The organism is Micromonospora sp. NPDC092111, from assembly GCF_044755745.1.
Taxonomy (GTDB): Bacteria; Actinomycetota; Actinomycetes; order Mycobacteriales; family Micromonosporaceae; genus Micromonospora.
The window spans coordinates 1-115,343 of sequence record NZ_JBIVRQ010000006.1 but is presented as its reverse complement, the minus strand read 5'-3'; the positions used below and the strand labels follow the sequence as shown (position 1 = coordinate 115,343).

At 71.2% G+C, this 115,343-nt stretch carries 94 protein-coding genes and 2 pseudogenes (1 of these 96 running past the window's edge); 43 read left to right on the top strand and 53 right to left on the bottom strand.

The genetic code is table 11. The features are described from left to right. On the top strand, positions 1–127 hold the 3' end of the coding sequence (locus ACIQG9_RS14855) for a family 43 glycosylhydrolase (protein WP_400401942.1). 1,865 nt of this gene lie to the left of the window's left edge; 127 of the gene's 1,992 nt are visible here — the last part of the coding sequence; its start codon lies beyond the left edge, outside the window; it ends in the stop codon at positions 125–127. A gap of 178 nt (positions 128–305) precedes the next feature. Here ACIQG9_RS14855 and ACIQG9_RS14850 read toward each other — a convergent pair whose 3' ends face one another. The 4 genes from ACIQG9_RS14850 to ACIQG9_RS14835 are packed head-to-tail and all read right to left on the bottom strand — an operon-like array spanning position 306 to position 4,614. Then, on the bottom strand, positions 306–1,460 hold the full coding sequence (locus ACIQG9_RS14850) for a serine hydrolase domain-containing protein (RefSeq protein WP_400401936.1): 1,155 nt from the start codon (positions 1,458–1,460) through the stop codon (positions 306–308). 3 nt (positions 1,461–1,463) lie between these two features. Continuing rightward, positions 1,464–2,288 carry a carbohydrate ABC transporter permease gene (locus ACIQG9_RS14845; protein ID WP_400401934.1) on the bottom strand — a complete coding sequence of 275 codons (825 nt, stop codon included), beginning with the start codon at positions 2,286–2,288 and terminating at the stop codon, positions 1,464–1,466. Further along, complete coding sequence (locus ACIQG9_RS14840; protein ID WP_400401931.1) at positions 2,285–3,256, bottom strand: carbohydrate ABC transporter permease; 972 nt, start codon at positions 3,254–3,256, stop codon at positions 2,285–2,287. The genes ACIQG9_RS14845 and ACIQG9_RS14840 overlap by 4 nt, the downstream gene beginning before the upstream one ends. After that, positions 3,253–4,614 carry an ABC transporter substrate-binding protein gene (locus ACIQG9_RS14835; protein WP_400401928.1) on the bottom strand — a complete coding sequence of 454 codons (1,362 nt, stop codon included), beginning with the start codon at positions 4,612–4,614 and terminating at the stop codon, positions 3,253–3,255. Before ACIQG9_RS14835 ends, ACIQG9_RS14840 begins: the two co-directional genes overlap by 4 nt. 369 nt (positions 4,615–4,983) lie before the next feature. Between ACIQG9_RS14835 and ACIQG9_RS14830 the strand changes: the two genes are divergently transcribed. Continuing rightward, positions 4,984–6,009, top strand: coding sequence for a LacI family DNA-binding transcriptional regulator (locus tag ACIQG9_RS14830; RefSeq protein WP_400401925.1), 1,026 nt, complete (start codon positions 4,984–4,986; stop codon positions 6,007–6,009). A 330-nt stretch (positions 6,010–6,339) separates the two neighbouring features. Next, on the top strand, positions 6,340–7,026 hold the full coding sequence (locus ACIQG9_RS14825) for a glycosyl hydrolase family 32 (RefSeq protein WP_400401922.1): 687 nt from the start codon (positions 6,340–6,342) through the stop codon (positions 7,024–7,026). A gap of 165 nt (positions 7,027–7,191) precedes the next feature. On the opposite strand, the gene ACIQG9_RS14820 is transcribed toward ACIQG9_RS14825, so the two are convergent. Further along, on the bottom strand, positions 7,192–8,706 hold the full coding sequence (locus ACIQG9_RS14820) for a glycoside hydrolase family 27 protein (RefSeq protein WP_400402453.1): 1,515 nt from the start codon (positions 8,704–8,706) through the stop codon (positions 7,192–7,194). Between the two features lie 620 nt (positions 8,707–9,326). Between ACIQG9_RS14820 and ACIQG9_RS14815 the strand changes: the two genes are divergently transcribed. Beyond that, positions 9,327–10,310 (top strand): LacI family DNA-binding transcriptional regulator, encoded by a 984-nt coding sequence (locus ACIQG9_RS14815; protein ID WP_400401920.1) that lies wholly within the window; start codon positions 9,327–9,329, stop codon positions 10,308–10,310. Between the two features lie 179 nt (positions 10,311–10,489). On the opposite strand, the gene ACIQG9_RS14810 is transcribed toward ACIQG9_RS14815, so the two are convergent. Both ACIQG9_RS14810 and ACIQG9_RS14805 read right to left on the bottom strand, forming a co-directional pair. After that, the gene (locus ACIQG9_RS14810; protein ID WP_400401918.1) at positions 10,490–11,809 is read right to left on the bottom strand and encodes a cellulose binding domain-containing protein; all 1,320 of its coding nucleotides are present in this window, start codon (positions 11,807–11,809) and stop codon (positions 10,490–10,492) included. Positions 11,810–11,980: 171 nt separating this feature from the next. After that, complete coding sequence (locus tag ACIQG9_RS14805; protein ID WP_400401915.1) at positions 11,981–14,440, bottom strand: non-reducing end alpha-L-arabinofuranosidase family hydrolase; 2,460 nt, start codon at positions 14,438–14,440, stop codon at positions 11,981–11,983. A gap of 567 nt (positions 14,441–15,007) precedes the next feature. Between ACIQG9_RS14805 and ACIQG9_RS14800 the strand changes: the two genes are divergently transcribed. Continuing rightward, positions 15,008–15,979: an aldo/keto reductase gene (locus ACIQG9_RS14800; RefSeq protein ID WP_400401913.1), complete on the top strand. Its 972-nt coding sequence runs from the start codon at positions 15,008–15,010 to the stop codon at positions 15,977–15,979. A gap of 30 nt (positions 15,980–16,009) precedes the next feature. Here ACIQG9_RS14800 and ACIQG9_RS14795 read toward each other — a convergent pair whose 3' ends face one another. The 3 genes from ACIQG9_RS14795 to ACIQG9_RS14785 form a co-directional block, all read right to left on the bottom strand. After that, positions 16,010–16,321, bottom strand: coding sequence for a DUF2470 domain-containing protein (locus ACIQG9_RS14795; protein WP_400401909.1), 312 nt, complete (start codon positions 16,319–16,321; stop codon positions 16,010–16,012). A gap of 264 nt (positions 16,322–16,585) precedes the next feature. Then, positions 16,586–16,957: an ArsR/SmtB family transcription factor gene (locus ACIQG9_RS14790; RefSeq protein WP_400401908.1), complete on the bottom strand. Its 372-nt coding sequence runs from the start codon at positions 16,955–16,957 to the stop codon at positions 16,586–16,588. A 363-nt stretch (positions 16,958–17,320) separates the two neighbouring features. Then, positions 17,321–18,364, bottom strand: a complete 1,044-nt coding sequence (locus ACIQG9_RS14785; protein WP_400402450.1) for a LacI family DNA-binding transcriptional regulator — start codon at positions 18,362–18,364, stop codon at positions 17,321–17,323. A 959-nt stretch (positions 18,365–19,323) separates the two neighbouring features. Here ACIQG9_RS14785 and ACIQG9_RS14780 point away from each other — a divergent pair. Continuing rightward, positions 19,324–20,940 carry a cellulose-binding protein gene (locus ACIQG9_RS14780; RefSeq protein ID WP_400401907.1) on the top strand — a complete coding sequence of 539 codons (1,617 nt, stop codon included), beginning with the start codon at positions 19,324–19,326 and terminating at the stop codon, positions 20,938–20,940. Between the two features lie 97 nt (positions 20,941–21,037). Here the strand turns inward: ACIQG9_RS14780 and ACIQG9_RS14775 are convergent, their stop codons facing one another. Together ACIQG9_RS14775 and ACIQG9_RS14770 are read right to left on the bottom strand one after the other, a co-directional pair. Continuing rightward, on the bottom strand, positions 21,038–21,361 hold the full coding sequence (locus ACIQG9_RS14775; RefSeq protein ID WP_400401903.1) for a hypothetical protein: 324 nt from the start codon (positions 21,359–21,361) through the stop codon (positions 21,038–21,040). A 348-nt stretch (positions 21,362–21,709) separates the two neighbouring features. After that, positions 21,710–22,096 (bottom strand): hypothetical protein, encoded by a 387-nt coding sequence (locus ACIQG9_RS14770; protein WP_400401900.1) that lies wholly within the window; start codon positions 22,094–22,096, stop codon positions 21,710–21,712. 830 nt (positions 22,097–22,926) lie between these two features. Here ACIQG9_RS14770 and ACIQG9_RS14765 point away from each other — a divergent pair. From ACIQG9_RS14765 to ACIQG9_RS14750, 4 genes are all read left to right on the top strand, one after another. Beyond that, positions 22,927–23,688, top strand: coding sequence for an SDR family oxidoreductase (locus ACIQG9_RS14765; protein ID WP_400401898.1), 762 nt, complete (start codon positions 22,927–22,929; stop codon positions 23,686–23,688). 13 nt (positions 23,689–23,701) lie between these two features. Continuing rightward, complete coding sequence (locus ACIQG9_RS14760) at positions 23,702–24,106, top strand: ester cyclase (protein WP_400401895.1); 405 nt, start codon at positions 23,702–23,704, stop codon at positions 24,104–24,106. A gap of 330 nt (positions 24,107–24,436) precedes the next feature. Next, positions 24,437–25,321: an SMP-30/gluconolactonase/LRE family protein gene (locus tag ACIQG9_RS14755; protein ID WP_400401892.1), complete on the top strand. Its 885-nt coding sequence runs from the start codon at positions 24,437–24,439 to the stop codon at positions 25,319–25,321. Positions 25,322–25,746: 425 nt separating this feature from the next. After that, on the top strand, positions 25,747–26,478 hold the full coding sequence (locus ACIQG9_RS14750; RefSeq protein WP_400401890.1) for an alpha/beta hydrolase: 732 nt from the start codon (positions 25,747–25,749) through the stop codon (positions 26,476–26,478). A 378-nt stretch (positions 26,479–26,856) separates the two neighbouring features. On the opposite strand, the gene ACIQG9_RS14745 is transcribed toward ACIQG9_RS14750, so the two are convergent. Together ACIQG9_RS14745 and ACIQG9_RS14740 are read right to left on the bottom strand one after the other, a co-directional pair. Continuing rightward, the gene (locus ACIQG9_RS14745) at positions 26,857–27,153 is read right to left on the bottom strand and encodes a hypothetical protein (RefSeq protein WP_400401888.1); all 297 of its coding nucleotides are present in this window, start codon (positions 27,151–27,153) and stop codon (positions 26,857–26,859) included. A gap of 293 nt (positions 27,154–27,446) precedes the next feature. Further along, complete coding sequence (locus ACIQG9_RS14740) at positions 27,447–27,662, bottom strand: hypothetical protein (RefSeq protein ID WP_400401885.1); 216 nt, start codon at positions 27,660–27,662, stop codon at positions 27,447–27,449. A gap of 347 nt (positions 27,663–28,009) precedes the next feature. Between ACIQG9_RS14740 and ACIQG9_RS14735 the strand changes: the two genes are divergently transcribed. Beyond that, complete coding sequence (locus tag ACIQG9_RS14735; protein WP_400401883.1) at positions 28,010–29,089, top strand: glycoside hydrolase family 19 protein; 1,080 nt, start codon at positions 28,010–28,012, stop codon at positions 29,087–29,089. A gap of 292 nt (positions 29,090–29,381) precedes the next feature. After that, positions 29,382–30,110, top strand: coding sequence for a class I SAM-dependent DNA methyltransferase (locus ACIQG9_RS14730; protein WP_400401881.1), 729 nt, complete (start codon positions 29,382–29,384; stop codon positions 30,108–30,110). Between the two features lie 15 nt (positions 30,111–30,125). Here ACIQG9_RS14730 and ACIQG9_RS14725 read toward each other — a convergent pair whose 3' ends face one another. The 8 genes from ACIQG9_RS14725 to ACIQG9_RS14690 all read right to left on the bottom strand — a co-directional run bounded on the left by ACIQG9_RS14725 (position 30,126) and on the right by ACIQG9_RS14690 (position 38,467). Next, complete coding sequence (locus tag ACIQG9_RS14725) at positions 30,126–31,868, bottom strand: type IV secretory system conjugative DNA transfer family protein (protein WP_400402448.1); 1,743 nt, start codon at positions 31,866–31,868, stop codon at positions 30,126–30,128. A gap of 5 nt (positions 31,869–31,873) precedes the next feature. Beyond that, positions 31,874–33,607: an ATP/GTP-binding protein gene (locus ACIQG9_RS14720; protein ID WP_400401878.1), complete on the bottom strand. Its 1,734-nt coding sequence runs from the start codon at positions 33,605–33,607 to the stop codon at positions 31,874–31,876. Then, a complete protein-coding gene (locus ACIQG9_RS14715; protein ID WP_400401875.1) occupies positions 33,604–35,097 on the bottom strand; it encodes an SCO6880 family protein in 1,494 nt (497 codons plus the stop codon). Before ACIQG9_RS14715 ends, ACIQG9_RS14720 begins: the two co-directional genes overlap by 4 nt. A gap of 64 nt (positions 35,098–35,161) precedes the next feature. Next, on the bottom strand, positions 35,162–36,409 hold the full coding sequence (locus tag ACIQG9_RS14710) for a hypothetical protein (RefSeq protein WP_400401873.1): 1,248 nt from the start codon (positions 36,407–36,409) through the stop codon (positions 35,162–35,164). After that, on the bottom strand, positions 36,410–37,123 hold the full coding sequence (locus ACIQG9_RS14705) for a hypothetical protein (RefSeq protein WP_400401870.1): 714 nt from the start codon (positions 37,121–37,123) through the stop codon (positions 36,410–36,412). After that, positions 37,120–37,470, bottom strand: coding sequence for a hypothetical protein (locus ACIQG9_RS14700; RefSeq protein WP_400401867.1), 351 nt, complete (start codon positions 37,468–37,470; stop codon positions 37,120–37,122). Before ACIQG9_RS14700 ends, ACIQG9_RS14705 begins: the two co-directional genes overlap by 4 nt. 119 nt (positions 37,471–37,589) lie before the next feature. Further along, positions 37,590–37,940, bottom strand: a complete 351-nt coding sequence (locus tag ACIQG9_RS14695) for a hypothetical protein (RefSeq protein WP_400401864.1) — start codon at positions 37,938–37,940, stop codon at positions 37,590–37,592. Beyond that, complete coding sequence (locus ACIQG9_RS14690) at positions 37,937–38,467, bottom strand: hypothetical protein (RefSeq protein ID WP_400401861.1); 531 nt, start codon at positions 38,465–38,467, stop codon at positions 37,937–37,939. Before ACIQG9_RS14690 ends, ACIQG9_RS14695 begins: the two co-directional genes overlap by 4 nt. Positions 38,468–38,655: 188 nt before the next feature. On the opposite strand from ACIQG9_RS14690, the gene ACIQG9_RS14685 reads away from it, so the two are divergent. Next, entirely contained in the window at positions 38,656–39,459 is an 804-nt protein-coding gene (locus ACIQG9_RS14685; RefSeq protein ID WP_400401859.1) for a hypothetical protein, read from the top strand. 34 nt (positions 39,460–39,493) lie between these two features. On the opposite strand, the gene ACIQG9_RS14680 is transcribed toward ACIQG9_RS14685, so the two are convergent. From ACIQG9_RS14680 to ACIQG9_RS14670, 3 genes are all read right to left on the bottom strand, one after another. After that, a complete protein-coding gene (locus ACIQG9_RS14680) occupies positions 39,494–40,465 on the bottom strand; it encodes a zf-HC2 domain-containing protein (protein ID WP_400401857.1) in 972 nt (323 codons plus the stop codon). Positions 40,466–40,565: 100 nt separating this feature from the next. Beyond that, positions 40,566–41,126, bottom strand: a complete 561-nt coding sequence (locus ACIQG9_RS14675) for a sigma-70 family RNA polymerase sigma factor (RefSeq protein WP_400401854.1) — start codon at positions 41,124–41,126, stop codon at positions 40,566–40,568. Positions 41,127–41,371: 245 nt separating this feature from the next. Next, complete coding sequence (locus tag ACIQG9_RS14670; protein WP_400401851.1) at positions 41,372–43,003, bottom strand: beta-1,3-glucanase family protein; 1,632 nt, start codon at positions 43,001–43,003, stop codon at positions 41,372–41,374. A gap of 236 nt (positions 43,004–43,239) precedes the next feature. Here ACIQG9_RS14670 and ACIQG9_RS14665 point away from each other — a divergent pair, with 236 nt between their 5' ends. Continuing rightward, positions 43,240–44,820, top strand: a complete 1,581-nt coding sequence (locus tag ACIQG9_RS14665; protein ID WP_400401848.1) for a ricin-type beta-trefoil lectin domain protein — start codon at positions 43,240–43,242, stop codon at positions 44,818–44,820. Between the two features lie 81 nt (positions 44,821–44,901). Here the strand turns inward: ACIQG9_RS14665 and ACIQG9_RS14660 are convergent, their stop codons facing one another. Continuing rightward, the gene (locus ACIQG9_RS14660; RefSeq protein WP_400401845.1) at positions 44,902–46,386 is read right to left on the bottom strand and encodes a S8 family serine peptidase; all 1,485 of its coding nucleotides are present in this window, start codon (positions 46,384–46,386) and stop codon (positions 44,902–44,904) included. Between the two features lie 269 nt (positions 46,387–46,655). On the opposite strand from ACIQG9_RS14660, the gene ACIQG9_RS14655 reads away from it, so the two are divergent. Then, entirely contained in the window at positions 46,656–48,908 is a 2,253-nt protein-coding gene (locus ACIQG9_RS14655) for a hypothetical protein (RefSeq protein ID WP_400402445.1), read from the top strand. On the opposite strand, the gene ACIQG9_RS14650 is transcribed toward ACIQG9_RS14655, so the two are convergent. Further along, positions 48,851–50,380 (bottom strand): hypothetical protein, encoded by a 1,530-nt coding sequence (locus tag ACIQG9_RS14650; protein WP_400401843.1) that lies wholly within the window; start codon positions 50,378–50,380, stop codon positions 48,851–48,853. The two genes, ACIQG9_RS14655 and ACIQG9_RS14650, sit on opposite strands and share 58 nt — an antisense overlap. A gap of 226 nt (positions 50,381–50,606) precedes the next feature. Between ACIQG9_RS14650 and ACIQG9_RS14645 the strand changes: the two genes are divergently transcribed. The 5 genes from ACIQG9_RS14645 to ACIQG9_RS14625 all read left to right on the top strand — a co-directional run bounded on the left by ACIQG9_RS14645 (position 50,607) and on the right by ACIQG9_RS14625 (position 55,885). Then, on the top strand, positions 50,607–51,050 hold the full coding sequence (locus ACIQG9_RS14645; RefSeq protein WP_400401840.1) for a DUF4913 domain-containing protein: 444 nt from the start codon (positions 50,607–50,609) through the stop codon (positions 51,048–51,050). Between the two features lie 128 nt (positions 51,051–51,178). Then, positions 51,179–51,832: a hypothetical protein gene (locus ACIQG9_RS14640; protein ID WP_400401837.1), complete on the top strand. Its 654-nt coding sequence runs from the start codon at positions 51,179–51,181 to the stop codon at positions 51,830–51,832. A gap of 425 nt (positions 51,833–52,257) precedes the next feature. Continuing rightward, the gene (locus ACIQG9_RS14635; protein WP_400401835.1) at positions 52,258–53,937 is read left to right on the top strand and encodes an extracellular solute-binding protein; all 1,680 of its coding nucleotides are present in this window, start codon (positions 52,258–52,260) and stop codon (positions 53,935–53,937) included. Further along, positions 53,934–54,965: an ABC transporter permease gene (locus tag ACIQG9_RS14630; protein ID WP_400401832.1), complete on the top strand. Its 1,032-nt coding sequence runs from the start codon at positions 53,934–53,936 to the stop codon at positions 54,963–54,965. Before ACIQG9_RS14635 ends, ACIQG9_RS14630 begins: the two co-directional genes overlap by 4 nt. Continuing rightward, positions 54,962–55,885 carry a carbohydrate ABC transporter permease gene (locus ACIQG9_RS14625; protein WP_400401829.1) on the top strand — a complete coding sequence of 308 codons (924 nt, stop codon included), beginning with the start codon at positions 54,962–54,964 and terminating at the stop codon, positions 55,883–55,885. Before ACIQG9_RS14630 ends, ACIQG9_RS14625 begins: the two co-directional genes overlap by 4 nt. A gap of 102 nt (positions 55,886–55,987) precedes the next feature. On the opposite strand, the gene ACIQG9_RS14620 is transcribed toward ACIQG9_RS14625, so the two are convergent. Then, on the bottom strand, positions 55,988–56,314 hold the full coding sequence (locus tag ACIQG9_RS14620; protein WP_400402443.1) for a cellulose binding domain-containing protein: 327 nt from the start codon (positions 56,312–56,314) through the stop codon (positions 55,988–55,990). Positions 56,315–56,428: 114 nt separating this feature from the next. Further along, a pseudogene (locus ACIQG9_RS14615) lies at positions 56,429–57,490 on the bottom strand (PQQ-dependent sugar dehydrogenase); the annotation flags it as partial. A gap of 252 nt (positions 57,491–57,742) precedes the next feature. Here ACIQG9_RS14615 and ACIQG9_RS14610 point away from each other — a divergent pair. Then, the gene (locus tag ACIQG9_RS14610) at positions 57,743–58,294 is read left to right on the top strand and encodes a dihydrofolate reductase family protein (RefSeq protein WP_400401826.1); all 552 of its coding nucleotides are present in this window, start codon (positions 57,743–57,745) and stop codon (positions 58,292–58,294) included. On the opposite strand, the gene ACIQG9_RS14605 is transcribed toward ACIQG9_RS14610, so the two are convergent. Then, positions 58,284–61,340 carry a BTAD domain-containing putative transcriptional regulator gene (locus ACIQG9_RS14605; RefSeq protein ID WP_400401823.1) on the bottom strand — a complete coding sequence of 1,019 codons (3,057 nt, stop codon included), beginning with the start codon at positions 61,338–61,340 and terminating at the stop codon, positions 58,284–58,286. The two genes, ACIQG9_RS14610 and ACIQG9_RS14605, sit on opposite strands and share 11 nt — an antisense overlap. Positions 61,341–61,408: 68 nt before the next feature. On the opposite strand from ACIQG9_RS14605, the gene ACIQG9_RS14600 reads away from it, so the two are divergent. Beyond that, on the top strand, positions 61,409–62,185 hold the full coding sequence (locus ACIQG9_RS14600; protein WP_400401820.1) for an alpha/beta fold hydrolase: 777 nt from the start codon (positions 61,409–61,411) through the stop codon (positions 62,183–62,185). A 9-nt stretch (positions 62,186–62,194) separates the two neighbouring features. Here ACIQG9_RS14600 and ACIQG9_RS14595 read toward each other — a convergent pair whose 3' ends face one another. Both ACIQG9_RS14595 and ACIQG9_RS14590 read right to left on the bottom strand, forming a co-directional pair. Further along, on the bottom strand, positions 62,195–62,635 hold the full coding sequence (locus ACIQG9_RS14595; RefSeq protein ID WP_400401817.1) for a DUF4395 domain-containing protein: 441 nt from the start codon (positions 62,633–62,635) through the stop codon (positions 62,195–62,197). Positions 62,636–62,784: 149 nt separating this feature from the next. Beyond that, positions 62,785–63,240, bottom strand: a complete 456-nt coding sequence (locus tag ACIQG9_RS14590; protein ID WP_400401814.1) for a TlpA family protein disulfide reductase — start codon at positions 63,238–63,240, stop codon at positions 62,785–62,787. Between the two features lie 234 nt (positions 63,241–63,474). On the opposite strand from ACIQG9_RS14590, the gene ACIQG9_RS14585 reads away from it, so the two are divergent. Next, positions 63,475–64,491: an ice-binding family protein gene (locus ACIQG9_RS14585; protein WP_400401811.1), complete on the top strand. Its 1,017-nt coding sequence runs from the start codon at positions 63,475–63,477 to the stop codon at positions 64,489–64,491. A gap of 201 nt (positions 64,492–64,692) precedes the next feature. Here ACIQG9_RS14585 and ACIQG9_RS14580 read toward each other — a convergent pair whose 3' ends face one another. Continuing rightward, a complete protein-coding gene (locus tag ACIQG9_RS14580; RefSeq protein WP_400401808.1) occupies positions 64,693–65,523 on the bottom strand; it encodes an alpha/beta fold hydrolase in 831 nt (276 codons plus the stop codon). A gap of 73 nt (positions 65,524–65,596) precedes the next feature. Between ACIQG9_RS14580 and ACIQG9_RS14575 the strand changes: the two genes are divergently transcribed. Then, complete coding sequence (locus ACIQG9_RS14575) at positions 65,597–66,676, top strand: sigma-70 family RNA polymerase sigma factor (protein ID WP_400401805.1); 1,080 nt, start codon at positions 65,597–65,599, stop codon at positions 66,674–66,676. A gap of 37 nt (positions 66,677–66,713) precedes the next feature. Here ACIQG9_RS14575 and ACIQG9_RS14570 read toward each other — a convergent pair whose 3' ends face one another. After that, on the bottom strand, positions 66,714–67,751 hold the full coding sequence (locus tag ACIQG9_RS14570) for an AraC family transcriptional regulator (RefSeq protein WP_400401803.1): 1,038 nt from the start codon (positions 67,749–67,751) through the stop codon (positions 66,714–66,716). 399 nt (positions 67,752–68,150) lie between these two features. On the opposite strand from ACIQG9_RS14570, the gene ACIQG9_RS14565 reads away from it, so the two are divergent. From ACIQG9_RS14565 to ACIQG9_RS14545, 5 genes are read left to right on the top strand one after another with little or no spacing between them, the layout of a single operon-like run. Beyond that, entirely contained in the window at positions 68,151–68,315 is a 165-nt protein-coding gene (locus ACIQG9_RS14565) for a lasso RiPP family leader peptide-containing protein (RefSeq protein ID WP_400401800.1), read from the top strand. Between the two features lie 24 nt (positions 68,316–68,339). Further along, on the top strand, positions 68,340–68,954 hold the full coding sequence (locus ACIQG9_RS14560; protein ID WP_400401797.1) for an ATP-binding cassette domain-containing protein: 615 nt from the start codon (positions 68,340–68,342) through the stop codon (positions 68,952–68,954). Then, positions 68,951–69,832, top strand: coding sequence for an ABC transporter permease (locus tag ACIQG9_RS14555; RefSeq protein ID WP_400401794.1), 882 nt, complete (start codon positions 68,951–68,953; stop codon positions 69,830–69,832). The genes ACIQG9_RS14560 and ACIQG9_RS14555 overlap by 4 nt, the downstream gene beginning before the upstream one ends. Before the next feature lie 6 nt (positions 69,833–69,838). Next, positions 69,839–70,993 carry an asparagine synthase-related protein gene (locus tag ACIQG9_RS14550; protein ID WP_400401792.1) on the top strand — a complete coding sequence of 385 codons (1,155 nt, stop codon included), beginning with the start codon at positions 69,839–69,841 and terminating at the stop codon, positions 70,991–70,993. Beyond that, positions 70,990–71,268: a PqqD family protein gene (locus ACIQG9_RS14545; RefSeq protein ID WP_400401790.1), complete on the top strand. Its 279-nt coding sequence runs from the start codon at positions 70,990–70,992 to the stop codon at positions 71,266–71,268. The genes ACIQG9_RS14550 and ACIQG9_RS14545 overlap by 4 nt, the downstream gene beginning before the upstream one ends. 6 nt (positions 71,269–71,274) lie before the next feature. Here the strand turns inward: ACIQG9_RS14545 and ACIQG9_RS14540 are convergent, their stop codons facing one another. The 6 genes from ACIQG9_RS14540 to ACIQG9_RS14515 all read right to left on the bottom strand — a co-directional run bounded on the left by ACIQG9_RS14540 (position 71,275) and on the right by ACIQG9_RS14515 (position 81,560). Further along, positions 71,275–71,700 (bottom strand): lasso peptide biosynthesis protein, encoded by a 426-nt coding sequence (locus tag ACIQG9_RS14540; RefSeq protein WP_400401787.1) that lies wholly within the window; start codon positions 71,698–71,700, stop codon positions 71,275–71,277. Then, on the bottom strand, positions 71,693–72,640 hold the full coding sequence (locus ACIQG9_RS14535; RefSeq protein WP_400401785.1) for a nucleotidyltransferase family protein: 948 nt from the start codon (positions 72,638–72,640) through the stop codon (positions 71,693–71,695). Before ACIQG9_RS14535 ends, ACIQG9_RS14540 begins: the two co-directional genes overlap by 8 nt. Continuing rightward, positions 72,637–73,485 carry a hypothetical protein gene (locus ACIQG9_RS14530; protein WP_400401783.1) on the bottom strand — a complete coding sequence of 283 codons (849 nt, stop codon included), beginning with the start codon at positions 73,483–73,485 and terminating at the stop codon, positions 72,637–72,639. Before ACIQG9_RS14530 ends, ACIQG9_RS14535 begins: the two co-directional genes overlap by 4 nt. 97 nt (positions 73,486–73,582) lie before the next feature. Further along, positions 73,583–76,306, bottom strand: a complete 2,724-nt coding sequence (locus tag ACIQG9_RS14525; protein ID WP_400401781.1) for a fibronectin type III domain-containing protein — start codon at positions 76,304–76,306, stop codon at positions 73,583–73,585. Between the two features lie 577 nt (positions 76,307–76,883). Beyond that, positions 76,884–81,140: a fibronectin type III domain-containing protein gene (locus tag ACIQG9_RS14520; protein ID WP_400401778.1), complete on the bottom strand. Its 4,257-nt coding sequence runs from the start codon at positions 81,138–81,140 to the stop codon at positions 76,884–76,886. A 240-nt stretch (positions 81,141–81,380) separates the two neighbouring features. Further along, positions 81,381–81,560, bottom strand: coding sequence for a lasso RiPP family leader peptide-containing protein (locus tag ACIQG9_RS14515; protein ID WP_400402440.1), 180 nt, complete (start codon positions 81,558–81,560; stop codon positions 81,381–81,383). A 344-nt stretch (positions 81,561–81,904) separates the two neighbouring features. Here ACIQG9_RS14515 and ACIQG9_RS14510 point away from each other — a divergent pair, with 344 nt between their 5' ends. Further along, on the top strand, positions 81,905–82,435 hold the full coding sequence (locus ACIQG9_RS14510; RefSeq protein ID WP_400401776.1) for a hypothetical protein: 531 nt from the start codon (positions 81,905–81,907) through the stop codon (positions 82,433–82,435). A 406-nt stretch (positions 82,436–82,841) separates the two neighbouring features. Further along, positions 82,842–83,447, top strand: a complete 606-nt coding sequence (locus ACIQG9_RS14505; protein ID WP_400401774.1) for a hypothetical protein — start codon at positions 82,842–82,844, stop codon at positions 83,445–83,447. 19 nt (positions 83,448–83,466) lie between these two features. Here the strand turns inward: ACIQG9_RS14505 and ACIQG9_RS14500 are convergent, their stop codons facing one another. The 5 genes from ACIQG9_RS14500 to ACIQG9_RS14480 all read right to left on the bottom strand — a co-directional run bounded on the left by ACIQG9_RS14500 (position 83,467) and on the right by ACIQG9_RS14480 (position 99,910). Further along, positions 83,467–84,531, bottom strand: a complete 1,065-nt coding sequence (locus ACIQG9_RS14500; protein WP_400401772.1) for a cation diffusion facilitator family transporter — start codon at positions 84,529–84,531, stop codon at positions 83,467–83,469. 148 nt (positions 84,532–84,679) lie between these two features. Continuing rightward, positions 84,680–85,612, bottom strand: a complete 933-nt coding sequence (locus tag ACIQG9_RS14495) for a hypothetical protein (RefSeq protein ID WP_400401770.1) — start codon at positions 85,610–85,612, stop codon at positions 84,680–84,682. 83 nt (positions 85,613–85,695) lie between these two features. Next, a complete protein-coding gene (locus ACIQG9_RS14490; protein WP_400401768.1) occupies positions 85,696–86,373 on the bottom strand; it encodes a hypothetical protein in 678 nt (225 codons plus the stop codon). 17 nt (positions 86,374–86,390) lie between these two features. Beyond that, positions 86,391–98,009, bottom strand: coding sequence for a beta strand repeat-containing protein (locus ACIQG9_RS14485; RefSeq protein ID WP_400401766.1), 11,619 nt, complete (start codon positions 98,007–98,009; stop codon positions 86,391–86,393). Positions 98,010–98,239: 230 nt separating this feature from the next. Beyond that, the gene (locus ACIQG9_RS14480; protein ID WP_400401764.1) at positions 98,240–99,910 is read right to left on the bottom strand and encodes a carboxylesterase/lipase family protein; all 1,671 of its coding nucleotides are present in this window, start codon (positions 99,908–99,910) and stop codon (positions 98,240–98,242) included. 76 nt (positions 99,911–99,986) lie between these two features. Between ACIQG9_RS14480 and ACIQG9_RS14475 the strand changes: the two genes are divergently transcribed. From ACIQG9_RS14475 to ACIQG9_RS14465, 3 genes are all read left to right on the top strand, one after another. Then, on the top strand, positions 99,987–100,967 hold the full coding sequence (locus ACIQG9_RS14475) for a TetR/AcrR family transcriptional regulator C-terminal domain-containing protein (RefSeq protein WP_400401761.1): 981 nt from the start codon (positions 99,987–99,989) through the stop codon (positions 100,965–100,967). Between the two features lie 173 nt (positions 100,968–101,140). Further along, positions 101,141–101,686 (top strand): hypothetical protein, encoded by a 546-nt coding sequence (locus tag ACIQG9_RS14470; RefSeq protein WP_400401759.1) that lies wholly within the window; start codon positions 101,141–101,143, stop codon positions 101,684–101,686. 16 nt (positions 101,687–101,702) lie between these two features. Continuing rightward, on the top strand, positions 101,703–102,713 hold the full coding sequence (locus ACIQG9_RS14465; protein ID WP_400401757.1) for a hypothetical protein: 1,011 nt from the start codon (positions 101,703–101,705) through the stop codon (positions 102,711–102,713). A 596-nt stretch (positions 102,714–103,309) separates the two neighbouring features. On the opposite strand, the gene ACIQG9_RS14460 is transcribed toward ACIQG9_RS14465, so the two are convergent. Continuing rightward, positions 103,310–103,765 (bottom strand): MerR family transcriptional regulator, encoded by a 456-nt coding sequence (locus ACIQG9_RS14460; protein WP_400401754.1) that lies wholly within the window; start codon positions 103,763–103,765, stop codon positions 103,310–103,312. Positions 103,766–103,881: 116 nt separating this feature from the next. Between ACIQG9_RS14460 and ACIQG9_RS14455 the strand changes: the two genes are divergently transcribed. Beyond that, the gene (locus tag ACIQG9_RS14455; protein ID WP_400401752.1) at positions 103,882–104,931 is read left to right on the top strand and encodes an aldo/keto reductase; all 1,050 of its coding nucleotides are present in this window, start codon (positions 103,882–103,884) and stop codon (positions 104,929–104,931) included. Positions 104,932–105,035: 104 nt separating this feature from the next. Here the strand turns inward: ACIQG9_RS14455 and ACIQG9_RS14450 are convergent, their stop codons facing one another. The 7 genes from ACIQG9_RS14450 to ACIQG9_RS14420 form a co-directional block, all read right to left on the bottom strand. Then, positions 105,036–105,659: a hypothetical protein gene (locus ACIQG9_RS14450; RefSeq protein WP_400401749.1), complete on the bottom strand. Its 624-nt coding sequence runs from the start codon at positions 105,657–105,659 to the stop codon at positions 105,036–105,038. Continuing rightward, positions 105,656–106,318, bottom strand: coding sequence for a GNAT family N-acetyltransferase (locus ACIQG9_RS14445; protein ID WP_400401746.1), 663 nt, complete (start codon positions 106,316–106,318; stop codon positions 105,656–105,658). Before ACIQG9_RS14445 ends, ACIQG9_RS14450 begins: the two co-directional genes overlap by 4 nt. Positions 106,319–106,334: 16 nt before the next feature. Beyond that, entirely contained in the window at positions 106,335–107,828 is a 1,494-nt protein-coding gene (locus ACIQG9_RS14440) for an APC family permease (protein WP_400401743.1), read from the bottom strand. Positions 107,829–107,889: 61 nt separating this feature from the next. Beyond that, positions 107,890–108,630, bottom strand: a complete 741-nt coding sequence (locus tag ACIQG9_RS14435; RefSeq protein ID WP_400401741.1) for a GPP34 family phosphoprotein — start codon at positions 108,628–108,630, stop codon at positions 107,890–107,892. Beyond that, positions 108,627–108,857, bottom strand: coding sequence for a hypothetical protein (locus tag ACIQG9_RS14430; RefSeq protein ID WP_400401739.1), 231 nt, complete (start codon positions 108,855–108,857; stop codon positions 108,627–108,629). Before ACIQG9_RS14430 ends, ACIQG9_RS14435 begins: the two co-directional genes overlap by 4 nt. Next, positions 108,854–109,129 carry a hypothetical protein gene (locus ACIQG9_RS14425; RefSeq protein ID WP_400401737.1) on the bottom strand — a complete coding sequence of 92 codons (276 nt, stop codon included), beginning with the start codon at positions 109,127–109,129 and terminating at the stop codon, positions 108,854–108,856. The genes ACIQG9_RS14430 and ACIQG9_RS14425 overlap by 4 nt, the downstream gene beginning before the upstream one ends. Further along, positions 109,126–109,362 carry a hypothetical protein gene (locus ACIQG9_RS14420; RefSeq protein ID WP_400401735.1) on the bottom strand — a complete coding sequence of 79 codons (237 nt, stop codon included), beginning with the start codon at positions 109,360–109,362 and terminating at the stop codon, positions 109,126–109,128. The genes ACIQG9_RS14425 and ACIQG9_RS14420 overlap by 4 nt, the downstream gene beginning before the upstream one ends. A 426-nt stretch (positions 109,363–109,788) precedes the next feature. Here ACIQG9_RS14420 and ACIQG9_RS14415 point away from each other — a divergent pair, with 426 nt between their 5' ends. The 8 genes and pseudogenes from ACIQG9_RS14415 (at position 109,789) to ACIQG9_RS14380 (ending at position 114,966) form a co-directional block, all read left to right on the top strand. Then, a complete protein-coding gene (locus ACIQG9_RS14415) occupies positions 109,789–110,691 on the top strand; it encodes a helix-turn-helix domain-containing protein (RefSeq protein WP_400401732.1) in 903 nt (300 codons plus the stop codon). Continuing rightward, a complete protein-coding gene (locus ACIQG9_RS14410; protein ID WP_400401729.1) occupies positions 110,684–110,893 on the top strand; it encodes a DUF397 domain-containing protein in 210 nt (69 codons plus the stop codon). Before ACIQG9_RS14415 ends, ACIQG9_RS14410 begins: the two co-directional genes overlap by 8 nt. Positions 110,894–111,036: 143 nt before the next feature. Then, on the top strand, positions 111,037–111,234 hold the full coding sequence (locus ACIQG9_RS14405; protein WP_400401727.1) for a DUF397 domain-containing protein: 198 nt from the start codon (positions 111,037–111,039) through the stop codon (positions 111,232–111,234). A 325-nt stretch (positions 111,235–111,559) separates the two neighbouring features. Beyond that, entirely contained in the window at positions 111,560–112,462 is a 903-nt protein-coding gene (locus tag ACIQG9_RS14400) for a hypothetical protein (protein ID WP_400401725.1), read from the top strand. A gap of 352 nt (positions 112,463–112,814) precedes the next feature. After that, the gene (locus ACIQG9_RS14395) at positions 112,815–114,095 is read left to right on the top strand and encodes a multiprotein-bridging factor 1 family protein (RefSeq protein ID WP_400401723.1); all 1,281 of its coding nucleotides are present in this window, start codon (positions 112,815–112,817) and stop codon (positions 114,093–114,095) included. Positions 114,096–114,127: 32 nt separating this feature from the next. Further along, a pseudogene (locus ACIQG9_RS14390) lies at positions 114,128–114,259 on the top strand (GCN5 family acetyltransferase); the annotation flags it as partial. A 186-nt stretch (positions 114,260–114,445) separates the two neighbouring features. Then, the gene (locus tag ACIQG9_RS14385; protein ID WP_400401721.1) at positions 114,446–114,655 is read left to right on the top strand and encodes a DUF397 domain-containing protein; all 210 of its coding nucleotides are present in this window, start codon (positions 114,446–114,448) and stop codon (positions 114,653–114,655) included. Positions 114,656–114,771: 116 nt separating this feature from the next. Then, the gene (locus ACIQG9_RS14380) at positions 114,772–114,966 is read left to right on the top strand and encodes a DUF397 domain-containing protein (protein WP_400401719.1); all 195 of its coding nucleotides are present in this window, start codon (positions 114,772–114,774) and stop codon (positions 114,964–114,966) included. The last annotated feature ends 377 nt before the right edge of the window (positions 114,967–115,343 follow it).

The window sequence follows — 115,343 nt, the reverse complement described above, 5'->3', positions numbered from 1 at the left end:
CAACGCCCTGACGCTCGACAGCAACTGGCAGTTCTTCATGGGCTATCGGTACGCCATCTTCAACCACGCCACCCAGAGCCTCGGCGGCACCGCCACCGTCCGGCAGTTCCAGCTCACCACCCCCTGACCGGCCCACCCCGACGCCGGCCACCCACCCGGGTGGCCGGCGTGGTCCGCGACCGCGGTCGCCAGCAGGCCAGCCCCACTGCCCGGATTCCCCGGGGCGCGGCGGTCCGCCGGGAGGGCTCGGCGCCCCGCCCGGCGCGCCAGGATCAACTGAGCAAGTGATCGGTAACAGGCGACGCTCAAGCGTCCAGACAGTCCCGGACAGCGGCGGTCAGCAGGTTGGCCCGCTCGTCGGCCGCGCCCCGCATCTGGTTGACCACGTAACCGAACCCGACCTGGCGGGCGTCGTCACCGAAGGCCAGGTTCCCGCCGGCCCCGTCGTGGCCGAAGCTGCGCCCGCCGAGCAGCGGCCGGGCCGGCGGCGAGTGCAGCAGGAAGCCGCTGCCCCAGCGCTGGCCGGTGTCCGGCGGGCCGTGCCGCTGCTGGCCCTGGACCCGTACGACGGTCGCGTCGTCCACCGACGCGCTGTCGAGCAGGGGCGGGCCCGACACCTCCGACACACAGGCCGCGTACAGGCGGGCCAGACCGTCTGCCGTGCTCACCGCCCCCGCGCCCGGGATGCCGGCGGCCTGGATGGCGGGATCGTTGAAGCTGACCAGGCCGGCGGGGTCGGCGGGGAACGCGAACGCGCCGCCCATCGTGATCCCCCGGTCGGCGACCGGGTCGACGAACGGCTCCGGGTCGGGCGGCGGGGCGAGGTTCCAGGCGACCGCGTCGCGTTCGGCGGCGGGCAGGCCGAGCCAGGTGCGCAGGCCGAGCGGCACCGCGACGGCGTCCCGGAAGAACGCGCCGGGCAGTTGGCCGGTGATCCGGTGGATCACCTCGCCGATCAGCCAGCCGTAGGTCATCGCGTGGTAGCTGTGCGCCGTACCCGGCCGCCACAGCGGGGGCTGGGCCTCGATCGCCTTGACCACCGGGTCCCAGGCGAGGACCTCGTCGAGGGTCAGCGACCGGTCGAGCGCGGCCAGGCCGGACTGGTGGGTGAGCAGCCAGCGCACCGGGATGTGCTCCTTGCCGTGCTGGCCGAACTCCGGCCAGTAGCGGGTGACCGGCGCGTCGAGGTCCAGTCGACCCTGCTGCACCAGCAGGTAGGCGCAGATCGCCAGGACGCCCTTGGTGCAGGAGAAGACGACGACCGGGGTGTGCGCCGTCCAGGGCCGGCCGGTACGGGGATCGGCCGTCCCGCCGTACAGGTCGACGACCTTGCGGCCCCGTACGTAGACGGCGACCGCCGCACCGACCTCCCCCCGGGAGACGAAGTTGTCGCGGAAGACGTCGGCCACCCGCCCGTAGCATTCGTCGGCGGCGCCGTGGATGTGCGGCTGCGTGACCACTGCCTATCCCTTCACTGAGCCCTGGATCAGGGCCTTGATGAACTGTCGCTGGAAGATCAGGAACACGACCAGGGTGGGGGTGAGGATCAGCAGCGACCCGGCGCACAGCAGCACCAGGTCGGTGCCCCACTGGCCCTGGAAGGCGCCGAGCGCGCCCGCCATCGTGCGCTTGGCGGCGTCGTCGACCAGGACGATGGCGAGCAGGAACTGGTTCCACGTCCAGAGGAACATCAGGATGGTCAGGGACGCGAGGGCCGGCCGGGCCAGCGGCACCTGGACCCGCCAGAAGAGCTGCCAGGTGCTGCTGCCGTCCACCCGGGCCGCCTCGGACAGCTCGACCGGCACGTTGGTGAAGTGCGCCCGCATCCAGAACACCGCGAAGGGCATGTACAGACCGATCAACGGCAGGATGATCGCCCATCGGGTGTTGAGCAGGCCGAGGTCCTGCATCTGGTAGTAGAGCGGGGTGACCACGGCCTCGAACGGCAGGGTCAGGCCGAGCAGGAGCAGGCCGAAGACGACCCGGCCGCCGGGTACCCGGAGCTGGCCGAGCCCGAAGCCGGCCATGGTGGCGATCAGCACCGAGACCGGCACGACCCCGGCCACGATGAGCAGGCTGGAGCGCAGCAGCGCGCCCATGTTCGCCACCGTGAAGGCGTCGACGAAGTTCCCCCACTGCGGGTCGGACGGCCAGGCGAGGCCGCTGGGCACCGTGCCGCGCGGCTGCAACGCCGCGGAGAGCATGCTGACGAACGGCAGCAGGGTGACCAGGACCAGGAGGATCAGGAAGACCCGACCGGTCACCTGCTCGCGGCGGCTCAGGTTCATGGCTTGTCCTCCCGGGTCAGCCGCTGGATCGGCAACACGCACACCAGCACCAGCACCATCAGCACGACGGCCAACGCCGAGGCGAGCCCGACCTGCCGCTGCGAGAAGGCGAGCCGGTAGATCTCCAGGCCGGGCACGGTGGTCTGCCGGCCCGGGCCGCCGCTGGTGGAGATGTAGACGATGTCGAAGCTGGCCAGGGCGGCGATGATGGTCACGGTGAGGCAGACCCCGATCTCCTGGCGCAGACTGGGCAGGGTCACCGCGAAGAACTCCCGGATCGGCCCGGCGCCGTCGAGCCGGGCCGCCTCGTACAGCGCGGGATCGATCTTGCTCATGCCGGTGACCAGCAGGATCGTGCAGAGGCCGAGCAGGACCCAGGCGCCGATGACGCCGACGGCGGGCAGCGCCGTGTCGAAGTCACCGAGCCAGGCACGGGCCACCCCGCCCAGGCCGACCGCGTGGAGCACCTGGTTGACCAGCCCGTTCGACGACAGCAGCCAGCTCCACGCGATGCCCGCTGCCACCAGGGGGATGACCTGGGGCAGGAACAGGATCGTCCGGACGACCGTGCCGAACGCGCCGGTGGTGATCCGGCGGACCAGGCTGGCCACCAACAGCCCGAGCGCGACCGGGACGAAGCTGAAGAAGACGATCAGGACGAGCGCGTTGGCGATGATCTTCAACAGGTCGCCGTCGGTGAACACGGTGAGGTAGTTGTCCAACCCCGCCCAGTGGGCCACCCCGATGCCGTTCCAGTCGTACAGCGAGTACTGGATGGTCAAGGCGAGCGGGCGCAGGACGAAGACGGCGTACATCACCACGGCGGGCAGGACGTAGAGCCAGCCCGTCCCGGCCGCGCGGGCCCACCGACGGCGGCGGGCCCGCGCGGACGAGGGACGGGCGGGACGATCCGGCGACGGCACCGCGTCGCCCCGCCCGGTCGGTACGCTGCCGAGGGCAGACGTCATCGGGACAGTTCCTTCGCGTACTCGGCCTGGACCGCCTTCACGTACCCCTCGGGCGTCTGCTGACCGGCGATCAGCTTCTGCATCTCCGGCGTGATCGCGGCGGCGAAGATGCCGCCGGTGGCGTTCGCGGTGAAGTCCACCGCGCCGTTCTCCTCCCCGAGCTGCTGCGATGCCGTGAGCGTCTCGGCCAGCACGGTGTTCGGGGCGGCGGTCGGTACGGCCAGGTCGCTCGGGCCGCCGGGGCTGGACCCGCCGACCTTGACCGCGATCTCGCGTGCCGTGGCGTTGGTGTGGACCCAGTTCAGGAAGAATGCCGCGGCGTCCGGGTTCTTGGCCTTGGCGCCGATGCCGAAGGTGTTCGGAGCGGACATCGCCACATGCTTCCCGCCGGCCGACTCGGTCGGGAACAGGAAGAAGCCCACGTTGCCGGGCATCGTCTTGTCGAGATTGGCCGACTCCCAGTCGCCGTTGAACATGAACAGGCCGTTGTTCTTCTGGAACTCGCCCACCATGGTCGCGTAGTCCAGGGCGTTGGCGTCCTTCGTGAAGTAGCCGGCCCGCGCCCACTTCTGGATGGTCTGGGTGGCCTTCAACGCGGCCGGTGTGTCGAACGTGGCGCCGGGCTTCTGGAAGATCCAGTCGGCCACCTGTGCCGGGTCGCCGAACTGGTTCTGCAACGCCTGGTGCGGGAAGTTGATCCCCGCGGTGTTCTTGTTGAACTGCACGATCGGCTGGACTCCGGCGGTCTTGGCCTTGGCCAGGAGTTGCTCGAACTCGGCGACGGTGGTCGGCGGCTGGGCCATGCCGACCTGGGCGGCGAGCTTCTTGTTGTAGAAGACGCCGGTCACGCTGTAGCCGAGTCCCATGCCGTACAGCGACCCGGTGCCCCGGGTGGTGCCGCCGTCGCCAACGCGGAGCTGCACGAGCTGGGAGGCGGGGAACCTGTCCCAGCCGTACGCGGTGAAGTAGGGGTCGAGGTTCTTGAGCAGGCCGTCCTTGACCAGGTCGACCATGGTGGGAAGCCGGATGATGTCGGGCGAATTGTCCGAAGCCATCACCCGGGGCGCGTTCTCCACGATCACCGTGAACTGGTCCTCGCGGATATTGAACGTGACGTTCGGGTGCTGCTTGGTGAACTCGTCGGCCAGCGCCTTGGCCAGCGGGAAGCCGGTCTCGGCGTACATTTCCAGGGTGATCGGCGCGGCGCCCAGGTCGGTGCTGACGGCGGCGTCGGGCTCGGTGGTGGTCGACTCGCCCGCGCCCGGTGCGCTGCACGCCGTCGCGGCGAGTCCCAGCACCAGCAGCGGGGCGAGGAGCACCGTCCGCCGCCGGGAGAGATTTGTCAACGATGTGGCCAATTGAGGACTCCTTGACTGTTCCGCACGTCCCACGGCCGCTGGTCGTGACGGTCCCATCGGGCCGTCACGGCGGGTTGACCGGCCACAACAGTACGTCGCGACCGGCGTGCCGCCGCAGCACGCGATACCGCCCCTCATGGCTCGACCGGAGCCACCGATCGACCTGCCAAAAGTAGGCGCTAAACTGATTTAGCAGAGCATGCGCGTGGCATGTGGAGCTGTCAAGGACCAAATTGCAACGGCCCGGAAACGTCTGGTTCACACCCGACTGCCCCCGGTCGGGACGGCCGCCGGCACCCGCTCTCGGAGGCCGACGCATGATGATGGGCAGGAGCGGCGTCCGTGGCACCGCCCTGATTCGGAGGACTGATGGGCCGCAACAGAGCAACCCTGGCCGACGTCGCGCGGCTGGCCGGGCTGTCCAAGACCGCCGCGTCGATGGTCCTCAACGGCAGGGAGGGCACCCGCCTCTCGGCCGAGGCGCACCAGCGGGTCTTTGCCGCCGCCGAGGAACTCGGCTACCGACCCAACCTGGCCGCCCGCAGCCTGCGCACCCGCAAGACCGCCACCATCGCCTTCGTCTCCGACATCGTCGCCACCACCCGGTTCGCCGGCGGCCTCATCCGCGGCGCGCTCGACGCGGCCCGGGAACGGGACCACGTGCTGCTCATCACCGAGACGCAGGGCGACGCCACGTTTGAGCAGTACGCCATCGAGGCCATGCTCGACCGGCAGGTCGACGGCGTGATCTACGCCGCGATGGCGACCCGCCGACTGACGGTGCCCCCGGCCATCCTCGGCGGCCCGGTGGTGCTGCTCAACGCCACCAGCCCGGACGGCCCGCCCTCCGTACTCCCCGACGACGAGCGGGCCGGACGCACCGTCGCCGCCGCCCTCCTCGACCAGGGCCACCGCCACCGGATCGCCCTCATCGGCCGCAACCGGCTCAAGGAGGACGACGCCGAGGTCTCCCTCGCCGCGCAGGCGCGCTTGCGCGGCATCCGCCAGGCGCTCGGTGACGCCAGCGTCGACCTGCTGACCGAGTGCTTCTGCGCCGAGTGGCTACCCGAGCACGGCTACGCCGCCATGCGCGGGCTGCTGAGCAGGCCGGTACGGCCCACCGCGATCATCTGCATGAACGACAGGCTGGCCTTCGGCGCCTACCAGGCGCTCGCCGAGGCCGGACTGACCGTCCCCGGCGACATCTCCGTGGTCTCGTTCGACGACGACCCGATCGCCGCCTGGCTACGTCCCGGGCTGTCCACCACCGCACTGCCGCACGAGCAGATGGGGCGACGCGCGGTCGAACTGCTCCTGGACGGTGGCGGCGTCGAGCCGCTGTTCGTGCCCATGCCGCTGCGTCGGCGCCGGTCCGTCGCCGCCCCGGCCGGGTAGCACACAAGCCACCACGACGGGCCGACGTTTCTAGCCGCTAAAACGGTTTAGTGCTAGGTTCCCCGCCATGCTACGTCTACCCGACCACTGGGTCTGGGACAGTTGGTACGCGCGGGACGACAACGACCGTTGGCACGCGTTCTTCCTACGCGCCTCCCGCGCCCTGCACGACCCACACCGCCGTCACCGCCGCGCCACGATCGGTCACGCCGTCTCGACCGACCTACGTTCCTGGCAACTGGTCGCCGACGCGCTCGTCCCCGCCGACGCGCCTGGCTGGGACGACCTCGCCACCTGGACGGGCTGCACGGTGCGCGGCCCGGACGGACGGTGGTACTGTTCTACACGGGGGTCGGGCGCGCCGAGGACGGACTGGTCCAACGCATCGGCCTGGCCGTCTCCGACGACCTGATCACGTGGCGTCGACACAGCGCCGAACCGCTCGTCGAAGCCGACCCCACCTGGTACGAGCTACTCGACCGGACCCTGTGGTACGAACAGGCCTGGCGGGATCCATGGGTGTTTCCCGACCCCGACGGCCACGGCTGGCACATGCTGATCACCGCGCGCGCCAACACCGGGCCGGCGGACGGCCGTGGCGTCGTCGGCCACGCCACCTCACCGGACCTGGTCAACTGGACCGTCCGGCCGCCGCTGTCCACACCGGCTGGTTTCGGGCATCTGGAGGTTCCCCAGGTCGCGGTCGTCGACGGACAGCCCCTGCTGCTGTTCTCCACCGACGCCACCGGCGTCCACCGCGACCGCCACCGAATCTGGGTGGTGGAGGGTCCCAGCGTGCACGGCCCGTGGGACATCGCGTCCGCCCGCCCCTTCCCGCACCCGCACCTCTACGCGCCCCGGCTGGTCCACGGGCCGGCGGAAGACTGGTCCCTCATCGGGTTCCTCGACCATGTCGACGGGGAGTTCGTCGGGGAACTGACCGACCCGATCCCGGTCCACCACCGGGCCTCGGCCGGGCTGACGGTGGCCGAACCGCCGGCCATCGCCACCGGCTGACAGGTTGTCGATCGCCGCCCCGCCCACGCCCCGAGCGGCGGCGCGACGTCCACCGTTGCGCCGACGGTGGACGGTGGACGGCCGGGTCCGGACGGTGTCGGCACCACACCGTCCGGACCCGGCCTCCCCCGCCCTCTCACCGCCGGGGGCGGCGGGGCCGCCCGCCTAGCGCTGGGTCCACCGCTGGTTCACGGCAGCGGTGCACGGCCAGAGGATCACGGCACTGCCGTTGGCGGTCCCGTTCTCGGACACGTCGAGGCACAGGCCGGACTGCGCGCCAGTGATGGTGCCGTTGGCGTTGAGCATCCACCGCTGGTTGGCCCCGCCGTTACAGTCCCAGAGCTGAACCTTGCTGCCGGCCGTGGCGTTGAGCGGGGCGTCCAGACACTTGCCGAGGGACTGGAGGGTCTGGCCGAACGCCGTCCACCGCTGGTTGGCGGCCCCGTTGCAGTCCCAGATCACCGGCTGGGTGCCATTGGTGGTGTTGCTCTGCGGCACGTCCAGGCAGCGGCCGGAGGAGGCGCTCACCAGGGCGCTCGCCGTGGACGGCGGTGGGGTCGTCGTCCCGCCCCCACTGACCCGGAACACCACCGTGCCGTGCGATGGCACGCTGGCCGAGATGGTGCCGCTGCTGCTGGTGCCGGCATTGGTCCAGGCGTCCACCAGCGTGAAGGACGAGCCGGACTTGCCGATGGCCGCGGCGGTGGTGGAGATCGTCGTCGTCGTACCGCCCTGGTTGAACAGGACGACGGCCACGTCACCGTTGGCCAGCCGCTTGGCGAGCACCCGCCGGGTGCCGTCGAACGAGACCTGGGCGCCCTGCAACCCGAGCGGGTCCTGGTTGATGGCGATCAGGTTCGCGTTCTTGAGGATGGTCTGGGTGGCCGACGTCATCGACCGGACGTCGTTGCCGGCGATCAGCGGCGAGGCCATGACCGCCCACATCGCGAAGTGGCTGCGCATCTCCGTGTCGGTCATCCCGCCCCGGCCGACCTCCATCATGTCGGGGTCGGCGAAGGCACCGGGCCTGGCGTACGGGGCCAGCGGGACGTTGACATCGATGATGTTCTGGATACCCATCGGGTAGCCGTTGGTCTGGCCGGTGTTCCAGGCGTTGGTGATGTCCTCGGTGGTACGCCACATGTTCGCCACGTCGCCCCAGTCGCGTTGCGGGCCGGTCTTGGCGTGGATGCTGTTCGGGTTGATGCTGTAGACGATCTGCCGGCCGGTCGCGGCCAGGGCGTCCCGCATCCTGGCGAACGTGGTGACCTGCTCGTCGATGGACCCGTTCGGCGAACACCAGTCGTACTTGAGATAGTCGACGCCCCAGGCGGCGAACTGCCGGGCGTCCTGCGCCTCGTGGCCCTGGCTGCCGGTCGCGCCCGGATACCCGCCGAAGTACTGGGCGCAGGTCCTGTCGACCGGCACCTGGTAGATACCGAACTTCAGCCCCCGGGCGTGCAGGTAGTCGCCGAGTGCCCTCATCCCGCTGGGAAAACGGGTCGGGTCGCCCTGCAGGTTGCCGACCGAGTCCCGGTTGGGGTTGAACCAGCAGTCGTCGACCACGACGTACTGGTACCCCAGATCGCGCATCCCGCTGCTGACGATCGCGTCGGCGGTCTGGCGGATCAACGTCTCGTTGATGTTGCAACCGAAGGAGTTCCAACTGTTCCACCCCATGGGTGGCGTCCGGGCCACCCCGTTCTCCAGCGCCTGCGCCACCGGGGCGCGTACGCCCGTCAGCACGCCGGCCAGGAGCACCCCGGCCGCCAGCGCCCGCCCCCAACGACGGGCTCGAACGAACCGCTTCACGAGAGTCTCCAATCAGGGACGCCGTCCCGCACGTCGCTGGACCGGTGAGCGGAAGCCCGGTGAACTCATCCAGGTTGTGAACGCTCACAACGACTACCCCATGCTAGGCAAGCGTTTCGTCATATTCAACTACTTCCATACCTGGGGGGCCGGGCAACCGCCTCAGCCCGGCGGCCGACGTCGACAGCAGGGACGACACCGTCGGCCGACCGAGCCCTGCCCCGTGCCACGCACCGCAGTGGCCCACGCACCGCTCGGCGATCCACGATGACCAATCTCACGGTACGCAGAAGGCACTCGGCCGTAGCGTCGGCCCAACCGGGGCGACACGCCGCGTAGACTCGCGCTGATCCAGCGTTGTCCACGGCGTGGGCGCCCATGCCGCTGTGTCTGGCACCCGTTCCGGGGCTGCGGACCGGGTCGCTTCGTCGCCAACGGGCTGCCGGGCGGACGGAGAGGTGGGTGGGATGACCGCGCGTGGTCCTGCGATGAGAGATGTGGCCCGCCTCGCCGGAGTGTCCCACCAGACGGTGTCCCGCGTCCTCAACGGACACCCACACGTTCGCGAACAGACCCGGCTGCGGGTGCAGGCCGCGATCACCGAACTCGGCTACCGTCCGAACCGCGCCGCTCGCGCACTGGTCACCGGACGATCACAGGTGCTCGGTGTGGTCGCGCTCAACACCACCCTCTACGGCCCGGCATCCCTGCTCTCCGCCTTCGAACTCGCCGCGGCCGAGGCGGGCTTCGCCGTCAGCGTGGGTAGCGTCCGCAATCTGGACCGCACCTCCATCACCGCCGTCGTCGAGCGGCACCTGGCGCACCGGGTGGCCGGCATAGTGGTGATCGCGCCCGTGGAGTCCGCCGGCGAGGCACTGGAGTGCCTTCCCACCGACATCCCCCTCGTGACTGTCGATGGTGACCCCCGCCGACGGGTGCCCCTGGTCACCGTCGACCAGGTGGAGGGCGGGCGGCTCGCCACCCGGCACCTTCTCGACGCTGGTCACCAGACGGTCTGGCACGTGTCCGGCCCGGCCGACTGGTTCGACAGCGCCGGACGGATCGCCGGCTGGCGGGAGACCTTGCAGGCGGCCGGGGCGGAGGTGCCCCCGGTGTTGCAGGCCGACTGGTCCGCCGCCTCGGGCTACCGCTGCGGGCAGATGTTGGCCCGGACACCGGGGGTGACCGCGATCTTCACCGCCAACGACGATCTCGCCCTGGGCGTGCTGCACGCGCTGCACGAGTACGGCCGGCAGGTGCCGGAGGAGGTCAGCGTGGTCGGCTTCGACGACGTTCCGGACGCCGCGTACTTCATCCCGCCGTTGACCACCGTCCGGCCTGACTTCGACACCGTGGCGGAGGCCAGCCTCACCCTGCTCCTGGCGCAGATCGAAGCCGGCGTAGATCACACGTTGCGGCGGACCGTCTCCCCCACCCTGGTCAGACGGGACAGCGTCGCCCCACCGCCGTGACGACCGTCCGGGGCCGGGTTCGCCTGCCACGGCGGCCGTCCCCGCCAGGCCGGGACGGCCGCCACGATCGTTGCGGTACGACTCGTACAGGTCAGCGTCGGATCGCTGCCGGGTGAGCCGGGCACGGTGGGACCGACGCTGGTGCTGCCGCCCGGCTCCGGACCTCCAGGTCTGCCGGTTCAGGGGCTGGTGCAGGTGATGTTGCTGGGCGGGATGGCACCGTCGCCGGTGGCGGTGAACCCGAAGGTGGTCGAGGCGTTCGCGCCCAACGTGCCGTTGTAGGCGGCGTTCTTCACGGTGACGTTGCCGGTGGTGCCCGTGTTGGTGCCGTTCCAGACGCTGCTGATGGCCTGGCCGCTGCCCAGGGTCAGGCGTACGGTCCAGCCGTTGATCGTGGTGGTGGTGGTGTTGGCCACGGTGACCTCGCCCTGGAAGCCGCCCGGCCAGCTGTTGACCGCGTGGTACGTGGCAGCACAGGTACCCGGCCCACCGGTCGGCGGCGGGGTGGTCGGCGGAGCGGTGGTCGGCGGAGCCGTCGTCGGCGGAGCCGTCGTCGGCGGGGCGGTGGTCGGCGGAGCGGTGGTGGGAGGCGTGGTGGACTGGAACTGGCTGAAGAACCTCCAGATCTCACCCGACGTCCAGGTCCGGGAGTCGTTGGGGCTGGCGGACCCGTCCACCGGGCTGGGGGTGTGATCGCCGTCGAAGGCGGCCCACTGCACGGGGTAGTCGGCTCGGCATCCGGCGTAGACGGTGGTGACGTGCGTGAGGCTGCCTCGGCTGGGCTCGCGGGGGCTCTGCGCGGTGCAGCCGTTGTTCCTGACGAACGTGTCGCGCAGTGACCGGCCCAGGGAGATGTTCAGGACGCTGTCGTAGATGCCGTGGATGCCGAAGTAGGCGACGGGTTGGGTACCGCCGTTACACCCGCTGAGGTTGGCACCGGACAGGACGGTGACCGCGCGGACGATGGTGGGCCGGGCGCAGGCCACCGCGTAGCTCATGGCCCCGCCGTAGCTCCAGCCCAGCGCGAAACGCTGGGTGGTGTCGACGCAGAGGTCGTTCTCGACCTGCCGGGAGATGTCGTCGAACAGGGTCAGGTCCCGACCGTTGGTGTTGGCCCAACCGGCATCGATGCCCTGGGGCGCGACGAAGATGGTGCTGTTGTTCGACAGCGGTTGAAGCCCGTAGTAGCCGGCCGAGGCGACGTTGTTGGCCGAGCCGTTCAGCCAGTGGAAGGCGAAGATCAGCCGGTAGGGGCGGTTCCTGTCGTACCCGTCCGGGATCCGCAGGAGGTAGCTACGGCTCTGTCCACTGCTCTGAATCGTGCGTGTCCCGTTGGTCAGCGTGGGGGCCTTGCCGCAGCCGGCGGTCGACGCGAGGGTGCCGTTCGTCGCGGCCACCGCAGCCTCGGGAAGGCCGCCGCTCAGCGCGCCACCGGCGGTGGCCGCGAGGAGAACCACCGCCGCCGCGATGGATGACAGGAGGTACCTGTGTTTCGCCATTGCTTACTCCTTGCCATTGGTCGTCAGGTGCCCAAGGTGCGGCGGACCCACGCCGAACAGTGTGGTTGGCGCTCGATGTGGGTCCGCCGCTCTGCGGGCAGTGCGGCCGGATGTGCAGGTACTGGTCGGTGACCGGGCGTGGGGTTGCCGAGCCTGACCTGCCTCAGGTGGTCAGCGCTGCCGGGTCAGCAGGCCCGGCCGGTAGGGCAGGAGCCCGTAGTCGACGCCGTCGGAGCTGGGGGAACGCCCCTGGTAGAGCAGTTGCAGGTTGCAGGGGTCGATGGTCATGGTCTGGTCGGCGTTGGTGCGCAGCAGTTCGCCGTGGCTGATGTCGTTGGTCCAGGTGGCGCCGCTGTTGGCCTTGCCGGCGAACGGGTTGCTCTCGGTGGCGGCCTGCGGGGTCCAGTTGCCGCTCAGGCTGGTGGCCGTGAACGACCGGAAGTAGCGACCCTGCACGCCGATCGCCTCGACGATCATCAGGTACTGGTTCTGGCCCTGGACCTTGTAGACCTGAGGCGCCTCGAACAGGTTGTTCGTGGTGTCACTCATGATGGTCGTGTAGCTGGAGCCGAAGTTGCCCGGGAAGTTCCCGATCGGCATGCTGGCCCGGTAGATCTTGCCGTTGTCCCCGGCGAAGAACAGGTACATGTTCGTACCGTCACCGATCACCGTCTGATCGATCGGGCCCGTCCCGGAACCGGTGATGCTCCCCGAGAACAACGGCTGCGCCGCCGACCAACCGTTGGCATTGGTCGGATCGCTCGACGTCCGGTAGGAGAACGCCGTCGCCCCCCACTGGTAGGTCAACACCCAGATGTTCTTCGGCGCGAAGTAGAACAACGACGGCGCCACCGTGCCCGAGTTCATGCCGTTCTGACTGGCCGAGGCCATCTCCGACCAGTTCGTGAACAAACCGAAGTTCATCGACCCCCACGACGACCCGAAGTCATGCGTCGTGGCGTACACGAGCTGCTTACCGTTGTACGGAGCGACGGTGAAGTCCTTCAACGACACCCACCCCGACTTCGGATTCGCCAACGAACCCGTCGACGACCACCGGTACGACGACGGCAGCGTGCAGTTCCCGGACGGCGGCGGCGTCGTCGGCGGCGTGGTGGGACCACCGACCTGGACAAGTTGCCACTGCTGGTTCGTCCCGTTCCAGTCGGCGTACTGCACGATGGGGGCACCGTCGGCGGTCGACGCGTTCTGGACCTCCACCGCCTTACCGCTGCCCTGGTTGATCAGACGGAAATAGCCGCCCGAGTCGACCAGCCGGAACTGCTGGTTCGTCCCGCCGTGTTCGGCGTACTGCACGATCGCGGCGCCATCCGCGGTCGAGTAGTTGGACACGTCCAGCACCTTGCCCGAATGCCGCGCCCGGATCCGGTAGTAGCCGCCACCGGAGTCGACGAACTGCCACTGCTGGTTCTGCCCGCCCGAACGGGTGTACTGCTGGACGCAGGCATTGTCCGCCGTGGACACCCCACACACGTCCAGTGCCTTGCCGCTGTTGCGGTTCAACAGCTCGTACCACGCGCTCGGGTCGACGGTCCCCGACGGCGGTGGGGTCGTGGCCGACGGGGTGGGACCAGGAGTCACGCTGTTCAGCGCGTCCAGGGTCGAGGTGTAGGCGGCCTTCTTGTTGCCGTTGCAGTCGAAGAGCAGCGGGGTACCACTGGACCGCCACGAGTCGCAGTCCCGCACCCCCCACGCCGTGACACCGTTGCAGCGGGCCACCGCCAGACAGTCGTTGACCACGTTGCGGAAGGCGGTGGCCTGGGTGCTGCCGGAACCCTCGATGTCCAGCTCGGTGATCTGCACGTCCACGCCGAGGGCCGCGAAGCTGGACAGGGTGGTGCGGTAGTTGCTCGGGTACGGCGAGTTGGCATTGAAGTGCGACTGGAACCCGACGCAGTCGATCGGCACGCCGCGCTGCTTGAAGTCGCGCACCATGTTGTAGACGGCCTGCGTCTTCGCATCCGTCCAGTTGTCGGTGTTGTAGTCGTTGTAGCAGAGCTTGGCGTTGGGGTCGGCGGCGTCCGCGGCCCGGAAGGCGGCCTCGATCCAGTCGTTGCCGGTGCGCTGCAGGTTCGAGTCACGCCGCGCGCCACTGCTGCCGTCGGCGTACGCCTCGTTCACCACGTCCCAGGCCACGACCTTGCCCCGGTAGTACGTGGCCACCCGGGTGACGTGGTTGAGCATCGCCTGGCGCAGGGCGCTGCCGCTCATGTTCTGCATCCAGCTCGGCTGCTGCGAATGCCAGGCCAGGGTGTGGCCGCGCACCTGCCAGCCCCGGCTGAGGGCGTGGTTGACGATCCGGTCGGCATTGGTGAAGGTGAAGTTGTTCTGCTGCGGCTCGGTCGCGTCGATCTTCATCTCGTTCTCGGGAGTCACACTGTTGAACTCCCGGTTCAGGATCGTCGTATACGCGCCGTCGCTGAGCTTGCCAGCGGCAACAGCGGCACCGAAGTACCGACCCGACTGGGCCGCAGCCGCGGCCAGGGTGGTCTCGGCAGCCTGGGCGAGATTGGGTAGCAGGGACACGACGAGCGCCGCGACGACCGCGGCGATTCCGGAGACCGAGAGCGTTCGAAGCCGACGCCCGGTGGGACGGGTCCGGGAGACCATACTGATCCTCCTACAGGTGAGATAGCTGCACTTCTAGGCATGACTCGGGCTAAGGCTCGCCTGGACGCCGACGTCGGTCAGGGCACTGTCGCCGCACGGCAGCGCCGGTGGCACTTCCCGCCGCCAGGCGCACCCACCAAGATGCGGTTCGCCTTGGTCCGTGTGACCAGCGAGTGTGCGGTGAGTGGCCCAGCCGCCCGACCGACAGGGGTGGTGGCTACGGGCGTTGGACTCTCCCCGCCTGGTCGACGCGCGCACCTCCTTCGGTGGTGGGTTGATCGCTTGCCGGCACAGACCGCCTCACCCAGGGCAGTTGCCAGGAGTCGAGTCCGTACCGCGATTGACCTTGGGCCGTTGCGTGGCAGCTCTTGAGGTTGGTCCGGCGGATGTTAACGATCACATTCATGGACGTCTCTAGACTTTCAGAAAGTTGCGGGTTTATCAAGCGATAGTTTCGACCCGGTTGCCGCTGCTGGTCACCGGCGTTCGACTGGGGCACGCTCTGGTACATCGGCCGGTACGTCCCAGCACGGCTGGCACGCCCGTCAGCATGAACAGGAGCATCCCGTGGAACACACCCGCCTCGGCACCACCGGCCTGAGCGTCAGTCGACTTGCGCTCGGCTGCATGAGCTACGGCGACCCCACCACACCCGACGCCCACCCCTGGGCCCTCACCGAGGACGCCGCCCAGCCCTACTTCCGCCAGGCGGTCGAACTCGGCGTCACCTTCTGGGACACCGCCAACGTCTACCAGCACGGCACCTCCGAGGAATACGTCGGCCGCGCCATCACCCGCTACTCCCGCCGCGAGAACATCGTGCTCGCCACCAAAGTCCGCGGAAGAATGCACGACGGCCCCGGCGGGTCCGGCCTGTCCCGCAAGGCCATCCTCGAACAGGTCGACGCCTCCCTGACCCGGCTCGGCACCGACTACATCGACCTCTACCAAATCCACCGCTTCGACGACTACACCCCCGTCGAAGAAACCATGGAAGCCCTGCACGACATCATCAAGGCAGGCAAGGTGCGCTACATCGGCGCGTCCTCGATGTACGCGTGGCAGTTCGCCAAACTCCAACACGCCGCGGCCCTCGGCGGCTGGACCAGATTCGTGTCCATGCAGAACCAGTACAACCTGCTGCGCCGCCACGACGAACGCGAACTCATGGCCATGTGCGGCGACATGGGCGTCGGCCTGGTGCCCTACTCCCCGAACGGCAAGGGACGCCTCGCCCGCCCAGCCGGCGAACAGACCACCCGCTCCGAAACGGACAAGGTCGTGCAGGCCTTCGACTCCCCGTACGACGAGCCAGTCATCAACGCGGTCCAGCAGCTCGCCCAGACCCGCGGCGTCACCATGGCCCACATTGCCCTGGCCTGGGTCCTGCGCAACCCCCTGGTCTCCGTCTCCATCGTCGGGGCGACCAAGCCGAACCACCTCACCGACGCCGTCGCCGCCCTCGACATCCACCTCACCGACGACGAAGCCGCCGCCCTCGAAAGGCCCTACCAGCAGTACGGCCCGTCCTGGTACTGACAGAACCCCACTGCGACGAAGCCCCTGGCCCTACGCATCGGCGGGACGGGGTTCGATGCCAAGGTGCCGGCAGGCTTCCCGGTACATCCGGACCACCTCGCGGCGGATCTCAGCGCGTTCGGTGAGCCGGTGGGCGAATGGAACCCGGATCGGCACGTCGACGCCGTCCACGGTCACGACGAAATCCATCCCGTCGCCGTCCAGGCCGGTGGTCCGGGCCCGGGTCGCTGTCGGGCAGCCGCCGAGGGTACGGCAGATCAGCAGGGCGTCCGCGGCGTGGTCCTCGTTCATGTGCCGGCTGACCGCACCGACCACGTCCGGGCCGAACGGCTGGCCGCTCACGCCGCAGCCTCCCCGGCACCGCCACCGGCAGCGGCAGCGGCGGGGCTGCTGTTCCGGCGCGCTGGACCGCACCGCACGCCGCTGCTCCGGTGTCGTCGAGGGCGGGGCCGGGAATCGGGGAGCCCAGGAGCGGTTGCCCTCCGGCCCCAGCGAGCAGGTCGAAGCAGGTAGTGCGCTGGGTGTCGGGCGGCTACCGAGGACGCTGGCCGGGCTCGCGGCAGGCCAGAGCGGAGAGCCGGCCGGCACCCCGGCCCGAGCGCTGCCTCAGCGGGTCTTCTTCGTTGCCCTCTTGCGCGGCGGGGTCAACAGGTCGGCGATCGCGGCGATAGCGGACGGCACCAGGCGGTAGTACGCCCAGACGCCGCGCTTCTCACGCTCAAGCAGGCCGGCCTCGGTGAGGATCCGCAGATGGTGACTCACGGTCGGCTGGGAGAGCCCGAGCGGCGCGGTCAGGTCACTCACCGACGCCTCCCCCTCCGGGGCCGACTGGATCAGGCTGAGCAGTCGCAGCCGAGCCGGGTCGGCGAAGGCCTTCAGCACTCCCGCCAGCCGCTCGGCATCGGCACGCTTTATCGGCTCGCCGGCAAGGGGCGAGATGGCAGGCGTCGTAGTTTTCGCAGTTCCCACGTCCTCCATCGTTGCAGTAAGACCACCGGTAGGCCGGCGAAACGAGGGCTGGATCACCGTAAGTTCGTCGGGCGGGCGTTTCCATCCGTTCGGGTCAGCACGGCACGATGACCTGCGGGGCGAGGGCGGTACCGCGCGTGCCCGGATCGGGTGACGTGACGGGAGCGAGGGTGGCTCACGCTCGACCGGGTACCCCGCCGGCAGTCGGCTGGGTGCGACGGCGGGCGGCCGTCCGTCCGTCGGCCTCCCCGACTGTGCTCACGCCACCTCCCCACGATCTGCCGTCGGGTTTGACGGTCATGGTGTTTCCGCCGTCGCTCCCGCTGAAGGTGCCGCTCCAGGTGGGTGGAGACCTTCTGGCAAGCCCTCCGGCTATCGAGCCGGGGCGTCCATGGCGTCGCTCCTGCGAGGGGCGGCTGTGCTGTCGCGGGCGATGAGGGTGGTCGCCAGCTCGATGCGCGTGTGCGGGGGCGCCACGCTGAGTGCGAGTTCGGCCGCGGCGGATCCCATCTCGACCAGGGGTTGGCGGACGGTGGTCATCGGTGGTCCGCACCACCGGCTGTAGGTGATGTCGTCGAAGCCGACGACGCTGAGGTCGTACGGAATGCGCAGGCCGGCCTGGCGGGCCGCCTCGTAGACGCCGAGCGCCTGCAGATCGTTGCCGCACAGCACCCCGGTAGGCGGATCAGGCAGACGCAGCAACTCACGACCGCAACTCAACCCGTCCTCGAACGCGAACCACTGACCGGTACGCACCAGCCCCTCGTCCAACGGCGTACCGGCAGCGTCCATCGCCGCCCGAACACCCTCCAGCCGGGCCCGCGCACACAGCCGGTCGGCCGGTCCGCTGAGCACCGCGATCCGACGGTGACCGAAGTCGAGCAGATGCCGGGCAGCGGCCATCCCGCCACTCCGGTTGGACGCCGTCACCGACGGAACCGACGGCTCCGGCTCACCATCAGGGTCCAGCGCCACCAACGGAATCCCGCTGGCCGCCAGCAGGGAGTGCTGATCCGAACTGAAGCCGAGATGAACGGCGATCACCGCCACCGGACGACGGGCGAGCAACTCACGCGCCCAGTTCCGACCCGTGGACGCCTGATGCAGGGCATCGGTGAAACCCACCGCCAACGAGTGCGCACCCGCTACCTGCTCCACACCGTGCAACACCCTGATCGCCATGCTGCTCTGCATCCCGTAGAAGACCACCTCCACGTGAGCAGCCTGATGCGGACTACCGGGACGACGGTAGCCATGCTCCCGCAACGCCAACTCGACCCGACGCCGAGTTTCCAACGCCACCCCGGAACGACCATTGAGCACCTTCGACACCGTCGGAGCCGACACCCCCGCAAGACGAGCGACCGCAGCAACCGTGACCTCACCCCGCCGACGCCCACGCGGACGCCCCGCCACCGGACCGACCAGCACCGCTGCCGACGCGGGTGCCAATGCCGGCCCGGGTGCAGGTACGGGTGCGGGTGTCGGGGCCGATGCCGATGCCGATGCGGGTACGGGTGCCGATGCCGGTGCGGGTGCCGGTGCTGGGCCGGCCGGGCCGCCGTCCCGAACCCGCAACTCCTCCACGGACTGCCGATCAGCCGGGCCGCGCCGCGCACCACGCTGCCGGTCGACCTCACGAAGCAGACGAGCACGCACCACCTCAGCATCCCGCTCCGCACCGACCCCAGCAGGAACCGTCTCCACCAGGTAACGCCGCCTTCTGGTCAAAGGATCGATACCCACATACACCCGCACCCGCAACGACCCACTGGGAAGCCGCTCAATCTCACCACGCGCCACCCGCCGACCCGACTGCAACGCCATACACCCACAGTAGTGAGACATAGCTCCACGTCAACCTCACATAGCTCCACCTAATCGCTGTTCTCGCCGCCCCTGCCCTGACGCCCGGCCGCAGGGCCCGGCGTGGAGCTAGCAGAGAGGTGGTCGGCGGGGTCGTCACAGACCGAGTGGATCCCCGTTCCGGACGACGCCACGTACGCCGGATCGAAGCATTGACGTCATCGGAGGTGACGGGAACCTGCCCGCGCCGCCGGTCAACTCGATCAGAAAGAGCTTCAGCCTGCCCGGAAATTGATGAACCGACAATCATTCAGTATTAACCGAGTTTCCGGAAATTCAGATTCGTCACTGCTATTGACCGGCCGGACACAGCGTCGTAACGTGCGCTTCACCGCTCCAAAAGTCTCCGATAGGTCTCCGGAAGTTTCGGTCGTCCAACTGCTTGGCCGCTTCGACCCGCCCATTGTGGCTGTCGCCGGAAGATATCCGCGACATGCCCGGCCCGATACAACGGTCGTGATTCCCCGATCGCGGTCGTCGTTTCCATCTCCCCTGGAAGGAGAGCACCGGTGATTATCCGCTCAAGCCGCTCCCGGATCCGTCCGGCGGTCGTCGCGCTGGTGGTGTCGGCGCTTGCGATCGCCGGAACGGTCACCGCCATAGCGACTACCCCCACCGCTCAGGCTGCTACCGCCCTTACGGCCGCCGCGCCGGTCGAGGACGAGGGTGCCGACTGCGCGGTGCCGGCTCTGCCCGACGCCGGCGCGTTGCCCACCATCGCCAAGCTTCCCGATCCCTTCACCAGGATCGACGGCACGCGTATCTCGTCCGTCTCGGATTGGCGGTGCCGGCGGGAAGAGATCAAGAAGCAGGCGGAGAAGTACGTCTACGGGACGAAGCCGGCCCCGCCCGCGACTGTCACGGGCACGGTCACGTCCACCAACATCACGGTGAACGTGACCGACAACGGCAGGAGTTCCAGCTTCTCGGCGTCGGTGTCGTTGCCGAGTGGTACCGGGCCGTTCCCGGCTGTCGTGGTCTACGGCGGGATCGCCGACACGACCACGATCAGGAACGCCGGCGCAGCAGTCATCAACTACGACCCGTACTCGGTGGGCAAGGAAGGCACCGGCCGGGCGAACAAGCAGGGCGCGTTCTACACGCTCTATGGCTCGACCAGCACGACCGGACTGTTGCAAGCCTGGGGCTGGGGGGTGAGCCGGATCATCGATGTGATCGCGAAGTCGAACGGCACCATCCTGAAGGCCGACTCGACCGGTGTGACGGGATGTTCCCGGTTCGGCAAGGGCGCGTTCGTAGCCGGGGTGTTCGACCAGCGGATCGCGCTGACGATGCCGGTCGAGTCGGGCAGCGCCGGTGTGCCGATCTTCCGGGGCATCCCCGGCGAGGGCGCGCAGAGCCTGAGCAGCGCCTACAACGAACAGCCGTGGCTGGGTGACGCGTTCAGTTCGTTCACCAGCGCCCCGGGCAAGTTGCCGGTGGACACCCACGACATGGTCGCCATGGTGGCACCGCGGGGATTGTTCATCATGGACAACCCGCACATCGCCAACCTGGGTCCGAAGTCCGGCAGCGTGGCGGCTCTGGGTGGCGCGGAGGTGTACAAGGCTCTGGGCTCGGGCAGCAACATCACCTACTGGTCCGACGTCGCGAGCGGGACGCACTGTGCCGTACGGCCGGAGTGGACCACCCCGCTGACGCAGAACATTCAGAAGTTCCTGGTGGGGACGGGCACCGCCGCCGGGTCGTTCCACATCGCCAGCAAGGCGACGGGCAACCTCGCCGACTGGCGGACCTGGTCGACGCCGACCCTGACCAGCGGCCCGACGCCGACGACGACCCCGCCCACCACTCCGCCCACGACGCCGCCCACCACTCCGCCGACCGGTGGTAGCTGCACCGCGACGGTCACCCCCGGCACGGTCTGGGGCGACCGCTACAACACCTCGGTCACCGTCAGCGGTTCGAGCACCTGGACGGTCGTCATCGCCATCACCGCACCTCAGAAGGTGTCCACCACCTGGAGTGGGACCTTCAGCTGGAGCGGCGGCGGAAACACCATGACCGTCAAACCCGACGGCAGCGGCAACACCTTCGGCTTCACCACCATGACCAACGGCAACTCCAGCGCCCGACCGCAGATCACCTCCTGCACCCCGGCCTGACCCCCGCTGCACCTACCGGATGAGACCGGACGCCGGCCGACCCCGTGCCGGCGTCCTGGCAGCGCCCCGCTGCCCCGGTCCCACCCCCCGGCACGCCTTAGCGGGCCGCCTTGTCACGAATGGGTCGCGCGTGCTGGAAGGCGACCAACAGGGCGGCGACGAGGCCAGCCACCAGCAGGATCCTTATCACGTTGAACAGCACTGTGTCGCCCGTGGAGTGGGGCGGGAAGATGTCCTTGACGAGCCAGCCGACGCCCATCCCCAGCCCCAGGCAGGCGTGCATCGCGGCCCGCAGGCGCGGGAAGGGCTGCGGACGGCCGAAGATCCGGGGCACCGCCGTGCCGCCACGGCTCCTGGCGAGCAACACGGCAGCGAGGGCCAGGTTGGCTGCGGCGACCACGACGGCCAAGACCAAGTCCACGGATCCCATGGGGCCACACGCTATCGCACGGATGCCCACAGCCGGGATCAGCTGAAGTTGAACTCCTCGTAGTGGATCGACGCGGCCGGCAAGCCCATCCGGCGGAAGGCGCGGGACAGCATCCACGTCATGCGCGACGGGCCAGCCGCTACCGCCGACGCGAGACAGCTCGTCCATCAACCGGCATCTAAATAACGATCACGGGCTGTCGTACTAGGGCGACAAGGTTGCATGTCCGTTAGGGCCTGCACCTTGTCACCCCAGCCACTCACCGCCAGGGCGCGGAGCTGGTCGCCCAGATGACTGCGTGCGCTATTGCTTGATCACCGCCTGTTTAGGCGGGAACCGTTAGTTGTAGTGGGCGAACTCCGTATAGTCGTTCCAGATGTAGCCCTGCACTCCGGTGCAGCAGTCCGAGTGCCACCACAGGTTTCCGGCATCGTTCACGCACCGCTTGTCGACGCGGAAAAGCGTCTTGGACTTCCACGTAGCTATCACCGGGGATGACCCCTTGTAGCTGGTGTGCACCGCAGCCGAGCCGACGATGACTCGCCTCATATGCGGCGTCCAGTTCGCGCATGTCGCCATGGGCGCGACGTCCATCTCGATCGCCGTCGCGCTCAGGATGGGTTCGACCGCCGCAGATGCCGGTGCCGCGCCAGCAAGGCTGCCGTAAAGGGCGAGCGCGAGTGCTCCACCCGCCGCTGCGAGTCGCTTCTTCGTTGCTTTCCCCATGAATTCCTCCATATTTTGAGGTGTTCTGAGTGGAACCGTAGAGGTGCCGCGGTGGCTGCGAAGCCCACCCTTGGTAACAGATCGATAAACACGTCTTGACCAGCGGTTTTGCTGGTCGGTCCAGGGGAAACTGCTCCAGCAACGACCACCTCCGTCCGATCAGGCCACCGAGTCCCCCCGGGTGTAACCACGACGTGGTGGAGTCATCTGGAGGCATCCGCCAGGACCCGACTGGCCGCACGTAGCTAATCGCAGACCCCAGGGCTCCACCCTCCCCCTAAAATGCATGAAGCGCGTTTACGGAAATAATCTTCTCGCCGCCGCACCGAGACGGGTGCCCGAGACCGCCGGAGAGGAATCCGCACTTTCCACTGCTGACCATCAATGCCAGGCGTCACAGCAGATATGACGCCACGTCGAGTCGTCCGCTGTGGTCGACTGTGCACCCGGCGTTGGTCAATGCAACGCCAATTGGCGGCGGTTCTTGCCTGCACGAGCCGGGACCGGTGTGAAGAAGCCAGGCCCGCAGATTGCCCAGCACGTCGATGGCGCGCTGAACGCGGGCGGTGAGCTGACCACGCGACCAGCCGGAGCGAGACTGGCCGTACTGGGTTGACGAGACAGAGGGCGAGATCATGACGGGTCGCCACTGGACGGCGCTGCACCGTGCTGCGGATGCCCTGGGCCGCGCGGTGCCGGGCCGGACTTAAGTCATGGGCGCTCGAATTGACTCGACCTGGGGAGTCAGATGACAGATGTGGCTCGCATCGGTCACTACGCACAGTGGGTTCGGCACACCTCCGAACGATCGACAGGAGTCTCTCTCCACCATGAACACCGTACTGATCACCGGCGCCTCGTCCGGCTACGGACGGGAGACCGCACGGCTCTTCCTCGCGCAAGGGTGGACCGTCATCGCCACCATGCGGACACCCCGCGCGGATGTCCTGCCCGAGTCCGACCGGCTCCGCATCCTCCAACTCGATGTCACCGACCCCGACTCCATCGCTGCCGCGTTCGCTGCGGCGGGCCCCATCGACGCCCTGGTCAACAACGCCGGCATCGGGCTGATCGGCGTGTACGAAGGCACCCCCATGAGCCGGGTGCGGGAGGTCTTCGAGACCAACACCTTCGGCGTCATGGCCACCACTCAGGCGGTGCTGACCCAGTTCCGTGAGCGCGGCGCCGGCGTCGTGGTCAACGTGACCTCCAGCGTCGTGCTCGGGCACATGCCGCTCTCGGCCGTGTACAAGGCCAGCAAGACCGCCATCGAGGGTTTCACCGCGTCGCTCGCCCTCGAGCTCGCCGAGTTCGGCGTACGCGCCAAGACCGTCGAGCCGGGCACCTGCCTGACGACCAGCTTCGCTGCCAAGGCGACCGGCAACACCGACCTGACCGGCCCGCTGGACCAGTTGGTCCCAGCGGTCTACGAGCCGTTCGCGAAGCGGACCCTCGGCCGGTTCGTCGATCAGGACCTGTTCACGCGGGAGAGCGAGGTCGCCGAGACGGTGTGGCGTGCCGTGCACGACACGACCGGCCAGCTCCGCTTCCCCGCCGGACCCGACGCGGTGCAGCTCGACCAGGCCAAGTGAGAGGAGCGCCCCGATGGCCGAGGAGAACAAGCAGATCGTCCGCAACTACTTCGAGGAGCTCGACCGCGGTCGGACCACCCCGGTGCACCTGTGCACGGAGGACTTCCGGTTCCACCCGGCTGGACTGCCGACATTGGACATCGACGGGGTGAAAGCGTTCGGCGACGCGTTCTTCGCCGGCATGACCGACCTGCGGCACCCGCTCGATGAGCTGATCGCCGACGGTGACCTCGTGGCGCTGCGTTGCCGCTATGAGGGCACCCACGACGGGGAACTGATGGGCGTGCCGGCCACCGGGCGGCAGGTGTCCGCGGTCGGGATCGGCGTCATGCGCGTCGCGGATGGCAAGATCGCCGAGTTCTGGGTGTCGCCGGACCGGATGACCATCAAGCAGCAGATCGGTGCCATTCCCTCATAGCTCAGCCGTCCGGCCGCCGCCGTCGCGGCGGAACCCGGGCCGGGTGAGGACGACCCCTTGGTCCTCACCCGGCCCGGATGCTGAATCGACAGAACCCCGGTGGTTCGCTGTATCAGCGCGCACCATTTCCCGAAGGTGAAGCACCATGGGTATCGCGGTTTCGACAGGAAGGCTCGGGCACCGGATAGGCTGCGGCCCACCATGGCGGCGGTGCAGTGGCCGAGCGACGAGCCGTCACGTGGATCGGGAGAGCGGTCGGGGACCGGGTGGTTGCGGGAGAGGGTGTTCCGGTCGATCATCGGGGGTCCGCCGCCTGAGGAGGGCCTGAGAATGTCGCACCGTGTCACCACCATCCTCGACGGATTCACGTTCACCGAAGCGCCTCGCTGGCATGACGGCCGGCTCTGGTTCTCCGACTTCTACACCGGCCGGGTGATGTCCTTTCGTGAGGACGGCACCGATCGCCGGGTCGAAGCCGTCGTGGAGCAGCAGCCGTCCGGCATCGGCTGGCTGCCGGACGGGCGGCTGCTCGTCGTGTCCATGCATGACCGGCGGATCCTGCGCCGCGAGGCCGATGGACGTCTTGTCGCTCACGCTGACCTGGGTCAGCACGCGACCGGCCATCTCAACGACATGTCGGTGGACGCCGAAGGCCGCGCCTATGTCGGCAACTTCGGGTTCGACCTGATGAACGGGGCGCCGCTCGAAACGGCGGCCCTTCATCGCGCCGATCCCGACGGCACGGTGACCGAAATAGCCTCCGGTCTCTGGTTCCCGAACGCCATCGCCCTCACTGCGGGCGGCGTCGTGCTGGTCAATGAGACCTTCGGCAATCGGATCACCGCGTTCGATCTCACCGAGGATGGTCAGCTCACCAACCAGCGGGTGTGGGCCCGGTTCGGACCGGTTCCCACCGACCGTGCGGTCGCCGGTGCGCTGGACCAACTCGACGTCGCCCCGGACGGCTCGTGCCTGGACGCCGACGGAGGGCTGTGGGTGGCTGACGCCATCGGCGGACGTGTGATCCGGGTCGTCGAGGGCGGGCAGATCACCGACGAGATCCGGCCAGGCGCGAACGCGTACGCCTGCGCCCTCGGAGGCGAGACCGGACGGACCCTGTTCATCTGCACGGCACCCGATTTCGACGAGCACGCCCGGCGCGCCGCCCGCGAGGGCACAATCGTCGCCGCTACGGTGCGGACGCCGGCAGCCTGACCTGGTTCACGCACGGGACGCCTGCGCACGTACGGCCACGAAGGCGGCCATCCGTGCTGATGCCCTCCGCTGTGGCCGAAGGATTCACCTCGGGCCGAGAGGGGCCTCGCCACCACCAGCCGGGTCGCTGTGCCTGCTCTCGCTTGGCGGGCAGGAAGGTGAGGGTGAGGTCGATGCCTTCGGTCTCACCCCCACGTCGCACCGTAACCGCGGTGCGGTCTGTCCGCGACATCCGGTCACCGAGCCTCCGCAGGAAACCCGTTTGGCGGATCACGGCCACCACTGCTACTTTTCCGGCGGCCGTGCGAGAGAACGAGGAGGTGGTACCCGTGAACGTTTCGACATGGGTGCTCCCCTCCGGGGTCACGGTCGGGCGATAGGTCGTCCGGGAGCGCCGTTCACGAGCACTCCCGAAAGGCACGACCATGGAATTCACCGCTGAACAGCGCCTCGACGACGGCGTCCTCGAACGCGAATTCACCCTCGGCGAGATCCCCGGCATCCTGTGGACGCCCGGATCCGCAACCGCACCGGCCCCGCTGATCCTGCTCGGCCACCCCGGCGGACTGCACGGGATGTACCCCCGCCTGGTGGCCCGGGCCCGGCAATCCGTGGCCGAGGGCTACGCCGCGGCCACCATCGAACTCCCCGGGAGCGGTGACCGGCCCCGTTCCGCCGCCGCCGAGGAGGCCCGCGCCGACCTGCGCCGGGCACTGGCGGCCGGCGAGCCGGTCGACGACGAGATCGTCGACCGGCTCGTCCTTCCCCTGGTCGAGCAGGCGGTCCCCGAATGGCGGGCCGCCCTGGACGCCCTCCTTTCGCTGCCCGGAATCGGCGGCCCGGTCGGGTTCGCGGGAGGGGTGATCGCCATCGGCGTCCGGTTGGCGGTGGTCGAGCCGCGCATCTCGGCTGCCCTTCTGTTCGCCGGGAGCTTCGTGCCCCGCACCATGTTCGAGGAGGCCCGGCAGGTCACCATTCCGCTGCAGGTCCTGCTGCAGTGGGACGACGAAGGAAACGACCGGCAGTTGGCCCTGGACCTGTTCGACGCCTTCGGCTCCAAGGAGAAGACACTGCACGCCAATATGGGCGGGCACACCGGCGTCCCGCAGTTCGAGGGGGACGCCGGGAACCGGTTCTTCGCCCGGCACCTGAAGTGAGGCCGGGCCGTCAGGCCGGCGGCAGACGATAGGAGCTGTCGGCCAGGTGCCGCTCATCGAGGACGGGTTCCGGCCCTCCTCGATGGCGGTGGCCGGCAGATGCACAACCGCCCCGACCTCGGCCGTACCGGCCGGTCGGGGCGGCGCTCGGCCACCAGCGCCTCCATCGGCTGAGCTCCCGCCGTGAGGAACTCTCGAAGGCATCCGAGCGCCCGTGTCAGCGGGCATGGGCGGGCCGCACGGACAGCTACGCATGCAGCGATTCGTGGGGGTTCGCCGCGTGCTGCGGTGGCGCTGGTAGCTGAACGGAGTGAGCGTCCTTTGCGCAAGGGGGCGGTCGCGGCATGGATTCCCGCCCGTGACCGCCTGGCCTCCGACCTATTGGCCCGTGGTTGGCTCGTCGGGCTCAGCCTGGCGGTCGGCGTGCCAGGTGGCGTGTCCCTTCAGCAGGTATCCGGTCCAGTAGATCGCGAAGAGGATCAGGAAGCAGATGAAGAACACCACCGAGACGATGCTCGCGATGACGAGTGCCTCCTTGCCGTCAGCCAGCCCGTGGGTGGCGAATCCGGCGAGACCGAAGACGAAGAAGATGACCATGTAGATGGGCAGCGCCGGACTGTCGCAGGGGTGGGGAACGCGAGTCAGCCGTGCGGCGTGAGGGTCTTTGTTGATCACGGGGTGAGTATCGGGGACGCTGACCGGCAAAACTAGCGGATCGTCTCGTCGGGCCGTCGTCGCCAGACCGTCCGGCTTTCCGCCAGGGAGGGCGAGCGGAGCGGCCCTGCCGGACGAGTCTCCATCGCAGGTCGCGGATGTTCGTGGGGCCGGTCGTCCCTGCCGCTGCCGACGTAGCAGGTGCCGTCGGGGTCAGCGGGTGGTGCCCCACCGCGCCGGAGAGGGTGTACGCACAGGCGGATGCCCGGGCGGCCACGGAACCTGGCCGTCCGGGCATTGCCTGGGAGGGCGTGTTACTTGGCCAGGGTGACCAGGGCGGCGGCGGTGCGGAAGTACGGGTTGCGGCCGAGGTCACCAATGGTGACGATGCCGAGCGCCTCCTTGAGGAGCTTGGCACCACCGTCGCTGACCCCGGCGAGGGCGGACACCGGGGCGTCGACCAGCTCGGTGAGGGTCTTGTCCTGGTATGCCTTGTCGACCAGCTTGGTGAGGTCGGCGGTGACGGGCATGAACACTCCTTCTGCACGTAGTCCGGCATTCCCGGCTACATCGGGCGAACCAGGTTTGAATTAGATCATCAACTGCGCGGGCACGTCCACAAGGGACCCCGGGCCGGCGTTCGCCACGGGACGGACGCCGCCGTCCAGCCCGGGCCGTCGTACTGGCCGGCCACGGATGCACCGCGCCGCACACCCAGAGCGCGTCGAGGATCGGTCCGTCGACGGGGATCGGGGCCCACGCCGCCGGCCTCACTCTCACCGCAATAGTAAAGATTGTGAACAGAAGGTGTTACAGTGACAACGGTCGATGCCCAGCCCCGATCATCGGCCCAGGTATCAAGGAAGGAGTTGGTCACATGTCGAGACTGCGCGCCCTGGTCGCGCTCGCGGCAGTAGTTGTCACCAGCGGACTGGCGGCAATCATCCCGTCGACTGCGGCATCGGCTGCGGCCTGCGCGGCACCGTGGCAGGCCGCAGCCGTATACACGGGAGGTGCCCAGATCTCCTACGGCGGGCGCAACTACCAGGCGAAGTGGTGGACCCAGAACGAGGCACCGCCGGGCACCACCGGCGTCTGGCAGGACCTGGGCGCCTGCGGAGGCGGCAGCACACCGCCGCCCGGGGGGAGCTGCAACTACCCGAACTGGGTCGCCGGCACCTGGTATGCCGCCGGGTCCATCGTGCGGTACACCGACGGCCTGTACTACATCGCCGAGCACGACAACCCGGGCTACGACCCCATCATCAGCACCTGGTACTGGGAGCCATACACCTGCGGCGGCCAACCGCCCACCAGCCCGCCCCCGACCGACCCCGGCGGCTTCGTCGTCGGCGAGGCACAGTTCAACCAGATGTTCCCGGGCCGCAATTCCTTCTACACCTACTCGGGACTCGTCGCCGCCCTCAGCGCCTACCCGGCATTCACCAAGTCCGGCAGCGCCACCATCCAGCGTCAGGAAGCCGCGGCCTTCCTGGCGAACGTGTATCACGAGACCGGTGGACTCGTGTACATCGTGGAGCAGAACACCGCCAACTACCCGCACTACTGCGACTACGGCCAGCCCTACGGCTGCCCTGCCGGGCAGGCCGCATACTACGGACGCGGGCCGATCCAGCTAAGTTGGAACTTCAACTACAACGCCGCCGGAAACGCCCTCGGTCTGCCTCTGCTGACCAATCCGTGGCTGGTGCAGAATGATGCCGCGGTGGCCTGGAAGACCGCCATCTGGTATTGGATGACGCAGAATGGGCCGGGCACCATGACCCCGCACAACGCGATGGTCAACAGCGCCGGGTTCGGCGAGACCATCCGCAGCATCAACGGCTCGATCGAGTGCAATGGCGGGAATCCCGCTCAGGTGCAGAGCCGCGTCACCAGGTACCAGCAGTTCGTGGGCATTCTCGGTGTGCCCGCCGGAGGCAACCTGTACTGCTGATCGGCGTGCGGGCCCCGGCACGTCCCCGCGACGGGGCCCGTACGTACCCGGTGCCGAGGTCGAGGCGTCCGCCGCGCGCTCCGGGCGAATATCGGCGGCATCAGCGACAAGGCGCGCACCGAGCACTCCATCGGCTCGTCACCAACGGCCTGCCTCGGTGCGGGTGCGGACGTGTCGGCGGTGGACGTACTCACGTGCGTCGTTAATGTGGTCGCGCGACGACCACCGTGGCGGCATACTCCGTCTCGACGTGGGCCGAGCCGGTCCCGTGCGGTGGCAGCGGAGGTGGCGGATGCGGGGGTTCACGCCCGAGGGCAGTTTCGGTGCCGACGTCGCGGCTCGCTACGACGAGACCCGCCGCGGGGATGAGGAGGCGGCAAGCGCCTTCCTCGCGGACCTGGCGGCAGGGCGACGCGCGCTGGAGTTCGCCATCGGGACTGGACGCATCGCCGTGCCGTTGGCCACCCGCGGCACACCCGTCGACGGCATCGAGTTGTCCGAGGCGATGATCGAGGTGCTGCGCCGCAAGCCGCTCGGTCGAGGCATGGACGTGTGGACCGGTGATATGACGACCAGCCACACCGGCCGCACGTACGGGCTCGTCTACCTCGTCTACAACACCATCTTCAACATCCTGACGCAGGACGGTCAGGTCGCCTGTTTCGAGAACGCGGCGCGGCATCTCGAAGACGACGGCGTGTTCGTCATCGAGGCGGCGGTGCCCTCCGCCTGGCTGCCCAGCGAGTCGTACGCGCGACCCGAGCGGGTGGACGCGTCGGCCGTCACTCTCGACATCTGCACCTACCACCCGGTGACGCAGATCCTCGACGAGAACCACGTGCGGATCGGGACGGACGGCATCCGTTTCGGACCGATCTCGTGCCGGCTCGCCTGGCCGTCGGAGCTCGACCTCATGGCCAGGCTGGCCGGCCTGCGCCTGGTGGACCGGTGGGGCGGGTGGCACAAGCAGCCCTACACGGGACGCGAGATGCACGTTTCGGTCTACGCCCGCGCCCAGTGAGGCGACGCCGTCGTCTCACCGCCCCGCCCTGCGGGCGGCCCGATCGGTGATCGCCGCGACCTCCTGCCGGGCCTGCGCCGAGATCCGTCCGGCGTCCGGCTCCTGGTACCAGGGGCGCAGCTTGATCACCGCCGGGCGGGTGCCGGTGGCCAGCAGCAGGGCGGTCCCCTTCGGCAGGGCCCGGATCCGGTCCGGCGGCAGCACCGACTCCTGCCGGTACGAGGTGGACCGGGACGAACCGTCCCGACCGCGTGAGACGCTCACCGTGCTCACGTCGTGCTGGCCGACCAGCTTGGAGACCTTCTCCACGAAGTCGGCGTCGTCCAGGCCGGCACCGAGCAGCTTGATGGTGGCGGCACCCCACATCGCGTCCATGCCGGCCTCGCCCCAGACCCGGGAGCCCTGCCGGTAGCTCTGCAACAGGGTGACCACGTTGATCCCCCGGGAGCCGAGGTGCGAATAGAGGTCGGGCAGGTCGGAGATCCGGCACACGTTCGCCGCCTCGTCCAGCACCGCCGTCATCGGCGGGTCCAGCCGGCCACCCATCCGCTCGGCGGCGACCACCCCGGCGCGCAGCGTCGCGTCGGCGAGCCCGGCGATCACCCCGGCGGCCGAGCCGCCACCGTCCTTGGAGAGCAGGTAGAGGGTGTCCCGGCCGAGTACGTGCCGGTCCGGCCGGAACTGCGGCAGGCACGGATCCGGGCAGACCCAGGCGAGGATCTCCGGATCCAGCAGGCACGCCACGCACTGCCGGGCCGTCTCGTAGATGCCGTCCCGGGTCTCCACCGCGCCGCGTACGGTGCCCTGCAACTGCTCGGCCATCGCCGGCAGGCCCGCGTCGCGCAGCAGGTCGATCGGGGTACGGTCGGCTGGGTCGGCCAGCCAACCGAGCAGCTCGGCGACGGATGCCCGGCCCCGGGCGGCGGCCAGGAAGAGCGCGGTCAGCGTGTTCTGCGCCGCCGAGATCCAGAAGTCCTTCTTCGCGGTGTCGTCGTTGACCGAGGCCACGAAGTGCCCGGCCAACCGCCGGGCGCCCTCGATGGTGACGCAGTCGGCGAGCAGGTCCCACCACATCTCCCGGGGGGTGTGCGCGATGCCCTGCGGGTCGAAGGTCCAGACCGTGCCGACGCGTTCCCGCTCGGCCCGGGTCACCGCGTACACGTCGGACTTGTTGGAGGTGAGCAGGACCGCGCCCCGGGCGCGCAGCACCCGGGGGATGGCGATGCCGGTGGACTTGCCGGCCCGGGGGGCCATCATGTCCAGCTCCACGTCCTCGAAGGAGGACCGCAGCTCCGGGCCGTTCGGGGCGAGGTCACCGAGGAGGTTGCCGGTCTCGTCCGGCGGTAGGTGCCTCATCCCGGCCAGCGAGGGGCGCAGTTCGCGGGCGCGGGCCGCGATCCCGGCGGGCGCCAGGGCGGCCAGGTCCCCCAGCCGGGCCAGCCCGACGCTCCGGCCGCGCAGGTCGAGCAGCCGGCGTCCGACGAGCACGGCCGGCACGACGACCGACAGCGCCACCACCAGCATCCCGGCGTAGACCGCGTACGGGGAGGCCCCGGGCCAGAGCGCGCCGGTGTCGCCGGAGATCACGGCCAGGTACGAGCCCAGCGTGAACGGCGGTGGACGCCAGCCGTGCCCGGTCACCCCGGCACCGAGCGTGCCGCCCAGCCAGGCGACCGTGAACAACCCGGTGTTGGCGAGGACCACCAGGCAGAACGCCCAGAAGAACAGGTCCGCCCCGCGAGGTGGCCCCGACGACATCCGGCTCACGCCCGCCACCCCCGCCCGCCCGCCCCGGCCTCGTCGGCCGGGTGGGCGTACTCCGGCCGGGTGGTCAGGTTGCCCAGTTCCGCCTCGGCCTCGAAGGCCGCCTGCCGGGCCGCCGCCCGCTCGGCGGCCTGCTGGGCGGCGTACCCGTTCTGCACCCAACGCTGGTTGGTGTCGTGCAGCCGGCGTTCGGTGTCGGTGATGGAGACCCGGATCGGGATGCCCGGCCGACCGCCCACCTTGATCAGGAACCGGCCCCGGCCGGGGGGTTCCTCGTTGCTGCCGGTGCTCGCCCAGCCCGGCGGGGACGACCAGGAGGAGACCAGTTCGCTCTCCCGTTTGGACAGCCCGATCACCCGGCCCAGGTCGGTCATCTCCGCCGCCGGCAGGCCGGCACAGGCCACGATCCCGGCCCGCTCGACGAAGCCACGGGCCTTGGCCCGGTCGGCGTCGGTGCCCAGGGCCTCGGCGTCCTTCAGGGTGTGGGTGATCTTCGCGTCGCCGAGACCGAGCGACCGGTTGAGTCGGGTCAGCGCGTCGATCCGGTCGACGATGCCGGAGGCGGCCCGCAGTGGCCGCCACAGCTCGTCCAGGATGGTGAAGAACCAGCGGCGCGGGGCCAGCCCGGCGTCGGCCAGGGCGTGCGCGGCGGCCACCGTACCGAGGCCGTCGGACCAGGCCGCGAGCATCGCCGCCGCGGTGAGCTGGGTGTCCGACTCGCCGATCCGGGAGATGTCGATGCAGACGGCGGGAGCGTCCAGGTCGATCCGGGTGGAGGTGGACGAGCCGAAGGTGTCGCCGAGCGCGCCGTCGAGGATGCCGAGCAGGGAGCGGTGCAGCGGGTCCACCGCGTCCCGGTAGCGGGTCTCCTGGCCCCGGTCCAGGGTCACCGCGCGGACCCGGTCCGGCCCCTCCTCCAGCACCCTCAGCAGGTCGGGCAGGAGCGGGGCGCGGTGGCCCGGAGTGTGTTCCCGCAGGTGCCGCAGGCAGGCCGAGAGCACCGCCTGCTCGTGGTCGTCCAGGGCCCGCCCGCGCACGATGGTCAGCAGCGCCGCCACCATGTTCAGCACCCGGCCGTGGGTCTCGGCGGCCAGCGCCCGGCCGGCCCGGCCGCCGATGCGCTCGGCGGCCAGCCCCATCGCCCCCGGGTCCAGCACGTTGATCCCACCGACCCCGCGTCCGATCGGGATGACCTGGCCACCCAGCGCGCGGACGGTGTCCGCGTAGTCCGGTTTGAGGTCGCCGAGCACCAGCGGCACCACACCCGTCGCGGCCAGGCCCACCGCCATCCGGTTGATCAGGGTCGACTTGCCCAGGCCGGGCATGCCGAGCATGAACAGCGACGGGTTGGAGATGTACCGGGCCCGGGTGAACCAGGAGATCGGGTCACCGCAGACCGTGGCCCCGGTGAAGAGGTGCTGGCCGAGTGGCACCCCGGACATCGGGGCCCCCGAGCCGGCCGAGAACGGCCACAACCCGCACGCCTGCACGGTGGTGGCCCGCCACATCGTCGGCGCGTCGAGGTAGCCGACCTTGCCGCCACCCGGGCCCTCCCAGCCCCGTACGGAGGCGGGAAAGGCGCGGCGGGGTCGGGCCGGCCGGCCGGCCTTCGCCGGCTTGGGCGGCGCGTCGTCCGGGTCGCCGGCGAGCCCCGTCAACGCGGTCCGCACCCCCGAGTGGCCGGCCGGCCAGCCCGCCCCGAGGCCACCCGCATGGCCGTCTGCCCTGGTCACATCGCCTCCTGGAGTTCGTGCGGGAGCATGGTCTGCTCCCACGGCAGGATCCCGGCCGGCAGCGTGCAACTGAACGCGGCCGCCTGCATCCGGTGGGCCGGGCGCATCGCGACCCGGGTCGCCCCGGTCATGTTGCGGACCAGCACCGACGCGTCGTCGAGCTGGTCCCGGGTGTCGACGGTGAGGGTGAGCATCAGCGAGAACTCCACCAGCCCGGCCCCGGTGGCCTCCTCGGCGGCGGCCTGCTCGGCAGCGCGTACCTCGGCGACGGCCCGGGCCTGCACCATGCCGCGCCCGGAGGTGGCCATGAACTGGGCGGTGCGGCGGTCCCCCTCGACGATCCGGGCGGAGGTCGCCGGGTCGATCGGCCGGTAGAGCAGCGCGACCCGCTTGCGGCGGGTGCCGGCGGAGGCGTCCAGCATGGTCCGCAGCACGCTGGCGCGGACCGTGCCCCGGGGCGCGAGGGTGAGCAGCCAGGTCCGGGACACCCCCGAGTCGTGCTGGTACGCGTCGACGGTCTCCACGGCGGCGACCGGGCCGGAGTCGGCCCACTCCAACCCGGTGTGCCCGTGCTCGGCGCGGACGCTGAGCACCTCGGCCGCGCTGGCCGGGTCGTACGCCACCCGGACCACCTCGGCGATCTGCTCGGCGGTGAGCGGCTCGGCGACCCCGCCACCGGCACTGATCAGGCCGGTCAGCAGGCTCGGCACCCGGATGGACAGGTCGGTGACGACGTCGTCGGGGTCGCGCCGCGCGCCGCCGACCGGGGCGTAGGTGAGGGTGATGTACGAGTTCATCTCCGACGAGGCGGACGGGTAGTCGTGCACCACCTCCTCCATTACCGCGCGGGCGGCGGCCGGGGCGGCGTTGTCGAGCCGGGGCAGCACCTCGGTCGCCAGCCGGGTGCCCGGGTCCGGGGCGGTCTCCACCACCACCGACGCGCCGCGCAGTCCCGGCTCGTGGGCGAGCCGGGACAGCCACTCGCCCCACAGCGCCACCCAGGTGTCCACCTGGTCGGGGTCGACCAGCGAGCCGCCGTCGGGCTCGCAGCGCAGCACGATCGTGTAGAGGTTGCGGCTGCGGTGGTGCAGCACCCCGAACGGCCGGTCGTAGGCGTCCCGTCCCTCCCGGGCGGTCACCCCGCTGAGCAGTCCGGGCGGCTGGAACCGGCCCTCGGGGCGGGGTGAGAGCGGCCCCGACACGTACAGGTGCTCGCCCCGGGACCGCCGCCGGGACCACCCGATGCGCAGCGTCAGGAGCTGGTAGAGGTTGCGGCCGTCCGGGGTGCGTACCGCCATCGGGAGCAGTCCCACCACGAACGGGACGCCGACCACCAGCGCCGCCTGCAACGACGCCAGCGACGCCAGCAGCACCACGACCAGCCCGCCGAACACCCCCACGGTGCCGACCAGCCCGAACGGGCCCAGTCCCGCCCGGCGGGGTCGACGCCAGTTGCCGTACGTCGGTTCGATGACAGCTTCCGTCGACATTGCCTCTCCCTTGCCTCACCGGGCGACGGCCGGCCGGTGCTGCCGGTCGGCCGTCGCCCACCCGTCAGTTGTGGCCGGCGTCGCCGTCCGCGCCGTCCACCGTGCCGGCGGCCATGGACCGGCCGACCCGGGCCGCCCGGTGCGCGGCGTCGACCGCGGCCACGGCCGGACCGGCGGCGCGGGCCGCCGAACTCGCGGCGGCGGTGCCACCACCACCGCTGCCGGTGCCGCCGGTCCGGCCTGCCCCGCCGTCCCGGCCGGCGCTGCCGTCCCGGCCCGAGCTGCCGTCCCGGCCGGAACTGCCGGCGGCTCCCCGCCCACCGGTGTCGCCCCGGCGGCCCTCCGGTCCCCGGGCTCCGGACGGGGCGCTGCCGCCGCCACCGCCCGGGGAGAGGGCGGACCCGGCGACCCGCTTCGCGCCGGAGGCGACCGCGCCGCCCACGGCGGAGACGGCGGTCCCGGTCGGGTTGCCGTTGCCCAGCGCCGCCGTGGCCGGCACCACGATCTTGAGCAGCGCCGGCAACGCGATCGCCGACAGCAACAGGACGCCGATGCCGGCGATCCGGATGTGCGACGAATCCTGGGTACGCTCCCCCGCCGAGATCATCGCGGCCCCGGAGAACATGATCAGCCCGACCGAGGGCTTGTAGAGCAGCCAGGCCACCGTCCACCCGATGTGCTTGCGCCACCAGCCGGTCCCCCAGTTCGTCATCGACGCGGCGGCGGCCAGCGGCAGGGTGCCCAGCATGATGGTCATCACCCCCAGCCGGAGGTAGAGCATCAGCACGTGCACGATCGCCGCGATCAACAGCAGGAAGGCCAGGACCAGCAGCAGGATCGACTCGATGGTGGAGCCGTTGTCCACGCACGGCACCCCCATCACGATCTCCATCGCCGCCGACCTGAGGAGATGGTCGGAGAAGTCGTCGGAGAGGGTGGCGGCGCGGCTCACCACGTAGGAGCCGGCCCCGGCGACCAGGATGACCCGCAGGAAGCCCTGCAACGCGGTCCGGCCGGCATCGCCCTTGCGTTCCATCGCCATCCGCGCGCCGGCGAAGAGCACCGACCCGATCGCGAGATAGGTGACGATCCACTCGATCTGGTCGCTGATCCGGTTGGTCACGTCGTTCGGATCGGTGCCCGCCCCGGCCCCGAGGGTGGGCACCGAGACACTCAGCTCGGCGAAGATCGAGATTGCCGCGGCGAGGATCAGGTTGGCCACCATCCGGACCAGGGTGCCGATCGGGTCACCGAGGAACGAGAAGAAGCCGGTGATGATGTCGAGGGGACTGGGAGGTGAGCACCCGCCCATCTACTTCCTCCAGAGGGTGTAGCCGGCGCTACCGGTGACCGCGCCGATCGAGGCGTACACCGCACCCGCCCGGGACGGCGCGACCTTCCAGTCCCCACCGTCCCAGCGCAGGTCGACCAGGGTCGCCACGTAGCCGCCGGCACCGGTCTTGACGAGCAACTGCACCCGCGCCGCCTCGACCGAGTACCGGACGACCGCGAAGCCGGCGTAGCTGCCGCCGCCCCGACTGGTGACGGTGCCCGAGGCGGCGTCGAGGCGGGCCACCAGCACGTCGCGTCCCGGCCCCGGCAGCACCTGCCGGTCCGCCACGGCACGCCAGTTCGGCCCGGCCAACTGGGTGGGGACGGCGTGCGCCGCCAGCACCGCGCCGATCGGGGTCTGCGCGAAGCAGCTCAGCGCCCCGTCGGCCGTGCGGGACGGGCCCTGCGCGGCGGAGACCGGCACCCGGTCACCGCCGTCGAGGGTCCGCCACGTCACGTCGTCCGGCGGCACCGCCGGCCCAGACGCCACCACCGGGCCGGGCCGGCACTGCGCCACCTGCCCGACGGCGGTCCGGGCGACGGGGTCGGCCGCCGGGCCCCCGGCCGACCGGGCCAGCCAGAGCACCCCGGCCAGCAGCACCATGCCACCGAGGAAGGCGACGGAGAGGATCCAGCTCCGCTCGCTCCAGTACGGCCGCTGCGTCGTGGACCGCCGACGCTCGCCGCCAGTCACTGCGTCTGGGCGGGAGTGTCGCCACCGCCACCGAGGAAGAAGTTCGCCAACGGGCCCGCGACGGCGACCAGGATGCAGCCGCAGAGCACGAGGCCGAGCCGGGACATGTGCTCGGAACTCTCGCCCCGCTTCACCGAGACCGCCATCATCGTGCCGGTGATCAGCACCCCGGCCACCCCGGCGGCGGTGCCCGCCCAGGCGATCAGACCCAGCAGCTTGTTCACCAGGTTGGTCAGCTGACCCGGCGCGTCCGGCTCCGGGTTGATGCCGCCAGCGGGTTCGGGGGCCATCGGGAGCCGGGCGAACAGATAGGCCCCGGCGTACTGGGAAAGGCTCGTGAACGACATCGGGACATCTCCTTGCGGGCAGGCGCCATCGCGGCGCGCATCGACCACGCCCGAGCGGGCGACGGATGAGGTTCGGTCCGCGTCACGGACATCCCGTGACCGACCGGCGACGATCCGGGTCAGAGACCGAGATCGCCGAAGAACGTGACCAGCGGGCCGGCGGACGCGCCGAGCACACAGCCGAGCGCGACGAACACCAGCCCACGGAAGTGGTCGCTCGACTCGCCCGGCGTCCCCCGGTTGAGCTGGATGGTCAACAGCATCCCGACGACGAGCAGCCCGGCCACCCCGGCCGCGCTGACACACCAGGCGAGCAGGTTCAGCAGGTCATCGGCCGCACCACCGGTCGGGTTGTAGGCCGGCAGCGGTCGGAACGGCGGCAACGGGGAGGGCGCCGCCCCGATCTCCCCCGGTCGGGAGATCGCCCAGAGCAGCCGGCTCAGCCCGGCGACGAAGGCAGCGGCGGTCACGACGGTCCCCCGCCGGTGGACTGGCGGGTGCCGGCCGCCGCCTGGAGACCCAGCAGTGCCCGGGGCAGCCGCGCCGGCTGCTGTCCCAGGCGCCAGGACGGAATCCACGGCACCCGGTGCACCGGCGCCACCGACCGCAGTACCCGGATCCGGCGGGCCAGCGCCAGCGGGAGCCGGCCCGGGGCGTCGGCCAGCAGCACCAGACCCACCAGCCGCAAACCCGGCGGGTGGCGTCCCTCCCGGAGCGTGTTGAGCGCCCGGGACACCGCCCGCATGCCCTCGGCGTTGGTCCGGCCGACCAGCATCACCGTGGCCGGCTCCGCCAGCGCGGCATCCGGCCACCGGCAGCCGAGGTCCGTGCCGCCGAGTAGCCGGGTGAGCGTGGTCGTACCGGCTCCGCCGTGCGCCGCGATCCAGCCCAGCCCCTGCTCGGACAGGGACCGCCGGGGCGGCGCCGTGCGGCCGTACGCCGGCCCCGGGCCCGCTGGCACCCGCGATCCGGGGCCGGGCACCGTCGCAGTTTCCATGCCACCCACCTCCTCCTCCGAAACTCGTCGCGGTTGTCGGCGTCCCGGTTGAACCGACCCGGGTCCGGTCCCGTCTGGTACGTCGGCTCCCGGGAAGTCGACGGACGCCACTACGGCGGACCCCGACCCCCGGTTCACGACGAGTCCAGACTTTTTCGCCGACGATGGCGGCCCAGGTGGGAGGCGACATGGCACGGTCCGAGAAGGACGGGGCGGAATCGGCTGAGGAGCCCCGGAAGAGCCACACCGCCCTGATCGGCGCGGCGATCGCGGCCGGGCTGACCTGCCTGGCCACTCCGGTGGCCGGCGTCCTGGGTGCTGCCGCCGTCTTCGTGCTCGGCGCGCTGGGCGTGCTGCTGGCCCCGCTGATCGCGCTCATCCTGCTGTTCACCGGCGGCGGCAGCTCGGCCGACCCGATCAGCTCCGCCGACGACGCGCTCGCCGCGGCACAGGGCGACGGGAAGGGCCGGCTCGACCGCGATCAGGTGCCCGAGGCGCTGGCCGACACCGTCGAGGACGCCGGCGCTACCTGCACCCAGATCGGTCCGGTGGTGATCGCCGCGCAGATCGAGGTGGCGTCGGGGTGGGACCCCGCGAAGGTGGGCGCGGACGGCGAGCAGGGCATCGCCCAGCTACCGCCCACGATCTTCGCGCAGTACGGCGAGGATGCCGACGACAACGGGAAGACCGACCCGGCCGACGAGGAAGACTCGATCATGGCGCAGGCCCGGTACGTCTGCGCCCTGGCCAGGGAGGCCCAGGCCCTGCTCGACAACGGCCAGGCGATCGGCGAGGTGCTCGACCTGACGTTGGCCGCGTACGCGGTGGGCATCGACGCGGTACGGAAGGCCGGCGGCGTCCCCGCCACCGACGAGGCCCAGCTCTACCTGGCGCAGGTCCGCTCGCTCTTCGCCAAGTACGAGGGGCTCGGCGGACCACCGCCCTCCTTTCCGCCGACGGAGCAGCCCAGCCCGGACCCGACCGGCGATTGAGCGGTCCCGGCCGTCCGGTGGGGCGAAGCGGCGGTCAGCGGGAGATCGGTGCGGTGACGATCGCGGTGCCGTCGACCAGCCCCACCGTGACGAAGGCGAGGTCGTCGATGGGCAGCGACAGCTCGCCGGTCACCTCCTGTGGCCCGGTCGAGGCGGTCCAGTCCCGTACCACGTGGGTGGTGCCGTCCCGGGTCACCGCGAAGAGCCGGTACCGCAGGCCCTGGCGCAGGCCGGTGGCGGTGATCCGGATGGTGGAACCGCGCTCCTCGTCGGTGGTGATGGCAACGGAGAGGCTCACCCCCTGGGCCGGCGCCTCGCCGGTCGCGGTCAGCACCAGCCCCTCCCGGCCGCCCAGGCCGACGCCGAGCACGACGCCACCGGCGAGGACGACGGCCACCACCACGGCGGCCACCCCGCCCCAGAGCAGGAACCGGCGACGCCGCGGGCTGCCGGGCGGGCGACCTCGGCCCCGCGCCGGTCGGGTGCCCGACTCGGACGCCGCTCCCGGCCGGCTCCCGTCCGGCCGGATCGAACCGACGGTACGCGGCCCGGTGCCCCGGGCCGCAGCAGGCGGGACGGCCACGGCCAGGCCGGCGTCACCCGACTCGCCGACCGGTGCCGCGCCCGGTCCGGGCGTGGTCCCCTCCGCCCCGACGGGAGTGGACGGGGTGTCCCCCACCCCACCCACCGGCGCGTCCGGGGTCGGCGCGGCACCGTCCGGAGCCGGGGCGGGATCCGGGGTTGGGACGGGATCGGGGTTCGGGACGGGATCCGGGGTCGGGGTGACCGACCCGGGCGGCGGGGCGGCGAGCGCCTCCCAGTCGGCGGCGTCCAGCCCGGCGAAGGCGCTGGTCACACTGCCCATGTCACCCGCCGCCGACAGGCACTCCCAGCAGCCGGCGAGGTGCTCCTCGAACGCGACGCGTTCGGTCTCGTCGAGGGTACCGAGCAGGTAGAGAGCCAGCGCGGCGTGCTCAGCGGTCGGACTCTCACCGCCGGTGCGCATCACGCCCTCCCCTTCCACCCGACGACACCGCTGACGGTGTGGTGATCTCCGGGACGGCGACCGTGCTGGAGATCGAGCGATGAACCGCACCGACGAGACATCAGGACGACTCGGTCGGACCGATCGCTGCGTGCAGAGCGCGCACCGCATAGTACGTCCTGGACTTTACCGTACCCTCCGGTATCCCGAGTCTCGCTGCGGCTTCCGCGACGGAGGCTCCCTTGTAGTACATCTCGACCAGCACCGCGCGGTGCTCCGGGGTGATCTGCTGCATCGCCAGCCGGACCGTGTGGACGCTGACCACCCGGTCCATCTCGTCCTCGGCCGAGGACAGCCGGTTGAGGTCGGGGATGGCGACCTCGGACGGGCGGGCCTGTCGCGCGCGCAGCGCGTCGATGGCCACGTGCCGGGCGACCGTGTAGAGCCACGGGGCGATCCGTCGGGGATCGGCGGCGAGCGTCTCCACGTTCCGCCAGGTGCGCAGGAAGGTCTCCTGCACCAGGTCCTCGGCGAGCTCCTGGCGGCCGAGCAGGAGTCGGGTGAGGAAGCGCAGCAGCGGCGTCCGGTACTGCTCGTGGATCCATCGCATCAACGCCTCGGGGGAGGCCCACTCGGGCACGGCGTCGGCCGCGGCCCGAGGTTCGAGTGCTTCGTTGGGCACCGCCGACACAGAACGCCTCCCCCTGACGTACGGGTCGGGCCCGTACGGACGCGGCGTCGCCTCGACGCCGAACCCCGCTAGGGGGAGAGGATAACCGTACTCTTCGGACGGTGGCTCGGTCCGTCGTCCGGCCGCACCGCGGCGGCACGGCCCGGCGACGCCACGGGCCGCCGGATCGGGCCACCGACGGTCGTCCGGATCGGACGGAGTGGGTCGGCGGCGACCGACGACGAGGGTGGCCGGGCTCATCGGGTGAATCGCAGCCAGCGGACGTTGACGAACTCCTCGGGCTGCCCGCTGGCGAAGGTCAGGTAGACGTCATGCACGCCGGTCACCGGGTCGAGGTTCCCGGGCACGGTCTGCCAGCTCTGCCAGCCACCGGTGCTGGCCACCGCGATCGTGCCCACCGGCGGGAGGCCCGGGGCGTCGAGCCGTACCTCGATCAGGCCGGAGATCCCCTGCGGGGCGCCGGAGGCCACCCGGACCTGGAACTGCGTCGCCGGCTGGCCGCCGAAGTCGACCCCCCGGTAGCCGGCCCAGTCGCCGTGGGCGAGGAAGCCGATGTGCTCCCCGCCCTCGCTGGACGGTTCCGTGCGGACGCCCTGCTGCCGGTCGAAACTCGCCGCGGCGATCTCCTGACCCACGCCCCGGTGGCCCGCCCCGTCGCCCGGCGGGACGACCGGCGGCGGAACCACGGCGACCGGCGGCTCGGCGACGGCCGGTGGGGCGTCCACCGGTCCGGCGCCGAACGGCGTCAGGGTGATGGTCATCTCGCTCGGCGCGGTGTCCTGGATGTACGAGGCGTCGTCCGCCACGTCGTCGAAGGGGAAGCCGTACGCCCGACCGTCGGCGGAGTGCCGGTGCAGCACCCGGGAGTAGTGGTTGGTCACCGGGTGCTGGTAGTAGGCGTCCCGGTTGGTGGTCGGCTGGTCCGGCTGGTCGAGCACCGACCGGTTGAGTCCGGCGCCGAGGATCGCCGCCACCGGGCCGGTCAGCCCGTCGTTCGGTGCGGCGAGCGCCCCGTCGCAGTGGAAGACGTTCAGCGTCGAGGGCCGGTCGAAGGCCCGTACCCCGCCGTCGAAGGTCAGCCGCCCGTCGACCACCCGGCCCCGGTGGGTCCCGGCCAGCGCGTGCACCCGCAGGTCGGTACGGCTGTACCGGTTCCACGTCTCGGCGATGTAGGCGTCGTAGTAGCGCGGGTCGAAGCGGCCCGTCTCGATGCCCTTGCCCGGCGCGATGACCCGCAGCCCGTCCCCGACGACGAGCCGCTCGAACCCGGGCTGACGGGACAGCTCGGCGAAGATCGCGTCCCGACCGCCGTCGACCAGCTTGCCGGTCGACTGCTCGATGTCACCGTGCAGCCGGATCGACAGCGGAATGCTGAACATGTCCACGGTCGTGGTGTTGCAGAACATCCCGGCGGAGTTGTACGTGAACTCGCAGCAGTCGTGCAGCACCCCGAAGCTCGGGTCGCCCTCCGCCCAGCCGACCGGGTACTGGAGCGCGGGCCGCCCGTTGCCGTCGGTGACGACGGTGAACCGCAGCCGGCCGTCGATGGCGAAGTAGATCCGGCCCGACATCATCGGCAGCACGAACCGGGTCACCCCCGAGCCGGCCAGCGGCACCCCGATGTCGGCGGCACCGTCCGGGCCGTTGTGCGCCGGGTCCGCCGGGGTGAAACGTCCGCTCTCCCGGACGTACCCCATCTGGCCGGTGTCCAGGTCGGTGCCGACCACGTACATCCGGATCGCCGAGTTGGCGAAGCGGCCGGTGCTGTTCACCACGTTCAACGGCAGGCCGCCCGAGGCCCGCGCCCGGGAGATGAGCGGGGCCGCCACCAGCGGCGCCCCGACCACGGCGGCACCGGCGAGTCCCATCCCGATTGCCCTGCGGCGAGTCAGCATCACAGCTCCGATCGACGGTACGGCCAACGCCCCGGCGCGCGTGCGCAACGGCGTGGCCGGGGGGGGTAGCCACGTTGACGGCCCGGCATCCCCCTCGGTTCAATGTCGATCGGACCGAAATTCACCTGATCCGATTCGAGCCCGGTGAACCGAGGACATCGCCCGCCCGTCACCACAGCGATGTCGCCACGCCGGAAGGGACACCTCCCGTGAAACCCGATCGCCTCTCCGTCCGATCCCGACTGAGCCCGATCTCGCGCCGCACCGCCGCCGGCGGGCTCGCCGGGCTGGCGGTGCTGTCCATGGTGGTGGCCGCCGCCGGCTGGGGTGTCGCGACGGCGCGGGACGACGACCTGACCGGTCGTACCGTCTCCGCCGGGCAGCTCACCGCCATCCGGGCCGCCGCCCGCTCCTGCCCGACGCTCACCCCCGCCCGACTGGCCGGACAGCTCATGGCCGAGTCGGGGCTGGACGGCCGGACGGACCGGGCCACCTCGGGCGGCCGGGGCATCGCCGGCCTCGACGACAAGGCATGGAAGGCCTGGGCGCCGTGGCCCGGCGCGGAACGCTCGGACCCCGCCGCCAACATCCTCGCCCTGGCCCACCAGATGTGTGACCTCAGCGGGCAGGTGCGGCTCGCCAAGGTCACCGGCGACGAGTGGCGGCTCTCGTTGGCCGCGTTCCACACCGGGCTCGACCAGGTACGCGAGGCCCGGGGCGTGCCGTCCGACGCGGTCGGGTACGTCGACCGGGCGAGCGGGTACGCCGCGTACTACGGCAAGCTGGTGCCGTTCGGCGGCTCCGGCCCGGACCGGCCGAGCGACGAGCGGCAGCAGCCCAGGGCGGTGCCCGCCGGCTATGTCCCGCTCGTCGTCCGGGCCGGCTCGGTCTGCCCGCAGGTGCCGCCCGCAGCGGTCGCCGGGCAGGTGATGGCGCTGTCCGGCTTCGACCCGAACCTGCTCGGCCCCGAGGGCCAACGCGGGATCGCGCAGTTCCTGCCCGAGGTGTGGCAGGCGTACGGGCCGACCGGCGTCTCGGTGTGGGACCCGCTGGTGGCGATCCCGGCGGTGGGCACCGCGATGTGCGCGATGCACCGGGAACTGTCCGGTCTGGAGGGCGACCCGTACCTGCTGGCGCTGGCCGCCTACCGCAACGGCCCGACCGCGGTGCGGCAGACCGGCGGCACGCTGGACGCCCGGACCGAGACGTTCCTGCGGACGGTACGGGAGAACACCGAGTTCTACGCCCTCGACGGCCGGCTCAGGGCGGCGACGCCGACGACGGGCCCGTCGGTCAGCCCGTCGCCGACGCCGCCGGTGTCGCCGTCCCCGAGCGCCCGGAGCAGCTCGGCACCCCCGCCGCCGCCGGTGGCGGACCCGCCGAGCAAGCCGGCGGCACCGACCCGGCCGGCGGGCACGAAGCAGCTCGTCGGCAAGGAGACCGGGCTGTGTGTCAGCGCCGGCGGCAGCGACGGCGTACCGGCCACCCTGCGCAAGTGCCAGGAGGAACGGTCGCAGTGGTGGGACTTCCGGGCCGACGGCACCGTCCGGGCGAACGGCCTCTGCCTGGACGTGGCCTGGGGTGAGAAGCAGGACGGCACCCCGGTACAGGTCGCCCGGTGCAGCGGCAATCCCGCGCAGAAGTGGGAGTGGATCGAGTACACCGGCATCCGGTCCCTGTTCAACCGGGAGACCGACCGGTGCCTGGACGTCAACGGCCACGGGGTGGGTGCGCCCATGATGTCGTGGATCTGCGTGTTCAACCCGAAGCAGACCTTCACGTTGCGGTAGCCGGCCCCGGCACGCCAGGGCGTCCGGTGGCCCGCCCCTTCGAGGGGTGGGCCACCGGGCGTCGGCATCGCACCGTCGTGGTCAGCCTGGGTAGCCCCGGCGGCGGAGCCGGATCGCGAAGAACACCCCGGCGCCGCAGACCAGCGCGATGCCGAGCAGGACGGCGAGCATCGCCCCACCTCTGCCGCCCTGCTCGCTGGCCACCTGGTTCTGGTCGTCGAGGGACCGCGCCACCGAGGCGGTGGGATTGATCATGCCGGCGCCGTACCGGGGGTTCGGGGCCTGCCCGCCGATCGCGTCGGCGGTGCTCTGGATCCGCTGCTTCACCTGGGCAGCGGTCAGGTCGGGCTGGGCCGCCCGGATCAGGGCCGCCTGACCGGCCACGAAGGCCACCGCGAACTCGGTGCCGGTGTTGCTGACCGCCTTGCCACCGCCGACGCCGAGACTCGCCACCTCGACGCCGGGCGCGACGACCTCGACCGTGCCTGCCAGGTACTCCTCGGCGAGCTGGTCGCCGGCCCCGACCCCGCCGGTGAGCAGCAGCGCCCCGCCGCCCGACCGTTCGCCGGGGGACGGCGTCGGGGCCGGCCTGGTCGGCGCTCCGGCCACCACCAGCACGTCGTGGTTGAGGGCGGTGGCCACCGAGGCGGCCACCGCCGCGTCACCCAGGTCGACGTGGGAGCCGACCGCGACGACCGACGCTCCCGCGCTGACCGCCACCTCGATGGCGTTCGCCGCGTCGGCGGCCCGGGCGGCGCCCGAGCCGCGCACCATCCGGACGGGCAGGATGGTGGCGTCCGGGGCGATGCCGACCGGGCTGCCGTCGACGCTGCTGTCGGCGGCGATGATGCCCGCCATCGCGGTGCCGCTGCCGAGGCAGTCGGTGTCGCCCCGCCCGTTGCCGACGGTCACGTCCGCGCCGACCGCGACCCGGCCGCTGAGCTGCTGGATGGTCGCGTCGACACCGGTGTCGACCACGGCCACCTTGACCCCGTTGCCCCGGGTCAGCGTCCAGGCGCTGTCCGCGGCCATCCGTAGCTGCGCCCAGTCCGACCGGCTGCTCGACGCGGTGGTGGCGGTGCACTTCTCACCGGTGCCGGCGCCCGGCCGGGGGCTGCCGCCCGGCCGGCTCGGGCTGGGCGTGGGGCTTCCGGCGCTGGGTCCGGGGCGCGCCGTACCGCTGGGGCGGGCGCTCGGGGTGCGGGTCGGCCCGGTCGGGAGCTGACCGTACTCGACGCCCTCGCCGGCGGCGTCCCAGGGCAGCACCAGGTGCCAGCCGGCCTTCAGCCGGCCCGGGTCGGTCAGCCGGGAGCCGTCCGGCTGGACCCGCCCGGTGTTCAGTTGGTAGATCTCCGCGGACCGTTCGCCGCTGCCGAGGAACCGTCGCGCGATCTCGGTGAGGCTCTCCGGCTGGCCCTGGTACTGCGCCGCGACCACGTAGTACTTCACGTACGGCTGGGCGTCGGGGGCGGCGTACGCCACCGGCGGCGACGCTGCGGCCAGGATCGCGCAGCCGGCCAGCACCGCCACGAGCAGACGGGCAAGGATTGAGCGCTTCGCCAGCACTGGGTGTCCTCCTTCAGTCACCACGGCCGAGCGTCACCGGCCGCCACCGTCTATTGCGGATCAGCGCCGAGTTCGTTCAAATCAATCTGAACCAGAATTCCATGATCCTCGTCGTGGGGTCAGCCGAGGGTACCGGCACCCGATGGTGGGGCGACCTCCTCGGGACGACCAGCGGGGCGTGATCCGGCGACGGAACGACCCGCGTGGTCGTCCACCACGGACAGTGGTGCCGATCGATCGGTGGGCCGGGCGGGCACGTACCGGTGGAGATGGGGGCGGGGGCGGTGGTGACCGGGCTCAGGCAGTCCGCCGGGGCGGTGAACGGCAACGGCATCGACCGGGTGCCGGCGACCCGACGCTTCGATCCCCGCCGGCACCGGCGGATCGCCGGCCTGTTCGACCTCTGGCTGGCACCCGGCCCGGCGGGTCGGCTGGTGGTACCGACCGATCCGGACCGGCCGCTCGACGCGCGGGCGGTCGCCGGTCTGGTCCGCCGCGCCGGGGACGCCGCGGCGGACGTCCGGATCCTCGCCGACGACGGGGCCCGGCACCTGGACCTCTTCACCGAGGTGGCCGGGCTGCTCGGGCACGACGTGCTGATCAGCCCGGAGGGCGCCGACATCCGGCACGCCACCGGCCGGCCGACGGGGACGGTTCCCGGGGACACCACCGGGGACGGCCCGCTGCACGCGGTGCCACTGCACCGGGTGACCCGCCAGCCGATGGACTGGCTGGTGCTCCAACCGCCGGATCTCGCCACCCCGCTGCCCGGCTGGTTCGCGATGGACGACGGACTGGTCCGGCCCCGTACCGGGGTGGTGGGCCTGCCGCTCCCGGACGGCCTCGCCCTCGCCACCCGGGCGGACTTCGTGACCAGGCGGGCCACCGCGCACCGGCTCGGCGTCACCTCGGAGGGACTGGTCACCGTCGCGGTCACCGCCCGGTCCGGGGGATTCCTGGTCGGGAACTACAGCGGCACCCAGCAGGTCCACCGGGGCGGGCAGCTCGCCGCCCTGCTCGGCGACCTTCCCCTCTACGGCGCCGACCTGCGACTCTGGCTGACCTGGCCGTCCGACCCCGACGAGCAGGCCGCGCTCGTCGCGCAGGCCGTCGAGCTGGCCGAGACGACCGGGGCCACGGTGTGGACGCCACCACCGGGCGGACGCGCCGAGCTGGTCGACGACCAGCGCGACCTGCGCGCGCTCGATCCGGCCGGCACGGTCGCGCCGTGGCAGGCCCACCGGCCCCGGTACGCCGCCGGCCCGGCGACCCTCGACGCGACCGCCGACGGCCGGCTGGTGTCCCGGCTGACCCGCCAACGGATCGTGGTGGCGTCCGCCGCCCCCGGCGGCACGGTCACCGGCCCGGCCCCGGCCGACGTCACCTCGACACCGCACCGGGCCGACGCCATCTCGACACCGGACCGGGTCGACACCACCTCGACACCGGACCGGGTCGACACCCGATCACCGGCAGCGGACCGGGTCGACACCGCACCGTCGACACCGGACGCCGCCGCCGGCACCACGTCGGCGGCGGACCGGGTGGGCCTCGGCGCGGCGACGGCTCCGCCCTCGGCACCGGCAGCCGACCCGGCGGTGGCGGTGCTGGTCCCGCCCCTCCCACGGCCCGCGCTGGTCACCGAGAACCGCCGCGCGCCGGGCTACGGCCCGCCGTGGCTGCGCCGGGGGCAGCAGGTCAACGTCGAGGAGTTCGAGGCGTTCGTGCTCACCTCGGGCGACCTCGCGCGGACGGTCGCCGACGGCGTGCCCGGCACCGAGCTGTTCCTGGCCGCCTTCCTCGACCCCCGCTCGGCGCCGACCGGCAGCGACCTGCTGCGGGTCCGGATCGGGCCGGGCGGGGCGATCCCGATGGCGGTGCTCCGCGCACACGTCCCCGCCCGCTTCAAGTACCTCCTGGGCACGCCCGACACCTACCTGCTGCCGGCGGCCCGGCTGGACCGGGTACGTGTGCGGGGCGGCTTCCGGGCCGAGGGCTTCGGCCGGCTCCTGCCCTGCGTGGACGCGGACGGCGAACCACTGCGGATCAGGTCCGCGCCGGCCGCCCGGTCGGTGGCCGGACTGCCGAACGACGTCCGCCGCTGGCCGGGGTTCGGCACCCGGAAGGCGTACGCCCTGCTGCCGGCGAGGTCACGGGGGCTGCCCCGGCGCTGGCTGCCGCTCTACCGGCAACGGCCCGAGGTACGGCCCGGCCGGCTGCTGGTGGAGGTGCGGGTGCCCCGGGGCCGTACCGTCGACGTCGCCGCCACCGACGCCATGTTGTCCGGGTTGACCCTGGTGCAGACCCGGGTGCAACGGCTGCACCGCGCCGGGGTGGAGCTGATCCTCGGCAGCCGCTCGTACGACCGGGTCCGGGTGCAGCGCGCGTACCGGGTCCAGGCCGGGGTGTGGCAGCGGCTCCCGAACGTCACGTCCGGGCCGCTGCCGGTCGCGGTCGGCGGGCTTCAGACCGGCCGGCCCGTTCGGACCGCCGACTCCGGCGCGTCCACCGGACCCACCTGAACCGACCACCGGCCGCCGGGCACCGGACCGAGCACCACCGGCACGCGGCGTCCCCCGGTCGTCGTGGCGAGGCGGCGCGCGCCGACCATCGAAGCGGCGGGCAGGCCGGCGGTGAACACCACGTACGGTTCCACCGGGTCCTCCCCCGGTGCCGGCGGCGCCGGCAGTTCCGGCAGCGGCCGACAGCCGTCGGGGGCGTCCGCGCCGAGCGCGCCGCCCACCTCGGCCACGCCGATCCCGGCGGCGCGCAGCCCCCGGGCGTACCGGACGGCCGTTCGCCGGCAGTCCTCGGGGTCGCCGACGAGGGTGAGCACGTCCGGAGCCCGGCCCAGGTCGACGTGCAGCCGCCAGGGCCCCTTGCGTCCCAGCACCAGCGGCAGGGTGGCCGGCGGCACGGGCTCGTCCGGGCCGAGCCAGGCGTACGCGGGGGCACCGCGTCCCGCCGCCACCCCGACCAGCCGGACCTGGATCGGCCCGAGTTCGGTGTCCAGTTCGGTGCTCAGGTACGGGACCTCGTCCCCGGCCGGCACCGCCGGCCTGGGCACCTCCCGCGCCGGCTGCGGCCCGACCGGCGCATCCGTGCGGCCGGCGGCCGGCGGTGCCGTCGGTGCCGTCCCCGGTACGCCGGCCAGAGCGGGCGGGGGCGGTGCCGGCGTCGGCGAAGCGGGTGCCGGCCTCGGCCGACCGGGGGCCGGCGTCGGCGGAGCGGGTGACGGGGGCGGCGGAGCGGGCGACGGAGGCGGCGGAGCGGGTGACGGGGGCGGCGGAGCGGTCGCGTCACCCGCCTCGGGTCCGGCGGTGGGTTCGGCGGGGGTCGGGGTGTGGTGCCGCTGCGGCGGCCACGGGCCGTCGTCCTCCAGCGCCAGCCGCCGCCCCCCGCCCCGCCGGAGCAGGACGACTGCCCCGATGGCGAACAGCACCGCCAGCGCACCGGCGCCGCCCCGGATCAGCAGGGGGTCGACGGGACCGGTCCGGTCGGTGTTCCCGGGCGGTGGGGCGACCGCCCGGGTCGCCCGTTCGGCAGGGATGGCGTCCGGGCTGGTCGGGGCCGCCGAGGTAGGTGCCGCGGTGCGGGGAGCCGGGCTGGACCGGGTGGGGCTGGGCGTCGGCGTGCTCGGACCCGGTGGTCGTGGCGTCCGCGCGCCGGTCGTCGGCAACCGGCCGATCCGTACCCCCTGGCCCTTCGCGTCCCTGGGCAGCACGAGCAGCCAGCCGGGCCGGAGCACCAGCCCGTCGGTGAACGTCTCACCGTCGGGCTGCGTCCTGCCCTCGTTGAGCTGGACGATCTCCCGGAACCGGTTGCCGTTGCCGAGGGTACGCAGCGCGATGGCGTAGAGGTACTCCCGCTGCCCGTCGACCGGCGGGCCGACCACGTAGTACCGGCCGGTCTCGGCGGGTGCCGCCCGCGCCGGCCCGGCCGGTACCAACAGCGCCATCCCGGCCAGCAGCACCGCCGCCAAGGCTCGCCGCATCACCACCATCGCCCTCCACACCCCCGGTCCTCCCCATCCTCCCGTCCCGGCCCCCTTCTACGAACCGGGGTGCCGGCGGTTCAACGCGGGCAGGACCGGCGCCCTGCCGAGGCGAGCACGCCACCGGTCATTCGCCGAAAAAGGATGGCAGGTCGGTGAACCGGGACGGTCCCGCATCCGTCGGGGCGGGAACAGTCGGCATGCGGAGCCGGATCGGAGCAGCACCATGACGCAGGTCGTGCAGGAGGCCGAACGTACGGTCACCGGTTCGCCAGGGGCTTCGTCGCAGTCGGGGCCGCCCGGCGGCCAGGAGTCCGGAAAACCGTTCTTCATCCTGTATCTCAGTGGCCGCGACTACCAGGAGGAATTGGATGAGCTGACCACGTGGGTGAACAATCTTCTGGTCCCGGTGTACGGCCGTGAGGTGACCTCCGGTTCTCCGTGGTGTCCGGAATGGTCGCAGCACCCGGAGGCGGTCGCCCAGTTCCATGGACTGTGGCTGGCCTGGCAGGAAAACACCGGGCCGAAGGCCCCCCTGTCGGGTCCGGCGCTGTGGCATCGGGACTTTCTCGCTCCGGTCATGCAGTCGCTCCGTGACCCGTCCGGCCCGTTCGCGGGGTGCCGGCGGGGATCCCACCGGGAGCAGGAGGTCCCGTACATCGATGACTGATGGCCCTTGTCGTGCGCCGTCCGCACGAGACGCCGACAACCGGGCGCAGATCCCGCCCGGCTACGCGGTCGGGCTGCCGACGCATCCGTTGACCGAGCAAGGAATCGTTCCAGCAGAAGGGGAGATCAGTGCCAGAATACGATCTTGAGTCGCAGCAGGCGCCACCGGCCCGGGACCTGTCGAAGTGGTTGAAGGATTCACTCTCCGGGCTGGGCAAGAGATCCCATCCGGATGCCGACAGCGTGATCGCGGATCTCAGCGCCATCTCCACCACCATCACCACCTTCGGGTCCTCGATCAACAGTTACGCGTTCCAGAACGAGAAGGCGCAGCTAGGCATCGAGATCACCAACGCCGTCACCTCGTTGGGAACGACGGCAGCCGAAGGCATCCGGTCCTACCAGACCGGGGAGGTGAAGAATCCCTACTACATCGCGGCCAACGTCGCGAGCTTTGCGATCTCGGTCGGCCGGACGGCCGTCGACCTGGCGATGGAGGAAGGCAACAACAAGGAGACCGCCAAGTTCGCCATCGACGTGGCGCAGATGGCGACCCAGATCGCCAAGTGGGGAACCAAGCCGTCGGCCAAGAAGGCCAAGGGCATGGAATACGACGGGTTGGCCGCGGAGGTGAGCACGCTCCGGGCCGAAGTGGAGTCGGCCAGGTCGGCGATCGGGGCATCGACCAGCTCGGTGCGTACCTTCCGGTCCGCCCCGGCCGCCGGGGTGGGGCACTACCAGGCGCTTCCGGAGCAGAGCACGACGCGGCGGCGGAGCCGCTAGAAGGGTGAAGTCCTCGCGCGCTCGTTGACCTTCGAGGTCCGGCGGGGACCCGACCGGTCACGGAAACAGCCCTTGGCTGATGGCCTTCCTGTCCAGGGAAGACCATCAACAGCCAAGGGCTGTTCTGGTGACCGGCTCGGCACAGGGGGACCCCCGAATCGGGCACGACGGGTGGGCCGCCGCCGACCGAGGGCCGGTCGGCACCGCGCTGGAGCGCCGGAGCGCCTGTCGACGGCCGCGGACGTCGAGCGTCCGGCGTGGAGCCTTCTGGTGGCCAGGGCAACCCCTCGGGACGCCGTTCCGTCCGGGGCATCGATCCCTCTTGTAGGAGCCTCCCGCCGTCCATTAGTTTGTTTAGTATCCAGACCAACTAGTTCACCCAGCGTGCGACTCCTCTCTAGACAGCCCTTCTCGAAGGGGGACCGATGACACCCCAGAATCCCGGCGCGAAAGCCTCGCGCCGGCACTTCCTCGGCCTGGTGGGCCTGGGCACGGCGGCCGCCGCCGGCGGGCCACTGCTCGCCGGATGCAGCGAGAAGCCGGCCGGCACCGGCGCCGCGCAGAACCTCGACAAGCTCGCGAACCTGTTGCCGACGCACAAGGACCTGGCCCAGAGCATCAAGCCGGACGTCCTCGGCACGCGTCCCGTGCCCGACGGTTACACCACATACCCCGGCACGCTCGTCGACGCGATCACCGAACGGCCGGGCACCAGCGGCAAGCAGATCACCGCGATGACCCCGGCGTGGGGTCCGGCCCCACCCGGGATCGCCCAGAGCGCCTACCTCCAGGCGGTGAACGCGGAGCTGGGCACGCCGGTCAACTTCACCATCCAGGACGGCAACACCTATGCCGACAAGCTCAACGCCATGCTCGGCGCGCGGGACGTCCCCGACCTGCTGTGCATCCCGGGCTGGGAGGTGGAGAAGATCCCGCGCTTCTCCGAGGCCATCAAGGTCCTCTTCGAGGACCTGACCGACCACCTCCGGGGCGACGCGGTCAACGCCTACCCGATGCTGGCCACGTTCCCGACCGGGTCCTGGCGCAACGCGATCTGGAACGAGCGGTTGGCGGCCGTGCCCAACCCCACCGACGGGCCGTTCCCGTACGCGCTGTTCAGCCGCAAGGACCTGCTGGACGCGCGTAGCCTGGCCACCCCCACCTCGCTCGACGAGTTGCTGACCATCGGCAGGCAGGTCACCGACCCGGCCAAGAACGTCTGGGCGTTCAGCGACATCTTCGCCATGATCCAGATGTACCACAAGGTGCCCGGCTCCAAGGGCGGGTGGCGGCTGAAGTCCGACGGCACGCCCGAGTTCAAGTACGAGACCCCGGAGTTCCGGCAGGCACTGGAGGTGATGGCCAAGATCTACCGGGACGGCCTGGTGCATCCGGACCTCGTCGCCAGCAAGGGCGCGGACTCCGTCCAACTGTTCGCCAAGAACGGCGCCATCGTCTTCACCCAGAACGGCGTCGGCTTCTGGCAGGGCGCCCAGGCCGAGCACCAGAAGGTCAACCCCAGCCTCAACATCCAGCCGGTGCCCGTCTTCTCCGCCACCGGCGGTGACCCCCTGGTGTGGGGTGACGACGAACCGATCTCCTACACCTTCGTCAAGAAGGGCCTCGGCAAGGACCGGGTCGAGGAGCTGCTGCGGATCATCAACTGGTGCTCCGCGCCGCTGGGCTCCCAGGAGGCGCAGCTACGGGACTACGGGGTCGAGGGCAAGCACCACACCAGGACGCCGAACGGCCCGGTCAAGACCGACCTGGCGTTCAAGGAGATCGCGAACCAGTACTTCTTCATCAGCGGCCGCAACCCCACGATCGGGCCGTTCCCGGACACCCCCAACTTCGTGCGGGACGCCGTGGCGTACTCCAACGAGATGGTCAAGCACCTGGAAAAGGACCCCTGGGACGGGCTGAAGCTGGAGATGCCGGCCACGTACAAGGCCAACCAGGTGCCGACGGAGGACAAGTTCACCGACGTCCTGCGGGGGCGTCGCCCGCTGTCCGACCTGGACAGCATCGTGCAGGAGTGGAAGGCCAACGGAGGCGACGAGGCGAGGCAACTGCTCGCCACGGCGCTGTCCGAGGCTGGGCGATGAGTTCACCCGAGACAACCGTCGCGGCCGGGTCCCCACGGACCCGGCCCGGCGGGTCGACACCACCGGCCGGCACCGCCCGCCCGCCCGGCCGGCGCGGACGCCCGCCGCTGCGGGCCCGGCTGCGGCGCGACTGGCAACTGCTGGCCATGGTGGCGCCGGGCTTCGTGATCCTGCTGATCTTCAGCTACGTACCGATCCTCGGCAACGTCATCGCCTTCCAGGACTACAACCCGTACCTGGGCGGCGACCCGCTGGAGGCGTTCCTGCACAGCAACTGGATCGGGTTCGGCCAGTTCCAGCTCCTCTTCGAGGACCCGGCGTTCTGGGACGCGTTCCGCAACACCCTCGCGATCACCGCGTTCCAGCTCGTCTTCTTCTTCCCCGTGCCGGTCGTCCTGGCGATCATGCTGCACAACCTGCTCTCCAGCAGACTGCGCGGCTTCATCCAGACCGTCGTGTACCTGCCGCACTTCTTCAGCTGGGTGCTGGTGGTCAGCTTCTTCGTCGCCATGCTCGGTGGTGCCGGCCTGCTGTCGCAGACCATGCGCGAGGCGGGGCTCGAACCGTGGAACGTGATGACCAACCCGGACACGTTCATCCTCCTGGTGACCGCCGAGGCGGTCTGGAAGGACGTCGGCTGGGGCACCATCGTCTTCCTCGCCGCGCTGTCGACCATCGACCAGAACCTCTACGAGGCGGCCGCCGCCGACGGCGCCGGGCGATGGCGACGGCTGTGGCACATCACCCTGCCCGGCCTGCGCCCGGTGATCGTGCTGCTGCTCATCCTGCGCCTGGGTGACGCGCTCTCGGTCGGCTTCGAGCAGTTCCTCCTGCAACGCGATGCCGTGGGCCGGCAGGCCTCCGAGGTCCTCGACACCTTCGTCTACCACTTCTCCATCGCCACCGGTAACTACGGCTACGGTGCCGCGGCCGGGCTGTTCAAGGCCGCGGTCGGGCTCTGCCTGATCCTGGCCGCCAACCGAGTCGCGCACCTGCTCGGCGAACGAGGGATCTACTCACAGTCATGACCGAGACCGTCGTGGTGAAGCCGCGCCCGGGGCGCAACCGCCGACCGGTGTGGGAGGAGCAGCCGACCGCGGTCGGCCAGGGCGTCAAGGCCGTCCTGCTCACCCTGCTGGTGCTCAGTGTGCTGTTCCCGCTCTGGGTGATCCTGGTGACCAGCCTGTCCTCGCGCGAGACCCTCGCCCAGGCCGGCGGCATCGTCGTCATCCCCAGGGGGATCGACACGTCGGCCTACGAGACCATCTTCGCCGGCGGCGCCGTCACCCGGGCGCTGTGGATCAGCACGCTGGTCACGGTCATCGGCACCGCGGTGGCGCTGACCGTCACCGTCCTCGCCGCGTACGGCCTGTCCCGACCCGGCTCACTCGGGTACCGGTGGCTGCTCGCCTACTTCCTGATCCCCTTCCTGGTCTACCCGCCGCTGGTGCCGAAGTATCTGGTGGTCACCGGCCTGGGCCTCAAGGACACCATCTGGGCGCTCGTCCTGCCGCCCGCGATCAGCGTCTTCAACCTGGTCGTCGTCCGTGGCTTCTTCCAGGGCATCCCCGCCGAACTCCTGGACAGCGCCCGGATCGACGGGGCCAACGACTTCCGTACCCTGACCCGCATCGTCCTGCCGCTGGCCAGAGCGGTCATCGCCGTCGTCGGCCTGTTCTACGCGGTCAGCTACTGGAACGTCTGGTTCGACGCGCTGCTGTTCATCGACCGCAACGACATGTACCCGATCCAGCGGGTGTTGCAGAGCTATCTGCTGGCCGGTCAGGCGCCACACACCGCGGGCGGGACCGCGGGGGTCAACATGCCGCCCACCGAGGCGATCAAGATGGCCGTGGTCGTCCTCACCGTCGCGCCCATCGTCGCCGTCTACCCCTTCATCCAGCGGCACTTCGTCAAGGGCGTACTCATCGGAGCCGTCAAGGGCTGATCCCTGCCCCCGCTCGGCACCCAGCCGGTGCCGGTCCGCCACGGCGGTGGCGGGCCGGCACCGGTCCGCGGCAGGCCATCGTGAGCCGGCCGCCCGACGCCGTCAGTCCAGGGGTTGGGCCGACTGGGCCACCTGGCATCCGGCCCCGTTGAGCTGGAATCCGTCGGGACGCGGGTTGCTCGTGCCGTAGCTGGCCTGGAAGCCGAAGCTCACCGTGCCACCCTGCGGCAGGTTGCCGTTCCAGGCGACGTTGCGGGCGGTGACGTTGACGCCGGTCTGGGTCACCTGCGCGTTCCAGGCACTGGTGATCCGCTGGTCGGCGCCGAACGACCAGGTCAACGCCCAGCCGGTCAGGGCCGGCCCACGGTTGGTGATCCGCACGTCCGCGGTGAACCCGCCGCTCCACTGGTTGGGGGTCCAGGAGACCAGGCACGAGGTCGGCGGTGCCGTGGTGGGCGGGGCGGTCGTGGGCGGTGCCGTGGTGGGCGGGGTGGTGGTGGGCGGTGCCGTGGTGGGCGGTGCCGTCGTGGGCTGGGGCGTCGAACCGTCGCGCGGCGGGAAGCGCAGGATGCGGTCGTCGGCCGCCGCCGGGGACCCACGCCCGTCGCGGTTGCTGGTGGTGACCCAGAGCCAGCCGTCCGGGCCGTACTCGACGGTGCGCAGGCGTCCGTACGTCCCGACCAGTTCGGCCACCGGGGTGCCCACCCCGCCGGCGCCGTCGAGCGGTACGTTCCACAGTCGGCTGCCGCGAAGGGCGGCCACGAAGAGCCGGTTGCCGGCGATCGCCGCGCCGCTCGGGGACGCCTGGGCGGTCGCCCAGACGATCAGCGGATCACGGAACCGGGGGTCGTTGCCCCGACCCTCGACCGTCGGCCAGCCGTAGTTGCCGCCGGCGACGATGAGGTTGACCTCGTCCCAGGTGTTCTGCCCGAACTCGCTGGCGTAGAGCCGCCCCTGGGCGTCCCAGGTCAGCCCCTGCACGTTGCGGTGTCCGAGGCTGTAGACCAGGGATCCGGCGGACGGGTTGTCCGGCGGGACCGAACCGTCCGGCCGGATCCGCAGGATCTTGCCGTTGCGGCTCTGCGGATTCTGCGCGTTGGCCGTCTGTCCCGCGTCGCCGACCCCGGCGTACAGCATGCCGTCCGGCCCGAAGGCGATCCGGCCACCGTTGTGGATGGAGGCCCGGGCCAGGCCGGTGAGAATCGGCTCCTGGTTCTGTGGGGCGGTGAGCCGGAACCGGACGATCCGGTTGTCCGTGGCGGTGGTGAGGTAGACGTAGACGTAGCCGTCCTGGACGTAGCCCGGGGAGACCGCGAGGCCGAGCAGGCCCCCCTCGCCGTCCGGGGTCACGCCGGAGATCTGTGCCACCGGCTCGGGGGTCTGGCCGGGACGTACCCGAACCACCTGGGCGGAGTTGCGCAGCGCCACCAGGGCGCTGCCGTCCGGCAGGAAGTCCATCCCCCAGGGCACCTGGAGGCCGCTGGCGACCACCTGCGGACTGGTGAAGTCGAAGTCACCGACGGCCTGGGCGGCGACCGGAGCGGGACCGGCCGGTACGGCGCCGGCGAGCGCCACGGTGCCGGCACCGGTCGCCGCGACCCCCATCACGACCGCGGCCACGAGCATCGAACGGACTCTCACGGCGAACACCTCCACCTCATTCAACGAATATCGTCAATATAACCCATAGTGAGCGAAGGGGTGGCCACTGCTCTTCGTCGGCTCGCCAGGGGCTGGGCAACGCGCCGAAGCCGACGACCGCCTGCGGTCGCACAAGCGCACCTGAAGGAAACCGTAAGCGGGGCCTGGCAATGTCCGTGGTGCAACGACAGCGACCGGCGAATTCAGGAGTGCACCATGCGCAGGATCATCAACTCGACCTACCTCGCCCTCGACGGCGTCATCGAGAACCCGGCGTGGACCATGCCGTACTTCGACGACGAGGCCGCCGCCTTCGCCGGCATGCAGACCGACGCGGCCGACGCGCTGCTGATGGGCCGGCACACCTACGACGGCTTCGCCGCCGCCTGGCCGACCCGGGACGAGAACGACCCGACCACCGGCGCGGCCTACTTCAACAACGTCAAGAAGTACGTCGCCTCGACCACCCTGACCGACCCGGAGTGGAACAACACCGAGGTGTTGCAGGGCGACCTGATCGAGGAGGTCAACAAGCTGAAGGCCCGCGACGGCAAGGACATCCTGATGTACGGCTACGGCGTGGTCACCCACGCCCTGGTCCGGGCCGGGCTGGTGGACGAGGTCCGGTTCTGGATCCACCCGGTGCTCCAGGGCGGCCCCTCGGTCAGCGCCCCGCTGGGCGAACTCCCGACGACGCTCGCCCTGGTCGACACCAAGGTGACGAAGAGCGGCGTGATCATCGCGTCCTACCGGCCGGTCACCGCGTAGCGAGGCCCGACTCGACCTGGGCCCGGGCCTCCCCCGGGTCCAGGTCGTGCCCGGCCCGGTACATGGTGGCGAACTCCGCAGCGCCGAGCGCCGCCTCGCACCACGCGGCCGCCCGGTCGATCTCGTCGCGCTCCCCCGGCGTGGCCGGCACCCGCGCGGCGGTCCGCGCCGCCGCCGCCGCACCGAGGAGCCGGGCCGCCACCGCCGGCTCCGGTACGGCCGAGGCCAGCCCCGCCAACGCCGCGACCGCGTCGCGCGGGGCGCCGATCGCCACGGCGACGTCGAACGCGCGGGCGTGCAACGTCAGCGCCCGCGCCCGGTCACGGTCCGCGACGGCGTACCCCAGTTCGATCAGCACCATCGGCAGGAACAGCGCGTCGTCGCCGCCCACCTCGACCAGGTGTTCCAGGTGTGCCACGGCGACGTCGCGCTGGCCGGCACGGCGGGCGGCGATACCGAGGCTCAGCTCGGCGAAGACCTGCGCGGTGGGGGAATTCTGCTCGACGGCCAGCCGGTGGGCGCGGCCGGCCAACTCGCGCGCCTGCCGGTAGTCGCGGGTCTGCACCGCGATCCAGGCCAGCCAGGACAGTTTGCTGCCGACCTCGGGCCACAACGCCAACTCCTGCGCCCAGCGCAGACCCTCGCGGTGCAGGCCGGCGGCCCGCTCGTACTCGCCGGTCAGCTCGGCCAGCCCGCCGACCCAGTCGGTGGCCTGCAACCGGCCCCACGCGTCGCCCAGGTCGGCGAAGAGGGCGGCGGCCCGCGCGCCCTCCCGCTCCAGCGCGATGAGATCACTCGCGGCGTGGGCGAGCATGGCGCGGGTCACGCACACCGCCGCCTCCACCCACGGGTCGTCGGCACCGGCGGTCCGCGCCCGGGCCAGCAGCTCCGCTGCCCACGTCAGCTCGCTGCGGTCGACGAGCGCCGCCGCCACGAACCAGGTGACCCGGCCGTCGGCGTACCCCGCCAGGGCCGCCTCGATCTCGGCCGGTGGGACCGGGTCGCCCTGCAACAGCGCGAACCCGGCCCGCCACCCGGCGGCCCGGGCGCGGGCCGCGGCGTCACCGTCGAGCGCCAGCGCCCGCCGGGCCTCGGTGAGCCGGCCGCGCAGGAACCAGTACCAGGTGAGGGCGTTGGCCAGCCGCAGTCCGGCGCCGTACGTGAGCGCAGCCCGCAGGTTGCCGGCCTCCGCGTCGAGCCGGGTCAGCCACTGCCGCTGGTGGGGACCGCGCAGCAGCGGATCGGCCTGCTCGGCGAGCCCGGTGTAGTAGGCCGCGTGCCGGGCCCGGACCGGGTCGGCGTCGGCGAGGCGGTCCAGGGCGAACGCGGCGACCGACTCCAGCAGCCGGTAGCGCGGGGCGGCACCGGACTCGTCCAGCACCACCAGCGACCGGTCGACGAGCCGGGCCAGTACGTCCACGGTGGCGTCGCAGACCATCTCGGCCGCCTCCAGCGTGCAGCCGTCGCTGTGCACGGCCAGCCGGGCGAGCACCGCCCGTTCCTCGTCGGCCAGCAGGTCCCAGCTCCAGCCGATCACCGCGGTCAGCGTGCGCTGCCGCTCCGGCACGTCCCGCTGGCCGGTGCTGAGCAGCCGGAACCGGTCGTCCAGCCGCTCGACCACCCCGGCGAGGCCGAGCGCGCGGACCCGGGTCGCGGCCAGTTCCAGGGCGAGCGGCAGCCCGTCCAGCCGGCGGCAGAGCTGCGCGACGTCCGGTCCGGTCCGCTCGTCCAGGCGGAAGCTGCGCTGCTGGGCGGCGGCCCGGGCGGCGAAGAGCCGGGCCGCCGCCGACCGCCGGACCGCGTCCAGGTCCCGCCCGTCGGCGGGCACCGGCAGCGGTGGCACCTCCCACAGCAGCTCTCCGGCCAGCCCGAGCGGCTCCCGGCTGGTCGCCAGCACGGTGAGGTCGGCGGCCTCGCGCAGCAGCCGGCCGACCAGCGCGGCGGCCGGCTCGATCACGTGCTCGCAGTTGTCCAGCAGCAGCAGCATCCGCCGGTGCCGCAGCAGGGCGACGAGCTGGTCGTCCGGGGCCACCCCCGCGCCGGTGGTCTCCCGCGCGTCGAGGGCGGCCAGCACCAGCTCGGCGACGGCGGTCCCACCGGGCCGCAGCGCGGTCAGCTCGACCAGGTGCACGCCGTCCGGGTAGGACTGTTCACGGGCGACCTCGGTGGCGAGCCGGGTCTTGCCGATCCCACCCGGGCCGGTCAGCGTGACCAGTCGCCGCCGCGGCACCAGCGTACGCAGTTCGGCCAGCGCCTCCGCCCGGCCGACCAGCTCGTCGAGCCGGGCGGGCAGGCTGTTGCGGATCAGCGCGGCGTTCGGCGGGCGGCTCAGGCCGGCGTCCTGCTCCAGGATCCGCCGGTGCAGCGCGACCAGCTCCGGCCCGGGGTCCAGGCCCAGCTCGTCGGCGAGTCGCCGACGCAGGTCCGCGTAGCTGTCCAGCGCCTCGGCCTGCCGGCCGGCCGCGTACAGGGCGCGTAGCTGCAACGCGCGCAGGCTCTCGCGCAGCGGGTGCCGTGCCACCAGCTCGGCCAGCTCCGTGGCGACGAGCGCGTGCTCGCCCCGGGCGAGCCGGGCGTCGGCCAGCTTCTCCAGCACCACCAGCCGGGCCTCGGCGAGGCGGGTGGCCTCGGCGCGGACCCACTCCGCGTCGGCGACGTCCGCGTACGGCTCACCGCGCCACAGCCGCAGCGCCTCGGTGAGGCTCGCCGCGTCGGGTGCGGCGGCGAGTTCGGTGAACCGGTCCGCGTCGACGGCGTCGGTGCGCAGCGCGTACCCCGGTGGGCGGGACTCGACCAGGTCCCGCGCCCCCGGCTCGGCGTCGTTGAGGGCCTTGCGTAGCTGCGACACGCGCACCTGCAACGCGGCGGCGGCGTTGGCGGGCGGGTCGTCGCCCCACAGGTCGTCGATCAGCCGGTCCGTCGCCACCACCCGGTTCCGGTGGGCGAGCAGGTCGGCGAGGAGGGCACGGACCTTGACGCCCGGGACGGTGACGGGCTCGCCGGCGTCGGTGCTGACGGCGAGTGGCCCGAGGACGCCGAATCGCATGCGCGTCACCCTACAAGCGGTAAGCGCACCGGAAGGGATCCGTAAGGGTCGCGGCGCACGGTGCTGCCATGAGCTACGCACCCGTCAACGGCCTGTCCCTCTACTACGAGTCGCACGGCGTCGCGGCCGGCCGTCCGGTGGTGCTGATCCACGGCGCGCTCTCCGGCATCGGCACGTCGTTCGGCACGATCCTGCCGCTGCTGGCGCAGCACCGCCCGGTCATCGCGGTCGAACTCCAGGCCCACGGCCACACGCCGGACGTCGACCGTCCGCTCACCGTCGACGCCCTCGCCGCCGACGTCGTCGGGCTGCTCGACCACCTGGGCGTGGCGGTCGCGGACGTGTTCGGCTGGAGCATGGGTGCGGCGGTGGCGCTGCGGCTGGGCACCGACCACGCGGCGCGGGTCGGCCGGCTCGTGCTCGCCTCGGTGACGTTCCACCCGGGTGGGCTGCACCCGGGTCTGCTGGACGGCATCGGGGACCTGGAACCCGAACATCTGCACGGCTCGGAGTTGCACGAGGCGTACCTGCGTACCGCGCCCGACCCGGCGGGCTGGCCGGCGCTGGTCGCCAAGGTCAGGCGCCTGGACGCCGATCTGCCGCAGTGGCCGGCGTCGGCCATCCGGGCCCTCGCCGCCCCGACGATGATCGTGCTCGCCGACTCCGACATCGTCCGGCCCGAACACGCGGTGGAGATGTTCCGGCTGCTCGGTGGTGGGGTGGCCGGTGACCTGGTCGGCCTGCCCGGGTGCCGGCTGGCGGTCCTGCCCGGCACGACCCACGGCACGGTGCCGCAGCGGGCGCACTGGCTGGCCCCGATGGTCGACGAGTTCCTCGACGCCTGAACCGGGCAGTCAGGACAGGCCGGTCGGCACCCGGGCGGCCATCGGCCGGCCGGCCAGCCGGCGCAGGGCGAGGTATCCGGCACAGCCGAGGCAGAGGTCGAAGGCCGCGTTGAGGAACGCCGCGGCCAGCGCCGCGCCGGTCGCGGCGAGCCCGACCACCGGTACGCCGGCGAGCTGGCCGACCGCCGCGACCACCACGAAGACCAGCCCGACGAGCTGCGCGAAGCGCACCGGCGCGGCGGGTTCGAGTTCGGTGGGCGGGGCGATCCGGGGCGCGACGACGGCCCGGTAGAGCAGGCCGTAGGGGCCGAGGCGGGGGTTGGCCGCGGTCACCGCGAAGACCACCGCCTGCGCGATCAGCAGCACGGGCGATCCGGTGACGAGGGCGGCGGCGAGGACGACGGTGGTGACGGCGGCGGCGAATCGCGGCGCACGGGGGTCGAGCAGCATGGGGGTTCCGTTCAACGCGGGCGACGCCGGTGCCCCGGGGACGGGGCCGGCGCGGGTGGGCGGGGTTCAGGCGGCCGGGGCCGGCGGACAGAGGCTCGCCGACAACCGGCCGTGGTCCACGGTCCGCCTGCGGGTCAACGCGGCGCCGGTCACCGGGTGGCCCCGACGAGCAGCGGCCGGAGCGCGGCGACCAGCTCGTCCCGGTCCGGCACGCCGGTGGCGCGCTGGACGACCCGGCCGGTGGTGTCCACCACCAGCACCGTCGGGGTGCGCCAGACGGCCAGCTCGCGGACGGCGTCGAGGTGCCGCTCGGCGTCGACCTCCCGCAGGTGGACCCCGTCGACCCGGGCCTCGACGTCGGCCAGGACGCGGCGGGTGGCCCGGCAGGGCGCGCAGCGGGCCGACGAGAACTGCACCAGGGTGACGACTCCGGTGCGGACGCCCAGCGCGGCGAGGGCCGGCGGCGGGGCGGTGTCGGGGCCGGCGGGCGCGCCGGCGGTCGGGCGGATCCGGCCGTCGCGGCGCTGCCACCACCAGCCGAGGGCGGTGGCGAGGGCGAGCACGCCGACGAGCACCAGCAGGCCGGTCGTGGTCGAGTGCCGCACGGCGCAAGCCTTTCACAGTCGCGGGTGGGCGGCGTCCGCCGTCTGGATGATCCGCACCACGTGCACCTGCGGGTACGCCACCTCGGCCGGCCCGTGGCCACCCCACATCTAACCGTTATGCAAACTTTATAGCCCTAAGTGTGTCAAAGTCCGATTACGCACCTCCGAATCCGGTGCGGTCTCCCACGCCGCTCTGCCGGCGTCCGGCGGGATGCATTCGCGAAAGGGCACACCGTGACAGTCAACCCATTGCGCCGCCTTCGACGCGCCGCACTGTCGGCACTGGCGGCCACCACCGCCTGCGCCGCAGCCGTCGCCGTACTGATCGTCAGTGGCACCGGCGCGAGCGCCGCCGAGGCACCGGTCAACCTGGGAACGGCGGCGAACTTCTCCGTGCTGGCCGGTTCCACCGTCACCAACACCGGCCCCAGCTTCCTGGGACAGAGCCTCGGCGTCTCCCCCGGCAACACCGCGCCCGGCTTCCCGCCGGGGATCGTCGGCGGTGAGACCCACCTCGGCGACGCCGTCGCCCTACAGGCCAAGAACGACCTGACCACCGCGTACAACGACGCCGCCGGACGGACCCCGTTCACCAGCCTCCCCGCCGAACTCGGCGGCACCACCCTCACGCCCGGGGTCTACCGGATCGGCGCCGCGCAGCTCACCGGGCAGCTCATCCTCAACAGTCAGGGCGACCCGGCGGCGGTGTTCATCTTCCAGATCGACTCGACCCTGACCACGGCCTCGAACAGCAGCGTCGTGTTCATCAACGGCAGCTCACCCTGCAACGTCTACTGGCAGGTCGGCAGCTCGGCGACGATCGGCACCGGCACCCGGTTCATGGGCAACATCCTGGCCCAGGCCTCGATCACCATGACCACCGGCGCCACCCTCCAGGGTCGTGCGCTGGCCGAGACCGGCGCGGTCACCCTCGACACCAACACCATCACCGAACCTGTCTGCCTCCAGCCGACCGGCACCCCGACGGGCACCCCCACCAGCACCCCCACCAGCACTCCGACCGGCCAGCCGACCGGTACTCCGACCGGCCAGCCCACGGGCACTCCGACCGGCCAGCCCACGGGCCGCCCGACCGGCCGACCCACCCACACCCACAGCGAGCTGCCGGTCACCGGCGGCAGCGGCGGCGGTGGGCTGGTTCCCGTGCTGACCGGAGTCGGCAGCATCGCCGTGGCCACCGGCGCGGCCCTGCTGATGCTCCTCTACCGACGCCGGATGTCCGGATCCTGAGCAGTGGGCCCGGCGGCCGGGTGACCGGCCGCCGGAGCCCACCCCGTCGACCGACCGGGTCGGCGGTGCTGGTCGAGTGCCCCGTGTCTCTCGACCAGCACCGCCGGCCCGGTCGGTTCCGACGGGTGGCAGCCGCCGCCGGTGAGTTCGCCGACCTGCGCGCGCAGGTGGCGGCCGGGCTGCCCGCCTGACTGCCGACGGCTACCCGGCGAGAACCTTGCGCAGCCGGTCGGCGAAGACCGCCGGATCGTCGACGAAGCCGATGTGCCCGCCGGGGAACAGCGTGGGCGTGGTCCCCAGCGCGCTGGCCAGCGCGTGGGAGGTGCGCTCGCAGATCTCCCCGGTCGACTCCTCGCCGAGGCCGACCACCACCCGGGTCGGCCCGGCACGCAGCGCCGCCACGTCGGGCCGGAAGCGGGTCGTCCCACGGATCATGTGGACGTACTGGAAGCGCTCGTCGGCGGCGGCCTGCGGGTCGGGCTCACCGCCGAACATGCCCACCACCATCTCCTCCGGCAGCCGGATGTTGGCGAGGGCGAGGAACTTGCGCCCCGCGCCCAGCCGGTCCCCGGCGAGATAGGTCCCGATCATGTCGTCCTCCCGGGCGAAGAGGTCGTCCCGGTCGTCGAGGAGGCCGAGCAGCGGTGGCTCGTGGGCGACCACGGTGTGCGCCCACTCGGGGTGCGCCTCGGCGAGGGCCAGCACGGTTACCGCGCCGCCGCTGGAGCCGAGCACGGCCGCCGGGCCGGCGTCGAGGTGGGCGAGCAGCCGGGCCAGGTCGTCGGCCCGCAGCTCGGGCGTGGAGTCCTGCTTTGGGTCGTGCAGCCGGCTGCGGAGGATGCCGCGCGGATCGGTGGTGAGCACGGTGTGGTCGACGGCCAGCAGATCGGCCAGCGGCGCGAAGGCCCGGGCGTCCATCGGGGCGGCCACCAACGCCACCACCGGGCCCTGCCCCCGTACCTCGTAGTGGAGGGTGCCGTCCGGCACCTCCAGGGTGGCGGTGCTGACCGGCGTGGTGGGTGTGCTGCTCATTCGGGTCCTCCGGGTCGTGGCGCATTGGCGCGTACACGATGCAGACTGCCGGCGTGGGGCAGAATCGTCGCTCGTGAGGGTGATTTCCGTCGACGCCGCGACCGACGACCACGAGGCGGCGCTGGCCCGGGCCCGGGCCGGGGACGACGCCGCGTTCACCACGCTCGTCGCGCCGCTGCGCCCGGAGCTGCACGCGCACTGCTACCGGATGCTCGGCTCGCCGCACGACGCCGACGACGCACTCCAGGAGGCGCTGCTGCGGGCCTGGCGTGGCCTGCCCCGGTTCGAGGGACGCAGCTCGCTGCGGTCCTGGCTCTACACCGTCGCCACCCGCACCTGCCTCGACCTCGCCACCGGGCGGGGCCGGCGGGCGCTTCCGGTCGACCTCGGGCCGGCCAGCGAGCAGGTCGTCGCGGAGGTCCCCGCCGCCGAGCACGTCCGGTGGCTCGGCCCCTATCCGGACGCCGCCCTGACCGCCGCTCCGGCCGCCCCCGACGCCCGCTACGAGCAGCGCGAGGCCGTGGAGCTCGCGTTCGTCGCGGCGCTCCAGCATCTGCCCGGCAACCAGCGGGCCGCGCTGCTCCTGTTCGACGTGCTGGGCTTCTCCGCCGCGGAGATCGCGGCCATGATGGGCACCTCCACCACCTCGGTCAACTCGGCCCTGGCCCGGGCCCGCCGGATCGTCGCCGAGCGGGTGCCCGCCCGCAGCCAGCAGCGGACGCTGCGCGCGCTCGGCGACGCCCGGCTGCGTGAGGTCGCCACCGGCTACGCCACCGCCCTGGAGAACGGCGACGCCGATGCCCTGGTCGCCCTGCTCACCGAGGACGTCACCTGGTCGATGCCGCCGATACCGCACTGGTACGCGGGGGTCGACGCGGTGCTGAAGTTCGCCCGGGCCCTGCCGTTGACCACCTGCGGCACCTGGCGGCACCGGTCGACCACCGCCAACGGCCAGGTGGCGGTGGCCGGCTACCTGCGCCGGGGCGACACCGGCCCGTACCTGCCCTGGTCGGTCAACGTGCTGACCCTGCGGGACGGGCGGATCGCGCAGGTGACGTCGTTCCTGGACGTCACCGTGTTCCCGGCGTTCGGACTGCCGGCCATCCTCGGTCCGGACGCGGCGGCCGGTGGCGCGGCGGGTGGCCGAGCGTGACCCGGTCGGCCACCCCACCGCTGGCGTCGCCCGCCGCTCAGGCACGCAGCGTACGGCTCGGCGGCTGGCCGTAGACGGCGTGGTAGTCGGTGGCGAACCGCTTCGCGTCCACGAAGCCCCACCGGGCGGCGATCGCCGTGACCGTGTCACCGGCCCCCGGGTCGCCGGCCCGTAGATCCCGGTGGGCACCGTCCAGCCGGATCCGGCGGGCGTACCGGGCGGGGGTGGTGCCCTGGTGGCGGCGGAACGCGTACTGCAACGCCCGGGGGGACACCCCGGCGGCCTCCGCCATCTCCGCCAGCGACACGTACCGGTCGGCGTGGGCTTCCACGTACCCCATCGCGCGGCGTACCACCGCCGGCGAGACGTGCCCCGGGTCGCTGCGGCCGGGGACGGCGGCGGTGTTCGGGAAGGCGGCGAGCGCCGCCGAGGCGAGCAGGTGCCGGGTCTGCCCGACGATCAGCGGGTTGGCGGCCAGCTCCGCGTCGGCCAGCACCACCTGCCGCACGTACGACAGCGTCCCCAGCCAGTGCCGCTCCAGGCCGGCCGACACCGGGCAGGTCGCCTCGAAGCGCACCCGCCCGCCGGTGTCTCCGGGTCGGCTGTCGGCGACCTCGTCGACCAGCGCCCGGGGTAGTCCGACGGTGAACGACTCGACCGCGTCGAGGTCGAGTTCGAGGGTGAGGTCCGGCGGCAGGAGCACCACGTGGCCGGGTGCCACCTGGTCGACGTCGCGCCGGTTGGCGACGACGAACCGTCCACCGCGTACGAAGACGACGTTGACCAGGTCGGGCGACCGGCGCTCCAGCCGGGTCCGGGCCGTGCACCGCAGCCCGTTCAACGCGACGTCGCCGAGCATGGCGCCGATGCCCCGCAGCTCCACGCCCTCGGCACCGGCGGCGGACGTCTTGACGGTGATGTCGGCGAAGGTGGCCCGGACGAAGGCGAACACCTCGTCGGCGTCGGTCATGGCGTACCGCCGCCACGGCGACGGCCCCGGCCCGAGGGTGGTGCCGGCGTCCGGGTCGGGGGTCGCTGGTGATCGCCGTGGTCCCGGCGGCCGGTACTGCGCCATCCGTGCCTCCCGCAGTCACGACACCCGGTCACTCGCCGACCATCCGATGTCCCGTAATGCGGCACTATAGGCGAATTGATCGCGGGGGAACCAGAGCCGCGCAGCTCGCGGCGCACCGGGACACCACCGACCCTTCCGACCCGCGCAGCAAGGTTGTGGCAGGCGAAGTCCACCGGTCCGCGCCGCCCGCCGCAGGAGGCGGGGCGACCAGGCCCGCAGCGGGGATAACCTCCTGCGCTGCCGAGACGTTGTGCCGACGACGACCATGCCCCGCCCACCACGGCCGGCGCGGAAACGGCATGAATACCTTTTTTTACCATTATCATCAGCAACGATCACCCAGTCAGCTCCATAATGGGCGCAGGCTGGACAAACACCTACCCTGAGTAAGGAGCCGACATGGATGCGATTCGCGACCTCGACGATGCGCCGACCACACCGGACGTCACGGGCTACCGGTCCCCGACCATCACCCGACTGGGCACCCTCGCCGAACTGACCCAGGGCGGCACGGTCGGCCCCGACGACGGTCTGGGCGGCCAGGGCGACAGTTCGCTGACCTGACCCGGCGGCGAGAGCCGGAGTCTGATGCTGCACCTGCGGCAGGCCACCCGGCGGTTCGGTCGACGGGCCGTCTTCACCGCTCTCGACCTCGACGTCGCGGCCGGCGACCGGCTGTTCCTGGGCGGTCCCAACGGATCCGGCAAGACCACCCTGCTGCGGTGCCTGTCCGGGACGCTCACCCTGAGCGCCGGGCACGCCACCGTCGCCGGCCACCCGGTCGGCTCGCCGGCCGCCCGACGGGCGACCGGCGTGTGCCTGGCCCCGGAACAGGGCCTCTACGAGAAGCTCTCGGCACACGAGAACATCGCGCTCGTCGCCCGACTCCGGCTCCCGAGGCGGGCCGTCCGTGCCGCCGTCGCGGGAATCGAGGAGGAACTCGACATCGCCCACTACGCCACCGTCCCGGTCGCCCGCTGCTCGGCCGGGATGCGCGCCCGGGTCAGCATCGCCCGCGCCCTCGTCGCCGAACCCGCGCTGTTGCTCCTCGACGAGCCGGGTCGGTCCCTCGACGGCCAGGCCCGGCAGCAGCTCTGGCAGGCCATCGACCGGCGGGCGGAGCTGACCTGCGTCGTCGCCTCCCACCACGCCGACGACCGGAGCCGGTGCCAGCAGCAACTCACCCTGGCGACGACCGGATGACCCCGCTGACCCGCCCCCACCCCACCCCCGCGCCGGCCGGTCCCACCCCGATCCGCCGGGCCACCCGACACAACGAGCGGGGCGGCGGGGGCTGGGCCGTGCTCGCGCTGGTCCGGCGGGACCTGGGCGAGTGGCACCTGCTCCGGCTGCCACTGCTGCTCGACCTGGCGTTCGGGGTGGTGAACCTGCTCGTCTTCCTGCTCATCTCCCGGGTGTTGACGCCACCGGGGTCAACCCACCCGCTGCACTCGGCGAGCTACTTCGACTTCGTCGCGGTCGGCATCACCTTCATGCTCGTCCTCCAGGCCGCCAGCACCCAGTTGACCTCCCGGATCACCCGGGAACAACGCAGCGGCACGCTGGAGATGCTGGCCGCCCAGCCGGTGCCGGTGTCCGCCCTCGCCGTGGGCACGGCCGCACACCCGTTCCTCTTCGCGCTGCTGCGCTCCGGTGTCTACCTGCTGCTGCTCCACACGCTGCTCGGCCTGCACACCGAACGGGCCGACTGGTGGGGGGTGGCCGCCGTCCTGGTGGCGGGCAGCACGGCGATGATGGGCGTCGGCATCGCGCTGACCGCCTTCGCCGTCGCCGCCGGCCACGGCGACGCCGCCGCCCGGCTGCTGGTCGTCGGCCTGTCCTTCCTGTCCGGCACGTACTTCCCGGTGGCCGCGCTGCCCGGCGTCCTACCCGCGCTGACCGCCGTGCTGCCCAGCCGGATCGCGCTGGACGGCCTGCGCGCCGCGTTGTCCGGCGGCGCCTGGGCCGCCTCGGCGCTCGCCCTGCTGGCCGCCACCGCGCTGCTGCTGCCGCTGTCGATCTGGGCCTTCGGGCACGCGCTGCGGATCGCCGCCGCCCGCGGAAACCTGACCCGCGATTGAGGTGCCATGCTCCGTCCGACCCCCTTCGACATCGCGTCCGGCACGGTGCTGGGCGTGGGTCCGCCGATCCACCGGTCCGGTCCGCCGGCCGGACCGGATCCACTCGCCGCGCTGGACCGGGCGGTGCTGCCCGCGCTGCGCCGGCCGCCCTGCGTGGTGAGCTTCTCCGGCGGCCTGGACTCGTCGTTGGTCCTCGCCGTGGCCGCCCGGGTGGCCAGACGGGAAGGGCTGCCCGACCCCGTCCCGGTCACCTGGCGGTTCACCGGCGCCCCCCGGGCCGACGAGTCCGCCTGGCAGGCCCGGGTCGTCGCGGCACTGCACCTGGGCGGATCGTGGCAGGTGTTGCGGGCCGACGACGACCTGGACCTGATCGGCCCGGTGGCCCGGCGGTTCCTGCGCCGCTACGGGGTACGGCATCCGGTGAACCTGCACCTGCACCTGCCCGTGGTGGAGCTGGCCACCGGCGGAAGCCTGCTCACCGGCCTGGGCGGCGACCAGATCCTGTCGGGCTGGCGCCGGCCGCCGCCCCCGACGGCGCGAGCCCGGCTGGCGCGGGCCCACACGCTCGCCCGCGAGCTGCCCCGACGACACCGGCCGGGCCGACTCTTCCCCTGGCTGCGGGCGGACGTGGCGCGGCAGGTCCACCGGGCGCTGCGGGCGGAGCAGCGGGCCGAACCGCGTCGGCTCGGCCCGCGTACCGCCTGGCACGCCCGCCGCCGGGACCTGCTGATGACCCGGTCGGCCTTCACCGCCGTCGCCGACGACCACGCCGTCGAGCTGGGCCACCCGCTGCTCGACCACGGCTTCCTGGCCGCGCTGACGGCGCTGGCCGGGCACCGCCGACGAACCTCCCGGGACGGCCTGCTCGCCGAGATCGCCGGCGGCGCGCTGCCGGCCGAGGTCACCGCCCCCCGCCGCAAGGCCCGGTTTCTCGAGGTCTTCCTCCGGACCCCGACCCGGGAGTTCGTCCGGTCCTGGGACGGTACGGGCGCGGACCCGGACCTCATCGACGTGGCCCGGCTCCGGGACATCTGGTCCCGCTGGCCGATCCCCGGCGGCACGGCCGCCCTGGTGCAGCAACTCTGGCTCGCGGCCGAACCGGCGCCGGCCCCGGATGCCGCGCCGACAAGAGCTGACTCCAACGCGGAGGTGACCTGGTGAAACAGCAGGAGACAGTGCACCGGGTGGATCCGGCCCGGGTGGCCTGGCGGGTGGCCGGTGACGAGGTGGTCGTCCTGGACACCAGCCGGTCGGTCTACTTCGGGCTGGACCGCCCCGGGGCGTTGCTGTGGCGCCGCCTGGTCGACGGCGCCACCCACGCCGACCTGGTCGCGGCGCTGCTGGACGACGCTCCCGAGGGTCGGGACCGGGCCGCCGCCGACGTCGCCGCCTTCCTCGACGACCTGCGCCGACACGGCCTGTTGCCGGGGCCCTGACCGGCCTCAGGTCCTCTCGCCCAGCCAGGCCGGCGGGGCGGGCCGGCGGAGGATCTCCACCATGGCCTCCCGCTCGGCGTCGGTGTCGCCGTCGAGCCAGGCGTGGGCGTGGAAACCGGCGCTGGGGGCGGTGACCCCGATCACGACCGTCCGGGCGATCAGTTGACCGCCGTACCAGCGTTGCAGCACCAGCGCGCGCTCCAGGCAGTTGGCCCCCGTCCGGCGCAGCACACCGAGCACCACGTCTCGGTGCGCGCCGGCCCCGGACGGCGGGACCGGCAGCCGGATGTCGTCGATGCTGCGCCGGACCAACTGCGCGCGTACCCGACGTACCGCCCAGCCCGCCCAGAGGGCCGTCCGCACCGCCGGGACACCACCGCGCCGGAACGCCCGGACCACGGCAGCCGGCACCGACCGGGGCCGGTCAGGCACGACCGGACCGTCGGACGAGCCGGGCCGCCGTCCGCAACTCCCCCAGCACCCGGGACAGTCCGACGACGTGCCGGGCGAGCCGCCACAGGTACGCCGCCAGCAGACCCGCCGGGCCGCGCCGGGCCAGCGGACTGGCGTGCCGCATCGCCGCCGGCGGCGGGAAGAGGTGCGGCACCAGGTGCCGCAGCCGGTCCCGGCCGGTGGGCAGCTCGGCGAGCTGGGCCAGCACGTGCGCCGGGCCGGACACCCGACGCACCCGGGTCCACTGTTCCGACGTCGACCGCTGGGGCAGCCCGAGGCGGTCCGCCAGTGCCACCCCGCCCGGGGCCAGCCGCAGCCCGAAGCCGAACAGCGGCACCGCCCCGACCCGCTCGGCGAGCACCGCCGCGGCCTGCCACACCTCGACCGGAAGGACCTCCAGCGCGCGCAGCAGATCGGCGTACGGCCGGTCGGAGCGGGCCGGGGCGGCGGCGTGCAGCGCGACCAGCAGGGCCGCCGCACCGGCGTCCGGGACGAGCACCGTCCCGCCGGCCAGCGGCAGCCGTTGCGCCGACCCGGACAGCACGGCCCAGAACGCCGCCGGGTCGGCCACCCCGTGGAAGGCCCGGTGCAGGTCGACGACGAGCGGCACCGGGCCGGGCGCCCGCCACGGCCGCTCGTACCAGACCAGCCGGGGGTCCTGACGGCCCTCGGGCAACGCGCTGCGGAAGCCCATCTCGGTGAGCACCCGCTCCGCGCGGTCGAAGGTGTCGGGCGCGACCAGCAGGTCGACGTCGGTGTAGACCCGGCGTCCCTCGGTGCCGAGCCGACGGGCCAGCCCGGCGCCCTTGAGCAGGATGGCCGGCACCCCCCGGTCGGCCAGTCGGGCGCAGGTCGTCACGGCGGTCGCGTCGAGCGCGAGGTGCCAGGCGGCTGCGGCGGCGGTCGGCGGCGCGGTCACCGGGACACCGCCACGGCCCGTGCGGCGGTGAGGGTCTCCGCCACCAGCCGCAGCGTCGGCCCGAGCGCCGTCCAGTCGCGCGGCCGGGCGAGGTCCCACGCCGGCAGGGCGGCGAGGCTCAGCAGGGCCGTCGGATCGGTGGGCAGGTGGTGCCAGGACCGGCAGCCGGCGAGCCGGGCCAGCAGGTCCGGGCCGGTCACCCGGGTCATGGCGGGCGTCGGGCCCCAGCCGAGGAAGAGCCAGCCGCCAAGCGGGGTCCGCGCGGCGATCGGGGGCAACCCGACCCGCAGCCGGTCACCGGCCCGGGCGGTACGGGTGGGCAGCGCCGCCCCCGGCACGGGCTGCCGCAGGTCGATGCAGCGCGGGCCGGCGTACACGTCGGTGCCGTCGACGACCAGGATGTCGTCGGCGACCACCGGGACGTCCCGGGCGGCCAGCGCGGTGAGCAGGCTGCTCTTGCCGGCGGTACGCGGGCCGAGCACCGCCCAGGCCCGGCCGGCGTGCACGAACGCGCCACTGTGGAAGGTCTCCCGCCCGGCCCACCGGTTGAAGATGGTCGCCACCGGGGCGAGGTAGGGATGCGCCAGCACGTCGGGGGCGAGCGGCGGACCGTGGAAGGTGGCGGTGCCCCGTCGCCGGTCGACGGCGAGGGTCCGCCCGTCGGCGAGCACCCGTACCCCGCCGTCGAGGTCGGTCCGCACCAGCGGCGGCGCCTCGGCGGTGGTCTGCCGGACGAACACCGACGGCGATCCCGGCCGGAGGACGTCCGCCGGCGGGAGTTCCTCGACCTCGTCGAGCCCGTGCACGCACAGTCCGTAGACCGACCGTCCGGTCGTCCCCATCATCGCCCCGTTCATGTTCCGATCAACGACCGGCACCGCTGACCCGGTGCGGGTGACGCTCCTCCTGACGCGCCACCCGCACCTCGTCGGCAACCGCGCGTCAGCGCAGCGTGCCGGTGATCAGACTCAGTTTCTTCGACTCGGCCAGCCGGTGGGCGTCGAGCGCCCGCTGCTTCGCCGACGTGGCGGACTTGGCTGCCTTGCTGGTCTTGGCCACCGTCGGCACGGCACCACCGCCGAGCGCGTCGATGTCGTACGCGATCCAGAACGTTCCCGGCGTGTCGACCGCGAACGTCATGGCGATGTTCACCTGCCCGCCCGGCCGCAGACCACCGAGTTCGAGCGGGATCGTCAGGGTGGTGGCCAGCCCGCCGCCCGGCGGATCGGTCGCCGGGGCGTCCATCGACAGGTTGCGCACCAGCAGCGTCTGCCCGGTGCTGATCGTTATCGAACTGGTCGGGTTGACCGGGTTGACCAGGCGCAGGTGGGAGTAGACGGCCGGGGTCGTCCCGCCGGGGAGCGGCGCCCCGTTCACCTGACTCAGGCTGGTGATCCTGACCCGGGCCTGGGTGATCGGCGCGCTGGACCGGTTGGTGATGGTCCGCCGGATGGTCAGCGTCCCCGGGCTGCCCAGGACGCGGACCCGGTTGGGCGCGACGCCCTGGGCGACACCCGGGTCGAGCAGCGTCGACTGCATCGCGGCATTCTGCTGGTAGGTGCCCAGGCTGTTCTGCGGCGACGGGGAGCCCAGCGCGGACGGCACCCCGTTGACCGGGCCGTGCACGCTGGCCACCAGCCGGAAGTCGGCCGCGTTGTTGTTGGTGTCCTGCGGCTGGCCGCCGACGCCCAGCCGGTTCCAGGCGTGGGGCACGAACGGCGGGCTGCCGAAGGCCGGCAACGGGGTGCCCTCGAAGTAGCCGGGAGCGGACCCGGCGGCGTCGACGACGGTGTGTGCGGTGTCCGAGGCGCGCAGCCGCAGGCCGTTCTGCCCCAGGTTGGACACCACCAGGTCAGGCTGGATGTTGACCAGTGAGTAGCCGGGCGACGCCATCAGGAAGGCGTGGCCGGGCGGCAGTGCCCGGGCGGCGCCCGGAACGACGAGCGCCACGCCGCCCGGATCCTCGATCCGGAACCCGGCGATCGGCAGGGCGAGGCTGGTCATGTTGACCAGGGAAACGAACTGGTCGGTGATTCCGCTGATCCCGGACTGGGCGAACTGGTTGATCAGCACCTGACCCGGCACCGCCGACACCTCGACCTCGATCACGTTGGAGACCGCCTCGGCGTGCGGGGAGACCCCGTCGTACTGCACCCGGAACGCGTTCAGGCCGAAGGCCGGCAACTGCAGGTCGAAGACCGACCGGTTGAGCGCCACCGGGAAGGTCCCGAGCCGCGTCTCGACGCCGTTGGGCTGCTCGTCGATCAGCGTCACCGTTCCGTCGGCCTGCCCCGGCCCGATGAGCACCTGGAAGTGCACCGACGATCCGAAGGTGGTCGCGGTGGTGGAGGCGGTCAGGGTGACCACGCTCTTCGGCTGCACCACCAGGCGGATCGCCTGGGTGGCGCTGAACCCGTTGGCGTCGGTGACCCGGATGGTGGACGGGTAGGCGCCGACGGTGGTCGGCCGTCCGGAGATCAGGCCGGTGGCCGGCTCGAAGGTCAGGCCCGGTGGCAACGCGCCGTCGGCCAACCCCCAGGTGAAGGGTGCGGTACCACCGACGACGGTGAGCAGGTCGGAGTAGATCGCGTCGACCTCGGCCAGTGGCGGCGGCGGGAAGACCAGGGTGGGCGCCTTGTTGACGGTCAGCACGATCAGCCGGGTGCCGGAGCGGGCCGCCGCGTCCACGACCCGGATCACCGCCGGGTACTGGCCGGCGAGGGTCGGCACGCCCGAGATGCCGTTGGTGGTCGGGTTGAGGATCAGCCCCGGCGGGAGGCTTCCCGACGCTATCGACCAGGTGGACGGCGGGGTGCCGTGGGTGACGTTCAAAGTGGCCGTGTAGGCGATCCCGAGGGTGGCCTCGGTGGGCGCGTCGAACAGCAACGTCGGCGACACGTTGGCGATCACCGCCGACGACGGCGCGGATTCGGGGCCGGTCCCGACGGCGGTGCGGGCGGCCACCGTGAAGGTGTAGGTGGTGGTCGGAACCAGACCGGTCACCGTGTTCGTGGTGGCCGGGCCGAACGTCTGGGCGGCCTGGCGTACCCCACCGATGTACGGGTGGATCTCGTAGCCGGTGATCGGCGACCCGCCGTCAGGGCCGGGGGTCCAGCTCAGCAGCGCCGAGGCGGTGTCCGCGGTGACCGCGATGATGGTCGGCGCGGCCGGCAGCGCGAGCAGCTTCGCGGCCTTCGAGCGTGGGCTGGCCGGGCCGGTGCCGGCGACGTTCTTCGCGGCCACGGTGAAGGTGTAGGTGCCCTTCGCCGCCAGCCCGGAGATGGTCCGGCTGGTCTTCGAGGCGTCGAAGGCCGACGACCGGCCCTTCCTGCCGTCACGGTAGGTGGTCACCACGTACCCGGTGACGGCGTTGCCGGCCGAGGCCGGCGCCTTCCAGGTGACCGTGGCAGTGGCACCGAAGCGGGTGGCGGTGGGGGCGGCCAACGCCGCCGGGGGCTTCGGTCGCGGTGCTGGCGTGTCGGGGGCTGCCGCCGTGGCGGTCGGTGTGTTCAGCAGCCGGCGGTGGGCCACCTGGGACGACGCTGGCGCGGCGGACCGCCCGGGGTCACGGGCCGAGGCGGAGGTGGGGGCGACGAGCAGACTGAGGAGGATGACCAGGGCGGCGGCGAAGGCCGCCCGTGGGTGGACGCGATGCACCAGGAACATAGAAGCTTCTCCCTGTCCGGGGACGGTGGGCCACTGCGGAGGGAGGAAGTGGCAGCCGCTCGACTCCTGCCCGGACTGCGTACCCCTAACCGCGCGAATGACCGGCGACAAACTCGACCCGCCCCCCGTTCCAGGGCGACGAATCTCGATCCATTCCTACCAGTCTTCCCAGCTCAGATGGCATGAGAGTGGTTTCGAAATCACCTGGGACACGGGTGCCCCGCGCCCGGCGTCGGGAACCTGACAGCAGGCGGGTGCGCGTACCGGAACCACGGTTTCGCGCCCCGGATGGGCACCCTTCACGGAAGGACACAGTGCACCGAGCTGCGGCAGTGCGGTCGCCGCCCCGTCACCGCCGCCGAGCCCCTCGACCTCGGCACCACCGTCGACGCCGACGACCGGCTCGGTCCGCACGGCGACCCGCGCCGGAGCCGGGCCTCGACGACACCGAGGCCCGCTCCGGCGCGGTAGGCGTGGAGGGACACCAGCAGCGGACGCCTGACCCCGACCTGCCCAGCGGGATCCGCCGAGGTCGCCCTGGCGGATTCCTCCGGTCACCCAAGCCCGACGGCGGGCGTCAGCGCCGGCCGAGTTGCCCAACGATCAGGGCTGGCCGGGCCGCACGCGGGTGTTCCGGGGCCGGCTGGGCGGTGCGCTTGCGGGCGGCGGCGGAGCTGGCGCCGAGGGCGTCCACGTTGTAGCCGAACCAGAAGGTTCCGGGCGCGTCGACGGCGAAGGTCAGGGCGATGTTGACGGATTCGCCCGGTGCCAGTTCGCCGCCGGGCAGCGGAATCGTGAGGGTGGTGGCCAGGCCACCGCCGGGGGTGGCCGTGGCCGGCGAGTTCACCGACAGGTTCTGCACGGTGACGACGGCCCCGCCGGGCAGGGTCACGCTGCTGGTCGGCGCGGCCGGGTTGACGATCCGCAGCCGGGCCGGACGGGCCGGTTGGACCGGCACCCCGGGCCTGGGCGCGCCGTTGGCCTCGCTGAGGCTGGTCACCCTGAGCTGTGCGGTGGTGATGGTCGCGGTCAGCGAACGGTTGGTGATCATCCGCCGGACGGTGAGGGTTCCCGGGGCGGCACCGACGCCGGGGACGTAGACCTGGTTGGGTGCCGTCGTGGCGGCGACGGTGGGGGCCAGCAGCGTGGACTGCAGGATGCCGTTCTGCTGGTACGGCGAGGCGGTGCCCTGCGGCGAGGGGGTGCCGAGCGCCGACTGGCTGCCTCCGACCAGGCCACCGGTGGTGGAGACCAGCTTGAAGTCGGCGTTGTTGTTCTGGGTGTTCTGCGGCAGGCCGGCGAGGCTGAGCCGGGTGAACGCGTACTGGTTGGTGGGGGTGCCGGTGAGGGTCGGCAGCGGCGTACCGCTGAAGTAGCCGGCGCCGCTGGAGCCGACGGCGTCGGTGGCGGTGGCGGCGGCGTCGGGCGCGACGACCTTGAGTCCGCCGGTGCCCAGGCTGGTGGTGCTGATGTCCGGCGCGGTCACCGCGTCCAGCGAGTAGCCGGCCGCCGCCGCGAGGTAGGAGTGCCCGGTGGGCAGGGTGGGTGCGGTCGACGGCAGCGTGAGGGAGGCGCCGGAGGCGGCGGCGATGGTGAACCCGGCGAGGGGAAGGGTGGGGCCGGTGTTGTAGAGCTGGACGTACTGGTCGCTGCCGCCGCCGGGTCCGGAGAACCGGAGCTGGTTGATGATCAGCTCGCCGACCGTGGCGGAGACCTGCACGGCGACCGGGCCGGAGGTGGCGGTGCCGTGGGTGGTGTCGCCGCTGTAGGTGGCTGTCACCGTGTTGGTGTTGAACGCCGGCAGCGCGACGCTCAGGCTCGCGGTGTTACCGGACAGCGGCACGGTGCCCAGGGTGACGACCCCCAGGGCGGACGTCGAGGTGAAGGTGACCGACCCGGTCACCGGTACCGGTCCGGGGGTGGCGGTGAAGGTCACCGTGGTGCCGAAGGTGGTGGCCGTCGTCGACGAGGTCAGTCCGACGGTGCTGGTCTGGCGGATCAGCAGGGTGACCGGCTCGGTGGCGGTACGCCCGAAGGAGTCGGTGACCTGCACGGTGAAGCCGAAGCTGCCCGCGGTGCTGGGAATGCCGGAGAGCACACCGGTGCTCGGGTTCAGGGTGAGCCCGGGAGGCAGCGACCCGGCGCTGACCGACCAGGTGAACGGGCCGGTGCCGCCGGTGACCGTCAACTGGTCGGAGTAGACCACGTTGACGTCGCCCGGCGGCGGGGGCGGGAAGTTCAACGTGGGTGCCGCCGCGACGGCCAGGGTCACCGCCTTGCTGGCGGTCAGCGCGCTGGCGTCGGTCACCTGCACGGTGAACGGGAAGCTCCCGGCCTGGGTGGGCGTCCCGGAGAGCAGCCCGGTGCCCGGGTTCAGGGTGAGCCCGGGAGGCAGCGATCCGACGCTGACCGACCAGGTGAACGGCGCGGTGCCGCCGGTGACCGTCAACTGGTCGGAGTAGCCGACGCCGACCTCGCCCGCCGGCGGGGGCGGGAAGTTCAGGCTGGGCGAGGCGTTGATGGTGACGGCCGTGGACGCGGCGGAGGCCGGACCGGTGCCCGCGGCGTTGGTCGCGGCCACCCGGAAGGTGTACGTGGTGCCGGCGGTCAACCCGGTGATCGTCCGGGTCGTGGCGGCGCTGGAGAAGGTCTGCGCGGCCTGGGCCACCCCGCCGATGTACGGGGTCACGACGTAGCTGGTGATGGCCGAGCCGTTGCTGGCCGGCGCGGTCCAACTCAGGGTCGCGGCGTTGCTGCCGGCGCTGACCGCCGTGATGGTCGGGGCCGCCGGCACGGCGTAGGGCACGACCGCCGTCGAGGCCGGGCTGTTCGCACCGGTCCCGAAGGCGTTGACCGCCGCCACCTGGAAGGTGTACGACGCGCCCGCGGTCAGCCCGGTCAGGGTGCGGCTGGTCGTGGAGGCGTCGAACGACTGGGTCGGCTGGGTCACCCCGTTGCGGATGGGAGTGACCACGTAACCGGTGATCGGGCTGCCGTTGTTGGCCGGCGCGGTCCAGGAGACGGTGGCGCTGGTGATCCCCGCGGTCGCGGTGGGCGCGGTGGGCGCGGCCGGCGCGGCGGCGTACACGTACGGCGCCGACGCCGCCACCCCACGGGTGACGACGGTGACGGTGACGGTGGCCGCCGAGGCCCGCGCCGGCATGGAGGAGATGGCGAGGGTGCCGTCGCCGTTGACGGTGAAGCAGCCCGGTGCGGGACCGGACGGGCAGGGCAGCAGGACCACCGGCGTACCGGCCTGCTGTTCCGCAGGCGTACCGATCTCGATGGCCGTCGCCCCCGAGATGTTGCTGCCGCCGACGGTCACCGCTATGCCGCCGGCGGTCGAACTCAGCGCGGGGGTCACGGTGATGCCGCTGGGTGCGGTCGGCGGGGTGACCGGGGTGGTGGACGAGGCGAAGCCCGGGTTGGCATCGTTCGACGAGGAGGTCACCATCGTCGCGGTCTGGACCAACGTGGGGGTCACGCCACTCGCGGTCACGATCGCCACCACCGTGATCGGTGGTAACGACGTGCCCCCGGCGAACGGCCCGTTGCTGTTCAGGCAGGTGATGGTCTGCCCCACCGCCGTGCCACAGGTCCAGCCCGATCCGAACGCTCCCACCGGCGTCACGCCGGCCGGCAACGTCTGGGTGACCGAGATCGGCGCCGTCTCGGCCACCCCCGCGTCGACCCCCGCGGTGACCGCGTAGGTGACCGGGTCGCCGGGGTTCAGCGTCGACAGGTTGTAGCTCGTCTGCGAGACGTTCAGGTCGGGGACCGGGTTGAAGGTGACGGCGGCGGTGTTGTCCACCTCGTGGAAGTCGGTGACCGAGCCGGTCGAGCCGACCCAGCCGAAGGCCAACTGCTTGGGGATCCCGTTGGCGTTGACCCAGTTCGGCGAGGGATAGAACGACGTGGAGACGGTGGGCAGGGTGCCATGGAGGGTGATCGCCGCCCCGCCCACCGGAGTGAAGCGGACCCGGTACTCGCCGGCGGGGACGGTGATGCCGGAGGTGGTGGTGAAGGCCACGCCGGTGCTGTTGATGACGACCTCGACGGGCACCACCGACGCGGGGCGGGTCGCCGCGCGCAGGGCGAGGGCGGGCGACGAGGTGGTGGTCGCGGTGCTGTTGATCGCGCAGTAGCCGACCCCGTTGCGACCGGGTCCCCGGACGACGACCTGGCCGGGAACCCGTCCGGTGGTAGCGATGTAGGGCGGGTTGGTGCAGCCCGACCCCTGGTAGGTGCTGTTGCTGTAGTTGCCGAAGACGTCGATGCCGATGCCCAGGTAGCCGTTCGACAGCCCGGCGCTGCCACCGTTGAACGCGGCGGAGTAGCCGAGTGATCCGCCGCGGTTGCCGGTGACCGCCGGGGAGAGCGGGTTCGCCGGATCGACTGCGGCCAGGACGAAGGCCAGCCCGTCCGCCCCGGGGGCGCTGCCGCCGTACTGGTAGGAGTCGAAGGTGATGTCGAGGCCCTCCGAGGTGGGCACGCTCGCCGCCGAGAACACCCCACCGAGCTGGTTGGTGGCGACATCGGTCAACCGGAGCTTCCCCGAGCCCTGCGGATCCGTGGGCGCCGGGCAGCTCAGCAGCGGGCCGGACGTCGAGTTGCCGGCGGCGGTCAGGCAGGCGGTGTTGGTGCCCTGTCCCGCCGGCACGCCGGGCAGCACCACCGGGCCGATGCCGTCGGCGGTGTTGTTGTGGAATGGCTGGTTGAACAGCGCCGATCCGACGGCCAGCGCCGGCACCGAGCCGACGGTCAGGGCTCCGGCGACGAGAACTGCCGCCGTCGCGACGGCGGTCAGCGCCCGGGGGCGGCGAAGGAACGGCATGACGGTTTCTCACCTTCGTCCGGGGCCCCGACGGCGCACTGCGGGACCCGCGACGGTTTCATTTATTTCGTCGCCCACCCAGGACGAGGCGAAACGAATATGTTTCGCTATTGCACGAATGTCACACTGACTGTCCGGAGCCGACTATATGCCCCGACAAGGCGACTCGGGAAGCGCCGCCAGTGGTCGAACCCGCGCCGACAGAAAAACGTCGAGGACCCGTCCGACCAGGCACGGATGTCACAGCGAGCCGTCGCCTCCGGCGCCGCCGAGGCCGTCGTCCGGGCCGGCGGTCCCCCCTCGCGTCAGCTCGGCCAGCGTGCCGAGTCGTTGGATCGTCGGAGGTTGGTAGGGATGCCGGGAACTGTCGACCGCTACGCCGTCGGCTCGGCCACGCTCGCCCGTATGGTGTCCATTCATGTCCATGCCGCCATTCTTCGAATCTGAATTATTTTTGGATTAGGCCGGAACTGCTTGATATCGGGATCCGACGCGTCGATCCTATGGAATGAGAGCGACTGTCTCCCGATCCGCAGAGGAATCACCCGGGCGGGGACAAGGGGCCCACCGACCAGGCCGGGCCCCGTACGCGATGGATGGCCCCGACGGCCCAATCCGTCAAACCAGGCTATTTGCCGCTTTGGCCGCAACTAGGTACATAATCTCCTATCTTGCGAGGTAGCCGGCAGCACCCCGCACTCCAAGGACGCCGGACACACGGAAGAAAACGGGGTAACACAGTGCGCAATGCCAAGATCTATCTCGTGGGAGCGGCAGCGACCGCGATGGTCGGGCTCGTCGCCGCGCCGGCCGTAGCGGCGCCGACCGACACCACGACCGTCACCTTCCAGGTGCTCGTGGGAACGCTCGACATCACCACGCCCGTCAGTGCCAACCTGGGCACCGGCGCGCCCGGCGGGACCATCACCGGCCCCCTCGGCGTCGTCACCGTGACCGACTCACGGGCCTCGGCGGATGCCTCCTGGGTGGCCTCGGTGACCTCCACGGTCTTCCAGACCGGTGGCGGCACCCCACCCGAGACGATCCTCCCGTCGGAGGTCGACTACTGGTCAGGGCCGGCGACGGCCACCACCGGCAACGGCACGTTCACCCCGGGGCAGTCCACCGCGGCCGCCGCCGCTCCGTTGGACAGCGTCACCCCGCTCACCGCCTTCACCCACTCCGGCGGCACCGGTGACAACACGGCGAGCTGGAATCCGACCCTGATCGTCAACGTTCCGCTCGACAGCATCGCGGGCATCTACTCCGGCACGGTGACGCATTCGGTGGCATAGCCGCCGGGGCCGGTCGACCGTCGCGGTCGCACTGGCACTGCTCAGCCTCGCCGGCCCGGGTCTGTCGACCCGGGCCGGCGCGGCCGAGCCGGACCCGGACGAGGGCAGTATCGGCATCCGCCTGCTGGAGGCACCGGTCAACCGGCGCGACGACCCCCGCGCGCTGCGGTACGTCGTCGACCACCTGCCGCCCGGCACCACCGTCAAGCGGCAGCTCCTGATCACCAACCGCACCGACGAGCAGCGCAGGATCGAGGTCTACCCAGGCGCCGCAACCCTGGAGAAGCAGAAATTCACCTTCGCCGAGGGACGCACCACCAACGAGCTGACCTCATGGATCACCCTCGACCGCACCAAGCTGGACCTGGAGCCCCGGGGGGAGGCGCGGGTCCGGGCGACCATCCGGGTGCCGCCGGCCGCCTCGGCCGGCGAGCGGTACGGGGTGGTCTGGGCGTCCGCGACCTCTGCCGGGAAAACCGCCGGCAACGTCACGCAGATCCACCGGGTCGGGGTCCGGGTGTATCTCGACATCGGCCCCGGAGGCGAACCGGCGTCCGACTTCACCATCGGCAAGCTGCTCCCGGCCCGGAGTCCGCAGGGCGAACCGTCGGTCACCGTCGAGGTGGCCAACACCGGCGGGCGGGCCATCGACCTGACCGGAAAGGTCACCCTCACCGAGGGCCCCGCCGGGACCCGGGCCGGCCCGTTCGAGGTGACCCAGGGCACCACCCTGGCGCCGGGGCAGTCCGGCCAGGTCACCGCCCGGTTCCCGAACGAACTGCCGAACGGCCCGTGGCGGATCGAGGTCAACCTGGAAAGCGGGATGGTAAAGCGGAGCGCATCCGCGAAACTCACCTTCCCCGACCCGGGCGGGACCGGCACACCCGGAACGGGTCTCTCCCGGATCGCCACCGGATGGACGGTGGGGGCGGCGGCGGTGGGCCTACTGGTCTTCACCGGCCTGGCCATGCTGGCCCGCCGGTCCCGACGTCGGGCGCTGGCCGTCCACTGAGACGCCACCGGCGGCCGGGCTAGTGATCGGGGTGTCGCCGCTGGTGGGACAGGCTGGTGTGGTGGTGTCCGCCGGGGTGGCTGTCCGGGTCGGTGTGCACGGTGGCGCTGGTGAGTCGGGGTACGACGTGGGTGAGTTGGTGTTCGGCGTCAGCGGCGATCTCGTGGGCGGCGACGAGGCTGAGGCTGGCGTCGACGACGAGGTCGGCTTCGGCGTGCAGGCGGTGGCCGATCCAGCGGAGCCGTACCGTGGCGACGTCCCGGACTCCGGGGACGGCCCGCAGGGTGCCCTCGGCCTGGTCGACGATGGCGGGGTCGACGGCGTCCATGAGGCGTCGGTAGACCTCACGGGCAGCGTCCTTGAGCACGATCGTGATGGCGACCGCGATCACCAGGCCGACCACCGGGTCGGCCCAGCGCCAGCCGAGGGCGCCGCCGCCGGCGGCGGCGAGGACGGCCAGGGAGGTGTAGCCGTCGGTGCGGGCGTGCAGACCGTCGGCGACCAGCGCGGCGGAGCCGATGCGCCGGCCGACACGGATGCGGTACCGGGCGACCAGTTCGTTGCCGATGAAGCCGACGAGGCCGGCGGCGGCGACCCAGGGCAGGTGGGTCACTTCGGCGGGGTGCAGGAATCGGTCGATGGCGGTCCAGGCGGCGGCGACGGCGGAGCCGGCGATGACGACGACGATGACGATGCCGGCGAGGTCTTCGGCACGGCCGAAGCCGTAGGTGTAGGCGCGGGTCGCGGCCCGGCGGCCGAGCAGGAACGCGATGCCCAGCGGTACAGCGGTCAGGGCGTCGGCGACGTTGTGCAGGGTGTCGCCGAGCAGGGCGACCGAACTGGAGAGCACCACGATGACCGCCTGGGCGAGCGCGGTCACGCCCAGCCCGACCAGCGAGATCCACAGGGCGCGCAGCCCGTCACGGGACGACTCCAACGCCGGGTCGATCTTCGCGCGGGAGTCGTGGGAATGCGGGACCACGGCGTGGGTCAGCCGATGCCACCAGGCGGCGAGTCGCCCGCCGTGGTCACGCACGGGGTGCTGGCCATGCGCGTGGTCGTGACCGTGCTCGTGGTCGTTCACCCGTTCTCCCAGGTCTGCCGGTCCGCACGGATGGTCGGTCCCCGTGACAGCGGCGACAATATGTGCCCAGGTGCGCACGCGACAATGCCGCAACTGCCAATGACCTGCAATAACTCCCCCTGGGACGGCGGGCTACCCCTCCCACGGGCTACCCGAAAGGCCACGCATGCTCGCGGGCGGCGTCCGTCGGCTCCACGGCGGCAGACCGACGGCCCCGGCTCCGGCGCCAGAGCAGCCATCCCAGCAACAGCGCCAGGACGATCGCCACTCCGGGTCCGATCAGATGCAGCGGCAGGATGACGACGGTGGCCGTCGCGCTGCGGGACCCGCCATCCGGATTTGCCACGGAGACCTCGGCCCGGCAGATGCAGAGCAGCGGCGGGTCGGGCCAACTGGCGCGAATGTCCCGGGTGCCGTTACGCGACAAGGTGAAGTCTGGGAATGCCACCGTGTCACCCGCCACCCGCGCTTCGAGCCGATCACTGTCGACGAAGTCGCGGTGTACCGTGCCCGCGTTACGTATCGTGGCGGTCAGCGCGAGCGGACCACCCCACGCGAAGCCCGGCGCGCGAAGCCTGGTGACCTCGACCGAGTCGACGGCATCGCCGGGCACCGTCACGTACACCGGCGCGCCGATGCTCCGGCTCACGCCGATACCGGTCTTGCCGGCCGGAGGGGGCACCGTGAAGATCACCGCCACCTGGTGCTCGCCGGGTTCGGCGGTGGCCGGTGGTGCGATCCGCAGACTCACCTGCCGGGACGCGCCGCCGTCGAGCCGCAGGCGGCTCGGACGCAGGTCGACCCACTCGACGGCTGAATAGGGCGCGTCAGACCGGAGGAGTGGCTGGCCGTCCTCCACCGCGAAACTCGCCGGCCGAATCGTCACGTCGACCGGGGACCGACCCTGGTTGGTCACCGTGAACTGTCGTGGCCGCGCGATCTGGTCGGCTGGCACGGACATTCGACTCGGGCTGACCGTCAACGCGAAGTCCGATTGTGCCGGCGGCTGAGGAGCCACCAGGGCGGCCGGCATCGACACGAGTCCGACCGAGAGGATGGTCCGCACCAGGACTACTGCCATAGATCACATCCGATTGATAAGGCACCGAATCTTGCCAGCCACCATAACCCGAGCCGCTGAAGTCTGATGCCATTTGAAATCCGTCAGTCGACGGCCAGGGCGTTTGGCGTAGGAGCGCTGGTGCCGGGAATCGACGGGAGCGCCGAGCGCTTTTGGAGTCTGCGTCGGATGCGGAAGGCCGCGACCAGCCCGAGGGCGACCAGCGCCGCGATGCCGCCGGCCAGTCCGTACCAGATCCGGTTCGTGGTGGGCTGGGCGACCCGGGCGGCGGCGGCACCGGCCGGCAGCAGGTCGGAATGGGTCGCGCAGACGAGTGGCTTTTCGCCACCCTTCGCCGTGGCGCAGGCGACCGTGGCGAGACGAAGCAGTTCGTCGGGGGTTTCTGTCACCTCGGCAACGGTGGTGAGCGTGGATTCCTGGCCGGCCTTGAGGTCGATCCGCCAGGTGACGCTGCCATCCGTGGCCTTGCCGTGATCCTTGGCGGTGACCAGCCTGAGACCGACCGGCAGACTCTGGGATATCTCGAGCTGCTTGGCATCGGTCGCACCGACGTTCCGGATCTTGGTCTGATAGGTCAACTGATCGCCCACGGTCACCTCGGTGCGGCCGTTGTCCACCCCGATGCTGAGGAGTGGCTGCTTCGCGTCCACCGAAGCGGATGGCTTGGGCGCCGCGCTCGACGTGGACGCCGGCAGGACAATGGCCGGTGCCACGATCGTCCAGGCGGCCATCGTGATTGCGAGGGCGGGGCTGCTCGGCATGATGCTCCTAACGGCTGTTACTGAGTGATCGCCACATACTCCAACGTGGCGGAGTACTCGTCGGCTACGACATTCGGAATGAGAACTTCGTAGTCGTTGCTGATCGCGTCTCCCCCGGCTGCGGACGGCCCCGATTGGCGGTGCACGGTGACGCCGAATTCGTCGGACAGTGGCTGGAAGGTATCTGTACCGGTCTCCCGGACGAGCAGGTTTCCGATCGGAATGGTGTCCGGGTTGCCGGACAGTGCCGGCGTGAGCTCGGACGCCAGCGCCTGGACCGAGACCAGGTAGCCGGTCGGGCTGTTGGTGGTGACGGTCATGGTGACCGCCTCCGGAAGGCTGGCCGTGGTTTGCACCGGACCGGTGAGCGTGAACCCGGACGTTAGCGAGGACAGGGTTATCGTCTGCGGCGTCACTCCCGTGTCGGTGCCGCACCGGGCGTCAGTCGAACCGGCGGGGCAGTTGTTGCCGATGACGGCGGAGGTGACGGTATTGACCAACTGGCCGTCGCCGCTGACCGGCTCGTTGACCGTGACGGTGTAGGCGACGGTCGCGGTCGCGCCGACGGGCAGGTCGCCGACCCAGGTCAGGTTGGGCGCGGTGTAACTCACCGTTCCGGTGGTGGTCGTGGCGTCCGCGTTGTAGCGGGCATCGTCGAGCACCCCGACGAGGGAGTCGGCCACCGTGGCTCCGGTGTACGGCGTCTGGCCGGCGTTGCGGATCAGGATCGAGTAGCTGACCGTTCCGCCCGCCACGACCGTGGCGGTGTTGGCCGTCTTGGTGATGACCAGCGCCGGGACGGCGACGTCCACGGTGACGGAGCAGGCCGGGCCGCCGGGGCAGTCGGCACCCACGGTGTCCGAGCTGACGGTGTTCACCAGCGTCACGTCGCCGGGCGGCGGGAACCCGACCGTGACCGAGTAGGTGATGACGGCCGTGCCGCCGACCGGCAGGTCCCCGGTCCAGGTCAGCACCGGCGCGACGTAGCTGATCGTGCCGATGCTCGTGGTCGCGTCGCTGTTGTAGTCGGCGCCGTCGAGAACGTCGCTGAGCGGATCGTCGAAGGTGGCCCCGACGTACGCGGTCTGCCCGGTGTTGGCCACCGTGACCGTGTAGGTGACCGTGTCGCCGACGGTGGCGGTACTGGTGTCGGCGCTCTTGGTGATGGTCAGGCCGGGGATGAGGATGGCCAGCGTCACCGTGCAACGCGGGTCCGTGCCGCCCACCGGGCAGTTGTTGTCCTGGGCATCGGAGGTGACCGTGTTGGTGAGGTTCCGACCGCCGGCCTGCGATCCGCCGACCGTCACGGTGTAGGTGATGCTGACCAGGGCACCGACCGCCAGGTCACCGGACCAGACCAGGTTCGGGGCGGTGTAGAGCAGGGTGCCGCTGGTTGCGGTGGCGTCGGCGTTGTAGGTGGCGTCGGCGAGCAGACCACTGAGCGAGTCGGTGAGCGTGGTGCCGACGTACGGTGTCTGGCCGGTGTTCGTCGCGGTGACGGTGTAGGTGACCGTGCCACCCGGCGTGGTGCTCGGCGCGTCGGCGGTCTTCACGATGGTGAGTCCGGGGACGAGCACGTCGACGGTGAAGGTGCAGGCCGGTGCCGGTGATCCGGCGGGGCAGTTGCTGCCCGGAGCGGCGGTGCCGATGGTGTTCGTGATGATCTTGTCGCCGGGGTCCGGCTTCCTGACGGTGATCGTGCCGGTGATCGTGACGACTCCGCCGACCGGGATGTCACCGGTCCAGATCGCCGTGGTGCCGACCACACTGAGCGTGCCGGAACTGGCCACCTGGTCGTCGTTCGGCACGGCGTCGTCAAGCAACCCCACCAGACTCGTGGTGATCTGGATGCCGGTGTAGGGGGCCTGCCCGACGTTGGTGGCCGTGACGGTACGCCGGATGACCTGCCCCGGGACGGCGGTGCTGACGTCGGCCCCGTTGGTGATGGTGAGCGCCGGGACGAGCAGGGCGACGGTGACCGCACAGGCGGGGTCGACGCCGCCGGGCGGGCAGTTGCTGCCCTCGGCGCTGGAGGTGACCGCGTTGGTCAGACTCTGGTCGCCGCCAGGGGGATTGTTCACCGTGACCGAGTAGGTGATGGTGGCAACGGCACCCACCGCGAGGTCACCGGTCCAGGTGAGCACCGGTTGCGCGTACGACAGCGCGCCCAGGGTCGTCGCGGCGTCCACGTTGTAGGTGGCGTCGTCGAGCACACCGGCGAGGGTGTCGGTCAGGCTGGCCGCGGTGTAGGGGGCCTGACCGCTGTTGGTGACGGTGATGGTGTAACCGAGCGTGCTACCCGGCGTGGTGGTGGCCGAGCTGGCGTGCTTGGCGATGCTCAGGGCCGGCACGAGCACGTTGACGGTCGCCGAGCAGGCGGGGTCGGTGCCGCCGATCGGGCAGTTGCTGCCCGGCGTGCTGGAGGTGACCACATTGCTGAGCACCTGTCCGCCGGCCCGGGAAGCGCTCACCGTGACCGTGTAGGTGATGGTGGCCGACGCGCCGGTCGCCAGGTCACCGACCCAGGTGATGACCGGCGCGGCGTAGCTGACCACACCGACGTCGGCGACGGCGTCGGTGTTGTAGGTCGCGTTCTCCAACAGACCGGCGAGGCTGTCGGTGACGGTGGCGGCGGTGTACGGCGTCTGCCCGGTGTTGGTGACGGTGATCGTGTAGCCGACCGTCCCGCCCGGCACGGTGGTGCCGGCACTCGCGGTCTTGACCACGGCGAGCGCCGGGACGAGCACGGTGACCGCCGCGGTGCAGGCCGGGTCGGCACCGCCGACCGGACAGTTGCTGCCGGGCACGGACGTGCTGACCACCGAAGTCATGGTCTTGTCGCCCAGGTCCGGATTGTTCACCGTGAACGAGCCGGTGACGGTGAGGCTCGCACCGACGGCCAGGTTGCCGGTCCATTCGATCGAGGCAATTTGCGGCAGCAGAACCAGGGTGCCGGTGGACGCTGCCGCGTCGCCGTTGTACGTGCCGTCGTCGAGTGAACCCGCGAAGCTCGCATCGATGACGATGTTGGTGAACGGCGTCGTTCCGGTGTTGGTTACCAGGGTGCTGAACACCACCTGCGCGCCGGGCACCGTGGTGGCGGCACCGGCCGAGTTCACGATGGTCAACTGTGCAACCGTCACGGTCGTCGTACAGGCGGGGTTGGTGGTGCCGGCCGGGCAGGTGTTCCCGGCGGCCGTGGAGGTGACCGCGCTGGTCAGCATCTCGTCGCCGGTGTCCGACTGGTTGGCGGTGACCGAGTAGCTGATCGTCGCCGCCGAGCCCGGGGTGAGGGTGCCCGTCCAGATCAGGTTCGTGCCGGTGAGCGCGACGGATCCGACGCTCGGGGTGGCGTCGTTGTTGTAGGTCGCGTCGTCCAGGAGCCCGGCCAGCGCGTTCGTCACCGTCACCCCGGACTGTGCGGTCTGGCCGGTGTTGACGATGCTGATGGTGTAGTTCACCGTGCCGCCGTGGATCGTGCTGGCCGTGTCGGCGGCGATGGCGATACTCAGCGCGGGGGTGAGGACGGGGATCGTCAACGCGCAGCCCGGGGTGGAGCTGGCCGGTGGGCAGGTGTTGCCCACCTCGGTCGAGGAGACCCTGTTCACCAGCAGCTTGTCGCCCGGGTCGGGGGCGAGCACGGTCATCGGATAGGTGACGACGGCCTGCGCCCCCACCGGAAGGTCTCCGGTCCAGGTCAGTGTCGACGCCGCGTAGGCCAACGAGCCGCTGGTGGCGGTCGCGCTGCCGTCCAGATAGGTCGCGTCGTCCAACGCGCCGGTCATGGTGTCCGCGACCACCGCCCCCAGGTACGGAGCGGTGCCGGTGTTGGTGATCGTGACGGTGTAGTTCACCGTGCCGCCGGGGGCGGTGAAGGGCGTGTCGGCCGTCTTGACGATGCTCATGGTGGGCACCAGGACGTCGACGGTGGCGGTGCAGCGCGGGTCGGTGCCGGCGGGCGGGCAGTTGTTGCCCGGAATCGTCGCGCTGATCGTGCTCGACAGCACCTTGTTTCCCGGATCCGGGTTCTTCACCTGGAACCCCGCCACCACCGTCACGACCCCGCCCACCGGAATGTCACCGGTCCACAGCAGGCTGGTCGGGCCGACCACCGTGGTGCCGGAGGAGACAGTCTGCTGCCCGGTGGGATCGGCATCGTCGAGCAGGTCGCCACCGCCGATCGACACGGTGACCCCGTGGTATGCGGTGGCGCCGGTGTTGGTGAAGGTCGCCGTGAAGGTGACCAGACCGCCTGGGGTGGTGGTGCTCCGGTCGACGGTGTTCAGGATGGTCAACTGCGCGATGGTCACCGTCGCGGTGCATCGTGGGTCGGTGCTGCCGGCAGAGCAGTTACTGTCCGGTGAGTCCGAGACGACGGTGTTGGTCAGCGTGTTGTCGCCACCCAGAGCGGTCACCGTCACGCTGTAGGTGATGACGACGGTCCCGGCCGCCGGGACGTCTCCGGTCCAGGTGAGCACCGGCGCGAGGTAGCCGAGGGTGCCGCCGCCGTTCGCCGACGCGTCGTTGTTGTAGGTGGCGTGGTCGAGGACGTCAGACAGGTCATCGTCGAGGTCCGCCCCCAGGTACGGGGTGGCGGCGGAGTTCGCCACGGTGATCGTGTAGTGCACCACCGAGCCGGGAACGGTGGAGGCCACGTCCGCGGTCTTGGTGTAGGTGAGCGCGACATCGTCGACGACCGCGACCGTGACCACACATCGGGTATCGGTGCCGCCCACCGGGCAGTTGTTCCCCACCGCGCCGGAACTGACCGTGCTGACCAGCGACTGGTCACCCGCATCCGGGTTGTCGATGGTCGCGGTGAAGGTGATCGTCACGGTCGACCCGACGGCCAGGTTTCCCGTCCAGGTGAGCACCGGTGCGGCGTACGTCGCCGCTCCCCCGCCGGTGACGACCGCGTCGGCGTTGTACGTCGCGTCGTCGACGAGCCCGCCGAGGTCGTCGGCCACGGTGATCGCGGTGTAGCCGATCTGGCCGGAGTTGGTGATCGTCACGGTGTAGGTCAGCGTGCTGCCCGGGGTGCCGGTCGGCGCACTGGCCGCGGCGACGATGGTCAGCCCCGGGGTCAGGACCACCACGGTCGAGGTGCAGCCGGTCGTCTGCCCCGATGGCGAGCAGGAACTGCCGGCCGAGGTGGAGCTGACCGTGCTGACCATGGCCTTGTCCCCCGGGTCGGGGTTGCGCACGGTGACCGTGTAGGTGACGGTCACCGTCGCACCGACCGCCAGGTCGCCGCTCCAGGTCAGGATCGGGGTGGCGAAGCTCAGCGTGCCGGCGCTGGCCACCGCGTCGCTGTTGTAGATCGCGTCGTCCAGCACACCGGCCAGCGAGTTGGTCACGCTGATCGCCGAGTACGCCGCGGTACCCGAGTTGGTGATCGACACGGTGTAGCCGACCGTCGCACCGGGCACGGCGGTCGACGTGTCGGCGACCGTGCTGATCGTGAGCCCCTGGGTGAGCACGGTGACGGTGATCGTGCAGAGCGGGTCGGTGCTGCCGGTCGGACAGTTGTTCCCCGGCGCGGTGGACGAGGAGGTTCCCGTGATCAGGTGGTCCCCGGTGTCCGGATTCAGCACGGTCGCGCTGCCGCTCAGCGTGATGGTCGCCCCGATCGGAATGTCACCGGTCCAGACCGCGCCCGCCGCGCCGACGGTCAACGTTCCCGACGAGGCCGTCTGATCTCCGTTGCCGATGACGTCGTCGACGAAGGCCGTCGAGTCGAATGCCACGCTGATGCCGGTGTAGGGCACCTTGCCGGTGTTGGTGTAGGTCGCGTCGACCCGGACGACGCCCCCCGGTAGGACCGTTGCCGCCGGGGTGGTGGTGCTGATCTGCAACCGGGCCACCGGGACGCTCACCGCGCACCGGGAGTCGCTGCCGCCGGCGGGACAGTTGCCGCCCACGGCCGGGGAGACGAGTTGGTCGACCAGGATCAGGTCACCGTTGTCGGGGTTGTTCACCGTCACGGAATAGGTGATCGTCACCGACCCGCCGAGGGCCAGGGCACCGGTCCAGGTCAGGTTCGGGCTGGTGAAGGTGACCGTGCCGGCGGAAGGCGAGGCATCCCCGTTGTAGGTCGCGTCGTCGAGCACGCCGGAGAGCGCGTCGGTGACGGTCACCGTCGGGTAGGCCGTCTGGCCGGAGTTGGTGATGGTGACGGTGTAGCCGACCACCGCGCCCGGCGCGGTGCTGGCGACATTCGACGCCACCGCCATCACCAGGCCGGGGACCAGCACCCGGACGGTCGCCGTGCAGCGGGCGTCGGTGCTGTTGGCGGCGCAGTTGCTGCCGGGGGTGGTGGAGACCACGGTGTTGGCCAGGACCTTGTCGCCCGGGTCCGGATCCAACACCGTCATCGAGTAGGTGACCGTCGCGGTGGCGCCGATCGCCAGCGGGCCGGCCCAGCTCAGGGTGGGGGCCGAGTAGGAGACGGTGCCGACGGAGGCGAACGCGTCGTTGTTGTAGACGGCGTCATTGAGCGGGTTGGCCAACGAGTCGGCGAAAGTGGCCGCCGCGTACGCGGTCTGGCCGCTGTTCGTCACGGTGATCGTCCAGGTCACCGTGCTGCCCGGCGTCGTGGTGGCGGTGTCGGCGGTCTTGACGATGGTCAGGCCCGGGGTGAGCACGGTGACGGTGGCCGTGCAGGTGGGGTCGGTGCCACCCGAGGGGCAGTTGTTGTTGGCGGCCGTCGAGGTGACGGTCGAGGTCAGCACCTGCGAGCCGGTGGCGTCGGGAGTCAGCACCGTCACGGAGAACTGGACGGTGGCGGTCGCGCCGGGCGCCAGCGCGCCCGTCCAGGTCAGCACCGAGTTGGCCACGGTGACCGTGCCGATGTTCGCCGAGGCGTCCCCGTTGTAGCTGGCGTCATCGAGCACGTCGCCCAGTGCCTCGGTGACGCTCGTCGCCGGGTAGGCGGCCTGTCCGCTGTTCGCGACCGTGATCGTGTACGTGATCGTGTCGCCGGGCGTCGCGGTGGCCGCGCTCGGGGTGTTGGTGATGGTCATTCCCGGCAGCAGCACGGCGACCGCCACGGTGCAGCGGGGGTCGGCGCTGCCCGTCGCGCAGTTGGCCCCGGCCGTCGGGGAGAGCACCGTGTTGGTCAACGTCCGGTCCCCGTTGTCGGGGTTGGCGACCGTCACCGAGTAGGTGATGGTGGCGGTCGCCCCGACGGCGAGGTTGCCGGTCCAGGTCAGCGTGGAGCCGCCGTAGCCGACCACGCCGGAGGTCGTGGCGGCGTCGGCGTTGTAGACCGCGTCGTCGAGCACCCCGGCCAGCGAGTCGGTGAAGCTCGCCCCGGTGTAGGCGGCCTGACCGGTGTTGGTCGCCACGATCTGGTAGGTCACCACCGTGCCGGGCGTCGCGGTCGGCAGGTTCGCTGTCTTGATCAGCGTCAGTCCTGGTACGAGGATGGTCACCCGCGCGGTGCAGCGCGGATCGGTGCTGCCGCTCGGGCAGTTGTTGCCGACGGCCGTGGACGAGACCACGCTGGTCATCACCCGGTCGCCGGCGACCGGGCTGTTGAGCGTCACGCTGAAGGTGACGGTCACCGTGGCACCGACCGCGAGGTTCCCGGTCCAGGTCAGGTTCGGGCTGGTGAAGCTGAGCGTGCCGCTGGTGGTGGTCGCGTCGGCGTTCCAGGCCGCGTCGTCGAGCACCGCGCTCAGCGAGTCGGTGACGCCGATCCCGGTGTACGCCGTCTGCCCGGTGTTCGTGATGGTCACCGTGTAGCCCACCGTTGATCCCGGGGTGGCGCTCGACGTACTCGCGGTGTTGGTCAGCACCAGGCCCGGCACGAGGACGGTGACCACGGCGGTACAACGGGGGTCACTGCCACCGGAGGGGCAGTTGTTGCCCAGGCTTGTGGAGCCCACGGTATTCGTCATGGCCTTGTTGCCCGGGTCCGGGTTCCGGGCCGTCACCGAATAGGTGATCGTGACGCTCGCGCCGACGGCGAGGTTGCCGCTCCAGGCGAGGGTGGACGAGCTGAAGGAGAGCGTGCCGGCGGTCGCCGTCGCGTCCGCGTTGTACGTCGCGTCGTCCAGCACGTCGGTCAGCGCGTCGGAGAACGCCGCACCCGTGTACGCGGCCTGGCCGGTGTTGGTCGCCGTGATCGTGTAGTGGACGACGCCACCGGGTGTCGTGGTGCTCACGTCCGCCGTCTTCACGATGGCGAGGGCGGAGATCGGCACGGTGGCCGTACACCGGAGGTCCGCACTGCCGGAGGCGCAGTTGGTGCCCAGCGTCGCCGACGTCACCGTGTTGGTCAGGATCTGGTTTCCGGTGGCCGTGCTGTTCACCGTGACCGAGTAGGTGATGGTCACTGCCGCCCCGGCGGCCAGGTTGCCGGTCCAGCTCAGGGTGGGACTGGTGAACGAGACCGTGCCGCCGCTCGCGGTCGCGTCACCGTTGTAGACCGCGTCGTCCAGCACGCCGCCGAGCGGATCGGTCACCGTTACGCCGGTGAAGGCGACCGACGAGGTGTTGGTCACGCTGATCGAGTAGCTCACCGTCCCGCCCAACGCCACGGTCGAGACGTTGGCGCTCTTCGTCACGATCAGCGGGCCGGCGGTGATCACCAGGTTGACCGGCTCGGTCGCCTGCTGACCGGCGGCGTCGACCACCTGGATGGTGAAGGGGTAGCTGCCCACCGTGGTCGGGGTGCCGGCGAGCAGGCCGGTGCTGGTGTTCAGGGTCAACCCGGGCGGCAGGCTACCCGCCGAGACCGACCAGACGAACGGCCCGGTGCCCCCGTTGACGGTCAACGGATCGCTGTATGGGACGCCCACCTGACCGGAGGGCGGGGGCGGGAAGGTCAGGGTGGGTGAGGCGGTGATGCTGAGGGACACCGTCCGGGTGGCGCTCTGCGCGAAGGCGTCCACCACCCGCAGGGTGAAGGAGTAGCCGCCCGCCGTGGTCGGGGTGCCGGCGAGCAGCCCGGTGCCGGTGTTCAGGGTCAACCCCGGCGGCAGGCTACCCGCGGTGATCGAATAGGTGAACGGGGCGGTGCCCCCGGTCGCCGCGAGCGACGTGCTGTAGCCGATGCCGACCTGGCCGGTCGCGGGGGCGGGGAAGGTCAGCGTCGGCGGCGGTGCGATGACCATCGTCAGCGCCTGGCTGGCGGACTGACCGCTCGCATCGAGCACCTTGACGGTGAAATCGAAGCTGCCCGATGCGGTAGGGGTGCCGGACAGCAGGCCGGTGCTCGCGTTCAGGGTCACCCCGGCCGGCAGTGCCCCCGCGCTCACCGACCAGACGAACGGCGCGGTACCGCCGGTGACCACGAGCGTGTCGCTGTACGCCGCGCCCACCTCACCGGCGGGCGGCGGCGGGTTCGACAACGTGGGCGAGACATTCGGGATCACCGACGCGGACTGTGCCGACGGTGGCCCGCTCCCCCCGGCATTCGTCGCCGTCACGGTGAAGGTGTACGACGTGCCGGGCGTCAACCCGGTCACCGTCTGCGTGGTCGCGGTGCCGGTGAAGGTCCGCGGGGTCTGCGCGACGCCGGCGACGTACGGGGTGACCACATAGGAGGTGATCGGGCTGCCCCCGGTGCTGGGCGCGGTCCAGGTCAGGGTGGCCGACGAGTCCCCGGCACTCGCCGCCGTGATCGTCGGCGCCCCGGGCAGGCTGAACGGCACCACCGCTGCCGACGCCGGGCTGGCCGGACCGGTGCCGAGCGCGTTCACCGCCGCGACCGTGAAGGTGTAGGAGGCGCCGACCGAGAGTCCGGTCAGCACCCGGGTGGTGGCCGACGCGTCGTACGAGATCGGGGTCTGGGGCACTCCGCCTCTGATCGGCGTGACGACGTAGCCGGTGATCGGGCTGCCGTTGCTGGCCGGTGCCGTCCAGGTGACGGTGGCACTGGCCACTCCGGCGGTGGCGGTCGGCGCGGCCGGCGCGGCCGGCTTGTCGGTGTAGACGTAGCTGGCCGAACCGGCGACGCCCAGGGTCACCACGGTGACGTTCACCGTGGCCGCGGAGGATCGAGCCGGCATGGACGAGATGGCGAGCGTCCCGTTGCCGTTCACGGTGAAGCACCCGGCCGCCGGGCCCGACGGGCACGGCAGCAGGACCACCGCCGTACCGGCCTGCTGTTCCGCCGTGGTGCCGATCTCGATCGCCGTCGCTGCGGCGAGATTCGTGCCGCCGACGGTCACCGGGATGCCGCCGGCGATCGGGCTCGACGTCGGGCTGACCGTCACACCACTCGGCGCGGCGGGCAGGGTTCCCGCCGGTGCCGATGAGGAGAATCCCGGATTGGCGTCGGTGGACGACGAGGTCACCACCGACGCCGTCTGGATCGACGCAGGTGTCACCCCCGTGCCGGTCACCGTGGCCACCACCGTGATGGGCGACAGGGCTGTGCCGTTGGTGAACGGCCCGTTGCTGTTCGTGCAGGTGATCGTCTGTCCTACCGGGGCCGCGCAGACCCAGCCGGTGCCGAACGCGCCCACCGGCACCACCCCGGTCGGCACGGTCTCGGTCACCGAGATCGGCGCGGTCTCGTCGGCGCCGGCGTTCACCCCGGCCACCACCGTGTAGGTCACCGGCGTGCCGGGTTGCGGCGACGACCCGACGTAGCTGGTCTGCGAGACATTCAGACCCGGCACCGGATTGAAGGTGACCGCGACGGTGTTGTCCACCTCGTGGAAATCGGTCACCGAGCCGGTCGACCCGACCCACCCGTACGCGAGCTGCTTCGGCACACCGTTCGCGTTCAGCCAGGTCGACGACGGGTACAGGCCCGCAGACACCGCGGGGAGGGTTCCGGAGAGGGTCCGCTGCGTCCCGCCTACCGGCGTGAACCGGACCTGGTACTGGCCGGCGGCAACCGTGATTCCCGACGCGGTGGTGAACGCCGAGGTGGTCGGGTTGATCACGACCTCGACCGGCACCACCGAGACCGGCCGGGTGGTGGCGCGTAGCGTCAAGGCGGGCGACGAGGTGGTCGTGGCGGTGCTGTTGATCGCGCAGTAGCCGACCCCGTTGTTGCCCGGGCCACGCACCACGACCTGGCCGGGGACCTGACCGGTCGTCGTGATGTACGGCGGATTCGTACAGCCCGTGCCCTGGTAGGTGCTGTTGCTGAAGTTTCCGTGAACGTCGAAGCCGATACCCATGTACCCGTTCGACAGACCGGCGAGGCCGCCGCCGGAGGCCGCCGAGTACCCGAGCGCTCCGCCGGATTGGCCGATGAGAGCGGGTGACAGCGGGTTCGCCGGGTCAACCGCGGCCAGCACGAACGCGATCCCGTCGGCCCCCGGGCTGGCGCCGCCGTACTGGTAGAGGTTGAAGGTGACATCCAGACCCTGGGAGGTCGGCACGCTGACCGCGCCGAAGGCTCCACCTTCCTTGGATGTGGTGGCATCCGTCAGCCGCAACTTGCCCGAACCCTGCGGGTCGGTGTTGCTGAGGCAGCTGAGCAGTGGACCGGAGGTCGTGTTCCCCGCGGCGGTCAGGCAGGCGGCGTTGGTCCGGCCGAGGGGCACCGCGGGCAGCACCACTGCCCCCGTACCGTCGGCGGTGTTGTCGTGGAACGGCTGGTTGAACAGCGTCGAGCCGGCGGCCGAGGCCACCACCGGATTCACGACGGCCACGAAGGTCGCCAGCAACACGGTGACGACCGCAGCCCCGATGCGTCGCCGCCACGCTCGCCGACCCGCCTGCCCGCGCCCGGCGTTCACGGGGTCCCATCGGAACGAGGCACCACTCCCGGCGCGTTTCGCCCAGCCATCCGCACGGTTCTCGCCTTACCCTCCGCAGCATTCACCTCAGAAGCGAGCGAAAGTCGCAGAGGCGTTCTTCAACACGTCCAATCGCCGAAAGGCTAAAACAGACACAGGTGTCACATCTGCGATAACGCCATAAACGCCGCAGATCGCCAGAACGCGAGGTGGTGCTCGCGGGTGAAGTCGGTGCGGCCGATGCCGCCCTGCCCGGTGACGAGCCGCTGCACGTAGCCGGATCGGCCGTCGAACCGGGTCCAGGACGGCAACCCCTGCCGGTTGGGATCACCGGTCCGCGCGAACCCGGTCCAGTAGCCGACCATCACCTCGGACAGTCGCTGCTGCGCGGCGGTGAACGGCCGCACGTAGCCGACGGTGAACAGGTACGGCAACTCGGCGGTGTGATACGCGCCGGTCGGGAAGCTCACCGCAGCCGCCTCGGTGAAGAACGGGGCATCCTGGTCGGCGAACTCGTACATGTACGTGGGCACGTACCGGCTGAGCACCGCTGCGGTGTCCAGCACCGGCCGCGCGTACTGGAAGTCGGTCATGGCTGCGGACAGCGCCTCCGACGGCGTCCCGGATGCGGCCACCGGGTAGCGGGCGAACACCCGGGGCGCGCGGGCCCCGAACGCGGCCTCGATCTGCTCCCGGTACTGCCGGGCAGTCAGGGGGCAGGGCATCGCCTGTTCCGGTGCGCAGAGCATGCCGGTGCGCTCCATGCCCCACACCTGCGCGCGGTACTCGTCCCGGGTGACGCCGACGAGTACCGGTACCCGATGGAACCGGCCCGTGGCGACCGCGTCGGCCGGATCCACCGGCAGCACCGACCCGCCACCGACCGGGCCGGCTTCCCACGCCGACTGGCTGGGATAGCCGGCCGCCTCGACCAATTCCTGCGCCGACCGGTCGCGCAGGCAGGCGGCGTCCCCGTCGCAGCCGACCGCCGCGATGAGCGCGTCCGCGCCGGCCGTCGCTTCTTCGCGGGTACGCAACGGGGTGCTGCACGAGTTGCTCTGCAGGATCGCGCGGTGGAACAGCCCGGCGGAGCCCGGCGCGGCCAGGTGGGCGCAGACGCTGGTGGCACCTGCCGACTGCCCCGCCAGGGTGACGTTGCGCGGATCACCACCGAACGCGGCCACGTTGGCCCGCACCCACCGCAACGCCGCTTGCTGGTCCTCCAGCCCGAAGTTGCCGGACCCGCCCACGTCGGGGTGGGTCAGGAAACCGAGCGCACCGAGGCGGTAGTTCAGCGTCACCACGACGACGTCACCCTGGGCCGCCAATCCGCGCCCACCCCAGGTGTCACCCTGACCGAGGAAGAAGTGTCCACCATGGAGCCACACCAGCACCGGCAGCGATTCCCCGGCGGAGCGGACGGGCGGGGTGGTGACATTCAGGTACAGGCAGTCCTCGGCGATGCTGGGCCGATCCATCGGCATGCCGGCCGGTTGAGCACACCCCGGCCCCGGCCGGGTGGCGTCCCGGGTGGCGCTCCACGCCGCCGCCGGACGTGGTGACCGCCAGCGCAGCTCGCCGACCGGCGCAGCCGCGTACGGGATGCCGAGGAACGACCGGTGGTCCACCGCCACTGTGCCCCGCACCAACCCGTCCGTGGTGCGTACCACGTCCGGCCGATGCGCCGCCCCACTCGTACCGGCCACCGCGGTCCCCACTGGAACAAGTGCCGCGACGACGACGGCCGCGACGGCCCACCACCGCTTTCTCGACCTGTCCACGTGCGCCTCCGATCTCGTTGTGAACGCCGTACGCGTTCCGGAACCGAGCATCCGGACACCGAACAACGTCCGCAACCACAGCACTAGTGCACCGGGGCGCTAGGCTGGGCGGCGCTCTGGCGCACTAGTGCAACTGGACGGAGACGGCGTGAAATCGAGCGAGGCCGGGCCAGCGTCCGCACGTATCACCGCGGCACTTCGTAGCCGCATCGCCGCCGGTGAACTCCGTCCGGGCGACCGCCTGCCCTCCACCCGGCAACTCGTCCGGGAGTGGGGCGTGGCGATGGCCACCGCCAGCAAGGCGCTCGCCGCGCTCCGGCACGAGGGGCTCACCGAAGCCGTACCCGGCGTCGGCACGGTCGTCGCCGCACGGCGCGCGCGCCGGACCGGCAACCCACGGCCGGTAGGGCATTGCGACGCCAGTGACGCCGAGCCCTTCCAGGATCAGATCGTGCGCACCGCCACCGCGATCGCCGGCACTGACGGCCTCGGGGCCACCACGATGCGTCGCATCGCCAACGAGCTGGATGTCGCCACCATGGCCCTCTACCGCCACGTACGCGGCAAAGACCACCTCGTCACGCTCATGGCCGACGCGGCGTTCGCGGAACATCCCCTCCCCGCCCGGCCGACCGGGGACTGGCGCGCCAAGTTGGAGCTGCTCTGCCGTACCCACTGGAGGATGTACCGGCGACACCCGTGGCTCGCCCACGTCGTGTCATTCACCAGGCCCCTGCTGACGCCGCACGCCATCGCCCACACTGAATGGACCATGCGGGCGGTGGCCGACCGGGGGCTGGACCCCACCGCACTCATCCACGTGGCCGCCACCGTCGCCAACTTCGTCCGCGGCACCGCCGTCGACCTGCAACGGGAGGCCGAGGCCGAACAGGACACCGGCCTCACCGACGACGAATGGCTACCCACCCAGAGCGACACGCTCGCCGCCACGCTACGCAGCGGATCCTTCCCCATCCTGGCCCGCATGTCCGCGCGCGACGACGTGGATCTCACCCTCGACACCCTGTTCGAGTTCGGGATGCAACGCATGCTCGACGGCATCGCACCGCTGTGCGGCCAACGGCCGGCGTTCGACGATCACGGGTGAGGGTACGGCGGTCCACCAGCATCTCGGGGCAGCGCGGCGGACGCCGCATACCACGCGGCAAGGGCCTCACCGAGCCAAACCTCAAATCCCCTCATTCCTCGCTTCTCCTCCCATTCCGGTCAGTAGTCTCTTAAGCGCACGTAGTGACCATTACTCGCATTGCAGGAGGTTCCGTGAGGAAGAAGCTTCTCCCCGTCGCCCTGGCCGGCGTCGCGTTGGCCGCGGGGTTCGCCACGCCGGCGGCTGCCGCCCCGGGAGACACGATCGTCACCCTCACCGTTGTCGGTGCGGGTGGTCTCACGATCACGGTTCCCGCGTCGGCCAACCTGGGTACCGGGACAGAGGGCAGTACGGTGTCCGGGCAGTTGGGGTCCGTGACCGTGTTGGACCAGCGGGCGTCGCTGACCCCGAACTGGACCGCCAGCGTCATCTCCACCGACTTCGTCACGGGTGGCGGCACCGCGTCGGAGACCATTCCGAGCATCAACGTCACCTACTGGTCCGGGCCCGCCACCGCCACCTCGGGCGACGGCACCTTCACGCCTGGCCAGCCGACGGCAGCCGACGCGCAGATCATCAACGTTCCCCGTACGGCGTTCAGCCACACCGGTGGCACCGGCAGCAACTTCGCTTCCTGGAATCCCACCGTGGAGGTCGCGATTCCTTCGGGTGCCGTCGGTGGTGTCTACACCGGGACGGTGACACATTCGGTGCTCTGACCCCGCCCGTCGGCTGGTGCTGCTGGCCTCCGTCGCCGTCCTGGCGTTCGGAGTGCCGGCGGCACCAGCCGGCGCCGTACGCGGGGAGCGACACCAGCGGGAAGACGACGTGGCGGGGCTGGGTCTCCAACTCCTGGACATTCCGGTCGCCCGGGTCGAGGATCCTCGGGCGCGGTCGTACATCGTGGATCACCTGAAGCCGGGTGCGACCATCCACCGGCGGGTCGAGGTGCGCAACACCTCCGCCGAGCGCCAGCACGTCGAGCTGTACGCCGGGGCCGCGGCGGTCAAGGACAACGCGTTCACCGTCCCCGAGGGTCGCGCCGGCAACGAACTCAGCAGTTGGGTGACCTTGGAGACGGCCAGCGTCGACCTGCCACCCGGGGAGAAGGAGCCCGTCCAGCTCAGCATCGAAGTGCCGAAATCCGCGTCGAAGGGTGAGCGGTACGGGGCGATCTGGGCGCAGATCACCAGCCGGCCGACGGAGGGGGGCAACATCAGCCAGGTCCACCGGGTCGGCATCCGGATGTACCTCGACATCGGGCCTGGTGGTGAGCCGCCGACGGACTTCCGGATCGACGGCATGGCGGCGGAACGGGGCACCGGGCAGTGGCCGATGGTCACGGCACGGGTCACCAACACGGGTGGACGGGCGCTGGACATGGGCGGCACCCTGTCCCTGACCCATGAGTCGGGTGCGCTCCGGGGCGGCCCGTTCAGCGTGACGAAGGGCGTGACCATCCTCCCCGGGGAGAGTGGTCGGGTCGGCGTGGAGCTCAACCAGGTCCTGCCGGCCGGCCGATGGGACGCGCGGCTGACGCTGCACAGCGGGACCGTGGAGCGCACCGCGGACGGGAGGATCACCCTCCCGGTCGCGGCGGAGGTGGTGCCGGTGAAGTCCGCCCTGTCACGCTGGGTGGCGTGGTCCCTGGGCGTCGGCACGGCACTGGTGGCGCTCGTCGCGGTCCTCGTCTGGTACCTCGTCCGCCGACGCGGCCGATTCGGGATCAACGCCCGGGTCGCCTGATCCAGGGGCTTCGGCATCCCCACGAGCATGCCCACCAAAGCGGTCACTTCACCTGAAAATCCTTCATAGGCCCTGAAAGCCACATAGGGTAACTTTCACGTTCCCTTGGTGCGGCTGGTCGAGCCGGCGCGTAAGCGGACTGCCCTGTCGGCCTCGGACGGCGGGCGCGGATCCGGCGTTGGCAACACCCGGCACCCCGGCTGGATGGAGGCCAGATGATGGCGCAGGACGAAAACGGTCGCACGGCCGGCCCGAGGAGTCTCCTCCGGCCGGCCGTCGTGGGTCTGGCCCTGACCGTGGCCGTAACGATCTCCGGCGTCCTGCCGGTAACGGCAGGTCCTCCCGGCGGGCCGAGCGTCGCCCAGGCCGCCACCCCACCGCCGGCATCCACCGACGTCACGTTCGAGGTGGTGCCGACGCAGCCACCCGCCCCGCCGACCCCCCAACCGAGTCCGTCCGGTGGTCACCTACCGGTGACCGGAAACGACCCGGAACCTGGCTGGCTGCTGGCCCTCGGCACCCTGCTGGTCCTCGCCGGCACCGTGATCACCGCCTTCGCACGTCGGCGAGACCGACGGCACTCCTGACCCCGACGGCTACCTCGACTGGACCTCGGTCGGGTGCGGCGGTGGCGAAGGGATCGGGGCGTGACACTGGTGGTCGCCGGCGCTGCCAGGGTCGAGAAGGTCCTCGTACACGCCGACCTTGAACCTGATCAGGTCCAGGCACTCGGTCAGCTTGCCGATCTGGGTGGTGACGTTCGCTTGGTGCTCGCGCATGAGCGCGAGTCGTTCCGCCTCGTTTCCGGCTCCCTGCCTGACGAGTTCGGCGTATCGGCGCAGCGCGGGCAGGGGCATGCCGGAGGCGCGCAGGATGATGCAGACGGTGAGCCAGTCCACGTCATCGTGGCTGAAGACGCGGCGCCCGCCAGGTCCGCGCCGCACCGCATTGACGAAAAGGCCCTCGTGCTCATAAAAGCGCAACGCGTGCACGCTCAGGCCGGTGCGTTCGGCGACCTGGCCGATGCTCAGATTCGTGGTGACCTCAGCCATGCCGTTCAGGGTAGCGGCTTGACCTAGAGTCGACTCTAGATCCTAGGGTTCCCCGTGCGATCGACGCTTCTGTCGCTCTGTGCAATCACGGCTGAACCAGTAAGGGAAGCATCACCATGCGCTATCGCACCCTCGGCGGAACCGGCATCGAAGTCAGCACCTACTGCCTCGGGACCATGATGTTCCAGGATGGCTGCAACTCCGACCACGACGATTGTGTCCGGATCATCCACGCCGCCCTGGACCAGGGCATCAACTTCGTCGACACCGCCGACATGTACGGCCAGGGTGAGTCCGAGGAAATCGTGGGAAAGGCGCTGCGGGGACGCCGTGACGACGTCGTACTCGCCACCAAAGTGCACTTCAAGATGGGCGAGGGCCGCAATCGCAGCGGCAACTCGCGGCGGTGGATCCTCAAGGCGGTCGAGGACAGCCTCAGGCGGCTGAACACCGACTGGATCGACCTCTACCAGGTCCACCGCCCCGACGACTCGACGGACATCGAGGAGACCCTCGCGGTGCTCAGCGACCTCGTGCACCAGGGAAAAATCCGCGCCTTCGGCTGCTCGACGTTTCCCGCCGAAGAGATCGTGGAAGCGCATCACGTCTCCGAGCGTCGCGGCCTCGGACGCTTCCGCACCGAGCAGCCGCCATATTCGATACTGGCCCGCGGAATCGAGACCTCGCTCCTGCCCGTCTGCCAACGCTACGGAATGGGGGTACTGGTCTGGAGCCCACTGGCCTTCGGGTTCCTCACCGGCAAGTACCGCAAGAACCAACCCATCGACCTGTCAACCGGCCGCCCCACCATCCGGCCGGCACTATTCGATCCCGAGAACGCGCAGAACGCCGCCAAGCTCGACGCCGTCGAACAGCTTGTCGAACTCGCGGAAAACGTCGGCTGCACCCTCCCGCAGCTCGCCCTAGCCTTCACTGTGGCTCACGCCGCCGTCACCTCGGCGATTATTGGACCGCGGACCATGCCGCAGTTGGAGGAACTCCTCAAGGGCACCGCACTCACCCTGGACGAAGCGACCCTCGACCGGATCGACGAAATCGTGCCGCCCGGAACCAACCTGTACAACCCCAACGCTCCGCTGCCGCCGCGTTCACTGACCGACACCGCACTGCGTCGCCGCCCACTCACCGACCGCGCGGCAGCGTGAGCTGAGCCGAGCCGGGTACGGCGAAGGTGGGGTCGGTCCGGGTCCGGCCCAGGTGCCGCGGCGTCGGGTGGGGCGACACCTGGGCCGGACGATCTCCGGCGGGGTCAGCCGGGCGGGGCGGGGCGTGCGGTGGCGGGGCGGCCGTTGCGGGTGAGCGACCAGAGTCGCGGCCCGCTCGGCAGGTGCAGCGGCAGGCCGGCGTGGTAGCCGTGGGTGCGCAGGAAGTCCCGGGCCGCCTCGGTGGTCACCACCGTGTAGACCGGCCAGCCGAGTTGGTCGACGCGGTGCTGGTGATGGGCGAGGAGCCGGCCGGCGCTGCCCTGCCGGCGGCTGTCCGGGGTGACGTACAGCCAGGCCAGCCAGTGGTGTGGCGCGGCGGACGTGTAGCTGGCGAGCACCGCGTGGAGCTGCCGGAACCTGGGTAGCGCCCGGCCGGTGAAGGCGCTCAGGTGGTGGTCGGTCAGCAGGGCGCCGTCCGGGGCGGGGTGCCGACGCCAGACGGCGATGCCGCTGAGGTCCAGCAGCACGTCGACGGTGCCCCACTCCACGGCGTGGTCGATCTCCATGGCCAGCAGGGCGTGGAAGACGGACTGCCGCTCGGCCGGGTCCGGCACCAGCCACGCGGCGACCGGGTCGGCGGCGGCGGCCTCGGTCAGCAGGGCCGCGATGGTGGCGACGTCGCCGGACTGCGCGGGCCGGATGGCGGCGGTCGCCGCTGCGGCGCTCACCGGGCCCGCCGTCGCGGTCGTGGTCCCGTTGCCGGGAAGGCGGCCGGGCCGGCGGCGCTGGGTTGGCCGCGCCACATCCGCCAGATCGTCGGCCCTGCCGTGGGCAGGATCAGCGGTGGGCCGGCCCGGTACCCGAGTCGCCGGTACAGCTCGCGGTTGCGGGTGTTGCTGGCCTCAAGGTAGGCGGGTACGCCGAGGGTGTCGAGCTGCCGGTGGTGGTGGCGCAGCAGGGCGGTGCCGATGCCTCGGTTCTGCCGCTCGGGACAGACGGCGAGGTAGGCGAGGTGGTGGTGCGGCTCCTGCGGGTGGAACGCCTCGAACATCGCGTCCAGGAGGGTGAACTTCGGCGCGTAGACCCCGGTGGCCTGTTCCAGGGCCGCCAGGTGCTCGGCTGGGATGCCCGACGGGCGTTCGGGGCGGGGATACCAGATCGCGACGGCCGCGAGGTCGGCGGTGGTGTCGACCTCGCCGTGCGCCAGGCCGTGGAGCAGCACCTTCCTGAAGTAGCGGTGGTAGACGGCACGCCGGTCGTCGGGGTCGGGGATCAGCCAGTCGGCGACCGGTCCGTCGACGAACGCCTCGGCCAGCACGGAGATCAGGGGGCCGGCGTCGTCGTGGGTTGCCGGGCGTACGGTCACCCGGTTTCTGGTCTGGGTCATGGGGTCTCCTGCCGGGTCAGGCCGGTTGGCGGATCGGGTCGGGGCTTCGCAGGGGTCGGGTGTGGCTGTCCGCGCCGAGCCCGATCGCCTGGTAGACGTCCGGTTTCGTGGCGCGCAGGGTCAGCGCCCAGACCGCGCCGAGTAGCGCGGTGACGGCGTAGGCGGCGGGGAACAGCCAGCGCAGCGGTGAGTGGGGGGCGACGCCGAGGAGGGTGTCGAACTCGCGGATGGTGGCGGCGAGGATCGCGCCCAGCGCCAGCGCGGCGGTCAGTGGTGCGACCGTGGCCCGCCACCGGCCCTCACGGTGGGTGGTCCGGGCGAAGAAGCCGACGACGGAGGCCGAGGTGGCGGTCATCAGGATCAGGACGCCGAGCCCACCGGTGACGGTGACCCAGAAGAACAGGTGGACGACGGGGTCGGCGTCGGCTGCGGCGTAGCCGACGAGGATGGCCACCGCGACGGCGCTCTGCGTCATCGAGCCGACCTTCGGCGCTCCGGTGCGCCGGCTGGTCCGGCCGAACATGGCGGGGACGACCCGTTCGCGGCCGAGGGCGAACAGGTAGCGGGCCACGGTGTGGTGGAAGCTGAGCAGGGCCGCGAACAGGCTGGTGATGAACAGGACCCGGCCGATGGTCACGACGCCCGCGCCGAGGTGCGGGGACACCAGGTTGAAGATCAGGTCCGTGCCGTCGGCGCGGGCGGCGTCTACGATCCGGTCGGGGCCGGTGGCCACCGACATCGCCCACGCGGACAGGCCGTACAGCAGGCCGGTGACCGCCACCGCGAGGTACGTGGCGCGGGCGACGGTACGGCGGGGGTCCCTGGTCTCCTCGGAGAACACGACGGTGCCTTCGAATCCGACGAACCCGGTGATCGCGGTGACCAGCGCGGCACCGATACCGGCGGCGAAGACGTGCGACGGGGCGAGGGTGTCGACGGTGACGCCGCCGGCGGCGGCGTGGGCGACCAGGACGGCGTCGAAGACGACCACGACGGCGCACTCGGCGATCAGCATGACGGCGAGGACCCTGCCGTTGAGGTCGACGCGCAGCACCCCGAGGACCGCCACCGCCACCCAGCCGGCCAGGGCGCACACCCACCAGGCGACGTCCCACCCGTACCGGTCGTGGAGGAACTGGGCCAGGACCGCGCCGAAGCCGCCGTACAGGCCGATCTGCATCGCGTTGTAGGCCAGCAGCGCGACCATCGCGGCGGCGACGCCGGCCGGGCGGCCGAGGCCCCGCGTGACGTAGGTGTAGAACGCGCCGGCGTTGACGATGCGCCGGGACATCGCCACATAGCCGACCGCGAACAGCGCGAGCACGGCGGCGACCACAAGGTACGACACCGGAATGCCGGTGACGCCGGTGACGGCGTACCCGGTGGTCGCGCCACCGGCGACGACGGTCAGCGGCGCGGCGGCGGCGATCACGAAGAACACGACGGAGGGGATGCCGAGTCGGCCGCGCGCCAGGGCCGCCGAGATGCTGTCGGGTTGCGGGTGGGACATGGGCCTTCTTTCCGAGCAGGTGGGTGGGGGATGTCCGGGCGGCCGGACGTTCCGGGGGCGCTCAGGAGGTGCGGTGGCTCAGGACCGCCGCGCCCACGGCCGCGCCGAGTTCGGCGAGCAGCCCGTGCCACTTCGGCCACAGTTGCTCGACCAGACAGCGCAGCCGCTCGCGGGCGGCCCAGGGGGCTCCGTCGAGTAGCGCCGTGTCCAGTTGGGTGTGCAGCACGAGCCCGGCCAGCAGGACGTCGTGCTCGTAGAGGTCGCGGTGGTTGCGTAGCTGTTGGGACAGCCGGGCCCAGGGCCAGGCGGCGGTGTTCATGTCCGTCGGCACGTACCCGGTGCGCCGTCGCCACCACGGGCCGAGCGTCTGCTCCTGGAGCAGGCCCGCCTGGGCCATGCGTTGGGCGACCTGCTCGCCGGCGGTGGTGGCGAGATACGACAGCCACACCCGGGTCGTGGTGTGCTGCGGCTCGGCGAGCATCCGGTCGAGGATCCTGTGTTGCAGCCAGTCCGTCGGGGTGGGGCCGTCACGCCAGACGTGCACACGGCCCTGCGAGAAGCTGATCCGGCCGGCGTAGTGCAGCTCCATCAGCAGCCCGGCCGCCAGCCCGAGGGACAGCGCGGTGCCGAACAGGCGGGGCTGCCCGGTCCGATCGTGGTGGGCCAGGAAATAGAAGTCGTCGGCGATCCGCAGCGGCGCACGGGTGGCGGCGACGACCGCACGGGCCGGCCGGTGGGACGGGGCGGGTTCGTGACGGGCGGGTCGGGTGCTCTCGTCGCCGACGGCAGGGGAGGTGTTCACCGCTGCTGGCCTTCCTGGGTCGAGTCGTCTGATGGAGTGCGGAGGCCATGACTGCGGAGGAGGTCACGGCCGGCAGGGTGCTGACGCAACTCCGCCACCGCCCACCGGTGCTGCGCGCACCCGCCGTCGCGGCACTCGAAGCAGGTGCCGGCGAGGTGGCGCAGGACCGTCCTGCGGGCCGAGTCGAAGCGGTCGCCGGGGTGGTCGCTCTCGTCGGTGCCGGTCATCGTTTCCGGCCGTAACGACGCAGCGCGGCGACGCTGACGCGCAGTTCCATGCAGGGCGGGTGCTGCTCCACGTGCGGGTACTCGCACTGGGGCCGGTGGCCGAGGACCCACATCCACTCGTCGCTGAGGTGCGCGAGGTCGGTGCGGAGCCGGACCAGGACGACATCGACGTGGACTCCGGGCGTGAGGTCACGGCCGAAGGACCAGTCGCCGCCGTCGAGTTGCAGCAGGGTACCGGGTTCGACCCGGGGCGCGGGAAGACCGCCGGTCATGCGCCCGGCCACCAGCGCCACCGGCGGGGCCGCAGACTGTTCGCGGCCTTCCCCGGGAGGTCGAGACTGGCCCAGAAACGGCGGTTGCCGCGCGCCACGTCCTGGGCGGTCGCCTCGTCGGGCCGGGTCCAGCCGCCACGGTGGCCGTAGAGCGTGGCCGCGCCCTCCCGATCGATGCCGAACGGCCGGTACGCATGCCCGTCCCGAGGAACGAACCACTTGATGCGGGTCAACGCCATCACCTCCTATGTGGAATCAACAAGGTGGCCGTCCGGGAAGCCGGCCCTGTACTCCCGACCAGAGGGCGCAGGGACCGTCCCCCATTGGGGGATCGGGTACGACCCCTGCGCCCGGCTCGTGGATGGGACACGTCCCACACGCGCTCAGTCGCCGATCCGGGAAGGCTCTGCTACCTCCGCTTGATCCGACAGCCGGCGATCTACAACCCGTTCAGCGGCTACCAGGCCCCCGTGCCTGTTCATTACACTTTGGGCATGCCCAAAAGACAACCACCCAATAGGGAGAGATTTAACGGGCTGTCACTGATGCAAGGCGCAGCGTTTGGGCAGGCTACGAGGGGTACGCCCACCGCGACTGCGCTCCGAATGGGTGTTTTAATTGGGCGTAGCGCACGCCCAAAGTGAGGAGAGGGTGGGCTGGTGTCTGAAACAGTGGGCTCGGCATTGCTGCGCCGCCACATCGGCCGTCGTCTGGAGGCGCTGCGGAAGCACGCACGGCTGACGCAAGAACAAGCGGCAGAGCAACTCCAGAAGGGCCGGACGACCATTGCCCGGTGGGAAGAGGGCCACGAGAACGTCCGCTTTCGCGACGTAGACGTCAAAGCGTTGCTCGACATCTACGGGGCCGGGGAGCATGACACCAAGGTCCTGCTCGCCCTGACCGCCGAGACCCGCAACGGCCGACGCAAGAGCTGGTGGCACGACTACACGGAGACTGCCCTGCCGACCTGGTTCGGGCTGTACGTGACGTTGGAGGACAGCGCCGAGACGATTCTCCAGTACGAGTCAGAGCTGATCCCCGGCCTGCTCCAGACCCCCACCTACGCCGAACAGGTCGCTCGGGTGCCACCGGGCTATCTCGAAGAGGACGAGATCAACCGCCGCGTCCAGGTCCGCATCGAGCGACAGTCGCTGCTCACCCGCCCCCGTGCGCCGCACCTCCAGGTCGTCCTCAACCAGGCGGTGCTACACCGCCCGGTCGGTGGCAACACGGCGATGGCCGCACAGATGGCCCACCTGCTGGAGGTGGGGGTCAAGGCGAACGTGACGGTCCGCGTCGTTCCGTTCTCGGCGGGCGTGCACAGCGGCATGGCCGCCTGCGGCCCGTTCACCATCCTGGACTTCCCGACCAACGACTTCGGAGACCCCCTCGAACCCCCGCTCGCCTACGCCGAGACACTGACCGGTGCGATGTACCTGAACAAGCCCGACGAGGTCAACGCCTACCGGTTGGCGTGGGCTGACCTGGAGAAACGCGCCCTGAACCAGGCCGCGTCAACAAGATTGATCAAGGAAGCACAGAAGGGATACGCGAGTGGCTGACTCGACTGGCGCCAAGTGGCGCAAGAGCACCCGCAGCGGCAACGGAGGAAACTGCGTCGAGGTGGCGACGAACTTGCTCGCCCGCCAGGACGCGGTCTTCGTCCGGGACAGCAAGGACCCGCAGGGCGGCCAGATCGCGGTGACGGCTCGGAGTTGGACGGCCTTCACTGATGCCCTGCGGGAGGGCACTCTGACTCCGTAACCAGAAGGGCTGTCCTACCGGAAGTAGCCGGCCGACACCGGCTACTTCCGGTAGCTGCACAGCCACGACGATCACGGGCGGTCCCCCACGAGACCTGGTCTGTCCGCCTGGGGCCGCACCGTCAGTATTGGAGAAATCAACTCATGGTTGATCTGACATCCGCCATATGGCGCAAGAGCACCCGCAGCGGCAACCAGGGAGACTGCGTCGAGGTGGCCGACAACCTGCACAGCGTTGTAGCCGTGCGAGACAGCAAGGACCCGAACGGGCCGGTCCTGGCCTTCGCGCCCGCGTCGTGGAAGGCGTTCACCGCAAGCCTGGGCAGCAGCAACACTCCGTAGGCGGCCGACGCTCGTCCTACCTGCCGCTCGTCGGACTGCGCTCCTGCCGCAAGTAGCCGACGGAAACCGGCTACTTGCGGCAGCGTGCAGCCTCCACAATAACGGCGGCCCCGGCCGACGGCGGTAGCGGTAACGCATGACCAAGGTACGGCCCGGCCTGGACCAGGCCCTCTGTGTCGACGGTGCACTCTCAGCCTTGATGGGCGAAGACCAGGAGGGTAGTGAGGACGTGCGGCGGCGGACGGTACTTCAGGCTCTCAGCGTGGCCGGCATGGCAGTGGCTGGTTGGCCTCTCGCATCGGGGGCCACTCCCCGCAGGATCGGCATGGATCACGTAACCGACATCGCCGAGACCACCGCGTTGTACCGTGGCTGGGTCTCCCGACACGGCGGTGCAGCGGTACAGCAACCGGCCGCGCAGTTACTTGAGCGGGCCGCCGCGATGCATGGTGCCGCCTCCGAGCCGAAGGTTCGCACCGCGCTGCTCGCCGCGATCGCCGACCTCGCCGGGCTCGGCGCATACATCGCCCGCGACATCGGAGACCACCGCAGCGCAGACGAGCACGCCCGGCTCGCCCTGTCCGCTGCCACCGCCGCCGGCAACACGGCGCTGGGCGGCCACACCGTGGTCCGGATGGCTGGCCACAACATCGAGCTACGCCGTCCCGAAAAGACACTGTCGCTGCTGGACGCAGCCGCCAAGCGCGCCGGTGACCTGTTCACCCCCGGTGACTGCGCCAACCAGTCGTGCATCCGCGCGTGGGCGTACGCGCAGGTCGGTGACGCCGACATGGTTCGCCGCGCCGTGGGCGACGCCGAGGAGGCGTTCACCCGTGTCGACAGCACCGGCGCACCCAACTGGGCAGCCCAGCACGTCACGGAGGCAGAGCTTTACAGCCTCACCGGCGCTGCCTACACGGACCTGGCGCGTACCAACAACCGGTACGCCGAGACGGCAATCGAACGACTCAACCAGGCCCTGGACCTGCGTGGTGTGTCCCTGGCCCGCAACCGGGCCCTCGACCAACTCAGCCTGGCCGAGGCGCTGCTGTATGCCGGTGAGTTCGACGAAGCCGGCCGCATCGCACTCGCAGCGACAGAAGCCGCCGGCGACATCCGCTCCGGCAGACTCTCGCTCCGCTTCGCCGGGCTGACTCGCCGTATGCAGCCCCATGCCTGCAAGGCGGCGTCCGTGGCCGAATTCGTCACGGCACAGCGCACCTCCTAGACGAGAGTCCGATGTTGCAGGCCGTGACGGCTCGGAGTTGGACGGCCTTCACTGATGCCCTGCGGGAGGGCACTCTGACTCCGTAACCAGAAGGGCTGTCCTACCGGAAGTAGCTGGCCGACACCGGCTACTTCCGGTAGCTGCACAGCCGCGACGATCACTTCAGACGTACGCCCGTAGCGGCTACCTAGCAGCGCCAACCTCTTTACTCGATGCCGGTGCAGACCTCGTCGTCCGAAGCATGAAAGACCTGTTCAACTACCTAGCGCCTCGCCTTTGAACGCTGATCGTGTAATCGTCGGTTCTGATTGGGCTCCGTTCAAGATCAACTAATGCGAGTGGACGACAGTGGATGAGGCTATACGTGGCAGCTTCGCCGAGCATCACACAACCGGTACCGGCAGGCCGTCAGATGCCGAGTCGAGCACTACCGTCGTTCGGCGCTCAACTACGGCGCATGCGGGCCGAGCGCGCCTGGTCACTGCGTGATCTCGCGGAGCGCATCACCTACAACCGTGGTTACATCGGCAAGGTGGAGCAGAGCGAGAAGTTCCCGGACCGACAGTTCGCAGAGCGAGCCGATCAGGCTTTCGGCGCGCGTGGCAACCTCATCGAGGCTTGGCAGGATGAGGCCGACGAGCGACACAAGACCGAGCGGATGGGCAGACTGCTGACGGCCTCCGTCAAGGACTCACTCCGGCTGCTCACCGCCGCCGAAGAGCGTCACGACCTAGCCCAGATCAGCGATGGCGTGGACGGACTGGCGGTCGCCTACCTCGGAGCGTCACCCAGCCCGATGCTGCAAGATGCCGTCGAGCTGCGTGGCGAGATCCTGCAACGGCTGCGCGACCGCCACTACGCCCCGCACGAACTCAAGGATCTCTACGTCCTGCTGGGCAGGTTGCAAGGCGTCCTGGCATACGCCGCCCTTGACCTGGGGAGTGCCGACGCAGCCATGACCCACGCAGAGGCCGCTTGGACCTGCGCGGAACACGCTGGAGACAACGAGTTGCGCTCGTGGACGCGCGGCACCCAAAGCCTGATCGCGCGTTTTCGTGGCGACTACGCCCACGCCCTGGACTACGTGCACGACGGACTGCGCTACAAGGCAAGGGGCACCGGCCGGATACGGCTGCTGTGCGGCGTAGCTCAGTGCCATGCCAACCTCGGCGACTCCACAGGCGCGAACCACACCCTTGACCTAGCTCTGGCGGAACGGGAAGAGCTTGCCAGCACGGACTCGGTGGAGGGTCTTTTCGGCTTCTCCGTTGCGAAACAGCACTACTACGCGGGGAGCAGCCTGATTTGGCTGGCGGGTGGGGCGGACGCGGAACGAGCTGCCCGAGAGGCGGGGCGGGCGATCGCGCTGTGGGCAGAGGAGCCTCCGGAGAGCAGGTCCTTGGACGACGAGGCGCTGGCCCACATCTACCAAGGGACCGCCTTCCTGCAAGTCGGGGACCTCGACTCCGCTAACGCCGCCATCCGGCCGATCCTCGACCTGCCAGCGGACCGCCACATCTCCTGGATCAACAAGCGGCTCGACCGGTTCGCTGCGATGCTTCGCGCCGAGCCATACCGAGGGTCGAGCGCGGCCGACGACCTGTACGAAGAGATCCGCAACCTAGGCGAGTAGTTCCCCTATCAGGGGTCGGTGTATGGCACTCCCGGCTGCACGACTACTACCGCAGGCAGGGCTTCCGCCACGTCCGCACGGTGGAGTCCCGTGTGTCTGGTGCCTGCTTCGAGCGGCCGGCTCAGCCGTACAGCAGCGGCCGGCTCAAGACCGAGGGCGTCTGACAGGGCGGCAAACTACCGCGCGAGCAGTATCGACCGGCAACCTGCCGATCTGGTTAGGTTTCTAGGTGGCCTGAGGACAGCGCCTGGGACGATCCTTCAGGACGAGTCGGAGCTGATCCCCCGGCCTTCTCCAGACCCGATCTGCGTCGGCAAGATTGATCAGGGAAGCACAGAAGGGATACGCGAGTGGCTGACTCGACTGGCGCCAGGTGGCGCAAGAGCACCCGCAGCGGCAACGGAGGAGACTGCGTCGAGGTGGCGACGAACTTGCTCGCCCGCCAGGACGCGGTCTTCGTCCGGGACAGCAAGGACCCGCAGGGCGGTCAGATCGCGGTGACGGCTCGGAGTTGGACGGCCTTCACTGATGCCCTGCGGGAGGGCACTCTGACTCCGTAACCAGAAGGGCTGTTCCACCGGAGGTAGCCGGCCGACACCGGCTACTGCCGGTAGCGGCACAGCCGCGACGATCACGGGCGGTTCCCCCGAACCGTCAGTATTGGAAGAATCTACTCATGGTTAATCTGACATCCGCCAGATGGCGCAAGAGCACCCGGAGCGGCAACCAGGGAAACTGCGTCGAGGTGGCCGACAACCTGCCCGACGTGATCGCAGTACGAGACAGCAAGGACCCCAACGGACCCGCACTGATTTTCGCCTCTACGGCGTGGAAGGCGTTCACCAGGCACCTGAGCAGCGGAACCCTTTAGCGCTGGTCAGCCTGCGGCTGTTCACTCTCCCCGCCTTGCACGCGCCAGCCCCGCCGGGTCGGCCATGAACGGTCGCTTCGGCGGGGCCAGCGCCTCCGGCCAGCCTCAGTATGGATGGAGTGACGATGAACCTGTTCACCAGCAGCGCCCAGCCCAGCCTCTTCGGCGACGACGAAGCCTCGGGCGGATGACGGCTCTACGAACTTAGCGGGGGTCCCGGTGCCCTTCAGGTAGAACCGGTGCCTGCTCGCGCTCGGAGCCGCGGCGCAGGGTCCGTGAGCTACGGTCAAGTCCTTGGACGTGGTGTTTGCGGTTGAGCGTGATTCCTCGTTGTTGTTAGGCGCTGAGCGCTGGTAGGTCGTTGGTGTCGGTGTCCT

Coding starts and splice junctions, on each gene's coding strand:
- ACIQG9_RS14845 (WP_400401934.1), bottom strand. CDS start 2,288: ATGAACCTGAGCCGCCGCGAGCAGGTGACCGGTCGGGTCTTCCTGATC.
- ACIQG9_RS14840 (WP_400401931.1), bottom strand. CDS start 3,256: ATGACGTCTGCCCTCGGCAGCGTACCGACCGGGCGGGGCGACGCGGTG.
- ACIQG9_RS14830 (WP_400401925.1), top strand. CDS start 4,984: ATGGGCCGCAACAGAGCAACCCTGGCCGACGTCGCGCGGCTGGCCGGG.
- ACIQG9_RS14820 (WP_400402453.1), bottom strand. CDS start 8,706: ATGGGGTGGAACAGTTGGAACTCCTTCGGTTGCAACATCAACGAGACG.
- ACIQG9_RS14815 (WP_400401920.1), top strand. CDS start 9,327: ATGAGAGATGTGGCCCGCCTCGCCGGAGTGTCCCACCAGACGGTGTCC.
- ACIQG9_RS14810 (WP_400401918.1), bottom strand. CDS start 11,809: ATGGCGAAACACAGGTACCTCCTGTCATCCATCGCGGCGGCGGTGGTT.
- ACIQG9_RS14805 (WP_400401915.1), bottom strand. CDS start 14,440: ATGGTCTCCCGGACCCGTCCCACCGGGCGTCGGCTTCGAACGCTCTCG.
- ACIQG9_RS14790 (WP_400401908.1), bottom strand. CDS start 16,957: ATGGAGGACGTGGGAACTGCGAAAACTACGACGCCTGCCATCTCGCCC.
- ACIQG9_RS14770 (WP_400401900.1), bottom strand. CDS start 22,096: ATGGGGAAAGCAACGAAGAAGCGACTCGCAGCGGCGGGTGGAGCACTC.
- ACIQG9_RS14765 (WP_400401898.1), top strand. CDS start 22,927: ATGAACACCGTACTGATCACCGGCGCCTCGTCCGGCTACGGACGGGAG.
- ACIQG9_RS14760 (WP_400401895.1), top strand. CDS start 23,702: ATGGCCGAGGAGAACAAGCAGATCGTCCGCAACTACTTCGAGGAGCTC.
- ACIQG9_RS14755 (WP_400401892.1), top strand. CDS start 24,437: ATGTCGCACCGTGTCACCACCATCCTCGACGGATTCACGTTCACCGAA.
- ACIQG9_RS14750 (WP_400401890.1), top strand. CDS start 25,747: ATGGAATTCACCGCTGAACAGCGCCTCGACGACGGCGTCCTCGAACGC.
- ACIQG9_RS14740 (WP_400401885.1), bottom strand. CDS start 27,662: ATGCCCGTCACCGCCGACCTCACCAAGCTGGTCGACAAGGCATACCAG.
- ACIQG9_RS14735 (WP_400401883.1), top strand. CDS start 28,010: ATGTCGAGACTGCGCGCCCTGGTCGCGCTCGCGGCAGTAGTTGTCACC.
- ACIQG9_RS14730 (WP_400401881.1), top strand. CDS start 29,382: ATGCGGGGGTTCACGCCCGAGGGCAGTTTCGGTGCCGACGTCGCGGCT.
- ACIQG9_RS14725 (WP_400402448.1), bottom strand. CDS start 31,868: ATGTCGTCGGGGCCACCTCGCGGGGCGGACCTGTTCTTCTGGGCGTTC.
- ACIQG9_RS14715 (WP_400401875.1), bottom strand. CDS start 35,097: ATGTCGACGGAAGCTGTCATCGAACCGACGTACGGCAACTGGCGTCGA.
- ACIQG9_RS14710 (WP_400401873.1), bottom strand. CDS start 36,409: ATGGGCGGGTGCTCACCTCCCAGTCCCCTCGACATCATCACCGGCTTC.
- ACIQG9_RS14700 (WP_400401867.1), bottom strand. CDS start 37,470: ATGTCGTTCACGAGCCTTTCCCAGTACGCCGGGGCCTATCTGTTCGCC.
- ACIQG9_RS14690 (WP_400401861.1), bottom strand. CDS start 38,467: ATGGAAACTGCGACGGTGCCCGGCCCCGGATCGCGGGTGCCAGCGGGC.
- ACIQG9_RS14685 (WP_400401859.1), top strand. CDS start 38,656: ATGGCACGGTCCGAGAAGGACGGGGCGGAATCGGCTGAGGAGCCCCGG.
- ACIQG9_RS14680 (WP_400401857.1), bottom strand. CDS start 40,465: ATGCGCACCGGCGGTGAGAGTCCGACCGCTGAGCACGCCGCGCTGGCT.
- ACIQG9_RS14670 (WP_400401851.1), bottom strand. CDS start 43,003: ATGGGACTCGCCGGTGCCGCCGTGGTCGGGGCGCCGCTGGTGGCGGCC.
- ACIQG9_RS14655 (WP_400402445.1), top strand. CDS start 46,656: ATGGGGGCGGGGGCGGTGGTGACCGGGCTCAGGCAGTCCGCCGGGGCG.
- ACIQG9_RS14650 (WP_400401843.1), bottom strand. CDS start 50,380: ATGCGGCGAGCCTTGGCGGCGGTGCTGCTGGCCGGGATGGCGCTGTTG.
- ACIQG9_RS14645 (WP_400401840.1), top strand. CDS start 50,607: ATGACGCAGGTCGTGCAGGAGGCCGAACGTACGGTCACCGGTTCGCCA.
- ACIQG9_RS14635 (WP_400401835.1), top strand. CDS start 52,258: ATGACACCCCAGAATCCCGGCGCGAAAGCCTCGCGCCGGCACTTCCTC.
- ACIQG9_RS14630 (WP_400401832.1), top strand. CDS start 53,934: ATGAGTTCACCCGAGACAACCGTCGCGGCCGGGTCCCCACGGACCCGG.
- ACIQG9_RS14625 (WP_400401829.1), top strand. CDS start 54,962: ATGACCGAGACCGTCGTGGTGAAGCCGCGCCCGGGGCGCAACCGCCGA.
- ACIQG9_RS14610 (WP_400401826.1), top strand. CDS start 57,743: ATGCGCAGGATCATCAACTCGACCTACCTCGCCCTCGACGGCGTCATC.
- ACIQG9_RS14605 (WP_400401823.1), bottom strand. CDS start 61,340: ATGCGATTCGGCGTCCTCGGGCCACTCGCCGTCAGCACCGACGCCGGC.
- ACIQG9_RS14600 (WP_400401820.1), top strand. CDS start 61,409: ATGAGCTACGCACCCGTCAACGGCCTGTCCCTCTACTACGAGTCGCAC.
- ACIQG9_RS14595 (WP_400401817.1), bottom strand. CDS start 62,635: ATGCTGCTCGACCCCCGTGCGCCGCGATTCGCCGCCGCCGTCACCACC.
- ACIQG9_RS14580 (WP_400401808.1), bottom strand. CDS start 65,523: ATGAGCAGCACACCCACCACGCCGGTCAGCACCGCCACCCTGGAGGTG.
- ACIQG9_RS14570 (WP_400401803.1), bottom strand. CDS start 67,751: ATGGCGCAGTACCGGCCGCCGGGACCACGGCGATCACCAGCGACCCCC.
- ACIQG9_RS14565 (WP_400401800.1), top strand. CDS start 68,151: ATGGATGCGATTCGCGACCTCGACGATGCGCCGACCACACCGGACGTC.
- ACIQG9_RS14560 (WP_400401797.1), top strand. CDS start 68,340: ATGCTGCACCTGCGGCAGGCCACCCGGCGGTTCGGTCGACGGGCCGTC.
- ACIQG9_RS14555 (WP_400401794.1), top strand. CDS start 68,951: ATGACCCCGCTGACCCGCCCCCACCCCACCCCCGCGCCGGCCGGTCCC.
- ACIQG9_RS14550 (WP_400401792.1), top strand. CDS start 69,839: ATGCTCCGTCCGACCCCCTTCGACATCGCGTCCGGCACGGTGCTGGGC.
- ACIQG9_RS14530 (WP_400401783.1), bottom strand. CDS start 73,485: ATGATGGGGACGACCGGACGGTCGGTCTACGGACTGTGCGTGCACGGG.
- ACIQG9_RS14525 (WP_400401781.1), bottom strand. CDS start 76,306: ATGTTCCTGGTGCATCGCGTCCACCCACGGGCGGCCTTCGCCGCCGCC.
- ACIQG9_RS14520 (WP_400401778.1), bottom strand. CDS start 81,140: ATGCCGTTCCTTCGCCGCCCCCGGGCGCTGACCGCCGTCGCGACGGCG.
- ACIQG9_RS14515 (WP_400402440.1), bottom strand. CDS start 81,560: ATGAATGGACACCATACGGGCGAGCGTGGCCGAGCCGACGGCGTAGCG.
- ACIQG9_RS14495 (WP_400401770.1), bottom strand. CDS start 85,612: ATGGCAGTAGTCCTGGTGCGGACCATCCTCTCGGTCGGACTCGTGTCG.
- ACIQG9_RS14490 (WP_400401768.1), bottom strand. CDS start 86,373: ATGCCGAGCAGCCCCGCCCTCGCAATCACGATGGCCGCCTGGACGATC.
- ACIQG9_RS14480 (WP_400401764.1), bottom strand. CDS start 99,910: ATGCTCGGTTCCGGAACGCGTACGGCGTTCACAACGAGATCGGAGGCG.
- ACIQG9_RS14460 (WP_400401754.1), bottom strand. CDS start 103,765: ATGGCTGAGGTCACCACGAATCTGAGCATCGGCCAGGTCGCCGAACGC.
- ACIQG9_RS14455 (WP_400401752.1), top strand. CDS start 103,882: ATGCGCTATCGCACCCTCGGCGGAACCGGCATCGAAGTCAGCACCTAC.
- ACIQG9_RS14445 (WP_400401746.1), bottom strand. CDS start 106,318: ATGACCCAGACCAGAAACCGGGTGACCGTACGCCCGGCAACCCACGAC.
- ACIQG9_RS14440 (WP_400401743.1), bottom strand. CDS start 107,828: ATGTCCCACCCGCAACCCGACAGCATCTCGGCGGCCCTGGCGCGCGGC.
- ACIQG9_RS14430 (WP_400401739.1), bottom strand. CDS start 108,857: ATGACCGGCACCGACGAGAGCGACCACCCCGGCGACCGCTTCGACTCG.
- ACIQG9_RS14425 (WP_400401737.1), bottom strand. CDS start 109,129: ATGACCGGCGGTCTTCCCGCGCCCCGGGTCGAACCCGGTACCCTGCTG.
- ACIQG9_RS14405 (WP_400401727.1), top strand. CDS start 111,037: ATGGTTGATCTGACATCCGCCATATGGCGCAAGAGCACCCGCAGCGGC.
- ACIQG9_RS14400 (WP_400401725.1), top strand. CDS start 111,560: ATGGATCACGTAACCGACATCGCCGAGACCACCGCGTTGTACCGTGGC.
- ACIQG9_RS14395 (WP_400401723.1), top strand. CDS start 112,815: ATGAGGCTATACGTGGCAGCTTCGCCGAGCATCACACAACCGGTACCG.
- ACIQG9_RS14380 (WP_400401719.1), top strand. CDS start 114,772: ATGGTTAATCTGACATCCGCCAGATGGCGCAAGAGCACCCGGAGCGGC.